This is a genomic window from Acinetobacter sp. ACNIH3, assembly GCF_002918965.1.
In the GTDB taxonomy this organism is placed as follows: Bacteria; Pseudomonadota; Gammaproteobacteria; order Pseudomonadales; family Moraxellaceae; genus Acinetobacter; species Acinetobacter schindleri.
Genome location: NZ_PQLP01000002.1, coordinates 1 through 115,343, shown reverse-complemented (window position 1 = coordinate 115,343; position 115,343 = coordinate 1). Strand labels below are relative to the sequence as shown.

Below are 115,343 nucleotides of genomic sequence, written 5' to 3'. Positions count from 1 at the left end.
ACGTACATACGCTTCAAGCCATCGTGAACAATCACGGCAAGCTCATAACCAAAGCAAGGATCATAAGAAATACAGTTTGGAATCGTATTCGCAAGAATATGCGAATGGCCATCCTGGTGCTGTAAGCCTTCACCATTCAATGTAGTACGACCCGCTGTTGCACCCAGCAAGAAGCCTTGTGCTTGCGCATCACCTGCCGCCCATGCAATGTCACCAATACGCTGGAAACCGAACATAGAGTAGTACATGTACATTGGAATCATTGGCAGGTTATTGGTTGAATAACTGGTTGCCAACGCAGCCCAAGCACTCATCGCACCCGCTTCATTAATCCCTTCTTGAAGCATGTGACCGTCTTTTGCTTCACGGTAATGCATCAATTGTTCCTGATCTTCAGGCGTGTATTTTTGACCATGTGCAGCATAAATGCCCAGCTGACGGAACATACCTTCCAGACCAAATGTACGCGCTTCATCTGGAACGATTGGAACCACGCGGTCTTTGATGGCTTTTTCTTTCAATAATGAAGAAATTAAACGAACCATCACCATGGTGGTTGATTGTTGCTTACCGTTAGAACCTGCAAGTACTGCGTCAAATACCGACAGTTCAGGAATCGCAAGCTGTTCGCTCTCCTTACGACGTGCAGGCAGGTAACCACCGAGCGCCTCACGACGTGCCTTCATATATTTCAATTCAGGCGAATTTTCGCTTGGACGGTAGAATGGAACTTCTTCTAACTGCTCATCAGTAAATGGCAAGTTGAAACGGTTACGTACATATTTCAACGACTCAAGCTGCATTTTCTTGATTTGGTGAGTCTTATTCACCGCTTCAATTTCTTCAGACAGGCCATAGCCTTTCACTGTTTTCGCCAAGATAACGGTTGGCTGACCTGTGGATTTCATTGCTTCTGCATAGGCTGCATATACTTTGAATGGATCGTGACCACCGCGGTTCAAGTTATCGATGTCTTCATCACTTAAACCTTTAACCAGCTCTTCAGCTTCTGGGTATTTACCAAAGAAGTGCGCACGTGTATAAGCACCACCTTTTACTTGATAACGTTGGTAATCGCCGTCTACCGCTTCTTCCATAATCGCTTTTAGAGCGCCAGTTTCATCTTTGGCAAGCAATGGATCCCAATGACGGCCCCAAACGACTTTAATGACGCGCCAGCCTGCACCACGGAATAGCGACTCAAGTTCCTGGATGATCTTGCCGTTACCACGTACCGGGCCATCAAGACGCTGCAGGTTACAGTTGACCACCCAAATCAAGTTATCTAACTTTTCACGGCCAGCCAGAGAGATTGCACCGGTACTTTCTGGTTCATCCATCTCACCATCGCCCAGGTAAGCCCAGACTTTACGATCTTCTTCCTTGATCAAGCCACGGTTCATCAAATACTTTTGAATGTGTGCCTGGTAGATCGACATAATCGGACCCAGACCCATCGATACAGTCGGGAATTGCCAGTAATCCGGCATCAAATATGGATGTGGATAAGAAGGTAAGCCAACGCCATCTACTTCACGACGAAAGTTATTTAAATGGTCTTCCGTTAAACGGCCTTCCAGAAATGAACGTGCATAGATACCCGGAGCACAGTGACCTTGATAATAGATCATGTCACCGCCGAAGTTGTCGCTATTGGCACGGAAGAAGTGGTTAAAGCCTACATCATATAATGTTGCGGATGATGCAAAACTGGCCAAGTGGCCACCTAGATCATCGCCAGTTTTGTTCGCGCGAAGAACCATCGCCAGTGCATTCCAGCGGATCAACGCACGAATACGGCGCTCCATGTCCTGGTCACCCGGCATAGGTGGTTGTTCTTCAACAGAAATCGTGTTTAAGTAAGGAGTATTTAAACGCTGAATGGGAACATGCTTAGCAATCGCGCGCTGATAAAGTTTCTCTAATAAGAAAGCTGCACGCTCAGTGCCCATGTGTTGCAAAACAGAGTCAAAAGCGTCTTGCCATTCTTGAGTTTCTTGCGCGTCTGTATCGCCATAAAACGCCATAATCTACTGTTCCTAAAGATCTACATTAATCGTTTATATGTATCATATTTAGGGCAGTGACAGGTATCGCCCACGCTGAATGCGCGAATGCCAGGGTATTTAGCAGCTAAATACCTATTGATCATTTATTACACAAAGATACAAATCTGAGTCAGTAAAGAATCAAAATTATACATTGCTCATATTTTTTAGTGATAAATTAAGACCTGAAAGCAATAAATCTCCAGTTTCTCTCATTTTAGAAAGAGACCAGAGATTTATTACTTTTAAATATGGATGTGCTTTTTCTGTAGGTGTTATGTACAGGGTAGCTTAAATGACCTGACAGGCCTTATGGCAGCATGGCAAGATAAGTTGAAGGATTCTTACGCTGACCGTCTTTTACTACTTCATAGTGTAAATGCGGGCCTGTACAGCGACCTGTACATCCTACGTTGGCAATGTGCTCACCTGCTTCTACGCGATCACCCACACGTGCAATCAGACGTGAAGCATGTGCATAACGAGTTAGGTAACCATTACCGTGATTAATTTCCACGTATTGGCCGTAACCTGTACCCCAACCTGACTTGGTCACAATACCAGGCCCCGTCGCATAGATCGGTGTACCGCTTGGTGCAGACATATCCAGACCAGAATGGTTTTCAGCGCGACCATTCATGGTACGCCCACCAAAGTCAGAGCTGACACGTTTCAGGTTTGGCAGAGGATGTGCAACTAACCAGGAATATGGAGAAGATGAAAAACTTGAAGAAGATTTAGATGTAGACTTAGAAGCGCCGTATTTTTTCTCAATCGTTGCATTGTTGAGCTCAACTGGCTTCTCACGGAGCTGAACGCTTAATTTGGTTTCAGCAGGGATATAAACATCATCTGATTGTGTATAAGCGCCCTGTGCTAAAGTCCGTGTAAGCTGCTCAAGACGATCGACGGATCCACTTTCCTGATTTAGATCCACTAAATCTGCGAATGCTACAGAAGCAGCTGAACTCGCCAGGGAAAATGCCAACAAAATACGTCGCAAATGCATAAAAAACCTCTCTAAAACTGTTTTAATCGAGTTCCTTGGGTGATCTCTTCCTTGATATCTACCGAAAAGAGCGCATAAGATTAAGGCATAATCATGTAGGAATGATGTATGTCTGAACCTGTCAACGTTTTTCAACAAACAAGAAAACACATAAAAACAGGAAACTTCTCGTTTCTCTCATCACAAGTTGCTGCATGGCAGAAACTTACAAAACTCATTCAACCTTTGTTGCCCCAACCGGAACAGTGGCAGGTTGCCTGCTATCAAAATGGTGTGTTAACGCTTACTGGTGAAAACCAGGCCATGATTTCTCAATTGGCCTACTTACAGAAGCAATACGTTTCACAACTCTCTCAAATTAGCGAATTAAAGGACTTAACCAAACTGCAAGTGTGTTTACGAAATCCATCCAAAACACCTTTGATTACAGAAAAATCCGAAAGAACCTTAAGTCCAGAAACACAGGATATGCTCCGTAGTGCTGCTGACTTTATAAGCGACCCTAAGCTTAGCCAAGCTTTACTACGTTTGGCAAGCAATAAAAAATAACATACAAATCAAATCATGTTAATTTACAATGTAAATTGCGAGAACCAGTTCTCATTCTACATTGTTATAATATAACATGCACACTAAAAGACAATAACTTATGTCACATTCACATAAGGAATTGGACAAGTTTCAATGTCATCAAATGTTACAATTTCATAGCTATCCGGATCACTGCTGACATTACGCAAAAGCTGGTTATTTAAGGCATGGCCTGACTTGTAACCGTCGAATTTAGCGATAATCTGGTGACCCATCAGATATAAGTCACCGACAGCGTCCAAAATCTTGTGACGCACAAATTCATCTGAAAAACGTAGCCCTTCTTCATTGACTACCCCAGTTTCATCCACGCCAATTGCGTTTTCCAGACTTGCACCAAGAGCCAGATTATTGGCTTTGAGATAGTCCAGATCTTTCATAAAACCAAAGGTACGCGCTTCACTGACTTCATATACAAAGGTTTCAGTAGAGAAGTCAATGGTGGCAGACTGGTATTCTTTCTTGAAAGCAGGATGGTCAAAGTCGATGGTGAAGTTAAGCTGAAAGCCTTCATGTGGGCTAAAAGCCGCACGCTTATCATCAATAAGCGCTTCTACAGGTTTGATGATTTTAATAAATTTCTTTGGTGCCTGCAGTTCCTGAAGTCCACCCTGCATCAGCAGATAGATAAATGGCCCGGCACTACCGTCCATGATGGGCACTTCAGAAGCTGATACTTCAATAATCAGGTTATCGATGCCTAGACCGGCAATAGCACTCATGACATGCTCAATGGTACCCACTTTGGCATTTTCCTGAACCAGATTCGAGCACATGAAGGCTTCCTGGATCAGCATGGCATTGGCAGGAATGTCAACTGGTGGATTCAGATCGATGCGTCGAAATACAATTCCCCCATCGGCATGGTGTGGCACGAAGTTAATCATGACTTTCTGCCCACTATGAAGACCGATGCCGCTCGCTTTCACGACACGTTTCAGGGTACGCTGTTTCAACATGCTTTTATCATCTGTTCATCAACAAAACCGCTATACGTTAGCATATTTAGCCATTGATAAAAAACAAAAAGGTGGTCTTACAGCCACCTTTTCTGTTGAATCATCGTAAACACATATTGTTACATATTACTTACGTTGTTGATTTTTAAGATAATCCTGAATACTCATTGGCGTTGGACGTGGGCTTGAAACAGAGGCAGCTGGCGTCGCTGCCGCACCTGTACCAGTTTGTTGACGCTGAATCGCTGGCACATCATCTTCATCTACTGCAGCCGGGGCTGTTACAGGACGTGACTGCTGTACATTGGTACGTTTCGCAGGCTCAGCAGCATCTGCCGAGTTACGGGTCAGACCTGTTGCGATTACAGTTACGCTAATTTCATCACGCGCATCTGGATCGAATACGGTACCGTAGAAGACTTGACCTTCATCCAGGTCCACGATCTGGTTCACAACATCGGTAATTTCTTCAATTTCACCAAAGGTTACATCATCACCACCAGTCACGTTAATCAGGATACCTTTGGCATTCATGATAGTGACATTATCCAGCAATGGGCTGCGAATTGCCTGTTCAGCTGCCTGACGTGCACGGTTTTCACCACGACCAAGACCAACACCCATCATGGCATAACCACGTGTGCTCATCGCTGTTTTCAGATCGGCGAAGTCAAGGTTGATATGACCTGGACGTACCACAAGATCAAAGATACTGCGTACTGCATTTAACAGAACGTCATCTGCCTTCTTGTAAGCATCTTTCATCGAGATGTCACGGAATACTTTCAGCAGGCGCTGGTTTGGAATGATGATCAGGGAATCCACGTGCTGCTCCAGGGCTTGAATACCTTTCTCAGCGGACTGTAAACGGCGTTTACCTTCAAAGTTGAATGGCGTAGTCACGACACCAACTGTCAGGATGCCCATTTCTTTAGCAATTTCTGCAACTACTGGTGCTGCACCGGTACCTGTACCGCCGCCCATACCGGCAGTCACGAACACCATATCTGTGCCTTCAAGATGCTGGCGGATCAGTTCACGGCTTTCTTCTGCTGCCGCTTGACCGACTTGTGGATTTGCACCTGCACCTAGACCACGGGTACTTTGTTCGCCTAACTGAATTTTAAATTCAGCTTCCATGCGATCCAGTGCCTGTTTGTCAGTATTGGCACAGACAAATTTTACACCCTGGATGTCTGATTGCAGCATATGCTGTACAGCATTACCACCTGCACCCCCTACACCAAACACAGTGAAACGGGCTTGACCAATGCTATCGTCTTGATCGTCTTCAAAAAATTCAAATGAGGCCATGACCTATAAAATTCCTAATTTAGTACTGGCAGTCACTAAGCCCGTATACTGCCCTGATCTTAATAAAAAATTGTTTTTAAGAATGCTGCTCCACAACTCAGTTGTCAAGTGCAGGCATTTTTTACTACAACTTCTCAACAATATTCACAATAAATGTCGACTAAAAAATTGACTTTAATGTTTCATTAAAGCCTGACCAAGCACGTTTAACGCGCTGAGTCACCGACAGTCTTTCATTTTCTTCCGATTCTACGATAGTTTCCTGCGCGTCACTCTGGCTGAACATCAGCAGACCTGCAGCTGTAGCGTACTGCGAACGACGCAGCGCTGCCTGATGTGCTTCATCTGCATGTACTGGTGCTGGAGGATTACCCAAATGCGCCGATATACCCAAAGTGCGGCGTACATAGCTGACCATACCTTCAATATGGCTGGCATCACCCGTTAATACCACACCATGGTACAGCCCCTGCATTGCACCACTGTTTTCCAGTTCATCACGCACCAAGCCCAGAATTTCACTATAACGGGCAATAATAATCTCAGTCAGTTCAATCCGGCTAATGGTCTGCGGACCATCAATACCTTGGAACTGAATCATATGGTCCGGTTTTACCACTTTCAGATCGACACAACCATATAACAGCTTAATACGTTCAGCTTCTTCAGTGGTAGTCTGTAACACGGCTGCGATATCACGTGTTACATGTTCCCCACCACGCTGAATGGTATGGGTCAATGCCAGACGACCATCCAGATAAACTGCAAGATTTGTGGTTCCGGCACCGATGTCGACCAGACATACGCCATATTCTTTTTCATCTTTCAGCAAGCTGGCTTCAGCAGTGGCCAGACATGATACCACCATTCGTTCTACACCAATATTGGCACCTTTCAGGGCACGGTCAATATTCTGCATGGTGCTAATTGGCAACATCATTAAATGATAATGTCCGGTCATGCTGTGCGCCGACATACGGATCGGATTCAATACCCATTCCGGTGCATCATCCAGCTCGAAACCTAGTGGAACTGCGCTGACCAGATAATGATCTGAGGTCTGATGACTGGCTTTGGCCAGTTCAAGCGCGCGCACCACCTCACTGGTGGTAATTGTATGTTCTGCATTGTCAACTGAAGTGCGGCCTGAAGCATAAAAGCTTTTCAGCTCCGCACTTGGAATTGAAATCCAGGCTGAATGTACACGGCATTCCGCCATGTCTTCCGCTTCTTGAACGGCATTTTTTATTGCGGTAATGACTTTATCGAGACTTACAATTTTCCCTTTATTCATGCCTCGGTTACGAGCAGTCGCCATCCCAATGACCTGGATATTGTCTGGCGCATGTACCTTACCAATCAAAACTGAAACTTTGTGCGTCCCAATGTCAATCGCAACAACTGAGGGAACAGCTTCATTCATTATTCGTTACTACCATTACCTGTGTTTAATTTATGGCACTAAGCCTCTATTTTTCAAAGCCGAACATTATGGCTTTACTGTAACGCCGTTCTCAACGCCGGTGTCATTATTCGTTACAATAAAATGACCATTTTGTATCTTTGGTGGAACTGCATTCTTCCACTGAATCGCAAGCCCATTTCTATAGCGCAGATCAATTGAAGAAATTCTAGACCAAACTGGCTTCAAATCGCTATAGGAAAGATGGCTAAGACGTTGCAGCTTGCTCATGGTTTGATCCTGATCCACAATCACGCGTAATCCCGAATCAAACTGCATAAACCATGTCATGCGCTCTGTTAGATATAATTCTTTTAAACGAATGCCATGCGGTGCGAACAGCTGATTAATTTCGTTATAGCGGCGCATCATGGTTTTGGCCTGGCTGGCAGGACCATGCAGTAACGGCAATTCAGGATAACTGCGAGGAAGTACTTCAGTAAAAATTTTTCCGCTATCACTGAGCAGACGTCCAGTGCCCCAACGTGCAATTGCATGGTGCGGCATTACCCGTACCCGAATTGCATTCGGCCAGGCACGTGATACCACAACACGATCTACCCAAGATAATTCTAGAGTTTTATCACGGACTGATCTTAAATCCGAGGTAAAATAATTTTCGGTAATAATTGGCGATACATGTTGCAGGATCTGACGTTCTTCTGCCGCCGAACGAGAACCAATCACCTCAAGCTCTGCTACCTGGGCATCGGTCATCACACGATAGAATCCCAGTATTCCTGCAGCAAGTACTACAAACGCCACACACAGCAGTAACCAACCACCTAGATTGGCCATTTTTTCTTTTCGTGTGGGCGGCTTGTCGTGAATTGATGTAATCGCAGCACGTTTGCGGCGCATGGATGCAGGAAGTTGAGCCATATCTTAGTGAGCCACACCGTTCAGGGTTTGTTCCAGAATCGCCACACATAGCGCTTCAAAAGTATAGCCTACTGCTGCTGCCGCTTTTGGCACCAAAGAATGACTGGTCATGCCTGGCACCGTGTTCACTTCAAGTAGCCAGAACTTACCGTCCTGATCCTGCATGGCATCAATACGGCCCCAACCGCTAGCACCTACTGCCTGAAAAGCCCGTAAAGCCAAGGCTTGCAGTTCTTTTTCTTCTGTTTCGCTTAGACCGCATGGAATGCCGTACTGTACATCATTACGGTTATATTTGGCTTCATAGTCGTAGAAAGCCACATCTTCTGGTGGTTGCAAACGAATTACCGGAAGTGCCTGACCATTTAACAAAACAATAGTGAATTCACGACCGGTAATCCATTTCTCTGCCATCACAATGGCATCATGTTCAGTCGCTTTCGCAATGGCAGTGGCAAAGTCTTCGATTTTCTCAACCTTGCTCATACCAATGCTTGAGCCTTCATGCACTGGCTTGATAATCAGTGGCAAGCCGAGTGCTGCAACGATTTCTTCAGCATTCGAATCTTTGGTCACAATACGGTAAGGTGCTGTTGGCAGTTCTGAACCTTGCCAAACCTGCTTGGTTTTAACCTTGTCCATACCAATCGCTGAACCCTGTACGCCTGTACCGGTATAAGGAATATTCAGCCATTCCAGTGCACCTTGAATCTGGCCATCTTCACCACCACGACCATGCAGCACAATGAAAGCACGATCATAAGCCGTCAGCTCCGTGATGCTACGCTCCTGAGGATCGAAGCCTTCTGCGTTCACCCCAGAACGCAGCAATGCCTCAAGCACTGCCGTACCACTGTCTAGCGAAACCTCACGCTCTGCAGATTTACCACCAAGCAATACGGCAACTTTTCCGAATTTTGAAGCATTTGACACGTTTATATCCTTAAACTTTTAAATCTGGTCAATTCTATCTAAGCCACACACGGCGACTACTTTACATATAGATGATTCTGAGCAAGTTCAATTGAAATTGCACCTACATTACCGGCACCCTGAGTCAGCAGCAGGTCATTTGCTTGTAGCACATTTTTCATGACATTGCTGAGGTTTCCTTCAACCGGATCAACCAGAATCGGCTCTACCTCACCACGCAGACGAATACTGCGTGCCAGAGCACGGCTATCTGCACCAACGATTGGTTTCTCCCCTGCTGAATAAACTTCTAGTAATAACAACTGATCTACCGTGGACAATACATCGACAAAGTCTTCAAAACAGTCACGGGTACGGCTAAAACGGTGCGGCTGGAACATCATTACCAGACGACGATCTGGATGGCTGGCACGTGCCGCCTTGATGGTTGCTTCAACTTCTTTAGGATGGTGACCATAGTCATCCACCAGCTTCACATCACCGCCTTCAAGCTCGAACTGACCTTGTACCTGGAAGCGACGACCAACACCGCTAAAGCTTTCCAAGGCACGGCAAATCGCAGCGTCAGAAACACCTTCATCAGTCGCAATACCAATTGCTGCCAGTGAATTCAGAATATTATGTGCACCCGGCATATTGATCGTAACACGCAGCGGCTCACGATCTTTACGCAATACCGTAAAGTGCGACTGCATGCCATCCTGTTCAATATCAACCGCACGAATGTCATTGTCTTCATTGAAACCATAGGTAAGGAGTGGGCGACCGATCCGCGGCATAATTTCGCGTATATTGGCATCATCACCACATACCACGGCTAGTCCGTAGAACGGAAGTTTTTGCAGGAACTGAACAAAAGTATCTTTCAGCACGTCAAAGCTGCCGCCATAAGTATCCATATGATCAGCATCGATATTGGTGACAATCGTCGCCATTGGTTGCAGGTGCAGGAAAGAGGCATCTGATTCATCTGCTTCTGCCACGATATAACGACTGGCACCCAATGCAGCATTCACACCCGTACGATTCAGCAAGCCACCGATCACATAGGTGGGATCAAGATTTTCTTCGGCCAACATACAAGTCACCAGACTAGTGGTTGTCGTTTTACCGTGAGTACCTGCTACTGCAATACCGTGACGGTAGCGCATCAATTCACCCAGCATTTCAGCACGGCGAACCACTGGAATACGCTTTTCAATCGCAGTCTTAATTTCCGGATTTTCAGGATCAATGGCGGTTGAAACCACAATGACATTGGCACCCTGAATATTTTCAGCGGCATGACCGATGTACACCTTAATTCCGTTTTCTTCCAGCTGAGCCGTGGTTTTGGACGCTTTAATATCTGAACCAGAGACTTTATAACCCTGGTTTTTCAATACTTCAGCAATACCACACATGCCAGCACCGCCGATCCCCACAAAATGAATGTGTTTGATACGGCGCATTTCTGGCACTTTGATTAATTTTTTCGCTTGGTCAGCTGGAGTTGATGGAGACATAATTTACTCGGTTTACAATTCTTGAATTAAACGAACCACGTGTTGGGTTGCATCTGGTTGAGCCTGCTGGCGTGCTTTTACAGCCATCTCCATAAGAAGCTGGCGATTCAGCATCGGTTCCAGCAGCGCTTTTAAACTGTCTGGGGTCATTGTGGCCTGCGGGCAGATTTTTGCTGCGCCAAGATTTGCCAGGAATCGGGCATTGGCGGTCTGGTGATCATCTACCGCACTTGGTAATGGCACAAAGATTGCGGCCACGCCTGCTGTGGCAATTTCAGTTACGGTCAACGCACCGGCACGGCAGATAATTAAGTCCGCATCGCTATAGGCCTGTGCCATATCTTCAATAAATGGCTGTACTTCAACATTTAAAGTTGCAGGTGCATCAGCATAACGGGCACGCGTCGCATCTGCATGATTTTGACCACACTGATGATAAACATTCAATGGGACATTCAGCTGTTTTAAGGCTTCGGGCACACGTTCATTGAGTGCCTGTGCCCCCAGTGAACCCCCGACAATTAAAATACGCAGTGGCTGGCCAGCTTTTTCCCGTTCCTGATAACGCCAGGACGGATTGAAAATTTCAGTAATTTCTTTACGTACCGGATTGCCTGTAGTGACAATTTTATCCTGGGCCGGAAAAGTATTCGGAAATGCCTGACAGACTTTTTTGGCAATACGGGACAACTGGGTATTGGTAAAACCGGCTACAGCATTTTGCTCATGAATAACCACGGGAATGCCCAGCATTCGCGCTGCCAGACCACCCGGACCGGCGACATAGCCACCAAAACCGGCGACAGCATCCACCTTCAGCTGTTTCATATACTTCATGGCGCTAAGAGTGGCTTTTAGAATTTTAAACGGTGCCGCCAATTTACGCACGACACCATTGCCGCGGACACCTTGAATATCAATCTGATAAATTGGAATATTATGGTTTTTTAAGAGTCGGTTTTCCATGCCTGCCGGCGTTGCCAACCAGGACACTTCGATCCCCTGCTGTTCTAAGTCTTTTGCAACGGCTAACGCTGGAAATACATGTCCACCGGTACCTGCGGCCATCATCATGACATGTTTAGGCTGTTTTTGCTGAGCGTCGGTCACGGTCTAATTCTTCAATTCTAAAATATAAACAGGATGTGTAATTTAAGTCGTCAATTGTAATCACAATCGCTAAGCCATGAAAGTTTATTTACTTTATTTCAACGAGCGTTTCATTGTTTTTTTTCACACGATTTTAAAGTTTAAACTGTATTTATAATCAGGTCTGCATTTTTATTCAATTTTCAGAAAAAAACCGGATTTTATTAATTGATTTCAATGATTTCTTTTTTATGAATATAAAATAGATTTTATCGCAGAATGAAGCGAAAACATTACAGCACTGATCACTATTTTTCAGACCTAAACTTAGGTCTAAACAGCATGAAATTTATTCTTTTTCTATGTTATTTATATTCTGAATAAATTCCATAAATTCTTTAATGAATTGATTTAACAGATAAAGCGATGACAGATGTCAAAAATTTCAGTGCATGACAGCTGGGTGATCCTGGCAGGTTATCTGGCTGCTATTCATGTCGGCAAACTCTCTGCGGTAATTCCAATTTTGCAGCAGGACTTAGGACTCAGTTTTACCCAAGCAGGTTTTTCCTTGTCTCTGGTTCAAGGTGCAGGCATGCTGTTTGCTCTCAGTATTGGTGCATTCTCTGAAAAATTTGGTCTAAAACGTTGCCTGATTCTGGCGCTAACGATTCTAGGGTTCAGCAGTATTGCCGGACTCTGGATTCAACATGTCGCTGCATTATATTTTTTTCGTTTTACTGAGGGCATCGGCTTCCTGACCATCTCCCTGTGTGCACCAGCCATTCTGAAAAGGATCAGCCGGCCAGAACATCTGAATTTCAAGATGGGATTGTGGAGTTCCTATATGGGTGTAGGGGTGAGTCTAGCCGTTCTGTGTATTCCGATATTGCTGGAATGGCTGCAATGGCAGACTATCTGGGTTTTACTCGGTGGATTGTGTCTGTTGATTGCCTTAATGGTACATCGTTATCTGCATCTTGAACCGCAAGTACCCACCTCTGAAACCGCATCATCATCGGCTATCAGTTCTTCTTTTTGGGAAATTGTTCGGGTCACCATTACTCATCCACCAATTTTATGTCTGGCGGTAATTTTTGCCTGTTATACCAGTCAGTGGCTGACTGTAATCGGCTTTTTACCGAGTATGTATGTCGCGAATCAGATTGATTTAAAAACTGCAGGTATGTTGGCTTCACTGGTCGTGGTTTCCAATCTGGGTGGTACCTTTGGTGCCGGTATGCTGTTGCAACGTGGCTGGCAGCCGAAAACCCTGCTCTGGACTGGTTTTATCAGCATGATGCTGACCAGCTTTCTGGCCTTTGCCGCGCGTTCCTGGTTGATGCTGGAATTACAGGTACTGAGTGCTGTATTGTTTTCACTGATTGGCGGAATTATTCCTACGACTGTTTTTGCCATTACCCTGAAATATGCACCTCAGGCCAATACCGCGGCAGCCAGTGTCGGCCTTGTTCTTCAAGTTTCGGCATTTGCACAGTTTTTTGTCCCGCCACTGAGTGCATCACTGGTTTCTGCGACCGGACAATGGGCCAATATTGCACTGGTTACTGCCTGCCTTTCGATACTCGGTCTGATGATGAGCAGCTATCTGTTCCGACGGCATGGTAAATACAAAGAGCCTCAATAGAGGCTCTTTGTATTTATGACTGCAAATCTTAGGCCTGCTTGACCCCTGCTTCCAGCACATCAAACAGGTCATCCGCAATCGAAGTCCCAAACTGGGTATCAATTTCACGGATACAGGTTGGGCTGGTTACGTTAATTTCAGTGACATAGTTACCAATCACATCCAGGCCCACGAAGACCAGACCTTTTTCACGTAAAAATGGGCCAACTTTTGCAGCAATGGCTTTATCATTTTCAGTTAAAGGACGCGCTTCCCCCAGACCACCTGCTGCCAGGTTGCCACGCACTTCACCATTTTGGGGAATACGTGCCAGACAGTAAGGTACCGGTTCACCATTCACCATCAAAATACGTTTATCGCCTTCAATAATTTCTGGAATATAACGCTGTGCCATGATGGGCTGAGTCCCATTATTGGTCAGGATTTCGATAGTCGAACCGATATTTACTCCGTCCTGATACAGACGAAAAATCCCCATTCCCCCCATGCCATCTAAGGGTTTAACGATGACATCACCATGATCTTTAATGAATTCACGTATCAGGCTTTGTTGTGAAGTCACTAAAGTTGGTACTTGCAGTTCCGGGAACTGGGTAGCAAACAGCTTTTCATTACAGTCACGCAGGCTTTGCGGCTTGTTAATGATCCAGGCACCTTCACGTTCGGCCTGTTCCAGGATATAAGTTGCATAGACAAAATTCATGTCAAAAGGTGGGTCTTTACGCATTAATACCACATCATATGCCGCGATGGATTCTTTACGCTTTTCACCTAATTCATAGTAATGATTATAGTCTTCAAACACCTGTAGTGGTGAGATCAAACCAAATGCTTTACCCTGATCAATATACAAATCTTGCTGTAATGCATAACCCAGTTCATGACCACGGCGTGCGGCTGCCCAAAGCATCGCCATAGTTGAATCTTTTTTCAGGTTTACATTTTCGATGGGATCCATCACAACAAGTACGCGCATATTTCTGTGCTCTATTTTCAAAATGAATTTGGCAATCAGTATAGCCGAGATTATTCTTTTGTTTATTCAGATTTTGCATGAGTATGTATGCATTCTTGTGTTAAGGATGAATCTAAAGATGTTACAAGCTATCGTCGGTTTTCATTTAGATGAGGAAAATCATTGGATCGCTGAACTGGCCTGTGGACATGGTCAACATGTACGGCATGATCCGCCCTGGCAAAACCGTCCCTGGGTTATGACTGAATCAGGTCGAAGGGAAAAACTGGGCATAGAACTGGACTGCAAAAAATGTGAGGAAACACAGCAGTCCGATAAAGATGAGTGATTAGAATAACCCTGACTACTCATCACAAGCTTTCTAATTTTTTAAATAAATCTTTCAGCTTCTTTGGAATATTTAAGCTATCTGCATTGTTAAGTGCTCCTGTATTATTGCCAAATCCCTGCAGAACTTTTATGCTTAAAAATAATACGCATTCTGCGATTCAAGGTGCTTCGTGCTGCAACGCTTTTTTCAACAGGCCTGGTTTATCCTGCTGATGGTTTTTGCCATCGGCTGGGGCACTATGTCTGTAGCATCCGCGAACTCCATGCATCTGATTCAAATGCAACAACAGCCTTGTGCCAAACAAATGGTACATGGTGATCAGCACGCCTCACAGATGGCTACCATAGAACATGCAACGTATGCTCCCGCTTCTCAACACTGTGATAATCAAGCTTCGACTCAACAACATGAATGTCTCGATTGCAGCTTTAGTGCCTGCCAAAGCATGATGAGCTGGTTAAATACCGAACCGCAGCCGTTGACTATATTGCACCCCTACGAAGCCAATACCGAACTTTCTTTCCCTTATACTGCCCGTCACCTTAGCGGTTACTGGCAAGATATTCTCCGTTCTCCCAAAGCTTGATCCTGAATTTTTAAATTTTTTTATTCATTAAGGATTAAGTTATGTTGCTTAAAATCAGTCAAAGCCTGTGTCTGGGCTTCGGTCTCATCTCGTCGTCTGCCTTGTTTGCAGCCGTAAAAGAATATCATCTGGTCATTGATGAAAGCCCGATCAATCTCACCGGAAAGACGGTCAAGCGTATCACTGTAAACGGAAAATTCCCTGCACCCTTGCTGGAATTTGAAGAAGGTGATGATGCAGTCATTCATGTACAAAACAACCTGAACAATCAGGATACCTCGCTGCACTGGCATGGCCTCCTCCTGCCCGGGCTGATGGATGGTGTCCCCGGATTTAACGGTTTTCAGGGGATCAAACCGAAACAGTCTTTTACTTATCGCTTCAAGGTTCGTCAAAACGGCACCTACTGGTATCACGCACATTCCAAAGGTCAGGAACAGGACGGCCTCTATGGCGCATTGGTGATTCGCCCCAAAGCACAGACATTACTACCTCCACATGAACAAACCGAACGGGATTATGTGGTGATGCTGTCGGATTTTCACGAACAGGGCAGCCAGCAGATTCAGAACAATTTAAAAAAATCGGCCGAATATTATCAGAACCAGCGCGAAACCGTTGGCGATGTATTTAAGCAGGTAAAACGTGACGGTCTCAAGGCCACCTGGTCAGACCGCAAGATGTGGAACCAGATGCGTATGCTGAAAACCGACCTATCTGATGTTACCGGTTATACCTTTCTGGTCAATGGAAAAACGCCGCAACAAAACTGGAGTGGCCAGTTCCAGCCCAATGAAAAAGTCCGCCTGCGTTTCATCAATGCTTCTGCCATGTCGTTTTTCGATGTGCGTATTCCCCAGCTGAAAATGACCGTGGTCAGTGCCGATGGACAACCGGTGCAGCCGGTCAATGTAGATGAATTCCGTATCGGAACCGCTGAAACCTATGATGTGATTGTGGAACCCACTGCAGCGCATTACCAGATTGAAGCGGAATCGATCGACCGCTCAGGCTTTGCCATTGGCAGTCTGCATCAGGCAACTGATTCAAGCAAAGCCCCGGCTCCGGTTCAATTACCAACACCGCGCCCTCGTGCCTTATTGACCATGGAAGATATGGGACATGGCGAACAACATGACATGTCACATGACACACACAGCAGTCAGACCATGCAGACTGCCACAAGTGAACATGATCAACATGCCCAGCACGACATGCATGCAAGTCATAATGCCATGTCCGGAACCAATCAGCCTCATCAGCCGGTTGAGGGCTGGGCCAATATGTCTACGCCTGCAGGGCACAAAGCCTTGCAATATCAAGACCTCAAAGCCCTGACACCACAACCTGATACCCGCGCAGCAGAACGTGAACTGGTGATTCGTCTAGGTGGAACCATGGAGCGCTACATCTGGACCATGAATGGTAAAAAATTCAGTGATGCCGAGCCACTTCAAGTGAAATATGGCGAGCGGATCCGGCTGAAATTTATCAATGACAGCATGATGGCCCATCCGATGCATTTGCATGGCATGTTTATGCAGCTGGAAAATGGTCAGTCTGCTGCAAATATGCCAAATAAACACACCGTGATTGTGCCGCCCGGGAAAACGGTCACGACCTTGCTCACAGCAGACGAACTGGGAGAATGGGCGATTCACTGCCATCTGCTCTATCACATGAGTGCCGGCATGATGAACAAGCTGATTGTGGCACATGTAGATGAAGATCAAACATCTCACCCTTCTTCACAAAAAATGCCTTCAAAACCAGCAGCTGCTCAAGGAGAAAGCCATGCACATCACTAATCTTTTTGTAAAGTCAGTGCTCAGCAGTGCGCTTACCCTAAGCAGTCTGAGTATTTTTGCGGCAGCTTCTAGCGATCATACAAGCCATGCTGAACATCAGCATCATAGCGGACATCATGCCATGCAAAACATGGCTTATAACCACTCACAGCATACTGGAACAGCAGATGCCTCATCCTATCAACCGCCACCAAAGTTATTGCATCAACAGCAGGTGCTGAGCACGCCACAAAATTCAGTCAGTTCTGCCAGCGAACATGATCATCGTAAAGAACATGGTGCACAGATTTATAGCCAGATTATTCTGGACCAGAAATGGCAGCATAGTTCAGAGAGAAATGGAGCATTCAAGTCCAAGAACCAGGCGAGAGTCGGCACGGATGAAAATAAAATCTTCCTCAAGTTAGAAGCCGACAAACATGAATCCCATCAGGCCGAATATGATGCCAAAGTGTTGTATAGCCGCAATATTTCCGATTTTTGGGATGTGCAGACCGGGGTGCGCTATCGACAGGAAAATTTAGCCGAGCCTGCTACACAACGGCAGAACGAGCGCTTCGATGCAGTATTTGGCCTGCATGGCCTGGCCCCCTACTTTTTCGAAACGGATGCTCATGTCTATGTCGGTGAAGATGACTTTGTCGGATTAAAACTGGAAACAGAGCGTGACCTGTTACTGACTCAGAAACTGATTATGCAACCCTTTGTCGAACTGGATGTCATCCTGAATGATCAGGCAGCTAATGCGAAAAAAACCGGTCTTAGTCATGCGACCTTGGGCCTGGAAACACGCTATGAACTGAGCAAAAAGCTCATGCCTTATCTGGAAGTCGGTTATGAATATAGTAAAGGCAACCAACAGACAGCCTGGCAGCAAAGTTCAGATTCAGAAAAAGGCTGGATCTATGGTGCAGGTCTAAGAATAATGTTCTAAATTTTTGATACAGAAAATTATGCAGCTACGGGATATGAAGCTCCATTCATGTCCCGTAGCGCTATGACACTATATATTTGGCTGAGGAAGATTTTTTAATCCTATGAACTGTACATGCAATGCTTTTCTGCACTTTCCCGCTCATTAAGACACTTGTTATTTTGCGAAAAACTAGTCTTCATCGCCTTGATTTCTACTGTTACTTTTAGCCACCAAAGTGCCTAACATAATGATGAAGGTACTCACGCCGCCAATTAACAGGCTCATCAGCCCCATTTCCAACATAAAATTACTATCGCCAGTCTCAGAGGCACCCCATAGAAATTGAAGACGATCGCCAAAAATAAAATTGATCACACATACAATCAGAAATCCAATCAAGGTGGCAATCAGTAAAGTGACCACCAAGTTCTTCCACATTTTACATCCGACGAACAGGATGATCATGGCCAGTCCAACCATGGTGATGATGGATATAAGTAACACACTGTTCCAGTAATCCATGAGACTCACTCGTATTTGGTTTTAAATTAAAATTAAGAAATTCTTATAGTTAATTTTTCCAATTGAATTTTAATATAGGTGGATTTTTATACATGAGCAATGACGATAACTATCTTAAAGCTACAAATGTTAATTTACCCAAAGTTATAAAATACACTGACTTAGTAAAATCTTGCTGAGTACTGAACGATTCTGATTAACATAAAGTAACGTAAACACAACGTGTATTTATTGTTTAGCTTCGTTAAAGCTCAAATACAACTGATAAAGTTCAAGCAAACCAGCTTGAAATTCTTTAAAAAAGAAGAATTGAGCCACTTTTATAAGAAAAATAAATAATAAATATAAAAAAATTGAATATTTTCTGATTTAGGCTATGCTGTCTTTAACTAGAAAAAAAGCGTTGTTTAGTTAAGCTTCTTTAAGTGCCGCAGTATTATTTATAATCCTCAGTTTTTTCAGATCTTTATTTCAATTCTTGTTGTTTTTCCAAGTTATCCATAGTCATTTCTATGACTAAAATTATTAAAATTTAACAGGTTATATTATATCTACTACAGTTACCGGTACAGTAAAATGGTTTAACGAAACTAAAGGTTTTGGTTTTATTCAACAAGAATCAGGTCCTGACGTTTTTGCACACTTTAAAGAAATCAGCAGTTCTGGTTTCAAAACTTTGTTTGAAGGTCAACGCGTTTCTTTTAGCGTGGTTGATGGTCAAAAAGGTCCAAATGCGATCAATATCGTTGCGCTATAATTTAGCCCAGCAATAAAAAAAAGTACCTTTAGGTGCTTTTTTTAGCACTGAAGATTTATAATTTTGGTGAAAGATTTTCTGCTTCTCTGTTTAGCTCATCAACAGTGAATTTTTAAGAATCATGTTTCTAAATCATTGCTGTTCTAAGCGTTGCTCTATAAAGAAATAGAAATGAAAAACCCCTGGTATCCTGCTAGGGGTTTTCCGTATGGATTCGCTTGGTATAACTCCTGTCGTACCTTACTTTCCTTGTATTTATCTATTGTTATTCTTGTGCGGAACGTCCTGTTCCTGTTAAAGCTATCATAGGAAATTTCCACCATTCAAAACAGCTGCAAAATGCTGGAATTAATGTAAGCCAATGCTTACAAAAATAGACAGAGATAATAAATTTCAAATACTTAGAAAATCGAGTATCTATAAAAAAAGGAAGCACAAGCTTCCTCTTCTATGCCAATCTAGGCTTAGATTCCGTATTTAACACGGTAATCTTCCATTTTTGCTAACGCTTCTTTGTCACCTTTAGTATCCAAGTAATCCATTAAGTCTTTCATGGTAATCAGTGCATGCACCGGAATTTCCAGTTCTTTTTGTACTTCCTGAATCGCAGAAAGCTCACCCTGACCTTTTTCCTGACGGTCTAATGCGACCAGCACACCCGCGATTTGCGCACCGGCATTTTTCAGAATAGTGACCACTTCACGAATTGCAGTACCTGCTGTAATCACATCATCAATGATCCAGACTTTTTTACCTTCTACAGCAGCACCAACAAGTACACCACCTTCGCCATGATCTTTGGCTTCTTTGCGGTTAAAGCCCCAAGGCACACTCACGCCATGATTTTGCGACAATGCAACTGCGGTTGCCGCCACAAAAGGAATGCCTTTATAGGCAGGACCAAAGATCAATTCAACATTGTCACATTCAGTCAGTTTTGCTGCATAGCCAGATGCCAGGCCAGTCAACGCTTCGCCATCATTCAGCAAACCTGCGTTGAAAAAATAAGGACTCACACGACCTGATTTTAAAGTAAACTCACCAAATTTAAGCACACCGCGTGATAATGCGAGTTCGATAAAAGCTTGCGAGTTAAACTGAGCTGGCGTTGACATGAGGTGCTCCTAAATCCATTAATTAAGGTAAGACTTGCGCATGATACCAAAGAGTAGCTATCCAGGTGATCAAAAAATTCTTCGTGTCGTTTCAATTAATGTCAACGGCTTACGTTCATCTGTCACCAAAGGTCTATTGGAATGGATAGAACAGTCTGATGCCGACGTGATTTGCATGCAGGAAAGCCGGATCACGCATGCGCAGTGGACGGACAAATTCAAGCCTGAAGGCTGGTACACGCACCTGTTTCCTGCCGAGCGTCCGGGTTATGCCGGTACGGCCATTTATAGCCGTCTGCCTTTTGTATCTTTAACTGATGGCCTGGGTTTTGAACTGGCCGATTCACAAGGCCGTTTTATTGCTGCCGAATTTGACTTAGGTTTAGATAAAACTGCACATATCTGTTCGCTGTATCTGCCATCCGGTTCATCGGGTGATGAAGCACAGGCACGTAAAGATCATTTCTTGGATGAATATAAAAAGATCCTGAAACAATGGCGCGATGAAAATAAATCGGTGATTGTCTGCGGTGACTACAATATCGTGCATAAACGCATCGACATTAAAAATTGGTCAGGTAACCAGAAAGCCTCGGGTTGCTTGCCACATGAACGCGCCTGGCTGGATCACATCTATGATGATCTGGGCTATGTCGACACTTTCCGTGAAGTACGCAAAGAAGCTGAGCTATACTCATGGTGGTCGAATCGCGGCCAGGCCCGTGCCAAAAACGTAGGCTGGCGAATTGATTATCAAGCCTGTTCACCCGACTGGAAAGAGCGTACCGTAAATGCCTGGGTGTATAAGGATGAATGGTTTAGTGACCATGCTCCAGTAATTATTGACTACAAACTTTAATCCAATAGATAAATTCAGTGAACAATTGTTCACTGAGTTGGTGTTAATCACTTACATAACAAGACGTATTAACAGCTATTTTTAGGGCTAAATACAGAGCATTATATTTACACGGCACAAGGACATGTCAGGATGACAACAAAAGGACAGGAAGCCGTAGGAAGAAATAAAACAGACTACAAGATTTAGCTTGTTTTGCATGGATGTGACATCGGACGTTGAGATGAGACCCGCATAATCAGGATGATTAGATGCGGGTTTTCTCATTTTAGCGCCTCTATAACATTATCAGCTTCTCATTTCTTTTTATTCTGCGTCCTTATCTTTATCACTATTTTGCACAAATCAGATGTCAATTTCATGACATTCCTGTATCTGCTATGTATCTATTTTTATCTCATTTTTTACTTGAGTTTTGTTTCCTACTCATGGTTGTAATCATTAAAGTTCGCTAAGCTACAGTAAAATTTAGATGGGTGATGATCATGTTGAAGATCTATGGAATTAAAAACTGTAATTCAATGAAGAAAGCATTTGATCTGCTAGGTGAACTGGGTTTGAGCTATGAGTTTCATGACTATAAAAAACAGGGAATCGATGCTGAAACTTTAAAGACCTGGCTGGATACATTGGGTCAGGAAGTTGTGCTGAATAAAAAAGGTACCACCTGGCGCAAACTCAGTGAAGAAGAGCAGCAAACCGCTTTGGCAAATGAAGAAAATCTGCTTGTTGCCTTAATGACTCATACCAGTCTGATTAAACGTCCAATTCTGGCAACTGGTTCAGGTTTGATCGCGGGTTTTGATGAAACTGCCTATCGTGCGTTGAATAATTAAAGCGAACTGATAATAAAGTTCAATATAGCAACCGATTTATAGCCATAAAAAAGCCTGACAATCGTCAGGCTTTAACAGTCTCAGACTCAGAATCAGTTCGCACGAATCCAGGTCTGGTTACGGCCCAGCGCAGCTACACCAATAAAGCCACGTAGTTGCAGCTTCTTGCCACCATCAGCCAAGTTACCTTTTAGCTTATAAGTCTTACCTGATTGTGGATCAAGAATCGAACCACTTTCATAGTTGGTACCGCCAACATTTTTCAGACCTTTAACAATGGTCAGGCCTTTCAGAGATTTGTTGTGATATGGACCTTCACATTTTGTGCAGGCATTTTCTTCACCTTTGGTCAAAACCTTCTGAATGCTGGCACTTAACGTCCCATTGCTTTGTTCAGTAAATTTTACAATCGCCTTTGGCTGATTGGTTTTGTCATCAATTGTTTTCCAGACTGTTCCGTTTAAAGGATCTGCGGCATTCGCCAATGCACTTAAACCCAGTAGTCCTAACATAAGCGCGATTTTTTTCATTTTTGTTTCTTTCCCTAAGTCTGTGAGTAGACCGTTGTAGTATTAATTAAGTCACAACAATTTTTCAATTTCTGGATGTGACTATCTAGTGTAACCTTGTAAATATTGTTGGTAAATAACATACCAGACCAATGAAAACATAAAAAGATGGAAAGAAAATGAAGATTAGTCCCCTTACGAAACAGTTAATTACAGAAACGATTTTAAAGACTTCCATCCGTAAACCCAGCCAGTTTAATCTCCCGCCTGCTGCGCTTAGAAAAGCCCTTGAACAGTTCTGCAAACTTTTTCCTGTAGACAAAAATGTTGAAATACGATCCTTAAAACTGGCAGGCCTGAATGCAGAAGAAATCAAGCCTCAACAAGAAGCTACCCAGCTGATTTTCCATATTCATGGGGGTGCTTTTTATTTGGGTTCAATGAAGACCCATCGTGCTTTTATGAGCCAGATTGCTGCCCGTACCCAAATGCAGGTGCTGCATGTAGATTATCCACTTGCTCCTGAAGCACCTTATCCAGCCGCACTGGATGCCGTTTTCAATGTGTATATGCAACTGTTAGATCAAGGCGTGCAAGCCAAAGATATCATTCTCTCTGGAGATTCTTGTGGGGCAAATCTGGCATTGGCGCTAGCCCTAAAAATTCAGAAACTGGAACTCCCTCAGCCCAGTGGTTTGATCCTGCTTTCTCCCTTTGTTGATCTGACCCTGACCAGTGAATCCTTGCGCTACAATCAGGTACATGATGCCCTGTTATCCATTGAAACATTAGAAAGTGGCATTCAATACTATGTACCTTCGTCAATCGAGCATGGCAATCCTGAAGTATCACCTTATTTTGCCGACTTAACTGGTCTGCCACCCATGCATATTCAGGTCGGTTCCAAGGAAATTTTGCTGGATGATGCGCAGCGTCTCCGCGATAAGGCCCTCGCAGCAGGGGTTGAAGTAGAGTTCAAGCTATATACAGGTATGTGGCACAATTTTCAGATGTTTAGCGCCTGGTTTGATGAAGCCCGACAATCTCTGGCTGATTTGGCCGACTTCGCACACCGTCTGGATCAGGACTAAATGCCCAGCTTTTATATTTTTCAATTTTCAGGATGGTGCGGGAAAATTTTCTATTTGGTAAATATTTAAAAAGCCAGACACATCACTGTGACCTGCCCATCCTGTAATCTTTTTGCATGTTACAACGATCTAAATTTCAAACTTTACTAAAATGACCCAGCTGTACAAAATATAACCGTTCTCTTTCGCAGTATATTCATGTTATCTTAAGCCCAAGAAATAAAACATTTTATTTATTACGATATTTATAATTTAGAATGGTCATTATAGGACACAGCCTTGTATGAAGCGTATTTCGCCTGCTCTGCAAGCTATTTTCAAGTATAAAATTACCAAGTATCTGGTTGAAGAAGAAGTGGTGATGAATTGGGGGATACTGAAAAAATGTATCCTCATGCTTGTACTTGGCTGTGGTATCCATCTCAGCTGGATGCTTTGGGATATCTTTGTTTTACTCAGTCCTGAATATTGGCAATATGTGGATATAAGCGTGGCAAAAATGCAGATTATCCTCAATAGCCTGTTTTTACTGATTCTGCTTTGCCTGATTTATCCCTGTTATAAATTTCGAAATAACACCCGCGTCGAACGTTATCTGCCCTATATCTCAGTCGGCATCTTTGTGGTTTCCCTTTGCCGTGATGCCTATATTGTTGGTGTCGTCAGTCCAGTGGCCATGATTGCCTATGTGAGCCTGATTACAGTAGGGCTGGTCCTGTTTTCTCGAACGCTGGTATATAGCATGCTGATTCCAGCTTCAATTTTTCTCAGTATTTGCGGTTATTTGAGCTATACCGGTCAGCTTACTTATTCACCACTTTTTACCATTCCAGGCAAACTGTTCTATAACGGTTTCTGGCTGGTATCCATGTTGTATTTTATTCTGCCTATTCTGACTATCTGTATGATGCTGTTTGAAATCCTGCTCAGCCAGTGGCGACACCGTGAAAAACTGATTCAGCACCTAAGCCAGATTGACCCATTAACCAATCTGTTTAACCGACGTAGTATCAATCAATGTCTGGATAAACTGAATAGCGTGAAACTGGAAAGTTATGCCTTAGTTTTGTTAGATCTGGATCATTTCAAGAGAATTAATGATTATTATGGGCATCATAAAGGTGATGAAACCCTGATCCGGGTCAGTGAGGTGCTCACCTTGCTGCTACGTGAAAGTGATGTGGTTGGCCGTTTTGGTGGTGAAGAATTTATTTTGATCCTGAAAAATTCCAATCTGGAAAAGGCGCGTCAGGTTGCAGAACGTTGCCGTGCTGCAATTCAGCAGCTGGAAATTTATAGTGATGATGGTCAGCGCATTCATGTCACTGCAAGTTTTGGTATTGCATTATCTAGTCCAGAACTTCGCCCACAACAGTTATTGAGTCAGGCAGATAAAGCCCTGTATCAAGCCAAAGCGAGTGGTCGTAATCTGGTTAAAGCTTATAACACTACACTTGATGGCGGGATGCAACTGCATCATTCGTGATTTAATTGACTTTTCCATAATTGCATACTGCATAAAATTATTTTATTGCGCTTGAACAAAACGTTCTATTTGTTCTAATAATTCAGCTTCAGTAAAAGCCCCAGTCAAACGCAAGCCACGAATTTCCTGTTGCTGATCATTCAAGAAGAGATATGTCGGTGGACCCAGAATTTCCCACTGATTTAACAGTGCTTGATGCGTTACATCATAATGACTGAGATCCAGTTTGATCAGAAAATACGGCGCCAAAGCCTGCTGTACCTGAGCTGATTTTAGCACCCGGTGTTCGATAGGCTGACAGGCCACACACCAGTCGGCATAGACATCGATAATAACTCGCTGCCCTTTTGGTACTGTAGCCAGTAACTGCTCAAAATCAGCAGCAGTCGCTGCGATATGCCAAGTCGCCTGTTGCTGAGCAGTTTCAACAAAGAAGCGCTGACTGTGCTGATACTGACTATAAATAATATACGGCACTGCCGTTGCCAGGCAGATAATATACAACCATCGCAGTCCGCTATTTTTCCAGAACAGCCGTGCCAATATGTAGGCCACAAAGCTTAAGCCCAACCCAAGAGAGAGCCACTGTAGTGCTGCTTCTGAAATCAGGGGGCGAATAAAATACAATGCCAGCGCCAGCATGATAAAGGCAAACAGAACCTTAACTTGATTCATCCAATGTCCCGCTCTAGGCAATATACGCGAACCGAGAACACTGGCTAGTAGCAAAGGAGTTCCCATACCAAAGCCTAAGGTAAATAGAAGCAAAGCACCCTGCCACTGACTTTGGGTTTGAGAAATAAACAGTAATGCCCCTGCCAGCGGTGCTGTCATACAAGGACCCACCAACAGTGCTGACACCATGCCCATAATACTGGCACTGACCAGAGTCCCGCCCTGTTGCATGGCTTGAACCTGATCCAGTCGATGTACCAAACGCTGTGGCAACTTGATTTCAAACAGACCAAACAGGTTGAGGGCAAAAGCCACAAATAATAAGCTAAAGGCAATTAAAGTAGCGGGCTGCTGTAGCCAGCGCTGGAAATTCAGTCCGGCAGAAGAAGCAATCAAGCCTAGTACTGCATAGACCAGAGCCATACTGGTGACAAAGCACAAGGCAACCATCCAGGCCTGCATTCCGCGTCGATCCCGCACAATCAGTGAGGTCAAGATCGGTAACATTGGCAAGGAACAAGGCGTGAAAGCCAGCAGCATACCTAAGCCAAAAAACAGCAACAGGCCATAGCCTAATGAACTTTCTGCCAGTTGTTCAGACCATTTCTGGTCTTTGGCAGCAAAGCTGGAGCCATCCTTATTATCTAATGTACTCACCTCGACAGATTCAGAACTATTATTCAGAATAGTATTTTTCTGGTCTGATGAATTACTCAGATCAAGTAACCGTTTAGAACCGCCTTCTGTAGGCTGATACTGTACCAAGCCGGATAGATCAGTCTTAAATTCAACCGTTTGTGGCGGATAGCAGAGCCGATCTTTGGCACAACCTTGCCAGGTCACCTGATAGGTTTGCAAGGCTTGTGTCGGAATATTGAACTGTAATTGTTGATAGTAAACCTGAGTCTGACCGTAATTATCATCATGCAGGTCTTCAGCAGGTGGCAAATCCAGTTGCAGTATTTGGCCACCCTGCTGAACTTCCACCATATGCTGATAGATATAATAGTTGTCTGGAATTTCCCAGCTGAGTTCCGCCTGCTGCGGACTGCTGGAAACCACCGTAAATGGAAAAGCCTGATCAGGCGACAATAAAGGTGCTTGCGCCTGTACTGCACAACTTAGCAGCAGGCTCCCGAACAGGATTCGGCAGCCAGATCTACTCCAGGCTTTCAGTTTTTCGGCATCCATGACGACTGGTCAAAACTCCTAGAACAGGAAGGCTACGCCCAGACCTGAGGTATAACTCTTATCAGTACCATTCAGATCCACGCCCACGCTGGCATCCAGCTGAACACGATCATTCAGGGCATACATTACGCCTGTACCCAGCCCATATTCATAATCTTGGCTTTCAGCCTTACGATAGACAAATTCCGAGAAGCCTGACCATTTGTCAGTAATTTTATATTCCAGTGTCGGTACGGCCTGGATGGCCCACTGATCATCCTGCCATTCATAGCGCATGGTAATTGAAGTATTGACCAGATCATTATATTGATAAGCCACAGCTGAACTTAAACTATAAATATCTTCTTCATTACTAAAGCCTGGATTACCTGTCGCAATCAGTGCTTCAGCCAGTAAGGCCATTGAAAGTCGCTCATCATCCAGATCAATAGCTTTCTTCAGACCAATACTGACATCACCGAGACCATCATCTTCTGATTTAATACCATCTATTTTACTTTTAGACCAAGATGGACCCTGCCAGCCCAGTTGTAATTCCAGGCTGTCACTTAAACCGGTACGCAACAACATATCAGCATTGAGTGTGGTGCTATAGTCATTGCCTGATTCAACATAGCTGGCAGAAGGCAGGCCCTGTTCCCAGGCTAACTGCCCTACTGGTATCGTCGTCGTGCTAAACCCCGTGCCTGGACGGTCGAAAGCAAAATCTGCAGCAAATACCTGCGCGCTCACACTTGCCAGTGCCACAAAACCCAATGTCTTTAATGTTGTCATAGATTGCTACTCTTTCTTTTTAAGTCTTAACCGAGTTCTTTGGACATCTTCGCGCCACGGCTACGCAGCAGTTCCAGTGTCTGCTTTTCTTCTTCCAGTGCTTCTGCCCAGTTAACTTCATCAAAGTCACAGTCAAAGAACAGATCACAGATTGAAGATAGAATCGTCAGACCGTCTTCATCCCGGGTATTTGGATCGACATTTTCATCCAGTAAACGTTGTACGGCAGGTACACAGGCAGCACTGGCAGCGTCCCAAAGTGGACCATAAATTTCTTCGGCATCCCACAGGTGCAGATTCACTTTGGCTGCAATCAGGGCATCCAGAATATCAAGATGCACTTGAAGCTTCTGTTGTTTTTCTTCGTTAGATAGAACATTGCCTGCTTCATAAGCCTCACAAACTTCTTCCCACCACTTGAACAGACCATCTGACCAGACAGAAATGACCGGGCCTTTTTCCATATCAATAAAATTTGGGTTGAGTCCATCTGCCAGGAGCTTTTTCACCTGATTCAGATCCAGTTCTTCGAGTGCTTGCACAAAAAGCTGTTGTTGCGCAGTTAACATGATGGAGCTCACTTCAATTCGTTTTCGACTATTATGCCGAATAAAGCAGGATTTGTTTTATTCTCATTCGTTTATTTTATCTAAAATTGAAAAAAGCCCCGTAGGGGCCTTTTTCATCTGCAAACTTTTTATTCTTCTATATCTGTAACCATTTCTTCGGCAAGTTTTAGCGGATTACCACGCACATTGTCTTTTTTCTCAATTACATGTTCCAGGCTGCGTTTTAAACGATCAATGGCCCCACGAATTGCGGTATCAATATTGTGACCATGATGGTTGACCACAATTGGCTTCAAGCCAGCAGGACGTGCTTCGATCATGCAGCGAATATCATCATCGCCACCTTTTGCGGCATTTTCATCACTAAGATGCACGGAGAAATGGGTAATACGCTCACTGTGGCGCTGGAATTCCTGATTTAATTCGGTACGAACGTAAGTAATTAGACGATCACTATTGCGAATATTTTTATCGGTACGGAGTTCAATGTTCATAAAATACCATCCTCAAATCATTGTAACTTTTTAGTGCAGATTTTTTATCTTGGCACGTTTGTAGCTTGCTGTTTTGTATTGCATTTCACTTCTTCAAATCGTTTTGGATTAACCCTCCACATTGAATGATGAACACATTTTTGAGTCTGCAGAACCGTGTCCTTATACCTTGAATATCGGTCCTCTCTTAAAAATATGCAAGTGATATTTTGATTTTTTTAGCAAAAGGACAACCAATAGTGACTACTGCTTACTTACGCGGAAAACAATTGATTGAAACGATACAAAAGCAAGAATATTCACGCGATTTAATCGGCTATCACGGCAAACCACCCCCTGCACAGTGGCCCAATGCTGCCCGGATCGCGGTACAGTTTGTATTGAACTATGAAGAAGGCGGTGAAAATCATGTTGAACATGGTGATAGCGGTTCCGAGCAGTTTCTGTCCGAAATCGTGGGGGCTGCCAGTTTTCCAGCAGTACATCGCTCCATGGATTCAATGTATGAATATGGCTCACGTGCTGGTTTTTGGCGTATTCATGAGGAGTTTCAAAAACGTGGCTGGCCTATGACAATTTTTGGAGTCGGTATGGCACTGGCTCGTAATCCTTATATCGTCGAGGCCATTAAGGCGGCTGATTATGATGTGGTCTCACATGGTCAGCGCTGGTTGCATTATCAGGATATGGAGATTGAAATTGAACGTCAGCATATGGATCAGGCCTTAAGTGTGCTGACTGAACTCTTTGGTGAAACGCCAATTGGCTGGTATACCGGACGCGATAGTCCCAATACACGTCAATTATTAGCTGAATTTTCTCAGATTAAATATGACTCTGATTATTATGGTGATGACCTCCCATTTTGGAGCACCTTAACTGAACCAAATGGTCAAAAACGCTCTCATTTGATCATCCCCTATACATTAGAGTGCAATGATATGAAGTTTAGCTCTCCGGGTGGTTTCAATTCAGGTGAGCAATTTTACCAATATTTAAAAGATGCCTTTGATGTGCTCTACAGTGAAGGGGAAACTGCACCAAAAATGATGTCAATTGGCATGCACTGTCGCCTGCTCGGACGTCCGGGACGCTTCAAAGCCTTGCAGCGCTTTATGGATTATGTACAGAGCCATGACAAAGTATGGATCTGTCGTCGCAACGATATTGCACAGCATTGGTATACGCATCATTTTCCTGCGCACCAAGATTAATCATTCACTCAAATCATCCAAAGAGAGCCTCATGCTCTCTTTTTTTATTTTGACCTTTTGGTTGCCCCCCTATTAGGCGATTTTCAACAATTTGGCATTGTTATTGCAATTTCCAGTGAGAAATATGGATAACAAACTTTAATTATGCAATTAACTGAATTTAACCAGGCATCTGACAGCGATATTGAACTGCTGCTCAAGCAGTGTGTGCATATTGACCGTTGGGCTAAAGAATTAAAACAGCAACGACCTTTTACTTCATGCGATGAGCTGCTCGAAGCTGCCAAAAGACAGGCACAGACCTGGACTTGGGAAGAAATTTACAAGGCGCTCGCAACCCATCCTCGGATTGGTGAAAAGCAGGCACAGACTGCTTTAACCGCCAAAGAAGAAGGTTTTTCCGAACGGGAACAGGCCTCGATTTCACAAGATGAAGAAACTCAAGCCGCTTTGCTAAAAGGCAATCTGGCCTATGAGAAAAAATTTGATTTCATCTTCCTGATTCGCGCAGCAGGTCGTAGTAGCGAAGAGATTCTGACAGCATTGAATTACCGCCTGGTGAATGACCTGGATACTGAAAAGCGTATTGTTCATCAGCAACTTTTAGAAATTGCTTTGTTACGTCTGGCACAGGAGATTGATTCATGATCAGCACCCATATTCTTGATACTCATCTGGGTAAACCTGCAGCCGATGTTGAAGTCAAATTAATGGATGCCACAGGTCAGGTATTGGCGACTGCTAGCACCAATAATGATGGCCGGGTACTGGTACCGGATTTTGGCTTAGACAGTATTCATGCCGGTGACTACTGCATCGAGTTTGCGACCAAAGCCTATTTTGATGCCCAAGGCCTGGCTACCTTTTTTCCAAAGGCTGTGATCCATTTCAGCATTTTAGATGCTGCTCAGCATTATCACATTCCATTACTCATCAGCCCTTTTGCTTATTCGACCTATCGCGGTAGTTAAGTTAGCCCGCTCATTATTCAGAATAGAGAAGGATTTTATATGTCAGAACAAGAAAAAACTGTCTCACCCGAACACGAATTTTTAGGGGTTGGAAAAAGTGCGGCTTATGGCTTGCAGCATGTATTGACCATGTATGGCGGTATTATTGCCCCACCCCTGATTGTGGGTACTGCTGCAGGCCTGAGTGGTATGGAAATCGGTCTGTTGATTGCCGCAGCACTATTTGTAGGTGGCCTGGCAACGATTTTACAAACAGCAGGCGTAAAATATGTCGGTGCTCGTTTGCCTTTGGTACAAGGGGTATCTTTTGCTGGCGTAGCCACTATGGTGGCGATCGTGACCACCGGAGGAGGATTGCAGGCAGTCTATGGCGCTGTAATTGTCTCTGGTCTGATCGGTTTCTTCCTGGCACCCTATTTCTCTAGAATTATCCGGTTTTTCCCACCGGTAGTCACTGGCTGTGTGATCACCATCATTGGTCTGTCCTTACTGCCAGTTGCAGTACGCTGGATGATGGGTGGCAACAAAAATGCTGAAAACTGGGGTAGCGCAGAAAATGTTAGCTTGGCGCTAATGACCTTAGCTATTGTGATTTTGCTAAATTTATCCCGCAATGCCACAGTACGTCGTTTGTCCATTCTGCTATCTATTGTATTAGGAAGCATAATTGCAGGTTTAATCGGTTTTGGTGACTTTTCTAAAGTGGCAGATGGTGCATGGTTACAATTCCCAAGTTTTTTTGCTTTTGGCATGCCTACTTTTGAACTGACAGCTATTCTTTCCATGTTGATTGTGACTTTGGTAATCATGACTGAAACCACGGCTGATATTATTGCAGTTGGTGAAATTGTTGGCACCAAAGTCGATGCTGACCGTATTTCTGATGGCTTGCGTGCGGACATGCTATCGAGTGCCGCAGCCCCTATCTTCGGTTCGTTTATGCAAAGTGCTTTTGCACAGAATGTTGGACTGGTAGCGATTACTGGAGTTAAGAGTCGTTTTGTTGTGACCGCAGGCGGCATTATTCTGGTGGTACTGGGCTTGCTACCAATTATGGGCCGTTTAATTGCGTCTATTCCCGTACCGGTGCTGGGGGGTGCAGGCTTGGTGTTATTTGGAACAGTTGCAGCCAGTGGTATTCGTACCTTAGCGAAGATTGACTATAACGAGCAAAAGAACCTGATCATTGTAGCAACGTCAATCGCTGCCGGCATGGTGCCTATTATTGATCATAGTTTTTATGCAGATTTTCCAAAATGGGTTCAAACTTTATTCCACTCTGGTATTAGTTCAACCTGTTTAATGGCCATTTTACTGAATATCTTATTCAACCATTTAAACTGGTTTAAGACTAAGACTTTGGCCAATGCTGAACCGGCAGTAGATAGCCACCACTAAACCTGGGTTAAAAAAGTTGGTCGGAATATTGCATATAAATTTCAGTTACCGGTCAATTTTCACTTTATTTTTACTTATTAATCTGTATGCTTTATCTGCTTTCTTGGGGGAGAGATTTTAAATGAAACTTAAACAAATCGTAGCACTTTGTGCATTGGCTTCTACTGCGGCTGTTACTCAAGCAGCACCTATCTGGCAAGACTTTAGCTTAACAGGTCTGTATGGTGAAAACTATGCTGTCCCTTTTGCAGGTGATGACAACAAACAGACCACGATTACTGCTGAATATGCAGCAGGTCTTAAGTATGGCGATTTTTTTGCTTTTGCTGACCGTAGTAATACTGACTTTGGTAATGAAACCTATTTCGAAGTTGCACCACGTTTAAGCCTGGGCGCTGTAACAGGTCAAAAACTTGAATTGGGTCCAATTAAAGACGTTCTTATCGCGACAACTTGGGAAGGCAGCGCTAGCGCTAATACTGACTTTAACAACTATTTATATGGTATTGGTTTTGCACTTGATATTCCATACACAAGTTATGCGAATATCAATTTCTACAAAGCTGACAACGATGACACACCAGATGATTATCAAATGACCATCACTTATGCAGTGCCATTTAAAATCGGTTCTGAAGAATTCCTGGCAGATGCTTTCCTGGATTGGTCAACTGCTGAGAAAAATGGTCACGCAAGTGAATTGAACTGGACATCTCAGTACAAATGGAATGTAGGCAAACACATTTCTCCTGAGACTAAACTTTACCTTGGTATTGAGCATTCTGTCTGGAATAACAAATATGCCATTAAAGGTTTAGATCAACACGATGTCAGCGCTCTTGTGAAGTATCACTTCTAAGAGATGTTATCTTAAAAGCAGAACTTCGGTTCTGCTTTTTTTTATTTCTTTAATTTAACTTAATCAGTAGGTGGTTCAATGAGTGCAGTTCAGATCCGTACAGCCAATATAGACGACCTTGAAAGTATCCTTAATATTTATAATCAGGAGATTATCAACGGTACTGCCACCTGGAACCATACTGCGATGGCATGGTCAGATATACAGGCCTGGTTCAAAACCCTTCAAGATCAGAACTATCCGGTACTCGTTGCAGAACATCAGCCTACAGCTAAAGTCATTGGCTATGCCAATTATGATGAGTTCCGTAGTATTCAGGGTTTCTCTAAAACAATTGAACATGCGGTCTTTCTCCATCCTGACTACACTGGTCAAGGGATAGGAAAACAGTTGTTATTGCGCTTAATGGAAATTGCCAGCAGGCAGGGCATACATATCATGGTGGCAGCAATTGATTCGGAAAATATAGCCTCCATTCATTTGCATCGAAAACTTGGCTTTATTCAAACGGGTTATATGCCACAGGTGGGAGAAAAATTTGGTCAGTGGCGTGATCTGGTCTTGCTTCAGCTGAACCTGGATCAAAATTCACTTTAGATTTTTCTATATTAAAAACTGACTGCAACAAGAAAATACAGAGATAAAAAAAAGGGCTTACGCCCTTCTGCTGATCAATCATTGTTATTATTTTATATGCTTATTATCATGAATTTTCATACAAGTTTCAGTCCAAAGGGTTACCGATAATATTGCTAATAATGCCTTTCATAATATGTGGGCCATTTTCACGACGTAATTCTTCATACCATTCCATTGTTACCTCTTTATCTTTCATATGAGTGACATCACAGCGCTTACGCGCACGCAGCACCAGTTCATTCGCACGTTCATTGCGTTTATTCTGATAGCGACGTAATGAGTCCTGTAATCCCAGTGTATTGATCTGAAGTGCACGAGCCAGATAGATTGCATCTTCCATCGCCTGGCAACCGCCTTGACCAATATCCGGCGTTGTACTGTGGGCTGCATCGCCGACAATGACGACATTGCCTTTATAAAAATCGGCAAATGGTTCGATGTCATGAATTTCGACACGATTGGTACGCTGCTCATCAATTGCCTCAATCAGCTTTTGAACCTGAGGACACCAGTCTTTAAAGTATTCTTTGAGTAATGTTTTATATTGGCTACGCTCATTCTCTAGCCCTACTGGCAAGGGCACATCAAAAAAGAAGTAGAAACGGTTATTTGCAACCGGCATCAGTGAAGCACGTTTACCCTCACCGACAAAAGTGGTCCATTGATCAGCAGGGGCTAAATCTTCCGATACCTCAACCAGACCATTCCAGTTCACATAACCGGCATATCGACGCGATACAGTTTCACCGAGCACATAAGCGCGGGTCATGGAATGGGTTCCATCGGCACCAACCAGCAAGTCTGTTTGAATTTCTGAACCATCTGCAAAGCTAACGGTGACCTGTTGTCCATCATCATTGAGCGCCACCATTTTTTTACCGAGATGAATATCAGCATGACCAAATTCATCCATCAGCATATTCTGTAATTCGGCACGAGAGACCGGATATGGACGCTGTCCTACTTCTTCAATCAGCGGATAAAGGCTGAACTGGGTCATCACATCGCCAGTCAGACCATCAACATAAGCCAGATTATCCATCTGCCCGCCCAGTTGGGCGACCTGATCAGTTAAACCTAAATAATTCAGGCATTTCACCCCATTGGACCAGAGAGAAATCGCAGCACCCACAGGCAAAATCTGTTCGGCCTGCTCATAAATGCTGACCTGATGTCCGAACTTCTTTAATGCAATGCCTGTGGTTAAGCCCGCCATCCCGGCGCCAATAATGGTGATATTCATTGTTCCCCCTAAGTTCATAAATGTTGATCCATCTCAGGGAGACAAAGCGAAAAGTGTGCCATTTTCCGAATAGTTTCAAATACCCAGATTTAAGTTGGCACATGCTGTGCATTATTTTTTAAAGAACTGCCTTGTTTTGGGGAGAAAAAACAGGGCATTGGCTATGTTTAGCCTGTAAGAAATGACAGTTGAATAAATTTAGAATGGAAGATTGATATGGCGACCCTGTTTGCACCTGCTTTTGAAATACCTGCACAGTTACAGCAACTTACTAATCTGGCAGATGAGCGTATTGGTGCAAAAGTATTGCAATGTTCAGATGATTTTTTTGCTGAAGCACAACGCATGCTCCAATTTACAGCACCTATTTTTGTCGAAGATAAGTTCGATGATCATGGTAAATGGATGGACGGTTGGGAAACCCGCCGCAAGCGTCATGCCGGCTATGACTGGGCAATTGTAAAGCTCGGTGTTGCGGGAAAAATTAGTGCACTGGATATTGATACCACTTTTTTTAGTGGCAACTATCCTGCCTCTGCTGCAGTTGAAGCCTGCTATGCACCAGATCAGAACCTGGAGCAGGTTGAATGGCACCAAATTTTACCAAACAGTATATTAGGCCCAAGCCAGCATCATATTTTTCAAATTGCTTCAGAAAACACTTATACCCATTTGCGTTTAAATATTTACCCGGATGGTGGTGTAGCCCGTCTGCGCGTTTATGGGGAGGTCCAGATTCAGTTAAAAGACAGTAATGAAACTCTGGATCTGCTGGCACTGGAAAATGGCGGCCGTGTGATCGCCTACAGTGATGCGCACTTTGGTCATCCACGTAACCTGATTAACCCAGGCCGTGGCATCAATATGGGCGATGGCTGGGAAACCAAACGTCGCCGTGCTCCAGGTTTTGACTGGTGTATTCTGGCTTTAGGCCAAGCTGGAAAAATTGAAAAAATTGATATTGATACTGCACACTTCAAAGGCAACTATCCAGCAGAAGTCTCCATTCAAGCTGTCTATATAGAAGATGCGACTGATCCGCAACTGATTCCACAAAGTATGTTCTGGCCTTTCCTGCTTGAAGCCCAGCCCATGCAGATGGATCATGTGCATAGCTTTATCAATGAAATTCTGGCACATGAAAAGATTTCACATATCCGTGTGAATATGATTCCTGATGGCGGTATTAGCCGTATCCGTTTATGGGGAAAGGTAGCTGATTAATGCGATTGACCCTCCCTCTCCACAGGATGGTCAATCGAACAGCTGTTTTAACAGATGGCAGTGGACCTGATCTCAGAATCGGGTTCACTGCCAAACTTATCCCTACCTTCTGACAGATCAAATCCGCTCATTTACTTTCTACTCACATTTTCCTCAAAGTATCCTTCTTGCTTACTTAATATACAGGGATAAAATAGTGAGATTAATCAAGAAAGTCTTGTCATAAAAATACGAGCAAAAGGAATATAAAAGAATGAAAAATACCATCCAAATTCAGCTATTAACCAGTGAAAACTTTGCTCGTTTTGGTGAAGTCATCAGCTGTCAGGGTAATGACTATTTCCATATCAACGATGCACATACCGAGCGTTATCATGCACTGGTGATGACTGAAATTATGGGAGATGCCAAAGCGGGGATCAGTATTTTTAGAAATATTAAAAGTACTCAAATTCCTTTTGAAATCTCCATGCTGGAACGCCATCCGAATGGTTCTCAAGCCTTTATCCCCATGCAGGGACAAAAGTTCCTGATTGTCGTTGCGCCAAGTTTGGATACAGATACTCCGGATCTGTCTCAGCTTTGTGCATTTATTACAGATGGGACACAGGGGGTCAATTACCGGGCAGGTACCTGGCATCATCCCCTGCTGACACTAGAGGAACCCAGTGATTTTGCCGTGGTCGACCGGATTGGTACCGGACATAATTGCGATGTATATCAGTTTCCTGAAACTTTCAAAATCGAAGGAAATCTCTTCTAATCACAAGACCAATATTTACTTGAAGTATGCTGTGTGTTTTATTCAGAATAAGAATTAAAACTGAGCAAACCATGTATAAATCTTTAGCTGCTATCGCCCTGACTGCTTTGAGTCCTCTTTGTTTTTCAGATACCCCCTTTCAACAGGAATTACGGGCTGGCTGTGCCAAAGTCAAAAGCTATGCAGCCACTGGCAAGCAATTCTATGATCAGAAACAGTATGCTCAGGCCGTTGAACAGTTTGAACAACAGGCAGCATGGTCAAGCTTTTGCAGTATGAATGTAGAAGATGGGGGCATTGCTTTTACCGAGCACGCAATTAGTACTGCGTTTAATAATGTTGGTCTGAGTTATGCCAAACTAGGCAAACCGCAATGGGCACGTGCCTGGTTTTCTGTCTATCCTGACGCTAAAAACAGCCAGTTCAACTTGAAACAGCTTCCTGCCCCAAGGCAAAGTTCTCACCTGTCTGGAAAATATGTACGTTACGCGGGTTTTGGGCAATGGAATACTATTGAAGTGAAACGTACTGCAAAGTCCTATGCAATAGAATTTAATGGCTTATATATGGGAATTCGCAGTCTGATTTATGGACCGAATATCGGTGAATTCCAGACCACCATGCCATTTAAGAAAACTCAAACCAGCTATCGTGCAGATGACTGTAAAATTGATTTGGATTTTAAATTTGATTCAAAAGTTGGGCAGCAGCTTCATGTAAAAGAAACTAACATCATGAGTTGTGGTTTTGGTCATAATGTGTCGGCGAGTGGAGTTTATTTGAAAGTTGAATAAATCTTCAATTTTATAAAAATTATCATTTAATATACCGCAGACAATAAAAATAGATTAGAGGGAAACGATGGCAAAATTTTTAAATACCAGCGCAACGAATTTCTTCCTGGAAGAGCTGATTAAGAGTGCAAAAGAACGTTTAATCCTGATTAGTCCATACTTGCGTTTGAATGATCGAATTAAAGAATTATTAGAAGATAAAGATCGGCTAAAAATTGATATTCGCATCGTATATGGGAAGAGCGATCTACATCCAGAAGAGATTAAATGGCTGCAAAAACTTGATTATGTCCGTCTTAGTTTCTGTAAGAACCTACATGCTAAATGCTATCTCAATGAGTCTGAATGTATTATCTCAAGCTTAAATCTCTATGAGTTTAGTCAGGTCAATAATAATGAGATGGGCATTCTGGTTCGCAAATACGAAGATGATATTGTCTTTAAAGAAGCCTACGAGGAAGCTCAGCGGATTATACGTATCAGTGAAGAAGTCCGAATTAGTCTAGATGAAGTGAAAAATGAATCTGGTTCTAAAGAAACTGAGGTAGATGAAGAAAGTAATACTTTTTCTAGACTTACCACGTCTAAACTCGCTGCAAAGCACAAAATTAAAACAGCTGATTTACTCGATAAGATGACAGAGAAAGGTTTTCTAAAACTCAATGAAAATGGTAAACACCTTCTAACTGAGCAAGGAAAAGAAATTGGTGGTGAGTTTAGACCAAGTCAGTATGGCGGCTATTTCCTCTGGAATGAAAATACCGAGATCTAAATAAAAATTTTAAGTCTCCTCTCCTTCTAGGAGAGGGTTAGGGTGAGGTCGTAAATCCTCCAAAGATTCCTATACTAAGGGAAAACTAAGCCACTGCCTGATTCTGACAAGCTGACATGACATGCAATACCGCAGCCGTCCGTGTTTCTACATAAAGCTTTTCAAAGACATGCTCAAGATGCTTGTTTACCGTCCGTGGGCTGAGTTGCAGGATCTCGGCAATATCCCGGTTGGTCTTCCCCATCGTGACCCAATGCATCACTTCTGCTTCACGCGGCGTCAGGTTGGGACAAGCCTGCGCGATTTCCTCTGCGCTCGGCATTTGGGTCTGCTCTTTCAACTGTACCAAGACATGTTTAGAGATATGCCCTGCATACAGTTTGGTGAGCAGGTTAAGCTGTAACTGCTGATGGCCATAACCATACTGACCATGCAGTAAATGTGCTTGATCTGGCTGCTTGAACAAGTCCTGTAGCCACTGATTCAAACTGGACTGAAAATGCTGTACATCCACCTGATGATTTTTCAGTAATTCACTGACGATTGGGGTCTGCCAGATAATTTCACCTTCCAGATTCAGCGATAGAATCGCACTGCCGGTTGCATCCAGCATTTGTCGCTGCTGATGCATTAAACGAGCCTGTAACAAATGGGTTTTTACTCGTGCCCGAACTTCATCAATATTTAAAGGCTTGGTGACATAGTCTACCCCACCGACCTGAAAGCCTTTAAGAATGTGCTCGGTTTCAGTCAGCCCGGTCATAAAGATCACTGGAATATGTTCAGTCACTGGACTGGCTTTAAGCTGAGTGCAGGTTTCGAAGCCATCCATTTCCGGCATACTGCCATCGAGCAGGATCATGTCGGGTTGAATGCGATGCGCAATTTCAATTGCATCAAATCCATTGGTCGCCACAAGTACCTGATAGCCAGCCTGATCCAGGCTCTCATGCAATAGACTTAGATTTTCAGGTATATCATCCACAATCAAAATACTTTCCAACATGTCCACCTTACCCCTACTTCAGCACATCTGCATGCTCATGAAGTCGCTGAATTGCTCTTTTAAAATCAAATTGTTTTAAATCCTGCTCAATCTGATGCCATATATCGTTATATTGTTCAAAGTGCTGGCCACATTCATGCAGGACATCTTTTGCCCCCCGGATAAAACCAATACTTAAATACTGTTCCAACTGAATGACCACCTCTGCCACATTCAACAATGAAATGGATGGGTTCAATTCATTTTCGCTTTCAACCACCAGCGTGGAGATCTGTGCTTTCTGATCAGAAGGCTGTTCTTGTTCTGTCTGCTGCTCATGCTGATGAAGCCAGCTTAAGCCCAGCTTATCGCCAATCTTGTTTAATAATAAATTGAGATCGACCGGCTTTACTAAAAAGTCTTCATTCAATACATCCGTTTCCGGATTAATCATCCGCTCATTAGCATCTGCGGAAATAATAATAATCGGTACATTGGTGATTTTATTCTGGCGCAGCAATTTCGCCGTTTCCCAACCGCCCAGTAAAGGCATACTTAAATCCATCAAAATCAGATCAGGATTAAATTCTGGAACCTGACGCAAACAGGCTAAACCTGATTCTGCCTCTTCTAAAATAAAACCCAGTGGTTTCAGGAAATTCAGAACCAGGCCACGGTCGGTTGCTTCATTATCAACAACCAGTATTTTACGGCGTTCTCCGGTATAACCGGTCACGGTATTAGAGGCAACATCCGCGATCGGATGGATCAGGGATTTAGAAGGTAAATACAGTTTTATTTTAAACACTGAACCCTGTTTTAACTGGCTACTCAGGGTCAGCTCGCCACCAAGAATATCGACCAGAAGCTTCACGATTGGCAGCCCTAAACCCGTGCCGGCAAAGCTGCCCTGTACTACATTACGGCCACGTTCAAAAGGCTGGAAGATCCGCTCAACATCCGACTCAGCAATCCCACAACCGGTATCCTGAATTTCAAAATAAGCAGTCTGAAAACGGTAATCGACCTTAAATTTGACTCCCCCCTCCAGGGTAAATTTCAAAGCATTACCCAACAGATTAATCAGTATCTGTTCCAGACGTTTTTTATCAATACGGACATACTGTGGAATCTTGCTACTGATCTCCACATCAAACTTCAGCTGCTTTTGGGCAAACTGTGGCTCGAATATATGCACGATCTGTTTAAGAAATTTTGGCAGGTCGATATTGGAATTTTCCAAAGAAATCTTACCAGTTTCAATCCGTGCCAAATCCAGCAGACCATCAATTAGAGAAGTCAGATGCTGACCGCTCCGGCTAATCACACCCAGGGCAGATTCGCCCTGTTCAGACAGTTTTTCCTGTTTCTGCAGTAGCTGGCTATAACCGAGAATACTGTTCAACGGTGTTCGTAATTCATGACTGATGCCAATCACATAGCGGCTTTTGGCTTCATTGGCCTTTTCAGCCTGAATGCGGGCATCCTGCAACTGGCGATCGGTAACTTTATGCGCTTCAATCTCATCTATCAGCAGTTGAGTCTGGGTATTACTTTCCAGCTGTGCCTGACGTCGACTTTCATCATTCAGTACTAACCACCAGGCGGCCACACACAGTAGCAGGAACAGTACGGCATAGATTTTGACGAACAGCATTGTCAGCGCATCCTGCTGCTGTGACAAAGCACCCAGGCTGGCAGACTCCTGTAAATAAATCAGGCTCAGACTGACTGCCAGCACCACGCCTAAGACGAAAATCAGCAGGATATACAGACTCAATCGGGTATTAATATGTTGTACCCAGTATTTCGGCAGGAACCAGGCTGCAAAAACTCTGAGCTGTGAAGACCAGCGTGCATGCGGCTTACACAGGTCATGACAACGTGCTTCAAGCGTGCAGCACAGAGAACAGATCTGACTGCTATAGGCTGGACAACTGGCCATGTCTGCAGTTTCATAATCATGCTCACAGACTACACAGGTTTGGGTTTCGACCAGTTCCAGCTCAGGCTTTTCTTGACGTGCCAAGTAATATTTACCTTTGGTAAACCAGGCAATTAGCGGTACACATAACATCGACGTACCGAGTGCAATAAAGCCGGCCAAGGACCGGGCAATCTCTCCAAAAACTCCCCAGTAACACAGCATGGATAAGACCGATGCAATGATCAGGCTACCGACTCCAACCGGATTAATGTCATATAAATAGGCCCGTCGAAATTCAATTCCTTTTGGACTCAGTCCCAGTGGTTTACAGATCACCAGATCCGCAACAATGGCACCAATCCAAGCAAGGGCCACATTACTATATAAGCCAAGTACACGCTCCACCGCATGGATTACCCCTAGCTCCATCAACAGCAAAGCGATAAAGATATTGAATACCAGCCAGACTACGCGCCCTGGATGGCTATGTGTCAGACGCGCAAAAAAGTTCGACCAAGCCAATGACCCTGCATAGGCATTGGTAACATTAATCTTGATCTGAGCGACGCAGACAAATAGAACAGTCAGAAATAAAGCGATGCCGGGATGATTGACCACCTGTTGATAGGCAATCCAGTACAGATAATTGGGGTTACTCAGTTCGGAATCGGCAACCAGATACTGCATTGCCAGCGCCATAAGTAGCATACCCATGAATATCTTGATAAATCCGCCTAGAATCCAAGCTGGTCCACCTAAAAAGACTGCCCAATTCCATTTACGCTGAATATGTTTTTTATCGGGTAAAAACCGCAGATAATCCGCCTGTTCTCCGATCTGGGTGATCAAGGCAAAGAGCACCGTGCAGGATGCACCAAAAAAAGACAGATTAAAGGCAGCGCTCTGGCTTTTTGCGCCCTCAATCAATGCAAGATTGCTGATCAAATCAGGTTGCTTCACCAAGACAAAGCACCATGGTAATAAAAGCAGAAATAACCAGAGTGGTTGGGTGATAGCCTGCACCTTATTGATGAAGCCAATGCCTTTGACCACCAATGGCAAAATCACCAGTGCTGAAATCAGGTAGCCAATACTCAGGGGTATCCCTAAGCCTAGCTCCAATGCCAGCGCCATGATAGCGGCTTCAAAGGCGAGAAAGATAAAGGTGAAACTGGCATAAATGACCGAGGTAATGGAGGAGCCAATATAGCCAAATCCGGCACCACGGGTCAGTAAATCAATATCGACATTATAACGGGCAGCATAATAACCAATCGGCCAGCTGGTCAGGAAAATGATAATCGCCACAACCACCAGTGCCCAGAAAGCATTACTGAAACCGTACTGCCAGAGCATGGTTGCTCCAAGTGCCTCCATTGCCAGGAAACTGACGGCCGCAAGCGCCGTGTTGGTCACTGTCCATAGTGACCATTTCCGGACGGATTTAGGGGCATAGCGCAGGGCGTAATCCTCAATACTTTCATCGACCACCCAGGTATTGTATTTACGCCGGGTATGAATGACGCGCTGCGGTGCCTGACTGGTATTCGCTGTTGGGTCCATACAGATCAAATAAAGCTAAATATCTGCTCTTAAAAGCAATAACTATGCCCAGCCTATTAGTATCTAAAAATAATTCAGCTAAACGGTATATACGTAAAGTGACGTATATGCTCATTTTTTAACTCCCCTTAGGCTTAGTTCCATACCAAGCGCAAACCAATGATTAAGCGCACCAGCACATCAAATTCTATAGGGGAGCCCGACATGAGCTTGAAATCAAAAGTAAAGACATCTGGATTACTGGCAGGTTTACTTGCTGTTCCATTCCTGCTGGCACCAGTACTAACCAATGCCAGCGCTCCTGCAACAGCAAAGGTCAATACCACCAAACTTAAAGTCGATGACAAGTTTGTGTATGTGGGTCAGCTACATTCAGCAACCGGCACCATGGCGATTTCTGAAACTGGTTCAATCCAGGCAGAACGTCTGGCAATTGAACAGATTAATAAACAGGGCGGTGTTCTCGGCCGACAGATCAAAATTATTCAGGAAGATGGTGCATCTGACTGGCCAACTTTTGCCGAAAAAGCACGTAAATTGTCTGAAAAAGACCGTGTTGCTGCAATTTTCGGTTGCTGGACTTCAGCCTCTCGTAAAGCCGTATTGCCGATTATTGAACGCAACAACTCTCTACTTTACTACCCAACCTTCTATGAAGGCTTAGAACAATCTAAAAACGTGATCTACACCGGTCAGGAAGCAACTCAACAGGTACTTGAAGCACTGAACTGGCTAGCAAAAGAGAAAAAAGCCAAAACCTTCTATCTGATTGGTTCTGATTACATCTGGCCGCGCACCACCATGAAAATTGCCCGTACCCACATCGAGAAAGTACTGAAAGGCAAAGTGGTCGGCGAAGAATACTATCCATTGGGCCATACACAATTCGGCTCCCTCATCAACAAAACCAAACTGCGTAAACCAGATGCCATCTTTGCAGCAGTTGTGGGCGGTTCGAACGTATCCTTCTACAAACAAATGAAAGCTGCGGGTGTAACAGGCGACAAACAGACACTGCTTACCCTTTCAGTGACTGAAGATGAATTGCTGGGGATTGGCGGCGAAAATATGAAGGGCTTCTACTCTTCAATGAAATATTTCCAAAGCCTGAATAACCCCAATAATGCTGCATTCGTAAAAGCCTTTAAAGCGAAATATGGTCCTAAAGCGGTGGTAGGTGACGTAACACAAGCAGCCTACCTAGGTCCATGGTTATGGAAAGCAGCAGTTGAAAAAGCCGGTAGCTTCGATGTCGCGAAAGTGACTGCAGCATCTAAAGGCCTAGAAATGAAAAACGCGCCTGAAGGCTATGTGAAAATTGACCCGAACCACCATTTATGGAGCAAATCACGTATTGGTCAAGTGCAACCAAATGGTCAGTTCAAGGTTGTTTACGAGTCTAAAGGTCTAATCAAACCAAACCCATTCCCTAAAGGTTACTGAGTTAACAGCCACATGATCAGGGGAAGCCATTCTCCTGATCTTTTTATTCCACACAATTTTTTAAAGCTTGGAGGATGATGCGATGGATCTATCATTTGCAGAATTCGGTGCAATATTTGCCATGCAAGGCTTTAATGGTCTCTCTGTGTTCTGTGTGCTGTTATTGATGGCGCTCGGCCTTGCAATTATCTTTGGGCAAATGGGCGTAATTAACATGGCACATGGGGAGTTTCTGACCATTGGTGCATATACGACATTTTTCATTTCCACACTGACTGAAAGTTTTTTCCCTCAACTCCTACCTTACTATTTCCTGATTGCAATCATTGCAGCCTTCCTCACAGCAGGCATTATCGGTTACATGGTGGAACGGCTCATGATCAGCCGGCTCTATCAACGGCCACTCGATACACTTCTTGCAACATGGGGCTTGAGCCTCATCATGCAGCAGTTGTTCCGTTCTATTTTCGGCCCTAAGGAAGTCAGCCCGACTTTACCTGACTGGTTAATGGGTTCTTACCAACCGACGGAAGCCATCGATATTCCTATCAATGGTTTGTTCTTGGTGGGCGTTACCCTCTGTGTCACTGCATTTGTCTACTTTCTGATTTACCGTTCACGCTGGGGTTTACAGCTTCGTGCAACCAACCAGAACCGCTTTATGAGTGGTGCTGTCGGGATCAATACCAAACGTGTTGATAGCTTAACCTTTGCCTTGGGTTGTGGGCTTGCAGGTATTGCCGGTGCAGCTTTCACAACCATCGGTTCTACTGGTCCAACAGCCGGTTCGCTGTATATCGTTGATACATTCTTAGTCGTGGTCTTCGGCGGTGCTGCAAGCTTGCTTGGCACTGTTGCCTCTGCATTCAGTATCGCGCAGGCACAATCTATCCTGGAATTCTTCCTTTCTGGTTCTGTCGCTAAAGTCCTGACACTAGCTACAGTCATCATCATCCTGATGCTGCGTCCTCAGGGTCTCTTCTCAATCAAAGTACGTAAATAGGGATTCAGGAGAGATATTATGAAGAATCTAATGAATGCCTTTTTAGGCGGTAAAGAAGGTGCGATTGGTCTGGTGATTCTTGCCGTACTGATCCTGCTAGTCATGCCAATGTTCCTGGATATTTTCCGTCTGAATCTGATGGGTAAATATTTGACTTTTGCTTTTGTCGCAATCGGCCTGGTTCTGTGCTGGGGACACGGTGGTATCTTAAGTTTAGGTCAAGGGATTTTCTTTGGCATTGGCGGCTACTGCATGGCCATGTTCCTGAAACTTGAAGCTTCAGACATGCAATCTACAGCAGCGCAAACCACGCCAGGAATTCCAGACTTTATGGACTGGAACCAGATCACCAGCTTGCCAGGCTTTTGGGAACCTTTCCATAGCTTCGGGTTTACTTTGTTTGCCATCATCATCATTCCAATCTTGCTTGCCTTCATTATCGGTTTCGCGATGTTTACCCGTCGTGTCGGTGATGTGTACTTCTCGATCATCATGCAAGCCATTGTAGCGATCCTGACCATTCTGATTATTGGTCAACAAGGTTTCACTGGCGGCATTAACGGGATTACAGACCTGAAAACCCTGCATGGCTGGGATATCCGTACCGATGAAGCCAAATATGTCCTGTACTACATCAATGCCCTGCTGCTCATTGCAGTGATCATGATCAGCCGTTTTGTCCTCAGTTCTAAACTCGGACGTCTACTTTCTGCGATGCGTGACAAAGAAGAACGTGTACGTTTCTCTGGCTATGACGTGGCCATGTACAAAGTATTCATTTTCTGTTTCGCAGCTGTGGTGTCATCTATTGGTGGTGCGATGTTTACCCTGCAAGTCGGCTTCATGTCACCAACGATTATCGGCATCGTACCTTCGATTGAAATGGTCATTCTGGCTGCAGTCGGTGGTCGTCTGTCACTGATTGGGGCAGTGTATGGTGCTGTTCTGGTGAACCTGGGTAAAACTTACTTCTCTGAAGCCTTCCCTGAAATATGGCTGTACTTCCTCGGTGCATTGTTCATCGGTGTGGTCATGTTCTTACCAAATGGCTTAGCGGGTCTGTATGAAAAATATGTCCGTCCATTGTTCCTGAAAAAGAAACCGATCGACAGCACTTCGCCACCGCCAAGTAGTGATCCGGATAAAACGATCGATCCAATTGTGGAAGGAGGTGTGAAATGAATAAAGTCGGCGTAGAAATGAATAAACCAGTTCTGGTCATTGAAGATCTCACCGTGTCCTTCGACGGTTTCAAGGCAGTCAGTGATCTCAACTTCTATCTGGATAAAAACGAAGTCCATGTGGTGATCGGTCCCAATGGAGCCGGCAAAACCACAGTGCTGGATCTGATCTGCGGCAAGACCAAAGCAACGTCAGGCACGATCAAGTTTAATGATATTGAACTGACCAAACTGAAAGAGTTCGACATTGTCCGTAAAGGGGTTGGGCGTAAATTCCAGAACCCGAATATTTATGAAAATCTGTCGGTCTATGACAACCTGGAAATGTCCTTCCCGCGTGGCCGTAATGTCTTTGGTGCACTGTTCTTCAGACGTACCAAAGATGTCGATGAGCGTATTCGTGAAGTTGCTGGCAAGATTTTCCTGACTGACCTGCTGGATACCTCGGCAGGCCTGCTCTCTCACGGTCAAAAACAATGGCTAGAAATCGGTATGTTGCTGATGCAAGATCCTGAACTACTCATGTTAGATGAACCTGTTGCGGGGATGAGTGTGTCAGAGCGTGAGCAGACAGCCCAATTATTACGGGAAATCAGTAAAGGACGTTCTGTACTTGTGATTGAACATGATATGGAATTCGTCAAAACCATTGCGGACAAAGTCACGGTATTGCACCAGGGTAAAATTTTGGCAGCAGGAAAAATGGACGATGTACAAAATGATCCAAAAGTGATTGAAGTTTATCTGGGACACTAAGGAGGCCACTATGAGCGGATTATTAGAAATTAATGCTTTGTGTTCAGGATATAAACAAAGTCAGGTGATTCACGACCTGGAACTGAAGATCCAGCCGAAGGAAATTGTAGCGATCATGGGCCGTAACGGCATGGGTAAAACCACCCTGTTTAAAACCCTGATTGGTGATATTAAAAATACCAAAGGTGAAATCAAGCTGGATGGCAAGAATCTGGAAAAACTGGATCCTTACCAGCGTGTAGAAAACGGTGTGGCTTATGTGCCACAAGGCCGGATGATTTTCTCCACCATGTCGGTGCTGGAAAATATCCAGACCGGTTTACCGGCTTCTGCCCATGGCAAAGTACCGGATGACCTGTATGAGCTGTTTCCTGTGCTTTGGGATATGCGCAAACGTAAAGGCGGAAACTTATCGGGTGGGCAACAACAGCAATTAGCAATTGCTCGTGCCTTAGCGACTAATCCTAAAGTACTGCTGCTAGATGAACCAACGGAAGGGATTCAGCCCTCTATCATCAAGGACATTGCCAGAACTCTGAAAGAAATTCGGGATCAGCGTGATCTGACCATTGTGGTTTCTGAGCAGGTACTGAGTTTCACCATGGCGATGGCAGATCGCTTCCTGGTGATCGACAAAGGTCGCTTTGCTTATGAAAATGTCCGTGAAAATGTTGATGAGACCACCATCAGTAAATATCTGTCTGTTTAATCTGGCTGTAATTTTTCTCCACCTCCCCCGATTCGTCGGGGGATTTTTAATTTCTATTTCACTTAATTAATCGGCAGCTAATTTTAATATTTTATTTGATTATTCACATTTAAAAATTCCTTTCAGTCTACGCCTCCATATACGCAATTCAACGTATTTTGCTGTAACGCATTTCACGCGACACTCGAATCATAAAGTTGAATCGATAAAAGAGTTGGAGAAATTTGAATGCGTCACGGTGATATCTCAAGCAGCCCAGATACAGTAGGTGTGGCAGTTGTAAACTACAAAATTCCTCGTTTGCACACTAAAGCGGAAGTGCTTAAGAACGCAAAAAAAATTGCTGAAATGTTGAAAGGAATCAAACAGGGTATACCGGGTATGGACCTGATTGTTTTTCCCGAATACAGCACCATGGGCATTATGTACGACCATGACGAGATGATGGCAACCGCTGCCACCATTCCAGGCGATGAAACCGCGATTTTCTCACAAGCCTGTATTGAAGCCAACGTCTGGGGCGTGTTCTCGATTACCGGTGAACAACATGAGGAACATCCAAACAAGGTGCCTTATAACACTTTGATCCTGATTAATAACAAGGGCGAAATCGTTCAGAAATACCGCAAGATTATTCCATGGTGCCCGATTGAAGGCTGGTGCCCAGGTGATACCACTTATGTGACTGAAGGACCGAAGGGCATCAAGATGTCACTGATCATCTGTGATGACGGTAACTATCCAGAAATCTGGCGTGACTGTGCCATGAAAGGCGCTGAACTGGTCGTGCGTTGCCAAGGCTATATGTACCCGGCTGCAGATCAGCAGATCAATATGGCGAAATGCATGGCATGGGCAAATAACGTTTATGTTGCTGTTGCCAACTGTACCGGTTTTGATGGGGTCTACACCTACTTCGGTCACTCAGCAGTAGTCGGCTTCGACGGCCGTACCTTGGGTGAATGTGGTACAGAAGAAAACGGCATCCAATACGCGCAATTGTCACTGCATGAAATTCGTGATGCACGTAAATACGACCAGTCACAAAACCATTTATTTAAATTACTGCACCGCGGCTATACCGGTGTCTATAACAATGGTGACGGCGATAAAGGCGTTGCGGACTGTCCATTCGACTTCTACAAAACCTGGGTTCTGGATGCTCAAAAAGCGCAAGAGAACGTGGAAAAAATTACCCGCTCTACCATCGGTGTTGCAGAATGCCCAATCGGCAATCTGCCACATGAAGGCTTAGAAAAAGAAGCATCTTAAGTTTGGTCTGAGAGGAGGTATTCGATATGACATTTGCCAGCGACCGCATCAGTGCCAATCAGGAAACCCTGGCCAAACAGCGTTATGAGATGCAGAGCAAAGAACGTATTGCACGTACCTCTCGCTTTAGCTTTGATCCTGAAAAAGTCATGCAGCATGTCCGTGGTCATATCATTGGGCAGCGTGCCGCACTGGATGAAATTGAAAACATGCTCTTAACCGTCAAGGCAGATTTTAATGCTCCCACCCGGCCACTGGCAGTCACATTGATGCTAGGACCGACGGGTGTGGGGAAAACTGAAACGGTTCGGCTGATTGCTGAGGCAATCCATGGCAAGCCCGATGCATTCTGCCGGATCGACATGAACACACTGGCACAGGAACATTATGCTGCGGCACTGACAGGTGCCCCTCCAGGCTATGTCGGCTCTAAAGAAGGCAATACCCTGTTTGATGAAGCCCATATTCAGGGCAGTTTTTCCAAGCCAGGTATTGTGCTGTTTGATGAAATTGAAAAAGCCAGTACCGAAGTCATTCGCGGTCTGCTCAACGTTCTGGAAACCGGAACCTTAAGGCTGACCGCGGGTACCAAAGTATTGGATTTCAAAAACTGTATGATCTTTATGACCAGTAACGTCGGCGCCAAAGATGCTCAGGCACGCTTAAGACAGCTGGCCAAGCTTCCAAAGCCTATTCAAAAACTGGCCCGACTGGCCAAACTGGATGACAGCCAGATTACCGAACGCGCCCTGTACAAGAAATTTGATCCAGAGTTTCTGAATCGTATTGAACGCATTCTGAATTATGAAGCGGTAGAAGCTAATTTTGTGCCAACACTGGTCAGCCTGGAAATCGAGAAACTGAATCAGCGACTCTGTAAGCAGAGCCGCACGGTTGAACTTACACCCGCTGCAACTCAGTTTCTATCTACCGGACACGATGTTCGCTTCGGTGCACGAGGCTTGAGTCGCCGCTTTCGGGTTCTGGTTGAGCCACAACTCGCCAGGTTTTTTATTCAGCATCCAGAAGCCGGTCAAATCATCATTGATTATGACGGCAAAACGATCCAGGTTCAGTCAGTTCCTGTTGAAAGCGTGATCGAAGATCCGCTGTTCATCATGGATGACACGGGCAATAACATCAAAAACTAGCTTTATTCGACCTCAACACAGGGGATAAAACATGCAACATATTAAAATTAAACCGGGGGTTCCGCTGGCAGAACAGGCGGAAATTGGACATAACCGCTGGCATCCGGATTTGCCATTTCTGACTTCGGTAAAACCGGGTGAAGAAATCCTGATTGAAAGTCTGGATTTCCTGGATGCGCAGATTAAGGATACCGATGACATTTCTGATGTCAAAAATGTCGACCTGACCCGTGCCCATCCATTGACCGGACCTTTCTATGTAGAAGGTGCTGAACCAGGTGACTTGCTGGTAATTGACCTGCTCGACATTCAGCCAATTTCAGATGTCGGTTTCTCTGGCGTATTTGCCAAGGAAAATGGTGGTGGCTTCCTGGCTGACTATTTCCCTGAAGCTGATAAAGCCATCTGGGATTTAAAAGGCTTATTTGCGACTTCACGTCATATTCCGGGCGTGCGTATTGCCGGCCTCAAACACCCAGGCCTGATGGGAACCTTACCCTCACATGACCTGCTAAAAGAGTGGAACCGTCGTGAGGCACTATTGGTGCCTAAAGGCCAAGCCAACCCACCTGATCCGCGTACTGCCGTTTTGCGTGGCGTAACAGGTGCCGAATTCGACCGTATGGCAGCAGAAGCTGCGCGCACTGTTCCACCACGTGAACATGGCGGAAATACGGACATTAAAGACCTGGCAGCCGGTAGCCGTATTTACTTCCCTGTTTATCAGAAAGGTGCTGGCTTCTCGATGGGCGATCTGCACTTCTCGCAAGGAGATGGTGAAATCGGTTTCTGTGGCGCGATCGAAATGGATGGTGTTACCCGTGTGGGCTTCGATCTGATCAAGGGCGGTATGGAAAAATACAATATCGATTCTCCAATCTTTGTGCCGAGTAATGTCCGTCCGGCTTATGACCAGTGGCTGACCTTTGAAGGCATCAGTGTTGAAGATGGCGTAAACCATTATCTGGATGCCACTGTGGCCTATCGTCAGGCATGTTTAAAAGCGATTAAATACCTTGAGAATTTTGGTTTTACCGGCTCACAGGCGTATATGTTACTGACTGCGGCACCAGTTGAAGGCCGTATCGGCGGTATCGTGGATATTCCAAACTGTGCATGTACTGTATCTCTGCCAACTTCAATCTTCGAGCAGAACATCCTTCCTCAGGGTGCACTGAACGATGACAAATTCTGGGGGCATAAACGCTAGTTTTACAATTTATTGTTGTTTTAGCTTCGCAACGGGTAGTCATCCAACTTAAAACTTTCGGCTACTCGTCTTTTTAATTTAAGGCCTTCATGCTACAGGAGTACAGAAATGCCGTTATATGATTTCCGCTGTGAGCATTGCGAGGGAATTTTTGAACAACGGGTTCCAATTGCCCGTATCTCGACCGATACGATTGAATGTAATTATTGCCAACAGCAGACTTTAGCTAAACCGATGATTACTGGTCATCAGCAAATTAATATGAAAAGCAAATGGCGTCCGGGTTCAGGTGCTGAACAACTTGCAGGGCCTCTGGTAGAAGGACCCGGTACCAACAAAAATAGCGCACGCAGCTCGGTTTTACATAATTGCCGCGGCGTTAACTGTTCTTTATGCGATGTCTAATCTTGATTCATAAAAAATCCCGCTCTGGCGGGATTTTTTGATTGCTTAAAATCGGTAGTTTAAACCACCAGATCTGCCAGATTACCTTTTTGCTCTAACCAGTCTTTGCGGTCACTGGCACGTTTTTTCGCCAGCAATTTATCCAGTAAACCTGCGGTATGATGGGCATCATCCAGGTCCAGTTGCACCAGACGACGTGTGTTTGGATCAAGTGTGGTTTCACGTAACTGGCTGGCATTCATCTCACCCAAACCTTTGAATCGAGTAATTTGCGGATTCTTGGTTTTGCATTTTTTCAGAATGCTATTTAGCTCGTCTTCATCCAAAGCATAGTGCACGTCTTTGTTGTCATCGATCCGGAATAAAGGCGGCATTGCGACATATAGATGGCCTTCTTCGACTAGCGTCGGGAAATGTTTCACAAACAGTGCGCACAGCAAGGTCGCAATATGCAGACCATCCGAGTCGGCATCGGCCAGAATACAGATCTTGCCATAACGCAGTTCAGACAGGTCATCCGAACCCGGATCAACACCAATGGCAATCGCGATGTTGTGTACTTCCTGAGACGCCAGCACCTCATCAGAAGAGACCTCCCAGGTATTCAGAATCTTACCTCGAATCGGCATGATGGCCTGGAAGTTCTTATCACGCGCCTGCTTGGCTGAACCGCCGGCAGAATCACCTTCCACAATAAATAATTCAGATTGATCGAGATCATGGCCTACACAATCCGACAGTTTCCCCGGCAAAGTTGGACCCGCAACAATTTTCTTACGTTTAACTTTTTTGGCCGCTTTCAGACGGCGTCCTGCTTTGGAAATGGCCATTTCAGCCAGTTGCATGGCGATATCTGAATTCTGGTTCAACCATAATGCAAAGGCATCTTTAGCAATATTCTGCACCACCCCGACCGCTTCACGACTCGACAGGCGTTCTTTGGTTTGACCTGAGAATTGCGGTTCCTGGAATTTCAGTGACAGGATATAGTTCACGCCGTCCCAGACATCTTCGGCAGACAGCTTCATGTTACGCGGCAACAGATTCCGCAATTCACAGAATTCACGCATCGCATCGGTCACACCCGAACGCAGACCATTCACATGGGTGCCGCCCTGCGCAGTTGGAATCAGGTTGACGTAGGATTCCTGAACACTTTCACCGCCTTCAACGTTCCAGCAAATGGCAAATTCTGCGCTGGCGCGCTCTGCGTCACCTGTGGCGACAAAAGCTGGTGCTGGAATAATTTCACGGTCTTCCAGCTCATCCATCAGATAGTCGACCAGACCATTTTCAAACTGCCAGGTGATCTTCTCGTCATTGATCTGATCGATATAATTGATCTCTAAACCCGCGGCCAGAACGGCTTTGGCTTTAAGATTATGTTTTAAGGCTTTCAGGGCAAATTTTGGTGAATCGAAGTATTTGGCCTCTGGCCAGAACTGCACCGTAGTCCCAGACGCGCGTTTAGGTGCCTTACCTGCCAGCACTTCCAGCGGACCTGCCGGTTCACCATTTTCAAAGGTCATTTTGTACAGATTACCCTGACGTTGTACGGCTACTTCGACACGGGTCGACAGCGCATTGACCACTGAAATCCCGACACCATGCAGACCACCAGAGAACTGGTAATTATCGGTACTAAACTTGCCACCGGCATGCAGTTTAGTCAGGATGATTTCAATCCCGCTCTGACCATATTCCGGGTGAATATCCACCGGCATACCACGGCCATTGTCTTCGACTGATAACGAGCCATCTTTATAGACTGTCACGGTAATTTTGTTGGCATGTCCAGCCAGTGCCTCATCCACAGCATTGTCAATCACTTCCTGCGCCAGATGGTTTGGACGAGTGGTATCGGTATACATGCCCGGACGACGACGGACCGGGTCCAGACCAGACAGAACTTCAAGAGATTGAGCCGTATATTGAGACACGTTATTCGGTTTCCTTTTTTATGCAGTCCAATAAAAACTGTAACACCAGCGGAATCTTCTCCGCAAAATCATCCATCCCGTGATTGCCATTGGCCTCAGTCATCAGCATCGCCGGAGGATGAGCAGCACTATAATAGCGATGTGCTTCACGATAATCCAAAACTTCATCGCCTTGTTGTAACAGTACCAGTATTTTGTCTGCATCTTGTGCAGTTGGCAGTGCCAGTCCTTCCAGCTGATCAAGATGTGAATCGTCCAGACGCCAGTTCGGATGCACCTGTAACGGCAGCTCATCATCGAACAGTTCGCGGAACAGCTGCCATGGTCGCATGGCCGGATTGATCAGTACAGCCGGCACACTGTGCTTGGCGACCAGATGTGTCGCATAAAATCCCCCCAAGCTACTGCCCACCAAGCTTACATGGTCCAGTGACTCAATCAGCGCTGACATGTGCTGAATCGTATCCACAGGTGACATGTTCAGATCTGGCAAATGCACCTGAATATGTGGATTTTTTTCGCAATACTGCTGAAGCAGCTGGCCCTTGATCGAGGCAGCGCTGCTTCGAAAGCCGTGTAAGTAAATGACATTCATCAATTATTAATAAAAAACGCCTATATTTTAATCAAAATCTATTTTATATATGAGAGATGGATCATCGTTATCTAATCTGTTTTTGGTGAATTGTCCGACAAAAAACACCGCAGTTTTTCACGTTCCTCGGTATTTTAAGAATATTCCCAGAAAAATTAGAAACATCAAAGTTCAGAAGAATTTATACCGCGAACATCTTTAAAAAGAAAGGTCTCAGATATTCGCATTGATGAAAGGAACGGATCCGATGACAAGCTTAACGCCATTGCATGAAACCTATTGCAAGTGGGATCGTACTCCTCCTACCCAGGCAGATGTACTGGAAGGACTTGCTCAGCTTGTTACCATGCGGTTTAATGATGTTGCCCAAGAACTGATCAAGACTATCCAGCGTGAAATCTTATATAGTTTCTTTGGTTTAAGTGAACGTCATTCAGAAAAAATCCAGAACCTGCCTGCCATTGTCCGGCTCTATCAACGTTCCTATGACCTGTTGTTTCACTATGGCAATACCATGGTTGCCCCTGGACTACGCCGTATTATTACCAGATTCCCACGTCTGCATGACAAGCCGCTGACGCCGAGCCTGCATTTTCTGGTTGGTGTGCTAAATGGCATCATTGGCGACTATCTGCTCAAGCATCAAAATCCGATGGCATTGCCGATGGTGGTTTATGATCATTATACCTCACTACAGCAGGGCGAACTGACTGGCCGGATTACTATATTCGTGCATGGTTTATGCATGAATCATCTGACCTGGTCCAATCATAAGCATGAAGGCATTGGTGAAAAGCTGCTGTCGCAGCGTGATAACAATACCATGTTGTACCTCAACTATAATTCCGGACGCCGTATCTCCGCCAATGGCCGTAGTCTGGCCAATACCCTGCATGACTTGATCACCCGGAATCCCGGCATTAGCAGTATTGATCTGATCGGACACAGTATGGGCGGATTAGTCGCTCGTAGTGCCCTGTTCTATGGCAAACAGCATGTCTATGAATGGGTCAATATGGTCGACAATCTGGTCTGCCTCGGCTCACCACATCATGGTGCAGCATTAGAGCGCTTTGGTTTTAGCCTGCAGGATAAATTGGGACGCTTCCCGTTTGGAAAGATCATTGGTCATGTGGTGAATATCCGCAGTAATGGCATTCTGGATCTGCGCCACGGCAGTGTTCGGGATGATGACTGGGAACATAATGAAGTCAGGATTGGCCTGATGGATGATAACCGTAAGCCGGCACCGATTCCATCACATATCCAGACCTATCTGGTGGCCGGTACAATTGAATATGAAAACCGGCATAACCGCACCCGCAATGTGATTGGGGATTATCTGGTCAGTGTCAAAAGTGCACTGGGTGAGCATCCGAACCCGCGTTTTCAGTTGAAAGTTCCAGACTCCCATAAAGCAATTTTCTATGGATTGAACCATTTTGAAATCCGGTTTCACCCACAAGTGGCTGAACAGATCGTGCGCTGGTTCTATCCGAGTGTGGAGGACAAAGTCTTTGACCAGATCCATGAATATATGATGGATCTGGAAAGTGTTGAAGGCATTGCTCTGACCTGATTCAGTTATAAAAAAAACCCTCAAATGAGGGCTTTTATTTGCATCAGTATTTATCTCTTAGGCATTTGACTGGCGCCGTCTGATATTTACGGAATAACTGCCATAAACTGACCAGCAACAAGATACAGAAAAATACCAGTGACCAGACCGGTAAAGACTGCCCCAGAAAAGTCCAGTCCACTTTGGCACATTCACCTGAACCGCTAAGTACCTGCTGGAACACCGACTTCATTGGCAAGGTTTCCAGCCAGTAATCCAGACCCGGACCACAACTTGGGACTTTATCCGGCGGCAGGTTTTGCAGCCAGACATGACGTGCGGCGACACCTGCGGACCACAAAATACTCAGTGATCCTAAAAAGGCATACAGGCGTTTCATGCCATTTGCTTTCGGATTATGCAAGAAAGCAATGAAAGAAATAATCCCCAGACCAATCAGGCCAATACGCTGAAAAATACACAACGGGCAAGGCTCAAGGCCCTGCACATGTTCTAGATATAATGCAAATGCCATCCCCATCACGGATGCGGCAAATAACGCACCACTCACGAAGCGGTAACCCCATTTCATGGTCGATCCTCTTGTTTTTTATCGAAATTGAGCGAGATATTCAGCAAACCTGATGCTGCTATCTTGCTCGAGTTCCTGCTGTTGCTGCAAGGACTTTTGTGATAATTCATCAAAATATGCAGTGGTTTTTTTACTGAGCTGATGCGCTTGATAAACCGCAGCATGCTGCTGTGCCAGCACCTGGCCGAAATGCCACATGCCACCCTGCTTACGAATATCACCCACCACAAGCGCAGAAAGTGTCGCATCGACTTCATCAACACGGATTTGCATGGTCTTCATGGCCGTCGTGTAAAGATTATTGCCATATGCTGCATCCAATAATTCTGCCAGCGGCTGCATGCGCGCCAGATGAACTCCACACCAGTCTTCGATTAGATATTTTTGACCATTTTCCAGAATAGCCGCATTCGGAGCACGACCGCGATTGACCACTTCAGCCTGATTCTTTTCGATGATGTCCTGCTCATCGCTGAGCAGTGCCGGGCTGTCCTGCAATAAACAGTACAGTGCAACTACTTCCAGGAAGCCTGCGGTATGTTCATCAATCCCGATCGGGCTGTATGGATTGACATCCACTGCACGCAGTTCCACATAGCCAATACCACGATTTGCCAGTGCCTGTGATGGAGTTTCACCGGCTTCTGGCACCTGTTTTGGACGTACCAGACTGTAGTATTCATTTTCGATCTGTAACACATGATCATTGATCTGAATTGGTTGTCCTGCTGCATCTTCAAGGCCCAGACGGGTAAATTGTTTATATGGTGTTTTAACTGCTTTTTGCAGACCTTCCAGATAGTCCTGCAAGTTGTTGTAATGAATACCGAGCTGCTTTTGGGCTGAGTTCTGATAACCAAAACGGCCCATGCGCAATGCAGTTGAATATGGGGTATATAAGGTGCCACGAGTAAGTGGCAACAGTTGATGATCACGTCCGGTCATAAAGCATTGGCACACTGCCGGGCTAGCACCAACCAGGAACATCACCAATGGTGTCAGTCGGATAAAGTTACGGATCAGCCCCATATAACGGTGGCTACGGTAATCCTGCAGGCTTAAGTTACGCAGTGACGCGTCACTTTCGTTGGCCTGTAACGCTTCGAAGAAATGATCCGGGAAAGACAGATTATAATGTACGCCCGAAATGGTCTGCATACGGCGACCATAGCGCACACCTAGACCACGACGATAAAGTGTCTTGAATAAACCAATATTGGAAGAACCGTACTGCGCCAGTGGAATGCTGTCATCGCTGCTATCGAGCATGCATGGCATCGACATCGGCCACAGCTTTTCTTCATCTTCCAGTTTGCGATGTACGATGGCATGGATATCCATCAGGTAATCCAAAGCGCCACGAATACTGTCTTTTGGCGGAGTAATAAACTCCATCAAAGCTTCAGAATAGTCAGTGGTGATATGCGGATGAGTCAGGGCTGAACCTAGTGCTACAGGATGCGGCCTTTGCGACAGAAAGCCATTACCTTGCATACGCAGGCTTTCTCGCTCAATTCCGCGCAGCATCCCCTTGATGAGCGACGAATCCACCCAAGTTGGTAATACAGCTTGGCTGGTCGATTCAGGTTGACTCATTACAATCTCGCTTAATGGGCTAAACTATTAATATAAAATCATCATTTTATAAGAGTATAACGTGATTTTAGATCCGCACATTACACCCTGCCTGCTTTTCAGGCAAATCATTGATTTTAATTCCGCAAATTTTTAACACAAACTTTCTCTATAAGACATGTGAAATTTGTGATTTTATTAACGAATAAATGCTAACGAATTGTAAACCTTATGAATTATCAAGATATTTTGGACTTCTGGTTTAGTGCCGAAACCCAGCCGAACTGGTTTGCCAAAAGCGACCATTTCGACCAAAGTTTGACTGAGCAATTTTCAGAAATTCTGGAACAGGCAAGTCAGGCTGAATTATGGTCCTGGCGTAAAACTGCTGAAGGCCGTCTGGCAGAAATCATTGTTCTGGACCAGTTTTCTCGCAATATTTTTCGGGGTACTGCACGTGCTTTTGCCCAGGATAGCCTGGCTCTAGCTCTGGCACAGGAAGCCATTAGTCTGGATCTGGACAAGCAGCTCAGTCCGGAACAGCGGGCTTTTTTATATATGCCGTTCATGCACAGTGAATCCAGACTGATTCATGAATATGCCTTCAAACTATTTCAACGCCTCGGTAATCCGTCTAATCTCGAATATGAAATCAAGCATAAAATCATTATCGAACGCTTTGGACGCTACCCACATCGCAACCAGATTCTGGGCCGTGAATCTACCGAGGAAGAATTAAGTTTCCTGACCCAGCCGGATAGCAGTTTTTAGGTATTTTCAGGTACTGCTGTCGCTGGATCACCCCATCAGGAGAACGAAGATGAAGAAGACCATCATCGCCTTAGCATTTGCAAGCACTGCCCTGCTTTCAGGCTGTGCAACGACCCCTTCCAAACCACTGACCTTTGATCAGCTCGGCCAGTACAGTACTACACCTCTCAATGCCCAGACTTACCGGATCAGTTTCAAGGCGCGTCCAAACATGAGCTTTGGGACAGCTGAAGAAATTACCTTAGTTAAGGCGGCCCAGACGACTATACAGAATGGTTTCCAGTTCTTTCGGGTGCTGGATGATCCAAGCAACCGTACCCAACGACCTCCGCGTGAAGCAATCGTCTATCCCACACCCATGCCATATCCCTATGGCTATTATCGTCGGCATCCATTTTATTGGCCTGATCCTTTCTATGACATGCCATATCGTGTCACTTTAGAGCCAGCACAGATTGCCTATACGATTGAATGCTTTAAACAGGGACAGGCACCCAAAGATGCCTTCGATGCTCGCTTGATTCTACAATCGCTCGGCGCTAAATATGGTCTGAGCCCAACAGGTGAGATACTGCAGCCACAGCCCGTGACTATGACTAAATAGGAGTCTTTATGCAGACAGAGACCAGTTCACCGAGCCTGCAACGCAGTAAACGTTTTGCCACCATTGCCTTAATTGTGGCTGTCGTCACCTGGCTGGCACTGATGGTCACTGCCAAATTAATGCCAGAATATGTATGGTTGATCCATATCCTGATGCTGTCTGCAGAAGCGGGTGTGGTAGGTGGAATGGCAGACTGGTACGCAATTACCGTTCTGTTCCGCAATCCTTTTGGCAAGTTGCCCATTCCTAGGTTTCTGCGTGACCACACCGAGATCATTCCACGCAATAAGGCCCGTATTGCCGAGTCGATGGGTCGCTTTGTGCAGGAAAACTTCCTGTCTCCCCAGATTGTGGAGCGTAGTCTGGCCAGTACCGACCTGAGCCTGGCAGCAGGCCGCTGGCTGGCAAATCCGGAGAATAACCGTCAGGTGACTCAGGTCATCCAGCAGACTGCTCCACGGATCTTTGAATTTGTCGGTCAGGAACAGATTTCCGGCTTTATTCAGAGCAATAGTGTGCAATGGGTGAAAAGCACCCAGATCAATCATCTGGCCAGTGAGATGCTACGTGCCGTGCTGGAAAATGACTTCCATCAGGACGTATTGCAACGTGGTCTCGATCTGGTACATGCCTGGATGACGTCACATCCGGAGCAGACCCGTGAACTGACCCGTACCCTGTTTAAGGAAATGGGGGTGTGGAAATTGGCAAAGGGTGCCAGCTGGATCGGGATTGACGTGCAACAGCGCAGTATCGACTCGGTAATTCAGCGCGTCGAAGCCATGCTGGCAGATCCGGATCATCCTTGGCGCTTAAAGATTGAAGAGTCTGCCCATCAGCTGATGCTGCAACTGGCTGACAATGATAGCGATGCCAGTCAACGTCTAAATTCTGCCAAAGATGCCCTGCTGGACAGCCCACAGGTACTGAACTTCATTAGTGGTGCCGTGGTGATTCTCTGTGATGCGATCAAGGCAGATCTGGAAAAAGCAGATTCCGGTATTGCAGAGAATCTACGTATTGCCATTCAGCAAGTGGGTGAAAATATCATTTCCAACAGTTCAGTCCGTGAATTACTGAATAACCGTATGAGTAATATGGCAGTTGACTTAAGTGATCAATACAGCGAGAAAGTCATCCGTTTTATCAGTGAACGGATTCATGAATGGGATTCACGTGAAATGATTGACAAGATTGAAAATGAGGTCGGTGGCGATCTGCATATGATCCGGGTCAACGGTGTGGTGGTCGGGGCCTTTATCGGCCTGGTATTGGGGATTATCCGGGCCATTGTCGAATATGTGCTTTGATTCTTAGCTTATGCTCAAATCTCAGGGATTGAGCTATCGTCCAAGTTTCTATTTGCCAGATAAGAACCGTAGGAAACCTTAAGCGTGTTTTAAGCAGTACAAGGTCATGTGTAGTTCCTGCTAGAACAATCTTGGTAATCCTTTTGTCCTGCTTAATCTCAAAAAGCTGGAGATCTTCCGGCTTGCTCTAGTGCAAGCCAGAGTCCTGAAAATTGATCATTCGGGCCAGCTGTATACTTTTCAAAATCGGCAGGTAAATCAACTCAATCAACGCGTGAGTTGTATGCAATCAATAAATCTACTTCGGTAGTTGTGAGCCACTCATATCCACCAATAAGCCAGTGAGCTTACGCACGAATGGCAACAATAGCAGCACGATCGGAAAAGCGAACGCCCAGGAAATCATCCAGTTGTGCAGCCATAATGAAATAAAACCTTCAATCCAGCCCAAAGTACGCAGCATATTAATGAAAGAAATAATACCGCTCATCAGGCAGGACAGGATGAAAGGGATAATTATCAGTGCCCATTTAGCGGGAAGTCTAGGAATATTGCCAAAGATAACCGGGCGTTGTTGCGAATCCACTGCAAGCTCTTTTTGTTATTTCAGTCTGGTTAATATAGGCTATTTTTAGTGATTAAGAATTCATTTTTATAGCAAATTTTGCAACTTACTTATTACGATATTCTTTATGTGATATACGAACGAATAAATGACAATTCTGTATAAATCTTCCAGCTACCGATCGTATATTTTTTATTCCCCATAAATGGTTTTACCTAAAGAGTCGGAAATTTGCTATATTTGCTGTTTTTCTGCGATATCTATTTTCGACTGATTATGAATACGGCAATCCAAGCAGCTCTCGATCATGCAGTGCAAACCTTACAGGCACAAAACGTACTCCCATCTGACTGGAACAATACAAGTAATTTGACGCGTACCAAAGACCGTAGCCACGGTGACTTTGCATCAAATATTGCCATGATCGCGTCTAAAGCTGCGGGTATGAAGCCGCGTGATTTAGCAGAAAAAATCCTTGCTGCCTTGCCAGAAGTTGCAGATATCAGCAAAGCCGAGATTGCAGGCCCGGGTTTCATTAACTTCTTCCTGAATGCTGATCAGCGTTTCGCAGTTCTGGACCAGATCCAGGCGCAACAAGCGACTTATGGTCGTACCCAGGCCAATGCGGAAAAACGCATCCAGGTAGAATTCGTTTCTGCGAATCCAACCTCTAGCCTGCATGTGGGTCATGGCCGTGGTGCTGCATATGGTATGACCGTAGCGAACCTGTTAGAGGCAACAGGTGCGAAAGTTGACCGGGAATATTATGTGAATGATGCTGGTCGTCAAATGGATATTCTGGCGACTTCAACTTATTTACGTTATCTGGAATTAACTGGCCAAGAACTGGTATTCCCGAAAAATGCCTATCAAGGCGACTATGTTAAAGAGATCGCACAAAGTATTATCGACCAGGATGGCGATGCCTATGTACGCCCGGTGGCAGATGTCTACAAAGATGTACCTGAAGATGTGCAATATGCGGCAGAACCGGATGCTGAAGGCAATAAAGTCATACTTTCAGGCGATAAAGAAAAACATATCGATGGCTTGATCTTCAATTCTCAAAGCTTAATTGGCGAAGGTTACCGCGTGTTCCATCAAGCAGCGCTTAAAGCGATTCTTGATGACATTAAAGATGACCTTGGTGAATTTGGCGTAACTTTCAACCAGTGGTTCAGCGAAGCATCTTTGACAGAAAAAATTGAAGAAGCATTACAAACGCTGGATCAACGTGGTTTCTTATACGAAAAAGATGGCAATATCTGGTTCAAATCAACTGAATTTGGTGATGAAAAAGACCGTGTGGTCAAACGCCGTAATGGTCAAACGACTTATTTCGCATCAGACATTGCGTACCACTTAAATAAACTCCAACGTGGCTATACCGATATCATTGATATCTGGGGTTCAGACCACCACGGTTATATCGCACGTGTAAAAGCTGCAATTGATGCACTGGGTTATGATTCGAAGAAACTGACTGTGCTGTTAGTGCAGTTCGTCAGCTTATGGCGTGGTGGTGAGATGGTGCAAATGTCATCTCGTTCAGGTCAGTTCGTGACTTTACGCGACCTGCGTAAAGAAGTAGGTAATGATGCAGCACGTTTCTACTATGTGATGCGTAAGTCTGAGCAGCACATTGACTTTGACCTTGACCTTGCAGTGTCACAAAGCAAGGACAACGCTGTGTACTATATCCAGTATGCCCATGCACGTATCTGCCGTATGTTAGAAAAGGCGGTTGCGACTGGCGTAAACTTTGATGCTGTGACTGCACGTGGTCTGGCCGCTAAGCTCGAGCTGGATGCTGAAACTGAAATCTTGGCAAAACTGGCAGCCTACCCTGAGATTGTGTTTCGTGCTGCAAACAGCTATGAACCGCACCAGGTGGGTAATTATCTGAAAGAATTGGCTGCATTGTTCCATGGTTGGTACAATGAGAACAAAGTACTCGGTGATGATGCTGAACTGACTCAAGCTCGTCTGCTGTTGTCTGTAAATGTACGTCAAGTGCTACGCAATGGTCTGGAACTTCTTGGCGTATCAGCTCCTGAATCAATGTAAAGCACTGCTTTTACATTGATGCAAGAAGGTAAATAGTCAAAGCACTGCTTTGCATACTCGCAAGACGAGAGCTAGACTCGAAGTGGAAATGTAAAGCATTACTTTTCTATTTGACGAGAGACGAAGAACTTTGTTCAGAGTAAGCATGCAAGCAGACAGCCAAAACTATGAACTAGATGTCCAATTTGACATCTAGTTCATAAAAATATCCTGTGGAGTGGGTGATTTGTATAATGACATTTGTATTACGATCACATACGATGCAGAGAGTAAGGCATAACACCGGTTATGCCTTTTTCTGTCTGGTAAAATAAATACAAGAGGAAATCCCCAGTGTTTGGAAAAACGCAACGCGGTGTATCTGAACGTCCGAACAAGCCAAAGAAGCCATTGATTCCTGCATGGCTAGGCACACTCGTGATCATTTTAATCGTGTTAAGTTTTCTGGTGGCGCTCATGCTGTGGAAGCCATGGGAACCTGTAAAACCAAACAATGATCAGATCACTTCTCAGCATTATGAAGAGGAAGACACCAACAAGGATTATCGCTTCTATGACCTGTTGCCGAAACAGCAGGTTACTCCAATTCCTGAGCAGGCTGTGCCTGAAACCAATAAACAGGATGCTGTGGTCATTGTAGAAGCTCCTCGAACTGAGGAAGCTGCACCTGAAACTGTGAATGAGCCGGGACTGGTAACTGAAGAACCTGCTGCACCAGTAGCGACCTATATTCTACAAGTACGCAGTTTTGATGATCCGGATCAGGCAGATGCACGCCGTGCCGAGATTATCCTGAATGGCCTATCTGCGGATGTGGTCAGAAGTGTTGAAAATGGCAAGGTCTGGTATCGTGTGGTTTCCGGTCCCTATGATTCTGTAGAAGCGGCAGTGATTGCGCAACAGACTTTGCAGCATAGTGGTATCGATTCGATTGTTGTGAAGCAATAAATAAATTCCAGATCTAAAAAAAGCGCCTGATGGCGCTTTTTTTTGTACCTTTTAATTCCTCCCTTTTCAAAGGAAGGTCAGGAGGAATTTTCTTAAACGGTATGCCCTAAAGCTTCACCCATCAACACTGTTGAATTGGCTTTAAACTTCTCATCCCATTGCATCTTGTTTTCTTCAAACAGAATGACAGCCGTTGAGCCCAGGTAGAAACGGCCAAGTTCTGCACCTTTTTCCAGGAACAGATTATGCTGGTTCAATTCAATCCGGCCTGAAGGTTTTACTTTACCCGTCGCCACGGTTTCAATACCGGCTACAATCATGGCCCCAACAAGCACCACTGCCATACGACCAAGCTCAGTATCAAACAGGCACACCATGCGCTCATTACGTGCAAACAGACCTGGAATATTTTCTGCTGTCGTCTGATTGACCGAGAACAGTTCACCCGGTACATACAGGGTTTCTGTCAGTGTGCCAGCAAATGGCATATGCACACGGTGATAGTCACGTGGTGACAGATATACTGTGGCAAATTCACCGTTTTTGAATGGCTGCGCCAGTTGTGGATCGGCAATCAGATTTTCAACTGTAAACTTTTGGCCTTTGGCCTGGAACACATCACCATTTTCAATCTTGCCGAGCTGGGAAATGGCACCATCGGCAGGAGAAACAATACTGCCCTGGTCAGCGTCAACCGCACGCACTCCGGTTCTTAGACCGCGGGTAAAGAAATCATTAAATGACTTGAACTTCAAGGCATTGGTCTGCTCCGCAATCGACATATCGATGCCGTATTTGGCTTTAAAAGCAGAAATCACCGCAGTTTTTACAACCGGATTTTCACTGGCTGCAATTTTACCTACCACACGAGACAGACGATGCTGTGGCACCACTTTCTGAGCCTGGATAAATAATTGTTGTTTTAAACGCGATGTGATGCTCAAGATGGCAACTCCCCTGTAGCGATTGGACTATCGAGGCGGTTGCCCCATTCACTCCACGCACCGTCATAAGCCTGGATTTTCCAGCCGAGCAAACGTCCTAAGATATAGGCCAGCCCGGAGCGGTGATGTGACTGACAGTACACCACCACAGGCTGCTTAAGATTAAAACCCAGTTGTTCCAGGCGCTGTTGTGTGCGCTGCAAAGGGTGTAATTTTAAATGATTTTCACGGTTAAGGGCAGTACTCCACTCAAAATGACGTGCTCCCGGAATGTGACCGCCGCGTCGCGCTGTCAGACGCAGGCCGGTATATTCATCTTCAGTACGGCAATCCCAGAGCTGGATCTGCCCTTGATCGACCTGCTGACGTAGGGCTTCATAGTCAATCCGTACTACATTTTCCTGATTCAGGTTGATTTGCACCAGTTGTTCGACTGGCTCCAGCTTCACCGGATCAGAGGAAGTCGGCAGCCCAGCCGCTAACCAGGCATGAATACCGCCATTGAGTAAGCTGGTGTTCTCAAATCCTAAACAATGTAAGTTCCATAACAGACGCCCTGCCCAAGCCCCACCTTCATCATCATAAGCCACGACATGATGCTCAGGAGAAATATTCAGATAACGAACCAGTGCCTCCAGGCCTTCTTGATCCGGTAATAAACCCAAAGCTTGCTCTTCCTGACGAACCAGCATTTTTGGCTGTAAATGGAGTGCATGCGGAATATGCAACTGTTCATAAACAGAGGCACGGCTCAGGTCAACAATACGGAGTTTTTCATTGCCCAGATGCGGCACCAAGTCTTCTGTTTCTATCAGCAGACCCAAATTAAAAGCTGAAGCTGTCATCGTTATCATAGGTATTCTGGTTCAAATCAGTCTGATCTTAGCACAGCTCATTTTTACAATTATGCAGTTTTTATTGGGTTATTTATCACAATTTATGCTAAAGACCCTGACACACAGGACATTGCATAAAAAACCGCCTCAGGTTGAAGACGGCTGATTGAGATTACTTTTCAGCGACTTCGCTGATGTCAAATACCTGACGCAGATACGCAAGGAAGGTATCATTGTCGGTCATGGTTTTTCCTGGACTGTCGGAAATTTTTGCGACTGACTGACGGTTACATTCCACCAGTTTCAGCACGATATTCAGCGGTGTCTGCCCCATGTCATTGGTCAAATTCGTTCCGATCCCGAAGCTGACCTGGAAGCGATCTTTGAAGTACTGATGCAGTTTCCAGGCTTTTTCCAGATTCAGTCCATCACTGAAAGTCAGCATCTTGGTCTTGCTGTCTATTTTCAGCTTTTTATAATGTGCGTAAGCCTTATCCCCCCATTCATAAGGGTCGCCACTGTCATGACGTAAGCCATCAAACAGTTTGGCAAAGTACAGGTCGAAATCACGTAAGAAGGCATCCATCCCGACCACATCAGTCAGGGCAATTCCCAGATCACCACGATATTCCTGCACCCAGGTTTCAAGTGCTGCTTTCTGGAAATCACGCAGGCGTACATCCAGTGCCTGGAAAGCTTGCAGGAATTCATGTGCCATCGTACCAATTGGCGTAATACCCAATTCTTTGGCTAATAGTACATTACTGGTTCCACGGAAGACTTGTGGCGCTGCCTTATTAAATTCTTCCACCACATGCTTTTGCCACTCGAAGCTGTAACGGCGGCGGGTACCAAAATCAGATACCAGAAATGGCGGATCATTTGAATCCTGCGAAGCATCGTACTGTTTTAGCAGTTCCATTTTGGCCTGCAGCCGACGTTCACCTTCTATCAGCACTTCTGGAGTACGGATCCGGCTGAAATACAGTTCGTTGACAATCGCTAGGACAAAGATTTCAAACATCATGGCCTGAACCATTGGGCCTTCAACGGTAATGTCTAAACGACCTTCACTGTCGATGGTCGCCTTGATAAAGCGGCGTTTGAGCTGAAACAGCTCCAGATAATCCACAAAATCACTTTTGATAAAACGCAAGCTGCGTAAATACTGCAGTTCATCTTCTTTAAATTTCAGCTGGCACAGCAGATCAAGCTGATGGTTCAGATCATCCAGGATATCCGTGAGTGGATAAACCGTATCTTCAAGATTACGGCAACGGAAATGATAAAGACTGTGCGTTTGCGGAAACTTGTGTAATACCACTTGTAACATGGTGAATTTGTACAAGTCAGTATCAAGCAGGGATTGGATGATTGGCGCCATAACTTAGGAAATATCGCTGTGCTTATCTTTGCATTAAAGCATAAAAAGCCCTGCAATATTGCAGCAATTACATACAGCCAGGAGAAATATAGACCAAAGTACTGCTATAAATAACAGCCTATTTGTCTGCTTTTACTTTAGATTTTTCTGCTTCCTGGATGATTTTTTGTAGCTGTTTTTCCTGGCCAATCACTTTAGCAAATTCAGCCGTGGTTTTTTGTCCGGCCTTTTTGGCTTGGGCATCACAATCCACCTGACGCAGCTGTTTGGCAATGGCAAATTCCATTTTGAACAAGGCCCCCATTAAAGCGGTATTGCCGCGGTTGTCTCGGGCACAGCGGTCTGCACCATGTTTCAACAAGGTTGTAACAATAGTCTGGTGACCATAATAGGTCGCCATCATCAGCGGGGTATAACCGTCTTTATTGCGCACATCGACCGGAAAGCCATGTTTTAAAAATTCGTTGATGACTTCGCTATTGCCAATTTTGGCAGCAGCGAAGAAGAGGTCGACCAATTCCTGTTGTGAAGTCATCTGAACGCTTGCCACAGTTTTTGCAGGGGAGACATTCTTCACTTCAGCAGCAGTTGCAAATGCGCAACTGAAGGCAAGAATACTGGCTAAAAATGCTTTTGGCATAACTTTCATGATGAACTCCAACAGAAATCGAAAAGAAAATTTCAGTCACTCAGGATTCAATTCACCTGAGATGAGATAGAAACGGAGTGCCTGTAAAACTCCCCCTAGGGTGCAGGAAAGGTTTGGAGTTTTACAGGACTTTTCGGAGGTGATGCGCTATACCCTAGTCACCAGTTCCTCAAGACCAATCGAGATTAGTCTTTTAATTTTGCAGCTTTGGCTTTAACCGTCGCCAGGTTACCGTTGACTGCTTTGGTCATACGGGTACCGTAGTCTGCATCTGCCTTGTAGAAATAAGACAACATGATGTGCTTGGTTTCTGAATCTTTCACTGCACCTAAGTCAGCAGCCAGGTTCATGATCAGGTCATCTTTCTCTTTAGCTGTGTATGAGCGGTAAAGTTCACCAGCCTGCTTGAAGTTCTGTTCTTTGGCACCGATCTGTTGAACTGTGCCAGTAAGTGGAGTTTGAACCGCACGTGCTTTTTCAGTTGCAGCTTTTGGCTCTTTACGGCTTGGCTCATAGTTCACATCTGAGTCACGCTCAGATACATTCATATAGCCATCCTGGTTATTGTTGTTCACATTCACCACGGGACGGTTGACTGGAATTTGCTGGTGGTTGGCGCCTAAACGGTACATTTGGGTATCTGAGTAAGAGAAGATACGGCCTTGCAGCAGACGGTCTTCTGATGGCTCGATCCCTGGTACCAGGTTACCTGGCGCAAATGCCGACTGTTCAGTCTCGTTGAAGAAGTTCTTCGGCATACGGTTCAGGGTCAAAGTACCGACTTTGGTTTCTGGAACCAGCTCAGTTGGCCAGATTTTAGTTGGATCTAGCGGATCGAAATCAAACTTGCCCAGATCTTTAGGATCAAGCACCTGAATATACAGATCCCATTTCGGGAAGTTACCTGCATAGATGTTGTTATAAAGATCATTGGTCAAATGGTTGAAATCTTTACCTTGCTGCTCAGCCGCTTCTTTCACGTTCAAACCCTTCACGCCTTGTTTAGAGCGGAAGTTGAATTTCACGTACTTGTATTCGCCTTTGTCGTTATACAGTTTGTAGGCATGTACACCGAAACCGTCCTGTTCGCGGTAGCTGGTTGGGACACCTTGCTTGCCATAAACATAAGTCAGCATGTTGGTTGCCCAAGGCTGGCTAGACAGGAAGTCAAATACACGGTTGGCATCTTGTACGTTGGTGACCGGGCTTGGTTTCATCGCATGGATGAAATCCGGGAATTTGATCGCATCACGGATAAAGAAGACTGGCGTCTGGTTACCGACTAAGTCCCAGTTACCTTCCTGGGTATAGAATTTGATGGCGAAACCATGAGGGTCACGTAGGGTTTCTGGTGAACTTTTACCATGAATGACGGTAGAGAAGCGTAAGAAAACTGGAGTTTTAGTACCGGCTTTGAACAATGAAGCAAGGGTCAGATCAGATAGGTCTTTGGTTGCAACGAATTCACCATAGGCACCCGTACCACGCGCATGTACCACACGCTCAGGAATACGCTCACGACCAAAACGTTGTAATTTTTGAACTAATTGTACATCTTGAAGTAAAACGGAACCATTTGGACCAGCAGTGATCGAGTTCTGGTTATCCCCCACTGGCGCGCCGTTATCTTTAGTTAATGGGGCAGCTTGTGCGGCTGTGACAGTTGCAAGCATTGCAACCAGTAATGAACGCTTAAACATTTCTAAATCTCTCAATTTATTACCTTTCCTGCATGGGCTAAGATACTCGAGAGTAAAAAATAGATAAAACAGATAATTTTTATAAATTCAATCGTGTTTTTAGATTATTTAAAATATTATCAAATATAGTCAATAGATTAGAATACATTTTAAGCAGAGCTAATCTACAGACTTGCTGCGGTTCTTGTACAATGCACATAATTTTCAGTTTTTGAGTCAAATATGCGCGCATTATTACAGCGAGTGCTAGAAGCCAAAGTCGTTGTTGAGGGTGAAACAACCGGAGAAATTCAGCACGGTATCTTGGTCTTTTTAGGGATTGGTAAGGAAGATACCCTAGAAAAAGGCCAGAAGCTGATTGATAAAATCCTGAAATACCGTTTCTTTGATGATGAACAGGGAAAAATGGGCTGGAATGTCAGTCAGGCCGGCGGCGGTATTTTACTGGTGTCGCAGTTTACCCTGATGGCCCAGACCCAGAAAGGTTTACGCCCTGACTTCGGTCCGGCCATGCCACCGGCTGAAGCAAAAGATTTGTATGAACAGCTGGTTGAATATGCACAAAGCCAGTTTGATCATGTACAAACTGGTATTTTTGCCGCCGACATGAAAGTGCATCTGGTCAATGATGGACCGGTGACGTTTAATTTAGAAATTGAATAATAAGTTCTCTGATCTTTATTTCTCGAAAGTTTTTCTTTATAAACTATTTTAGATCAATCCTTATTATTTTAGTTTTGCCCAAATGAGAAGTGAAGCTTCGCAAGGGAGGCATCTTGCGGAGCAATGCTCCTCACCGCAGAACTCGTCAGATCTTATCAATGAATATATATCTCGCAGAAACAATCTTTCTTAAATCTAGTCTTGCCTGAAACAGTTGCTGATGACGTTTCACGTGTCCAATAGTTTCTAAGTTCGAAAAAAATGCTAACCAATTATTTAATTGACTAGCATTCCAGATCTTTTAAAAAATTTAAATCTTATTTACCCGTTTTCTCTTTGATGAACTGACGTACCAGCTTCACCTTTTCTTTGACTGGTTTTGGCAATTTTGGTGGAAGCATCTTCGCCACCTGGTTAAACCAGACCAACAAACCGAAGTCACCTTCCATTTTGATAGTGCCATTTTGCATGCCGGTCATAAATGCGGTTGGGTCACCTTTCATCAAAGTTTTAACACCCTGCTCGCTGTCTGCAAACTGCAATACAAAATCTGCCGGCTCAGCATTACCTGATACAGTATCAATATCACCGTTATTGACAATAATCTGGCGCGCCAAACCTTCATCTGTACCGATCTGAATACGGAACTGACGCTCATGGACCAATTCAATAAATTTTGGACTGGTACGTGCCAACTGCTTCATACGCAAAGCCAAGCCTGCAACCAGTAAATCAAGCGGGTCGGTACTGAGATCGACCAAAGGAAGTTTCAGGACAGGAATTGACGACAGTTTCATGAATTATGCCTATTGTAATTGTACGAAAATTGATAGCTATCCTAGCATAAATTACAAGGAGGTTAAGCATGCAGTTTGTAGATGATCGTTAACAAAAAATGCACCCGAAGGTGCATTTGTTTTTATTGTTTTTAATAGCGCAATTATCGGCTGGATAACTGCTGCTGGTCATCTTCATAAACAGGTGTATGTTCGATGCAGCGGCGCTTGGCCAGTGCGCGCTCGGCACGACGATCTTCACGTAGCAACAATAGAGTTACTATGACCATCACACTCGATAATGCCGCTAAATAACCATAGGTCATTGGCAGTTCAAATAGTGTCTGTGTTCCCAGGCGAATGACTTCAATCAGTCCCCAAGTAAACATTCCAGCCACCATAAAACTTAACCAGCGACGATACGGCGAGAAGAACACAACAAGTACAGCAGTGGCTACCAGACTAAAGCCCACAATTGTTGCTAAATTCGCTGTTACCATAAAATCCCCTCCGTCCAACCCCAGATCATGCAAGCAATGCAGCGGTTCTCATGGTTGAATGTCGTAAAATCCACTTCGTGGAATATATTGATTTGTCTATCTATGCCAGCATTATGATGAGTTTTTTGACTAAAAAAAGTCCTTTATTTCTGTTCAACGACATATTCTGTCGCGATATTATTTTGTCATTACGTTTTTTATTTTTAGAGTTTTTCCGAAACATTTGCCCCATCGATGCTGGCGTGTCATTACAAAATAAACGCCGTTTTTCTGGACTGAAAAAATTATTTTTCCGTTTAAGATGATCGGTATATTTCCATACAGCTCCCTCTACTATTCTTCAGCGCGTGATCAATCAGCATAAAAAAACGCGGCCATTTGACCGCGTTTCCATCTTAAAAATCGCTAATCTCAGGCACGGCTGAGGTCTTTGTCATGCACACCAAGCAGGTACAGCACGCCATCCAGACCGACACTGGAAATCGCCTGATTGGCATTCTGACGGACCAGAGGCTTGGCACGGAATGCAACACCTAAACCGGCAATCGATAGCATTGGTAGGTCATTGGCACCATCACCCACGGCAATTGCCTGTTCCAGGGAAATACCCATCTCTTCAGCAATCGTCATTAACAGATGCGCCTTACGCGCACCATCAACAATATGACCTTTGACTTCACCTGTCACCATCCCATCCTCAACATCGAGGACATTGGCATGGACCTCATCAATGCCTAGCTTGGCTTGCAGATGCTCAGCAAAATACTGGAAGCCGCCAGAAAGAATTGCGGTGCGATAACCCAGTGCTTTCAAGGTAGAGATCAGACGTTCTGCACCTTCAGTAATGGTCAGACGTTCTGCGATCTTCGGCAGCACAGATGCATCCATGCCTTTTAGTAGTGCTACACGTGCACGGAAGCTTTGCTGGAAGTCTAACTCGCCCTGCATGGCACGTTCGGTGATTTCAGCCACCTGTGCACCGACACCTGCTTCAATTGCCAGCTCGTCAATCACTTCCTGCTCGATCAGGGTTGAATCCATATCAAAGCAGACCAGACGACGGTTACGGCGATAAACATTGTCTTCCTGAACTGCAACATCGACATTCAGTGCCGTAGACAGGCTGAGGCAGGCTGTACGCATCGCAGCTGCATCCAGCATCTGGCCTTTCAGGCTGAACTGTACACAGGCACGTTTTGGTCCAGCCTCCGTATCATCACCGTCCAGTACCGGACGACCGGAGAGTCGGGTTACAGTTTCAATATTAAAGCCTTGACTGGACACGATCTGGGTCACGGCTTGCAGGTGGGAAGCCTTTAATTCCGGGGCCAATGCGGTCACGATATAACGGGTCTGACCCCCTTCTTTGACCCATTGATTGTATTCTGTGACAGAGATCGGTTTAAAGCGCACTGTTAACCCGATATCATGTGCTAGAATCAGGATTTCCTTCATGGCTAATGCGGTAGCGGTCTGATCGTCCGAAGATACAACAATACCTAAGGTCAACTGGTTATGAATAACCGCTTGTCCAACATCCAGGATCTGTAAGGAATGAGCGGACAAAACCTGCATTAATCGTGTAAATTGATTAGGCTGGTCGGGTCCTAAGAATGATATAAGAATGATTTCTCGCATGAATTGACTCGGGTCTGAGCTACAACTATTGTTAGAATCATAATCGAATTTGAATAGAATTGCCTTGGAAGTTTACGTTGAATGCGCCTAGACAAGGGCTATTTGCTAGCCTACTGATTATAAGTTTTGCCCTTCATACCTTCTTACTGGTATTGGCAACCACTCACCAGCTGAATGAAAACCGTGCCAGCCAAGGTCAGCTCATGACCAGTCAACTGGTGACAGACAGCCTGGCTGAGCTGGATCCAGCCAATCGTGTTTCACTGGCTTTACTGGCAAATCGTTATTCCACTAACCCAAGTGTTGCCTCAATTCGCATCCTAGATGCAAATGCTCAGGTTTTAGCCACTGGTGGTCTGACGAAAACCCGAGATGGCGAGGTTTTTGTCCGCGAAGCATTACTTAACGAGAAAAAAGTCGGTTCAGTTGAGATTACTTTGATTGAGCCAAGTATCGGTGAAATTCTGCGTACCCAGTGGACAGCGATTTTATTCTCTTTCATTCTGCATAGTTTATTATGGTTAGCTTATCGCGCCATTGCCCGTCCAAGCCGCAGTGAATACCTGGCGCGCATCAATAATGAATCACGTCTGAAATTTGAAATTCAGACGCTGACTCAGGCACTGGAACAGGAAAAACACAATGCAGCTTTGGCAATTGCTCAGGCACAGCAAGCTGTGCAAAACAAGCCAAAGGAAAAAGACAACACGTCAGTCGTGGTCGAAAAAGATACCCTGTCGCTGAATATCCAGTTCTATGATCCCAAACAGCTGCTGGATTCGGTCAACAAAACTGTGTCTGTGCCTTATTTCAACCTGTGTCAGATCTTCCTAAATAAGGCCACTGAACTGTGCGTACAACATTATAAACTGAACAGTTCGGATGTCTGGACGGTACACAAGTTTGATGAAAAAGGTGCAACACTGAGTATTGCCGCAGACAAGCCCAATGCCCTCGCCTGCCTCACCCTGATCAGCTATGTCTTCCAGTTACTTTCTGAAGTGCTGTACAAACGCTACCGTGAAGATAAACGTTTTGTCTTGCAGACACGTAGCGCGATTGCTTCGAAAGTGGATGAAATGCAGCTGAATTCAGCTCAAGCGGCTGAACGTCTGGCACAGCAACTGATAGCGCGTGAAGGTGCGGTACATGTCCCGAACTTCTTACTTAAATCCATTTCTGATCACTATGAACTGGTCAGCATGCCAAATCCAACCAATGTCCTGACCCGTCATGCTTTCGTGATGAATGGGATGGATGCCGAGATGGCAGAACTGGCGCAAAGCTTCCGAACCGATATCCTGAAATCGAAACAATCTAAAGCCTCCTAATAAATTTTGAAGGTAAAAAGCCCGATCTTAGCATCGGGCTTTTTTTATTCCTTGTTTCTGCTGGCATCAGTTCTGCTGATCAGTCTCAGCGGGTTTTCTGGCTGCCCAATAAGTGGCCAAGGCTGGTCCAGAAATATTGTGCCATAAGCTAAAAATGGCACTCGGTACGGCTGTGATGGGAGATGCAGCAAAATGGGTTGCAGCCAAAGCCACACCTAGCCCTGAGTTCTGCATGCCCACTTCAATCGACACCGCACGGCAGTCAATTTCAGCCAGTTTGAAGATTCTGCTAGCCCAATAACCAAGCAAATAACCCAGGCCATTGTGTAAGGCAACAATGCCTAAAATCATTAGTCCGGATTCCAGAATCTGGGTTTTACTGCCAGCAATAATTGCGGCGACAATTGCGACAATCGCAATCACCGAGATCAGTGGCATTACCTGGATATAAGCATCAACTTTAGCCTTTAAAATGGCACGGATAATCAGGCCTAAAATAATCGGAAATAATACCACTTGCAGAATTGATACCAGCATTGACCAGGCATTGATCTCAATCCACTGACTGGCCAGCAGATAGAAAATAGTCGGCGTTAAAACAGGTGCTAGCAAAGTTGAAACCGAAGTACAGGCCACAGACAGGGCTGTATTGCCTTTGGCCATGTAGGTAATCACATTGGATGCCGTTCCACCCGGGCAGCAACCAACTAGGATTACCCCAATCGCAATTTCAGCCGGGAGCTGAAACAGCTGACATAGGAGAAAAGCCAGCCCTGGCATCACCATAAACTGGGCCACTACCCCAATTGCCACTGCTTTTGGACTCTGCAGCACACTTTTAAAATCGCCTACTGTCATGGTCATGCCCATACCCAACATGATCAGTCCCAACATCCAGGGAATATAGGCACGTAGCCAGACAAAAAGCTCCGGTAGCATCAGGGCAATGGCAGAAAACAGAATCACCCACAAAGCAAAGGTCTTTTGGACAAACTGGCTAAATTGAAGGAGTGCTGACATGGGGAAATCCGGGGGCATTTAAAAGGAAATCGAGGCATCGTTTGATGCCTCAAAATATATAAATATATCAACTCGTCTGAAAGCAGATCAGCTCAAAAATAAAAAGCCAGCGCTTAGGCCACATCGATTATATCTTTCAGATAAATCCTTTTTACTCCTTGAGCCAGCATGTCCTGCCAGGCATGTTGCAGTGAACCATTCAGGTCAATGCCTTTAGTAGCATCCGCAATGACATAGGACTTAAAGCCCAGTTTGCAGGCATCCATCGCCGTCCACGCCACACAGAAATCGGTGGCAATTCCAACAATAAATACCGTATCGATACCACGTTCTCGCAGATAACCTGCCAGACCGGTACTGGTTTTCCGGTCTGCTTCCATAAAAGCAGAGTAACTGTCGATATTTTGATGAAAGCCTTTGCGAATAATCAGCTGCGCTTGTGGCAGATCCAATTCTGGATGCAGTTCAGCATCCGCAGTGCCCTGCACACAGTGGCTTGGCCAGAGCACCTGAGGGCCATACTCTAGCTGGATCGTGTCATAGGTAGCTTTGTCAGGATGATGAGCTGCAAAGGAAATGTGATTTTCTGGATGCCAGTCCTGGGTCAGTACAATATTACTAAAGTATTGTCCTAGTTGATTGATATTCGGAATAATCTGATCCGCACCTGCGACTGCCAGATTACCTCCCGGGGTAAATCCCTTCTGAACATCCACAACAATCAACGCGGCATTCTGCTGCATACGCTCTCATTCCTTGAAATTTTGATGATGCCCAAGCATAGCCTAAAAACCATGCTGTTTTTTAGTCCCGGTGACAAAAATAGAATGACTGCGCATTCTGACAAAAATCATATTCGGGCAATTCTTGGGCCAAATGGCGCACAAAAACGTAAGTAGATTTTGGCTTTACCTAGCGATGCCACATGAAAGTAAAAATAAGCCCGTGTATAACGTCGTATATAGCCAATCAAAATATTTCGGCATTGCATCAAGCTTAAAGACATTGATCTATAGATTGACATCATCCATATAGGCTTGATCTTCAAAGTTGAGCCATGCCCGTCCAGAGAGAGAGCGTGTTTGAGTTTCAAGGAGATGAGGTAACTCAAGCTGAATTTTGCCCTGAATGATCCATAGCGTATAGTTTTGATGTTGTTATAGGAAATGCGCAGTTTTTGAGCCAAGCACTCTTTCCTATTTGTAATTATTTTTCAGTGCAATCATGACAAATATGGCTGAATTCGAATAGCGACATAGGTTTTAAGACATTAATTCATGTCGTTTGAATCATTCTTTGAGACATAAAAAAACCCGCATCCTGCGGGTTTTTTTATTCAGTTTCGCTTATGCCGTACTGTTCATTTTACGAACCAAGAACAACATGAATACTGCTGAGATAATAATACATGGGATCGCTGCTGAGATTACACCTGCCGCACCGAAGCCTGCAGTTAACAGACTACCTGCAATTGCTGGTCCAAGCATTGCCCCAATACGGCCTACTGCTGATGCAACACCAACACCAACACCCGTACCACGAACTTCTGTTGGGTAAACGATACCACCGAAGGCATACAATACACCTTGACAGCCAATAACGAATGCACCCACTAGCGCTGATGCCATGTACATTTGTGTTAATGAACCTGCAGCGTTTAGCGCCAATAGACCGGCCAAGATACCGCCGTACATTAATAGAATCACGTAAGCTTTCTTCCAGCGGTCAGTTAACACAACTAGAATCACTGTACCTACAGTCGCACTTAGCATGAAGTAGAACTGAGCAGTAGCACCTTCTTTACGTGTGAAGCCAAGTTCTTGAAATAGAGATGGCAACCAGCTCAGCATGATGTATACCACCATCAATGTGAAGAAGTAGCTTACCCAGATGAACATGGTACGTAGCAGGTTTTGTGAGTTAAACAGGTCTTTAAACGCACCTTTAGGCGCAGCATCAGCAGGTGCATTTTCTGCTAGATCTTTCGCTTTTAAGTACTCTTTAGACTCAGGCAATAAGAACATCATCACTGGAATCACGATGATTGGTAATAATCCCCCGAGGTAAAAAATGTTTTTCCAGTTTGCACCAAATTCAGTCGCTGCAATCAGTGACAGAATTGCTGCACCGACTGGCATACCACAGTACATCAAGCCGACTGCACGACCACGATTTGCAGGTGTTACAGCTTTAGATGCAAGCGTAATCAAGATTGGCATTGCCGCCCCGAGACCCGCACCTGCCAAGAAACGTACAGCCAATAATGAGTTAAAGCTATTGACCCATACTGTACAAAGTGTGAATACAGCGAACACCGCTGTAGACCAGATCAAAACAGTCTTACGGCCAATACGGTCCGCAATACGACCACCGACCAGTGCACCAGGCAATAGGCCCAGAATCCCTGCACTGAAAAATACACCCAATTGTGAGCTATCGAGACCAAAATGCTCACGAATACCCGCTGCTGCAATACCTGCAGCCTGAATATCTAAGCCTTCAATCACTGCAATCAGAAAACAGATCGCGACCGTGACGATAGCATGCTTATTATCTGATTTTTCCATTGGATTATCCTTGTTCAATCAGCGTTCAAATAGAGCCGTCATCATCTATGAGACCGAAGTCGGATTTAACTACCAATAAGTTGAATGTTTTAGTGGGATATACAGATACAGGAGTCGGTGCTGTTGTTTGAGATACAATCCTTAGAAAGTCGCAAAAACAATTATTGTCATTGCCAGAAAATTCCTGTTTAAGGATTTAAGGCTTACAGATCAGCTAAAAAAATCCAACATTCAATAAATATCTAAGGATTCACTAATATCTAAAAAGAATCATTACAGGGATTTTAAGGCATTTTTAACTATGTCTATCCTTGTATTATTGATATGTTTTAGCTATTGGATAATCATTTATAAATCTTAAAAAATCGCTTAACTATTTGAATTTTCAATGTAATAACTTACTTAAACAGTCATTTATATGACAATTCTATTTAAGTGTCCAATTATCCAGACCATGTGAAAATACTCTTCTCTTTTTATCGTTTTACAAGAAGCTTCATTCTTTTTATTGCTTGCTTGTTGTTACAGAGCTTTGTATAAAGAATTGAGTGGCTTTCAGCAAAGCATATTGTTCTTATGCTGCTGATCAGTCATAATTTGCATACGCAATATTCAATTCGGCGCAAATGCATTGAATTTGCTACAAATCAAAATACAAACCCATCCCAAATATGTTTTCTCATTCTCTTCGGATGGACAAATAGGATAGTTTTTTAAAATGACTCAGCAAGCACAGACCATTCAGGGTTCCATTGTCGCAATCGTCACCCCTATGTTTGAAGATGGCAGCGTAGATTGGAAGGGTCTCGAGAAGCTGGTTGAGTGGCACATTGCAGAGGGCACCAACAGTATTGTCGCGGTTGGTACAACAGGTGAAGCGTCTACACTCAGCATGAGTGAACACACGCAAGTGATCAAAGAAATCATTCGTGTCGCGAACAAACGCATTCCAATCATTGCCGGCACAGGCGCAAACTCAACACGTGAAGCTATTGAGCTGACCCAGGAAGCTAAAGACCTGGGCGCAGATGCTGCACTGCTAGTCACTCCGTATTACAACAAGCCAACTCAAGAAGGCCTGTATCAGCACTATAAAGCGATTGCTGAAGCAGTAGACCTGCCGCAGATCCTGTACAACGTACCAGGCCGTACCGGTGTGGACATGTCAAATGAAACAGTGATTCGTCTGGCAGATATCCCGCAAATTGTCGGTGTTAAAGATGCGACAGGTGATGTTGAACGCGGTGCTGCACTGATTGCTGGCTTACAAGGCAAAGACATGACCGTCTATTCTGGTGATGATGCAACGGCATATCAGCTGATGGCACATGGTGCGAAAGGTAACATTTCTGTAACTGCCAATATTGCACCAAAAGCCATGAGCGAAGTGTGTGCCGCTGCTATTCGCGGTGCTGATGCTCACGCTGAAGCACTTAACGCTCAGGTTGCAAATTTACACAATATTTTATTTTGCGAATCGAATCCAATTCCTGTGAAATGGGCACTCCATGACATGGGCCTCATCGGTACAGGTATTCGCCTGCCGTTAACACCACTTGCAGAACAATATCGCGCTCCGCTTCATGAAGCACTTGCTGCAGCGGGCGTCATTAAATAAGAGCACAATACTATGCAATTACGTTTAGGACTTATCCTTGCCCTTTCAGCATTCAGTTTAGCGGGTTGTAGTTCAATGGCCTTTAAAAATGGCACTTTGGATTACAAGGACACCACTACGCTAGAGCCTCTGCAATACCCTGAAGGTGCTATGGTTCGTCCTGCAACGCCATTGTATCCTGCTCCGACAGTAGATCCGCTTGCGATTGAACATGCACCAAAACTGGAAAATGAACGTGGCAACCGTTTTGCCCTGCCACGCCCTTCTGCTGAGCCAGTTCGTTCAACTCAAGCTGATGAAACTGTTACAGATATAACAGGAAAGCCGCAACTGGTGATGGATGGAAACCAAAATCCGTTGCTCAAAATTGATGGAAATGCTGCTACAATATGGCAATACACTCTTGCCACGCTCAGCAGCCTTAACCATTCCATCGTTGGTCAAAGCAAAGATCGTTACCAGGTAACGATTAAGGTCGATCAGCAGACCTATGTTTTAAGACTCTCTCCTGCAGGTTCGAGTAACACCCTGGCTGTGTTTAATCCTGATAACAGTTTTGCCGATCGCGAAAAAGCAGCAGAACTGTTAAACCAGATTTACCAAAATTGGCCAGCCTAGACATTTTCTAGGCATTTTTTTTTGTAGAAGGTTCCCTCATGTTAAAACAAACCTTGCTCTATACTGGTAAAGCGAAATCTGTCTATACCACAGACAGTGAAGACCACCTGATTTTAGTTTTTCGTGACGATGCGTCAGCATTCAATGGCGAAAAGATCGAACAACTGGATCGTAAAGGTAAGGTGAATAACCGTTTTAACGCCTTCATCATGGAAAAGCTGGCTGCTGCTGGTATTGAAACTCATTTTGAGAAGCTATTAACGCCAAACGAAGTATTGGTAAAAAAACTCAAAATGATTCCAGTAGAGTGTGTTGTACGTAACTATGCTGCGGGTTCTTTATGCCGTCGTCTTGGTGTTGAAGAAGGTAAAGAGTTAACACCTCCTACATTCGAATTGTTCTTTAAAGATGACGCCCTTGGCGATCCAATGGTGAACGAATCTCAAGCGATTGCTCTGGGTTGGGCAACTGCTGAACAACTGGCAAAAATGAAAGAACTGACTTACCAAGTGAACGAAGTGCTTAAAGCATTATTCGAAGCCGGCAATATGCTTCTGGTTGACTTCAAACTTGAATTCGGTGTGTTCCACGACCGTATCGTACTGGGTGATGAATTCTCTCCAGACGGTTGCCGTCTATGGGACAAAGATACCAAGAAAAAACTAGACAAAGACCGTTTCCGCCAAGGCCTGGGCGGTGTGGTTGAAGCGTATGAAGAAGTTGCTGCACGTTTAGGTATTGATTTAGACAATATCTGATCTGTTATCGATAGATTCAAAAAACCGGGCTGAAAGGCTCGGTTTTTTGTTTTTATGCTTTTGCAAATCATCGGTTTAAATATCATTTCCATGTCAGCACATGAAATTTTTCTTATTTTTAGGTAGCATTAACCCATCTGTCCATTTCGCCATCGGCCTAGGATGAGATCCCTCGACTTATCAGGAACATTACATGATGTATAAAATTGATGAACTTACCCGTCTGGGCCAAGGATGCTCAAAAATTGTTTTTCAGCACCCCGAGCAAGACGATAAGATTATCAAGATCATGAATCCGGATCGTGTAGATATTGATGGGGGCTGGAAAGGTCATGGCAAGATCAAGCGCCAGTTGTCTCAAGGGGCGTATAAACAGTTCCGCCGTGAGTTATTGCAATACCTGCAATTATGCAAGAACAACTATCAATATAACCAGTTTGAGTTTCCTGTTGAAACTCCGTATGGCTTTGTTCAGACCGATAAAGGTTTGGGGCTAGTCGTTGAAAAAATTATCAGCCCAAATGGCAGAGGAATTACCCTGCATGAGCTTTGTCGTGAAAAACAATTTACCGAGAAGCATGCACAGGCTTTGGATCTCTTCTTTGATCAGTGTTGTGACCTGCATATTGTCTATGGTGAAGTGAATATTGCCGGCATCATGTATACCGAACAGCGGCATAATAAACCTGAATTTGTTCTGGTCGATGGTATGGGTGAAAAACTGCTTATTCCATTACGTGCCATGAGCAAGCGTATTAATGCTAAAAATGTGCGTAAAGTTGAGGCTAAAATTAAAGCGCAGATGCAGAAGCTGCTCGAAGCTTAATTTACAATTTTTTTGAGCTGAACCACTCAGTTATTTGATTTATTTCTCAAGCGGTTACCATCGTGTACTCCTTTCACCAAGGGTATTGGGTGGGCTTTTTCGTGTATTTTATGTTACATTACGGTTAAAAATTCTCCCATTTATTTTATTCAGGTCTTCATGATGTATCAACTTAATGATTTTACCCTTCTAGGTAAAGGCGGTTATAAACTGGTTTATCAGCATCCGACTGATGAAAGTAAAGCCATTAAAGTGATGAATCCAAACCGCATCAATGATAACGGTGAATGGGCACATCTCGGCCGTTTTAAACGTGGGCATGCTCAAGGTGTATATAAGCAATTTCGCCGTGAAGTATTGCAATACCTACAGCTGTGTAAAAATCATTATAAGCACAACATTTTTAGTTTCCCGATTGAAACACCCTATGGCTTTGTGGAAACAGATCAGGGCTTAGGGCTGGTTGTCGAGAAAATTATCAGTCCAAATGGCAACGGCATTACCCTGCACGAACTCTGCCGTACTGGCGAGTTTAATGACACACATGCCAAAGCACTGAATGAATTTTTTGATGCCTGCTGCGATCTGCATATTGTTTATGGGGAAGTGAATATTGCCGGCATCATGTACAGTGAAAAGCGCAGTGGTAAACCGGAGTTTGTCCTGGTTGATGGTATGGGAGATAAACTGTTTATCCCGCTACGTGCCATGAGTAAATCTCTGAATGCCAAGAATGTACGCAAAATTGAAGGTCGAATTCGCCATAAAATGGATGAATTGCTGCAATCTGCTCAGCAGAATCAAATCGAAAACCGGGCTGCCTAGCTCGGTTTTTTATTGCCTTCTACAATCATCGAAAAAATGAATTCTATTAATAAAAATAATCAGTTTTACATCTCTGATCAAAGCTCTTAAAATCATTTCTATAGCAGGCGAGGTCATGGCATTAGAAGTTATTTTCGCCAGACTTGCCGATCAGAATTTTTTCTACCCTCTAGGATGTATCTCCCCCAAGGACATCCTATTTTCAGCCCGGTTCTCCCTGAACTGGGCTTTTTTTTGCACACCTTTTTAAGTTTCTAAAAAAGTAATGGACTTGCGACTGAGTTCAGCCTGAGTTGATCGTACAGCTTTTGGCAGGAAAACCGATAAAAATAGACACCTAAAAGGATAAACCGTAGATATCCGTAGAAATTTTTATTGCTGCTGTTGCTGTTGTTGCCAGCGGCGTTGCTGTAAGCGTTCTCCTTCAACCTCACGTTTATTTCGTGCTGACTCATATAGCCTGGTTCCTTTCAGTTCCGGTGGCATATAATCCTGTAGTACAAAATGTTCTGGATAATTATGTGGATACAGATAATCTACACCATAGCCCTGCTCTTTCATCAGCTTGGTCGGTGCATTACGTAAATGTAATGGTACTGGCAGATGAGAAGTTTTATCTGCCAATTCCATGGCTTTATTGATGGCCAGATAGGTGCTATTGCTCTTGGCACTGGTGGCCAGATAAACTGCACATTGTCCTAAAATAATCCGGCATTCCGGCATTCCAACGGCCTGAACAGAACGGAAGCATTCTCCCGCCAGTAACAATGCATTTGGATTGGAGTTACCAATATCTTCAGAGGCGGCAATCAGCATACGGCGTGCAATAAAGACTGGATCTTCACCACCCTTTAACATCCGTGCCATCCAGTATAGTGCTGCGTCCGGATCACTGCCACGAATCGATTTGATAAAGGCTGAGACCAGATCATAGTGCTGCTCACCAGACTTATCATAGCGGGCAATATTTTGCTGCGCTACCTTTACCACCACCGTGTTGGTGATGATATTTTCCATATCCGGTTCAAAGGTGCTGGCAACCAGATCTAGCAAATTAAGTGCTTTACGTGCATCTCCTGCTGCAAACTGGATCAGGGCATCGAATTCTTCAATCTGGATATGACGTTCTTGTAAGAAACGATCAGACTGAATCGCCTGAGTCAATAAAGTCTCAATTGCCTCGGCACTTAAAGCGTTTAGACTATAAACCTGACAGCGTGACAACAAGGCACTGTTGACTTCAAAAGATGGGTTTTCGGTGGTGGCACCAATCAGGGTAATCTTGCCTTTTTCGACCGCATTTAACAAAGCATCCTGCTGAGACTTATTAAAGCGGTGAATCTCGTCAATAAACACCACGGGTGTCAGCAGATCACCACCGTCCGCAATGACTTCACGAAGTTCTTTCACCCCGGTATTTAGTGCAGACAGACTGACAAAGGGCCGGTCCACTGCCTGTGCCAGTAAAAGTGCAATTGTAGTTTTGCCCACACCGGGTGGACCCCAGAAAATGATAGACGGTAAATGCCCCTGATCAATCATCTGACGTAAAGGTGCATTTTCACCTAGCAGGTGATCCTGTCCAATAATTTCCCTGAGGTCACGTGGCCTCAAACGTTCAGGAAGAGGGATATGGCTGTCTGACATTTTATAATGGGCTCACTTTTAATCTGTTTGCATTCTAGCATTAGCTGTTTTTAATTCCGAATATGAAGTTTGTCTAGCTTCTGTCTCTGTACCAACGTATGACAATATTTTTTATCATTTCAAGTGAATTAGACCTTGCATCTTCATACAAATTTGATCATATTCTTTTTAGATCAGCTAGCGCTGAATGAATGTTCTTTTATTCTAATAATAGATAAGTGGGTCCGGGGTTAGATCAAATAAAACCTCTGTATCGGTGAATACATGGAATTTGATAAGCAGAATTTGGACACTTTTGCCCGGTTTGAATCACCGGATTGTTTACCGTCAGACACATTCAGGTCGACCACTGGCCCAGAGCTGACATATATCCAGGATTTTGCTGATGCCCTCCCTCAACCAATGTGGTTGCAGACTCGGGATGAGATTGAATATTTTAATACGGCCATGCAGGACTATCTCGGGATTGACCTGAATGAGTACGGTCGGGAATACTGGCAACAGTTTATTCATCCTGATGATTTATCTAATTTTATTAGCGAATGGCATACTGCACTGAATAAACGTCAGAATGCAGAACTGCAATGCCGGATCCAGAAATTGGATCACGGTTATCGTATGTGTTTGCTGAACATGAAGTTTCATTATGAAACGGGTAGCCTGCTGCACTGGGCTATCACCCTGACCGATGTGCATGATTATTTTGAAATCCAGCAGCAACTCTCTCAGATCATTGCTACTCAGCAAAATATGCTAGATGCAAGCTTAGACTGCATTAAAATCATGACGCCTGATGGTAAATTGAGTCATGTAAACCGTTCTGGCCGACAGGCTTTGGGACTGTCTGAAACCGAACAGCATTTTGGTATGTCCTGGCTGAATCTGCTGCCTGCCGAGGTCCGTCCATCTGGCAGGCGTGCGCTAAAGCGTGCTGCCCAAGGCATGAATGCCCGTTTTTCTGGCACTAGCCAGCTACAGGGTCAAGCACCAGAGTATTGGGATAATTTACTCACTCCAATCGTGGATGAACACAATGTGACTCGACAGATTCTGTGTGTTTCACGTAATGTCAGCCAGCAAAAACAGGTAGAAACCCGGCTGAAAGCAGTCACAGAAATTGATGAGCTGACTGGACTATATAATCGCGGCACTTTCTATAAACAGTTTAAACGCGTCCTGTTCAGAGCACGGCAACAACAGAGCCAAGCCGGGCTGCTCCTGATTGACCTAGACTATTTCAAGCATATCAATGACACCTTGGGGCATATTGCCGGTGACCATCTTTTACATGTCCTGGGGGAACGTTTCAAGAACAATCTTGGACCTGAAGCCATCGTCTCCCGTTTAGGGGGTGATGAATTTGCTGTCTTGGTCCAAAATCTTGAGCATGAATCACAGCTGTTAGAGGTGGCTAAAAAGGTCTGTCAGCAGATGGAAATACCGATCAGTTATGCCGGTAGAAGTATTAATAGTGGCATCAGTGTTGGTGGTGCCATTTATCCCCGTGATGCCATCAACAGTTCTAACTTATTAAAGTGTGCCGATATCGCACTCAATGATCTGAAAAACAGTGGTCGCGGTGGCATCCGCATGTTCAGTCAGGAAATGTTTGAATCGCTGGACAAGATGACCCGTCAACTAATTTTGGCACGTAAAATTATCAATTCAAACCAGATTATTCCTTACTATCAACCCAAGGTACGCCTGTCCGATGGTGCGGTGATTGGTTTTGAAGCACTGCTGCGCTGGAAAGATCAGTACCACCAGGTTCAGCTGCCATCCCGTATTTTCTGTGCCTTTCAGGACTATGAACTGGCCTCAAGAATCAGCGAAACCATGCAGCTGAAAGTCTTTGAAGATATGACCCAATGGCAGGAACAAGGCTTAGAAGTTCTGCCAATCTCGATCAACGCAGCGCCTGTCGAATTCCTGCGTGACGATTATGCTGAAAAGTTATTAGAACGGCTGTCTCGCTTCGATATTTCGGCAGACAAGGTTGAACTGGAAATTACCGAACAAAGTCTGTCAGAACGGGGAGCTAATTATGTTATTCGCGCACTGAACTTGTTAAAACAGGCGGGCATTCATATTTCTTTAGATGATTTCGGTACTGGCCATTCTTCGCTGACCCGTTTACAGGAATATCCGGTGGACTGTATCAAGATTGACCGTAACTTTGTGGAACGCCTGAATACTGATCCCTCGGCACTGGCAATTGTCAAAGCTATTACCCAGATTGGGTCCAGTATTGAGCTTGATGTGCTGGTAGAAGGTATTGAAAATACCGAGCAACTTTCTACCCTGATTAATTGTGACTGCCAGATCGGACAAGGTTTTTATTTCTATCGGCCAATGGCGGGTAGTGCAGCACAGCAATTACTGCATAGCACTGTGTGTTAGAACGAAACTTCTAGCGCACCCAGCGCACAATATGATCTTCCATTTCGTCTTCATCGACTTCGAGCTCACTCAGACAGCGGCCCGCGGCTGACTTGCGCGCTTTAATGACACTTTCACGTGAACCGCTGATCAGGTAATGCCAAGACGGCAAGTGTTTTCCTTCAGCCACCCGGCGATAGGCACAACTGGCTGGTAACCAGTGAATAGCCGCCAATTTTTCAGGCGTGAGCTGAATACAGTCAGGCACGAATTGTAAACGGTTGGGATAATCTGAACAGCGCGCGGTCTGACAGTCAAGCAGTTTACAGGCAACGCGTGTATAGGTGACTTCCTGAGTATCTTCATCTTCAAATTTAATGAGACAGCAGAGCCCGCAGCCATCACACAATGCTTCCCACTCCTGAGGCTTCAGCTCGTTCAGGGTATAGTGTTTCCAGAATTCAGGACGCAAAGTATCAGTCATAACAGCAGGCAGAGATGAGACAGGAGCAATATATTATAGCACCCCTGCACAAAATAAACGTACTGTAAGCATCTGATAACTATACTCACACGATTACTAACTATTAGACAGATTATCAACAAAAGGTTAACAGTTTGAAGAGCTTATTGTCCCTATACTAATTTTGAGAATAAAAACACATGGAGATTCAAAGATGTTTCGTTGGGCTATTATATTCGCTGTTATTGCATTGATTGCCAGTTTACTGGGTTTTGGTGGAGTAGCCGGTCTGTCTAAGGATTTCGCGATTATTCTGTTGGTAATTGCGGTTATTCTTGCAATTGTTGGTTTCTTGTCCCGCGGTAAGGTCTAGAGTAACGGATTTTGTCCTGACTCAAGACCATCTACCGATGGAATAAGAAGTAAAAAATAAGAGCCTCATGGCTCTTATTTTTTTGCATGAATTTTATGGTTTCAGATGTCGTGGTCGGAAACCGGTCAATACCAATGCAAGCAGATAAACTGTGACTCCGACAATACACAGCCCGATGACTTCAGTCACACGGATCCATTGCGATACCTCACCATTATACCAAGTCAATGCATATGCCAGCGCAGCGATCATGGCACAGTTGGCAAAACCAAACTGCAACATGAGCTTTTTCCAGTGACCACCAAAACGGAAAATATCACGCTTGTGCAGATAGAAATATAGCATTCCGGCATTGACCAAAGCTGAACCTGAAGAAGCTAAAGCTAATGCCATGTGTTCTGCATGCCAGTCAATCAGCTTGAAGAAGCCAATAAAAATGACGTTCAGAATCGCGTTAGCCGCTACTGCAATTAAACCGACACGTACCGGTGTTCTGGTATCTTGCTGGGCATAGAAACCTGGTGCAAAAACTTTAATCAACATGAATGAAATCACGCCAGCACTCATACACTGGAGCGCCATTGCTGTCATCTGGGTATCTTCTAGATCAAACTGGCCACGCTGGAACAGTGCCTGAATGATCGGCGTAGAAAGCATGAACAGTGCAATACTGGCCGGTAGGCCGACCATTACAATCACTTTCGCCGCCCAGTCGATCATACTGCGGAATTTCACCTGATCCTGTTCGGCATGACGTGCCGATAAAGATGGCAGAATCACGGTACCAATTGCCACGCCAATCAAGCCCAATGGCAACTCCGTCATACGTTCAGCACTGTAAAGCCAGGATACCGAACCATCCTGCATAAAGGATGCCCAGATCGTATTCAGCAACAGGTTGATCTGCGTCACTGAAACACCAAACAGGGCTGGCAGCATCAGTTTCATGATGCGGTCTACGCCTTCATGCTTGAAGTCGATTTTGGGTGGAATCAGCAGTTTCTTGCGCCACAGTTCCGGAATCTGAATCGCCAGTTGCAAAGCACCCGCAATCAATACTGCCCAACCCAATGCCATGATCGGTTCGGCCATATACGGGGTAAGCCACAAGGCGCCGGCAATCATTGCCACATTCAAAAGCACAGGTGCAAAAGCGGGTGTAGTGAATGAACCGTAGCTGTTCAGGATACTGCTGGCAAAAGCCGTCAGTGACATGAACAGCAGATAAGGAATGGTCAGGCGGAACATGTCCGATGCCAGTGCGAACTTCTCTGGATCTGCATGGAAGCCAGGTGCATAGACATAAATAATGGCGGGTGCAGCCACCATGGCCACGAAGGTCAGCAGGCTCATGACGGTAGACAGACAGCCAAATACCCTACTAATCAGGATCTGTACCTCGGCATGCGTCCGTGTGGTTTTATATTCGGTCAGTACCGGAATAAAAGCCTGTGAAAAAGCCCCTTCCGCAAACAGACGCCGGAAGAAATTGGGAATACGGAATGCGACCACGAAGGTATCGAAGTCCTTGCCTGCACCAAAGACATTGAGCAGTACAATATCCCGGACCAGACCCAGTACCCGTGACAACATGGTCATCGCACTGACAATGACGGTCGAACGCCACAGCGCCATACTGTTCACCTAATGTTTAAATTTTGCCTATTGTAATGAAACTTCTGGCAGAAGTTCATTGCTTTATCACATTCCTATTCAGGTATTGATGTATTTTTATAATGATGCAATTGTTCACGGAATGCGACCCAGTTGAAATGTAGGCCTGGATCAGTTTTACGTCCCGGGGCAATATCAGAATGTCCGGCAATATGTTGCTGGATTTTTGGATAATGGGCTTGCAGACAGGCCGTCACCTGTACCAGTGCATCGTACTGTGCCTGCTCGAAGGGAAGGTCATCGCTGCCTTCAAGCTCAATCCCGATAGAATAATCATTGCATTCTTTCTTAGCGAGATAGGTCGAACGACCCGCATGCCAGGCCCGCTCATTAAAATTGACAAACTGCAGTACTTCCCCGCTACGCAGAATTAACAGATGGGTAGAGACTTGCATGCCCTGAATGGTCTGAAAATAAGGATGTACTGACCAATCCAGCTGATTTTGGAAAAACTGCTCAATATAACCACCGCCAAATTGCGAGGGCGGCAGGCTGATGTTATGCACCACGATCAGTTGAATCTCGGTATTTTCCGGACGCTGGTTAAAATTGGGTGAGGGAATCTGGCGTGCACCGATGAGTTGTCCATCCTTCACATGAAACGCAGGTGCTTGTTGCATAAAAACTTTCCTATCCCCAATCAAAATGACTGCTGCGCAATGCAGCTGGCTTAATGCTAAAACTTTCGTATCCAAATCTCAATTCAGCTGTGATGACTGTACGAAAAATCGCTCATTTTTATGTAACAGTGCTAATATAACGCGCAATTTTCACGGCTTACAAAAGATACGGAAATACTCATGAGCATATCTCAAGCTTTGCTAGAACAGTCGATTCAGATGAATATTCAACAGGCGCTGGCTGAAGACATTGGTGATGGTGACATCACTGCCATGCTAACACCTGAAGATGAACAGGCGACTGCCACCATTATCAGTCGTGAGAATATGGTGCTGGCTGGGCAACCTTGGGTGAATGCTTTGATTCAAGCCTACGATCCAAAAATTGAAGTGATCTGGCTGAAGAATGACGGTGATCGTGTCGGGGCCAATGAAACCTTCCTGAAACTGGCAGGTTCTGCGCGTAGCCTGCTCACGGTAGAACGTCCGGCATTGAATTTTGTCCAAACCCTGTCTGCAGTCGCGACCAAAACAGCAAGCTATGTCAAACAATTAGAAGGTTTAAATACCAAACTATTAGACACCCGTAAAACCATTCCCGGCCTGCGTATTGCACAGAAATATGCCGTAGCGATTGGGGGTGGTCAGAATCATCGTCTAGGGCTGTTCGATGCCTTTTTAATTAAAGAAAATCACATTATGGCGGCTGGTGGAATTGAACAGGCCATTGCCAAGGCACATCAGATTGCACCAGGTAAACCGGTAGAAGTCGAAGTAGAGACCTGGGATGAGTTAAATCAGGCACTTGAAGCCAAGGCAGATATTGTAATGCTGGATAATTTTAGCCAGCAGCAAATGATTGATGCGGTGAAGCATGTAGCAGGTCGTTGCAAACTGGAAGCTTCGGGCAATATTAAGATTGAGAATTTACGTGAAGTGGCTAGTACAGGTGTAGATTATATTTCGATGGGCGTTCTGACCAAGGATGTGAAAGCAATTGATTTATCCATGCGCTTTAATGCCTAAATCTTGCTGAATACGCGTTAGAAGAAGGGTGCGAAGCACCCTTTTTTTATTTTTAGATTTTTTTGCGCAGTTTTTGCACAAAAAATAATAAAGATGAATGAAGTGACACTGGGGGTATGATGACTAATTGGTATTTTGTCCTGCTGGTGCAGAAGCACCATCCCGATCTGCATCACGGGAATTATTATCACAGGCAGTCAGACCAAGAACGGTACAGACTGAAAGTGCCATGAATAATATTTTCATACGTTGACCCTCTATAGTTAAGTAGATTGAAAATCATCTCTCGAAACACAGCGATACAGTAGATAGGTCCTGTTCAATTTTTGTGAGGCAATGTTGAAGCCTAAGAATACCCATAAAAAAACGCATCCGAAGATGCGTTTTTCACTAGAAGCTAAATTACCAGCCTAAAGCTTCTTGCTGTTTCTTGATCAGCTCTTGGATGCCCTTCTCAGCCATTTCCAGCATGTCATTGCATTGACTACGGGTAAATGGCTTGTCTTCTGCAGTACCCTGAATTTCAATGAATTCACCAGCTTGGGTCATCACGACATTCAGGTCAGTCTGGCAGTTAGAATCTTCTTCATAGCAAAGATCCAGTAATACTTCATCTTTGAAGATACCCACAGAAATTGCAGCAACCAGACCTTTAAGTGGATCTTGCTTGATTTTTTTCTTCTCAAGCAACACATTCATCGCATCAATCAATGCTACCGCAGCACCGGTAATAGAGGCTGTACGTGTCCCGCCATCTGCCTGGATCACATCACAGTCGATAGTAATCGTATTTTCACCGAGTTTTTTCAGGTCCACCATAGCGCGCAGGCTACGGCCGATCAGACGCTGGATTTCCTGAGTACGGCCACTCTGTTTGCCACGTGCCGCTTCACGGTCGCTACGGGTATGTGTTGAACGTGGCAGCATGCCATATTCTGCGGTTACCCAGCCTTGGCCCTGACCTTTCAGGAAACGGGGAACCGAGTTGTCAATGCTGGCAGTACAAAGCACTTTAGTATGACCAAATTCAACCAATACTGAACCTTCCGCATAACGTGTGTAATTGCGGGTAATTTTGATGTCACGTAATTGATCTAATGCTCGCTGGTCGATACGCATAAATAAGTCCTGCTTTGACTGAAAAATAATTGCGGCTCAGTATAACAGAAGCCTCTGCCAAGATTGCCCGGCCCTTGGCATGATTTACAAAATCAATTCAGTCTTGTTCGATCAAAATACAAAATCAGGCCATCTGAATGGCGCTGTGTGATTGCCGATTTTTTGTTAAACTTAAAGGGAAATATCGAGAAGATTTTTATGTCTTTACGTGCAGAACGCAAACAGCAAAGTCATCAGGCAATACTAGATGCCGCACTGGTACTGAGTAGCCGTGGTCGTGCATTTAGCAATATCAGCCTGCGTGAACTGTCCCGTGAAGTTGGACTGGTGCCGACAGCGTTCTACCGGCATTTTAAGGACATGCAGCAATTGGGTCTGGAACTGCTCGACCAAGTCGCCATTAATTTAAAAAGTGTCTTAAATCGGCTGGTAGAAGCTTACTTGTATCAAGTACATTCAGACACTGAAACCTCAATTGGGCTTTTCCTTCAGGCTGTTGAAGAACATCCTGAGCCATGGCTATTTTTTAGTTCAGAACGTTGGGGCGGATCGGACTTTTTGCGAACCAGTATTGAGCGAGAACTGCAATTTTTAGTTGCTGATCTGGTCGATGAGCTGGGAAATCTTTATTCCGCTCAGGGAATCGAATCGCCTCAACACTTGAAGCTGCTGGTCCAGATGCTCGTGGATTTATCCTTGAATTGGGCGATGGGTTGGCTGAGTATTCAAGGTCTGTCAGATGTCAATCTTCAAAAAAGTCGCGCAGCAGAATTTAAAGCTCAGACGGTTATTCAGATGCAACTGCTATTTCAGGACATTCATGCATGAACAGCCTTCAGGCAGCTAGAATAGATATTTTCAACAATAAAAAACCTGCAGCAAGGTGCAGGTTTTTTTAAGATCAGCAGAAATTATTTTGCCTTACGCTCTTTTTCTACCAGGAAATTTACCACCTGAATTACTTTGGCATCATCACCCTGAACGACATACTTACCATTCACGGTCACGGCTGGTACACCCGTTAACTGATAAGATGCGGCCAGATTTTTCGCCTGGGCGATTTTTGAAGAAATCGGGAATGATTTATACGTACTGTTAAATTTCGCTTCTGAAATACCATAACGGGTATAGAACTTGGCGAGTTGTGCTTGTTCTAAAATTGGTTTTTGCTTCGCATGGATATCATGGAACAACTGCAAGTGCGCTTTTTGACGAACACCTAGGGCTTCAGACACATAATAGGCACGTGCTGCCTGTTCCCATAGTGGGTTCATCGCAGCTGGAGTACGGACAAAACGAATATCTTTAGGCAGTTGTTTCAACCAGGCCTGCATATGCGGTTCAAGTGTATAGCAGTGACCACAGCCATACCAGAAGAATTCACGTACTTCGATTTTCCCTGGCTTTTCAACTTTGACTGGCTTAGCCAGCACTTGATAGTCTTGGCCTGCTACAAAGTTAGCCATCGCACTGCCAGAAAATGCTAAAACAGATGCAGCAACAGTGCCTAAAATAAATTTTTTCATTGGAATTATGATCCTCAAAATCTTTATGATTAGCTTATGCAGATACTATAAATCAAATATGCGGCTTTCGTTTTTATTCTGTGAACTTTTTTAAGGCTTTTATCGCTTTTTTTGCAGGAAGCGCTACACTAATCAACATTGAACTTTTTTAAAATATAACGACTTGATTGAGGTGACACCGATGTCGCAATTGAATGTTGATCCACAAGAAATTGCCAAATTTGAAGCTTTCGCAGCCATATGGTGGGATCAGCATTCCGAGTTCCGCCCTTTACACATGATTAATCCACTACGTCTGAACTGGATTGACGAACATGCTGGCGGCTTGAGCGGCAAAAAAGTTCTGGATGTAGGCTGTGGCGGTGGCATTCTGGCCGAAAGCATGGCACGCCGTGGTGCTGATGTGCTTGGTATCGATATGGGTGAAGCACCACTGAATGTGGCACGTCTACATGCGGAACAGGAAGGTGTCAGTAATATTCAATACCGTCAGGTTCCTGTTGAGCAACTCGCCGAGGAACAAGCAGGACAATACGATGTGGTGACCTGCATGGAAATGCTGGAGCATGTTCCAGATCCGGCATCGATCATTCAGGCTTGCCATAAGCTGGTAAAACCAGGCGGTCATGTGTTCTTCTCGACCATTAACCGTAATCCGAAGTCATATCTGTTTGCCATTATTGGTGCAGAATATGTGCTGCGTATGCTGGCACGTGGTACGCATGATTACAGCAAATTTATCAAACCATCTGAACTGGCGCATGACATCCGCAACGCTGGTCTGAAACTAAAAGATATGACGGGTCTGCACTATAACCCGCTGACCAAACGTTACTGGTTAGCGCCAAATGTAGATGTTAACTATATGGTCTATACGGCAAAAGAACAGGCGAATGGAGCTGCTGAATGAAAGCAGTTCTCTTTGACCTCGATGGTACCTTAATTGACACTGCTGCCGACTTTGTCCGCATTATTCAGGATATGTGCCGTGAAGAAGGCCGTGAAGTAGTAGCACCAGAGTTGATCCGCACTCAGGTTTCAGAAGGTGCTCGTGCCATGGTCAAGCTGGTCTATCCGGAACTCGAGCTGGAAGATCCTCTCCTGCTGGCGCATCGTCAGCGTTTCTTAGACCTGTATGGTGCCGATATTGCAGTAGATACTGACCTGTTTGACGGCATGTATCCACTGCTGGAAGCTTTGGAAGCACGCAGTATTCCTTGGGGTATTGTCACCAATAAACCACGCTGGTTAAGTGAATCGCTGCTTGCGGCATTGAATCTCTCAGAGCGCTGTTCGGTACTGGTCTGCCCGGAAGATGTGGGCCGTACCAAACCGGATCCGGAGCCAATGTATCTGGCAGCAAAACAGATTGACCTGGCGGCTAAAGACTGTATCTATGTCGGCGATCATCCACGTGATATCGATGCCGGACGTGCAGCCAATATGTATACTATTCTGGCAGCCTATGGTTATCTGCCTTTAGAACATAAAGATAATTTAAACGCCTGGCAGGCGGATTGTATCGTGCATAGTGTAGAAGAATTACATCAACGAATTCAGGATCTGGTTTTAAAGCCAGTACTCGGCTAAAACTCAGGTTCCGGTCAGAACATTAAACTTCACAACAATAAGCAAGAAATAAGGAGGTCGTTCATGAAGTATTCAGAATATCAACCTCGCTCAGACCTGTTAAAGGATCGTATTATCCTGATCACAGGTGCCGGCGATGGCATTGGACGTGCAGCAGCGATCAGCTATGCCCTGCATGGCGCGACGGTAGTGCTGCATGGTCGCACCCTGAACAAGCTTGAAGTTATCTACGATGAAATTGAAGGTTTGGGTGCACCACGCCCGGCAATTCTGCCTTTACAGCTTTCCAGTGCTTCTGAGCGTGATTACGAGCTCCTGTTCGAAACACTGAGTAAACAGTTTGGTCGTCTGGACGGAATTCTGCATAATGCAGGCATGCTCGGTGAACGGATTGAACTGGCAAACTATAGCCCCGGTGTCTGGGACGATGTAATGGCTGTCAACCTGCGTGCACCCTTTGTGCTGACTCAGGCCCTGCTTCCTCTGCTCGAAAAATCTGAGCATGCTTCTGTGGTCTTTACCAGTTCAGGTGTAGGCCGTCAGGTGCGTGAACGCTGGGGAGCTTATTCAGTTTCCAAGGTTGCTATTGAAGCGGTAAGCCAGCTGTTTGCCAAAGAAAATGTACATCCACATGTGCGTTTTAACTGCATTAATCCGGGTGCAACCCGGACTGCGATGCGTTCTAAAGCCTATCCGGATGAAGATCCACTAACCTTGCCAACCCCGGAATCGATTATGCCGGCTTATCTGTACCTGATGGGTGATGACAGTCTGCATATGAATGGTCAAAGTATTGATGCGCAGGATTAACTGCTGATTGAAGTGAACATGATTGAAATGAGGGAGCCTTGGCTCCCTTTTTCATTGCTATTTTAGACAGAAATAATGCATAAATCTTCTCTGACTCCACCCTGGTCGCATTGAGTTTCGTTAAAATTCACCCATACTATCGCTAACAGATTTTGATTCGAGTGCAACATGACTGACCTAAACAACATCACCGTGACCACTTTGGAAGATGGCATGGTGTCACTTCTGATTGATCAGCAGCCGGTTTCTGAAAAATACGGCGTGAAGTTTGAAGCCAGCATTGTGGACGACATCAAGGCACTCGAAAATGGCAGCAAGCTGAAACTATTCGAGCAGTTTATCTTTTCCCATACCGATCTGAACTTTGAACATGCCTATTACTATGTGACAGGTATTGAAAAACTGGATGATGGCTACCGTCTGGCTAAACATTTTGTGTATCGCATTAAAATTGAAAATCAGCCGGATATCGAACATGTAATTAGCAATCAAGGCAAGCCCATGACCACGGATGATGTACGTGCCTTTATTAATGCACATATCCAGAAGTCCCTGACTGACTATACCGATCTGAACTACGCTTACTAAGCCAGGTTTAAACCGATATAAGAGCACGCCAAGCGTGTTCTTTTTTTATTCGGGAAACCTATTAAAAACAGCTATAAATCGGTTTTTTACATACTAATAATAATTTTATTCGGTTTTTCAAATTAAAGCCTGAGCGCTATGATACCTGTATTCAAGATGATGACCAGATAAAGGAGAATCCAGCATGGCTGACCAAAAACGTAAAATCGAGACTATTCGCCATATTGAAAGCCTGCAATTATCAGCTACCTTGATTCAAGCTTTAGATGATGCCACTGAAGCGGAATGTGTGGCTGAAGCGATCCAGTCGTTACAGGGTTTGACTGAACAATGGAACTAGTTCAGACCTGCAAATATTGAGGTACTATTCGACTGGAATACAGGAGATAAATTGCCCTAATCAACCGGGTTTCTCTTGACCTCACCATACATTAGTCTCAGGATAGTATTTCACAGCTTCTCAAGCGCTTAGCCTGTATGAAGTGTTCAAAAACTACTGAAATCATGGCATAGTCATAATCTCTCTGCATTCTTTAAAGAATACATGCCTGATCTTCACAGTTTCTCTGCAATTTTTGCGTAAATTAGACTGTAGAAAATGAACAATTGATTGAGGGTTCACCATGAAAAAGCTTTTGGTTGCTTTGACAATGTCTATCAGTACATTAATGCTGACGAATGTTGCCAATGCTGCGCCGCATTTTGATGATGAACGTCATATGGATCAACGTCAAGGTCAGTCTAAAAAATTCCGTGATCGCGCAGATGATGACCATGAAGACCGTCGCCGTATGCGTGAAGAGCGTGGTGTAAAGCGTTTACAGCAAATGAAATGGCAACCCGGTTATGTCATGCCACAGCATTATCGCGGTAATGGTTATAAAGTTGAATATAAAGACCACAAGTTGCCAAAACCTGACCGCAGACAGCAATGGTATAAAGTCAATAATGAATACATTCTGGTCGATTCGGACAACAACAGTATTATTCGAATTCTTGGACATTAAATCCTCACATTTTCATAGACCCAACTTGTTTGGGTCTTTTTTATTTTAGCTAGGTGGTATTGGATGCTGTTCTTGACTAAAAAAACCTGTAATTCCCTCTTATTCTTCTTTTTTTCTTCATAAATTTAACAATTCGCCTAAATTGCCCTCACGGTTTCTCTCTACTGATTCGCTAATTTAGTCTCATCGAAACGATAATGATGAATTCAGGTGAATGCCATGAAAAAAGTGTTAACAACAATCGCTTTATCCTTGAGTGCTTTAGTTGCAACTTCTGCAATGGCTGCACCGCAACATGATCCGCGTTATGCGCCACATAAACCGGCACCGCATTGGGATCATAAAGATGCGAAAAAATGGGACGATCGCCGTGATGACCGTCGCTGGAATGATAAACGCTATAACAACCGTGTGGTGAATCCAAGCCGTGACTGGCGTGTCGGTCAAAAGCTGCCTAACCAGTATGACAACCGCCGTTTTGAAGTAAGTGGTTATGAAGCACGCCGTCTGCCAAATGCAGGCAGAAACCAGCAGTGGTACAAAATCAATGGTGATTATGTGCTAGTCAATGAGCGTAATGACAAGATTATCCGTATCCTCAACTAAATCTCAATTCTGTATCTTTTCTCCATTGCACCTGAAGCCCACGCTTCAGGTGTTTTTTTATTGCTGTACTTCGTTCCCGGGTTTTTTTAGAATCAAATTCAATTAAGTATTATTTTCTAATATAGGCCAGTGCATGAACCCAGCAGAACCGTCTCAAAGCACAACTTTGCAATATGTGCATTGGTTTCGCCATTCTGCGCCCTATATTAATGCGCACCGTAACAAGACCTTCGTGATCATGTTTGATGGCGAGGCGGTGCTGCATGACAATTTCCAGCATATTATTCACGATATTGCCCTGCTGCATTCTCTCGGAATTCATCTGATTCTGGTGCATGGTGCGCGTCCACAGATCAACCTGAATCTGGCAGCAAGTCAGATCATCACGCCTTTTCATCGTCAGCGCCGAATCACAACCCGTGAATCGTTGAGCTGTGTCATGAATGCTGTGGGTTCAATCCGCCTGCAGATTGAAGCCTTGCTCTCAATGGGACTGGCCAACTCACCCATGTATGGCGCCCGTATAGATGTCGTATCCGGTAATTTTGTTACTGCCAAGCCTTACGGGATTCGTGACGGTATTGATTTCCAGTTAACTGGTGAAGTCCGTACCGTAGATACCAATGCGATTCAGCGTCATCTTGACAGTCATAACATTGTGGTGCTTGGACCAACCGGTTATTCCACCACTGGCGAAGTGTTCAACCTGCTGGCGGAGGAAGTTGCGACCAAAACTGCGATTCGTATCAAGGCAGACAAGCTGATTTTCCTGGGTAAACAGCATGGCCTGCTGAATACGGATGGACAATTGCAACGTGAAGTGCAGCCAAGTCAGCTGGATGCTTATATAATGCAGGATGCTCAAGACCTGCCATCCGAACTAAGCTTGCAACTTCGCGCTGCACAGGAAGCCTCGATGAATGGCGTCAACCGTGTGCATCTGATTTCCTATGCTCATGATGGTGCGCTGCTGGAAGAACTCTTCACCCGAGATGGTTCAGGTACTCTGATTACCGATGCTCATTATGAGGATGTACGTATGGCTACCATTCAGGATGTTGGCGGTCTGATTAACCTGCTACGGCCTTTGGAAGAAGAAGGCATTCTGGTGTATCGCTCACGCGAACGTCTGGAAAATGAAATTGAACAGTTCGCAGTCATTGAACGTGACGGCATGATTCTGGCCTGTGCCGCGTTATATCCGATACCAACCACAGGCAATGAGCTGCGTTCTGCTGAAATTGCCTGTGTCGCTGTCGATCCAAGTTATCGCAAGTCCAACCGCGGCAGCCAGATTCTGAATTATCTGGAAGATAAAGCCCGGAGCATGGGTATTCAGCAACTGTTTATTCTAACCACCCGCACTGCACATTGGTTCCTGGAACAGGGTTTTGAACAGTCCTCTGTCGATGATCTGCCCGATGCCCGTCAGGCGCTATATAACTATCAGCGTAATTCCCTGGTTTGTAAAAAGTCACTTTAATGTGACTTTTTATTTGTTTATATATCTTATTTTTTGCTAAAGATATGTAGATTTCTCAAATATTTAACTTAAAAAGCTTTGCATGGATTTTCATATCCATATCTTTATATTTTATTAAAAAATTAAATATATATTTCAATAGCTTAAATTGTATAAAAATAAAATTCCATAAAGATTCCAAATCACTTTTCTACATAAGTTTTGCGCTTTTTTATTTATCTTTTTTTCTCATTAGAAATTCCCGAATTGTTATTTTTTTGGAAAATAAAAAACGATTAGCGTATGCCTAACTTGTCTATTCAATCTAATTGGCTTTTTGTCAGGAGTTTATATTCATGCGCCAATCTACGGTTAAATTCATTGCAAAAACAGCAGCCCTGAGTACTGCTATTGCTGGCGTGATGTTGCTCTCTGGCTGCTCTAAAAAAGAAGAAAGTGTAACGCTGAATATCGGTTTCCAAAAATATGGCGTCCTTCCAATCTTGAAAGAACGCGGCACGTTGGAAACTGTATTAAAACAACAAGGCGTAAATGTGAAATGGGTGGAATTCCCGGCAGGTCCACAACTACTTGAAGGTCTGAATGTAGGCAGTGTGTCTTTTGGTGAAGCCGGTGAAGCACCGCCAATCTTTGCTCAGGCAGCCAACTCAAATCTGGTGTATGTCGCAAACCAGCCTGAAGCACCTAAGGCTGAAGCTCTGATTGTACAAAAAGACTCAAATATTCAGTCCGTCCAGGACCTGAAAGGCAAACGTATTGTACTCAACAAAGGCTCAAATGTTCATTATTTACTATTAAAAGTCCTTGAAGCCAATAATCTGAAACTCAGCGATATTGAAGTGGTGTACCTGCCACCTTCTGATGCACGTGCCGCTTTTGAGCGTGGAGCGGTTGATGCCTGGGTGATCTGGGATCCGTTCTTTGCGGCAGCAGAACATCAGATTGGTGCACGTGTGATTGCAACTGGTGAGAATATCGTGAGCAATCATCAGTTCTATCTGGCTGATCGTAAGTTCGCTGAAGCAAATCCACAGATCATTGATGCGGTAGTGAATGAGCTGAACCTGACTACTGAATGGGTATCTAGCCATCAAGATGAGGCAGCGAAACTTCTAGAAAAACCAACAGGCCTGGCATTCGACGTATTGAAAACTTCAATTTCACGTATGGGCTTTGGGGTAAAACCGCTCACACCAGAAGTGGCGCAAAAACAGCAGCAGGTCGCTGATGCCTTCTATGGCCAGCAACTGATTCCAGCAAAACTGAATATTCAATCAGCAATTTTAACCAAATAAATCATAGGAAAATATCAGGGGATCTAATAATGACTCAACATCAGCGACACAACAAAGCAATCACATGGTTCAAGACCTCCAGTCATGCTATGAATGCCGCATTAGTTGCTTGTGCGATGTTGGGTTCAAGTGCCGCTTGGGCAGTTGATCCGTCAGTGAAACAGCTTCGTGTAGGCTACCAAAAAGCTTCGGTAAACTTGGTCATTGCACAACAGCAAAAGCTGCTTGAACAGGAATTTCCAAATGCAAAAATCAGCTGGAACGAATTTCCAGGCGGACCACAAATTTTAGAAGCATTAGCTGTAGGCTCTATTGATATCGGTGCGACTGGAGACACTCCTCCCGTCTATGCTCAAGCTGGTAATAAACCATTGCATTATTTTGCTTATGAAACTGCAAAACCGCTCTCTTCTGCCATTCTGGTACAACACAATTCCAAAATTACTAAACTGAGCCAGCTCAAAGGTAAGCGTGTCGGCGTTCATCGCGGTTCCAGCTCGCATTATTTACTGGTCCAGGCAGTACGTAAGGCAGGTTTGCAATGGACCGATATCCAGCCAATCTGGTTAAGCCCTGCGGATGCACGCGCAGCTTTCCAGAAAGGTGCGATTGATGCCTGGGCAATTTGGGACCCGTACTATGCTGCAGCGCAAGTAGAAGATAAAGCCAGAGTCTTAGCTTCAGGGAAAGGCTTAAGCCCCAATTATACCTTCTATCTGGCTTCAGAAAATTTAATTAAAAAACACCCGCAAGCATTAAAAGGAATTATCAAACAGGTCAATGTTGCAGATAAATGGGTACAGCGTCATAAAGCTGAAACTGCAAAAATCTTTGCGCAAAGTACTGGCTTAACACCAATTGTCAGCCAGACCTTTATCCAGCGTCGTCCTAATCCATCTGGTGCTGCACCGCTCACCAAGAAAGTGATTGCCGACCAGCAAGAACTCGCGAACCGTTTTAGTGAACTCAAGATCATTCCAAAATCTATCAATATTCAGCAAGCCGTTTGGGCAGGCAAATAATTCAAGGATCAAAGACATGAAAATTTTCTGGTTTATTCCGACACATGGTGACAGCCGCTACCTAGGTACCAGCAAAGGTGCACGCCAGGTCGATCATGCTTACATGAAACAGATTGCAGTTGCGGTCGATAACCTGGGCTATGAAGGTGTACTGATTCCAACAGGCCGTTCATGTGAAGATCCATGGTTAACCGCAGCCAGCCTGATTGACGCGACCAAGAAATTGAAATTCCTGGTTGCGCTACGTCCGGGTGTAACGACTCCTGCACTGGCTGCACGTATGGCATCAACCTTTGACCGTTTATCTGGTGGCCGTGTCTTGCTAAATCTGGTCACTGGTGGTGATGAGCAGGAACTAAAAGGCGATGGCGTGTATGAAGATCACGAAACCCGCTACAAGACTGCAACTGAATACACGACGATCTGGCGTGAAATCCTGAAACGCTCTCACACGGGTGAGAGCTTCACTTTCCACGGTGAACACTTAAGTGTAGACGATGCAAAATTGCTCTATCCACCCGTTCAAGAGCCCCATCCTCCACTGTGGTTCGGCGGTTCTTCAGATGCTGCGATTGAACTTGCAACAGATCAGGTTGACACTTACCTGACTTGGGGTGAACCACCTGCAGCAGTCAAAGAAAAGATTGAAAATGTCCGTGCCAAAGCTGAAGCGAAAGGCCGTAAGCTTAGCTACGGTATCCGTTTACATGTGATTGTTCGTGAAACCAATGAAGAAGCATGGAAGGCCGCAGAAGAGCTGATCCAGTATGTGGATGATGCAACTATTGCGGCAGCTCAGGCAAAATTCAAGCAAATGGATTCAGTCGGTCAGCGTCGTATGGCTGAACTGCATAATGGCGACCGTAGCAAACTTGAAGTCTCTCCAAACCTTTGGGCAGGTGTCGGTCTGGTACGTGGTGGCGCAGGTACAGCACTGGTAGGTGACCCTAAAACTATCGCAGCACGTATTCAGGAATATGCTGCCTTGGGTATCGATACCTTTATCTTCTCAGGCTACCCACATCTGGAGGAGTCGATCCGTTTTGCTGAACTGGTATTTCCACTCTTACCACTTGAAACCCAGAAAAAATTGACTCAGCCAAACCTGACAGGTCCATTCGGTGAAATTGTGGCAAATAACTACACGCCAGATGAGAACAAGAAGGCTGCGAGTGTTCAGGAGCCAGCTTAATGTCGAAAGTCGTTTCTGTTGAAACCATTGCAGAAAAGAAGGTTTCACGTGGAACACAACTCAGGCAGCGTTTGCTGCCCTGGTTAGTTCCCATTGGATTAATTTTGATCTGGCAGATCGCGTCAAGTACCGGCCTGCTGGAAAGCCGAATTTTGCCTGCACCGAGTGCAGTCATCGCCGCATTCTGGGCTCTGCTGATGAGTGGTGAACTCTGGACCCATGTAAAAGTCAGTGCTGGCCGTGCCCTGAGTGGTTTACTGGTGGGTGGGGGTTTGGGGCTGCTTCTAGGTTTACTCAATGGTTCATCCAAAGCTGCCTCTACCCTGCTCGATACCACTTTACAGATGATCCGGAATATCCCTGCCCTGGCCTTAATTCCACTGGTGATTTTATGGTTCGGCATCGATGAATCAGCCAAGCTGTTTCTGGTCGCCATCGGCGTGTTCTTCCCGATCTATATCAATACCTATCATGGTATTCGCTCAGTCGATCCGCAGCTGATCGAAATGGGTAAAAGCTATGGCCTCACCCGTTGGCAACTGTATAAAGAAATTATTTTACCGGGCGCAATGCCTTCGATTCTGGTGGGTTTACGTTTCTCGTTAGGTTTAGTGTGGGTACTGCTGATTGTGGCTGAAACCATTTCTGCACAGTCCGGGATTGGTTATATGACCATGAATGCGCGTGAATTCCTGCAAACCGATGTGGTACTGGTCGGTATTTTACTGTATGCCTTACTTGGCAAACTGGCGGATGTTCTGGCGGTTGCCTTGGAACGTTTCCTGCTGCGCTGGCATGCTGGCTATCAAAAATAAATGAATAATATGGAGGAGCATGTGATGACTGATCTCAGCTTAGGGCGTCTCGCCAATGACCAAACTGCACCACAAGACTATGCTGCGGCAGATATTGATCCCCATGCAGTCATCGGTGCCGAAATTATTATTGAACAGCTGCACAAGTTCTATGGCTCGGTCAAGGTTCTGGAAGATCTGGACCTGCATATTCAGCCGGGCGAATTCCTGGCAATTGTCGGTCGTAGTGGTTGTGGTAAAAGTACCCTGCTGCGTCTGATTGCCGATCTGGAAAAACAGAGCTACGGCGAAATCAAGTTCAAGTCAGCACGTCATATTCGTGAAGGTATTACTGCGGACGATATTCGGGTGATGTTCCAAGATCCGCGTTTGTTGCCATGGCGGAGCATTGAACAAAATGTGCAATTGGGCTTGCCGAAAGATCAGCATGCCAATGCATCAAGCATGCTGGAGAAAGTCGGCTTAAAGGAAAAAGCAGGGCTATGGCCATCGCAACTGTCGGGTGGTCAGCGTCAACGTACAGCCTTGGCACGTGCTTTATCCCATAAACCACGTATCCTGCTCCTAGATGAACCCTTAGGTGCCCTGGATGCCCTGACCCGTCTTGACATGCAGAACCTGATCGAAAAGTTATGGACTGAACAGGGCTTTACTGCAATCCTGGTGACTCATGATGTCAGTGAAGCCGTACAGTTAGCAGATCGCATCATCCTGCTGGACAAAGGTCATATTGCCAAAGAGTTCCGTGTCAACTTGCCACGTCCACGTCAGAAAGGAATCCAGTTTGCTGAACTGGAACAGCAAGTTCTGAATGCCGTACTGGCAACCTAAAAAGAAACAAAACCCGGATTTAGAATCCGGGTTTTCACTTTGAAGGATAGATAATTCTTAGAATTTCATCAAAATTAAAATTACAGTCCATCTTAAAAATAAAATGTCATGAATCTGACATTAATTAAACTGATTTCTCAATAACAAAAGACTTCAAAATAATTTAAACATTTTCAAAAGCTTGATTTTTATACTGGGATTCGCTAGTTTTGTAAGGATTACATAGTTGATCTACAGAATAAATCATCATTATTCAAAAAATTAGACTTCTACTTTGTGCACAAATCTGATGATTTGCCGTACAATTCAATATTCCCTTTTTTAATTGTTTTTATATTGCTGATGGAACAAAAAAAGAGTACTCAAAAGCGCAACCAGCTGCTCAGTGCCGCTCTAGACGTTTTTTCCCTATATGGCTTTAGTGGGGCAAGTCTGGACGAAATCGCACAAATTGCAGAAATGCATAAATCTAATATTTTCTATTACTATGAAAATAAAGAAGCTCTCTATGTAGAGGTGTTAACCACCGTACTGCAAAAGTGGCTGGCACCACTGCAAATGCTTGAAGCCGAGCTAGAACCGGAAGAAGCGATCACCAATTATCTGATGCAGAAAATTGAAGTATCACGCACGCAACCGAAAGCATCTCGCCTGTTCGCCTTGGAAGTGATCCAGGGGGCACCACATATTCTGGAAATCCTGAAAGGTCCACTGAAAAAACTGGTGAAACGTAAAGCCAAGGTGATCAGTAACTGGCAGGAACAGGGCAAGATTTCTAAAGATATTGACCCTGAACTGCTGATCCTGAATATCTGGGCAGTGACACAGAACTATGCCGACTTTGCCATACAGATGGAAATGGTGACCGGCAAAACGCTGCGTAACCGTAGCATGCAGCAGCGTGTGATTCAGCACACTGTACATATGATGCTTTATGGCGTACTACCACGTCCTGAACAAAACGCATAAGTTTTGCTTGGCATACGACCATAGTCATTATGGTCGCCGATCCGGTCTTTGACCTTATTCTTATTTTAACATCTGATATAAAAATAACAGTTTTTGCGCGCCTAACAATAAGTTTTCCTCCCAGTCGAGATGTGCTGTGTCATTGGCACCATCGGTAATGTATTTTACAGAAATCAGGCGTACGCCAAGTTTCTTGCATACCTTGGCCAGTGCATAGCCTTCCATGTCGACCAGTTGGCAGGGCACTTTCGGTTGTCCTGTTTCGAAGCTATCTCCGGTTCCGCAAATACCCTTGGGCAAATGATCAAAGAAAGGCTCAAGCTCGATTGCTCCCGGGAAATGCTGATCCATCGGGGTTAAGCCGACGTTAAAACCGAGTGGTGATACGTCCATATCGCGTTGCACAAACTGGCTGACTTCGACCAGGGCATGCGCATCAAAATGCGAACTGCCTGCCGTACCCAGGTTCAATAAAGTCTTGCAGCCTGTGTTCTGAATCACTTCAAAGGCTTTAAAGGCTGCGTTGACTTAGCCAATACCGCTATAATGCACATCAATACCTTGTGCTTCAAATAAGCCTTTGGATTCATTAGGCAAAGCCATAATCAGTGCATGTTCGGACATTGGGTTTCCATATCAATTTTAAAATACTGGACTATTAAAAGATAAACAGGTAAACACTGCAAATAAAAATCGATTTCTGCTCAGCAGAAAATGGCCTCTCCCCTGTCTGCTATAAACCTGTTTAAACTGCTAGAAAAATAGAAATAGCTCTGATTATTAGAGAACTAAGGAAGCAGGAAATATTGATTAATTTTTATTTTATTCAGCCGATTAAGTTCTGGGCTGAAGATTTTTAAATAAAAGATATTGCATAAAAACACAACAACAAGACGAAACGTAAAGATTATGGCAATATATAGCCTCTTCGAATTTCTAAGCACCTGATTCGCCCATGAAGCTGCTCCGTCTAAATGCCTTATCGTCTCGCACAGAGTTACCTAAAACGGTGGTTACCATTGGTAATTTTGACGGTGTGCATTTAGGTCATCAGGTCATGATCAAACAGCTGAAAGCCGTGGCGGAACAGCAACAGCTGAAAAGCGTGGTAATGATCTTTGAACCGCAGCCGCTGGAATATTTCAAAGGCTATGAGGCCCCACCCCGTATATCATCTTTACGTGAAAAGGTGGAATACCTGACTGAACTGGGTGTGGACTATATTGCGGTGGCGAAATTTGATGAAAGTTTCCGTAGCCTGAATGCAGAACAGTTTGCCGATATTCTAAAAGATAAACTGAATGCCGAGCATCTGGTGCTGGGTGATGATTTCCACTTCGGCAAACACCGTCAGGGCAATAGCGAATTCCTGCGTAATTATGGTTTTCAGGTCACCAATCTGGATACCGTACAACTCGACGGCGAACGTGTCAGTTCGACCCGTATCCGTCAGACACTACAAGCAGGCGATCTTGCCCTGGCTGCCAAACTCCTGGGGCGCCCTTATAGCATTACCGGGCGGGTACAGTATGGTGACCAGATTGGCCGCACCATTGATTTCCCGACTATTAATGTGCGCTTAAACCGTCATAGACCGTGTTTGCAGGGTATTTATGGCGTGGAAGTGGTATGTGAAACCGAATCTTTAAAAGATAAAGCTAGAGCTGGTGATGCAAGCAAAACAGGCATTGCTGGCTATGATCCCACCGGTCTGTTTGGCGCCGGACATGTCGGGACCCGCCCGGTCATTCAGCAGGAACAACCAGAATGGCGATTAGAAGTACATTTCCCTGATGTTTCTGCTAATCTGTATGGCCTGTTGATGCGGGTGACATTCTTAAACTATTTGCATGGCGAAAAGAATTATCCTTCGCTTGAAGCCCTAAAAGCCGGAATTGATGACGATGTCGAGAAACTACTTGAGTTTCGTCGAAATCACCCCACATTTCCCTTTTAATCCCCCATATTTTTATTGTAAAACGTGTCTGTCAAATGACAGATTGAATTGGAAGACAACTTGCATGAGCGATAAGCAAACTCCTGAAAATGCAGTGGATTACAAAGCCACGCTAAACCTCCCAGGTACTGACTTTGCAATGAAGGCAAATCTGGCAGTACGTGAAGCGAAATGGTTAGAAGAGTGGTATGCCGACAACATTTATCAGCAGATTCGTGCGTCGCGTATTGGCAAGAAAAAATATGTACTTCATGACGGCCCTCCGTACGCAAACGGCCAAATCCATTTGGGTCATGCAGTCAATAAAGTCTTAAAAGACATCATTATTAAAAGCCGTGTCATGGATGGCTTTGATGCCCCATATGTACCGGGCTGGGACTGTCACGGTCTTCCAATCGAACTGAAAGTCGAAGAAAAAGTCGGTAAAGTGGGCGTAAAAGTTGATGCTTCGACTTTCCGTAAAGCTTGCCGCGAATATGCATATACACAAGTTGAATTACAGAAGAAAGACTTCGTGCGTATGGGCGTGTTCGGTGATTGGGACAATCCTTACCTGACAATGAACTTCAAACAGGAAGCGGATATTGTTCGCTCATTAGGTGCAATCGCAAAAGCTGGTCATATCGAACCAGGTCTGAAACCGGTCAACTGGTGTCTGGACTGTGGTTCATCTCTGGCTGAAGCAGAAGTTGAATATGAAGATAAAAAATCCGATGCGATTGACGTCGGTTTCACTGTAGTCGATTTGGCTGACCTGTCTGCACGTTTAGGTGTAGAAGTCGCTGACCGTACTGATATCGTGATCTGGACCACAACGCCTTGGACGCTTCCTGCGAACCAGGCCGTTGCCCTGCATGCTGAAATTGAATATCAACTGGTGAAAGCACGCGGCGAAGAAAAAGAACCACAAAACTTTATCCTGGCGAAAGATCTGGTGGAGTCGGCAACTGAACGCTACGGTTTTACCACTGTTGAAGTCATTGCTGATTTTGCCGGTAGCAAACTTGAGCACCTGGTTCTGCAACATCCACTGATTAACGATCGTCAAGTGCCTGTAATCTTGGGCGAACACGTGATTGCCACCAGTGGTACCGGTGCAGTACATACGGCGCCTGGCCATGGTGTGGACGACTATAAAGTTGGCTTGCTGTACAACCTGAAAGTAGAAAATCCAGTGGGTGGTAACGGTGTTTACTTACCAACGTCTCCACTGTTTGCTGGCGAGCATATCTACAAAGCCAATCCACAAATTATTGCTGCGTTGGCAGAGGCCAACAAGCTTTGGGCACATCACCCAATCAAACACAGCTACCCGCACTGCTGGCGTCATAAAACCCCAATTATCTTCCGTGCGACACCACAATGGTTCATCAGCATGGATACCAAAGGCTTACGTCAAGGCGCATTGAATGCGATCGAAAACGAGATCAGCTTTGTGCCGGACTGGGGTAAAAACCGTATCCAGGCGATGATTGAAGGCCGTCCAGACTGGTGTATCTCTCGTCAACGGACTTGGGGTGTGCCAATTCCGTTCTTCGTACATAAAGATACCAATGAGCTACATCCTCGTACGCCTGAACTGATCGAAGAAGTCGCTAAACTGATTGAACAGGAAGGTATTGATGGCTGGTACAACCGTGATGCACGCGAGTTCATCGGTGATGATGCTGAACAGTACAATGCGGTACGTGACACGCTAGACGTATGGTTCGACTCGGGTACAACGCACTACGCTGTATTACGTGAACGTGAAGAACTGCAAGATCCTGCGGATCTTTACCTTGAAGGTTCAGACCAACACCGTGGCTGGTTCCAGTCGTCGTTATTAACCTCGATTGCCATCAACGAACGTGCGCCATATAAAGGCTTGCTGACGCATGGTTTCGTGGTGGACGAAAAAGGCCGCAAGATGTCGAAATCGTTGGGTAACATCATTACCCCACAAGACATCATTAAAGATATGGGTGCAGACGGTTTACGCTTCTGGATCGCATCGGCGGACTACCGCTATGAAATGACTGCGGGTAAAGAAATATTTAGCCGTGCATCAGATGGTTACCGTCGTATCCGTAACACACTGCGTTTCTTACTTGCCAACTTAAATGGTTTCAAACCATCAACTGATGCGCTTCCTGTAGATCAATTGATCGCGCTTGATCAATACATCCTGCAACGTGCAGCTGAAGTACAGAAAACCGTTCAGCAAGCTTATGAAGATATGAACTTCCATATCGTAACCAATGCCTTAACCAATTTCTGTATCAATGACCTGGGTGGTTTCTACCTCGACATCATCAAAGACCGCCAATACACTACCAAAGCCGATTCTCAGGCACGTCACTCTGCACAAACTGCACTGTATCATCTGGTACAGGCATTCGTACGCTGGATGGCACCGATCTTGAGCTTTACTGCACAAGAAGCTTGGCCACTGATTCCTGAGCAGTCAGAGAAATATGTGTTCACTGCTGAATGGTATGATATTCCAGCTGCATCTACTGCAAACTTGGTGACTGAAGCTGAATGGCAAACGCTGATTTCGGTAAAATCTGCAGTGAACAAGTTTATTGAAGCGGCGCGTACTGAAAAAACAGTGGGTTCGAACCTGTCTGCCAAAGTTGAACTTTGGGCGTCGAACGAGCTGAAAGCAGTATTGGACAAACTGGGTGATGAACTGCGTTTTGTACTGATTACCTCTCAAGTGATCGTGAATGACTTTAAGGCTGCCCAAGGTGAAGCATCTGATCTGGAAGGTCTGAATGTGAAAGTTTCTGCCGCAGACGGTGAGAAATGTGTACGTTGCTGGCATGTACTTCCTGATGTAAACACACATGCATCACACCCAGGCTTGTGTGGCCGCTGTATCATCAACCTGCCGACAGGCCAAGGCGAAGAGAGAAAATATGCCTAATCCACAAGAAAAAAAGGGCTTATTCCAGTTCTATCCTCACAACTTGTGGTGGTTAGGTCTGACTATTATTTCAATTATTCTGGATCAATGGACCAAATGGATTGCGACCACTAGTCTGAATTACGCAGATCCAGTACCCGTCCTGCCCTTTTTAAATTGGACATTACTGCATAACTATGGCGCAGCCTTTAGTTTTCTGTCCGATGCCGGTGGATGGCAACGTTATTTCTTTACTTCGCTGGCAGGAGTAGTGTCTGTGATTTTCGTGTTCTGGCTGATGCGTATGCCAAAGAACATGAAAGTTTTACCTTTGGCCGTTGCCCTGATTCTGGGCGGTGCCATCGGCAACCTGATTGACCGTGTTTCTCTCGGCTATGTAGTCGATTTTATTCATGTTTATTATCAGAATAGCCACTTCCCTGCCTTTAACCTTGCAGACAGTGCCATTACGTTAGGTACTATTTTAATGCTGATTGACACCTTCTTCTTAGAAGGAAAACGCAACCAACAGCAGGCGAAATAACATGACTGATTTTATTAATCCTAACGAGGAAACTCGTATTGAAGCTGGCTCTAAGGTTGAGCTTCATTTCTCAGTAGCCATTGAAAATGGTGTTGAAATTGACAATACCCGCAGTCGTACTGAGCCGGTAAGTCTGGTGATGGGCGATGGCAGCTTGCTACCAGGCTTTGAAAAAGCACTGTTCGGTTTACGCGCCGGTGACCGTCGTACCGTAAGTCTTCCTCCTGAAGATGCTTTCGGTCCATGGAATCCTGAAAACGTACAAAAATTTGATACTGTGAAATTTGGCGAACGTCCAATTGAAGGTCATATGATCGAGTTTGAAGACAAAGCGAAACAAAGCCTGTATGGCGTGGTGAAAACCGTCGGTGATGACATCACTGAAGTGGATTTCAACCACCCGCTAGCTGGCAAGAATATTACTTTTGAAGTAGAAATCTTTAGAGTAACCCCAGCCGGTCAACAAGGTGTGAAATTGATGTAAGCATCATTTCACGACAAAGCGCCTTTGGGCGCTTTTTTTATAATGCAAATACCAAGATACAAATCATGCCTATTCATCCTTGCTTATTTTGATTAATTTAAATTGAGTGAAGCAATGACAGGATAATAAGATGAAGATTTACATCATTGTAGGCAGTATTCGCGAAGGACGTGTAGCGATCAAAGTAGCTGACTGGATCTTTAAACAAATTAAAACCTATCACTTCAGTACAGTGGAAGCTGAAATTGTCGATCTGAAAGAATGGGACCTGCCGATGTTTGCTGGCGCACATCCTCCACTCACCGGTATTTATGACCAGCCTAAACAGCAGGAATGGGCTGATTTTATTGCACTTGCAGATGCCATTATTTTTATCAGCCCGGAATATAACCATGGCTACAGTCCAGCCCTGAAAAATGCCCTGGATTATCTAGGTAAGGAATGGCAAGGCAAACCGGCGGCTTATGTCGGCTACGGTGCGACCAACGGCTCGCGCTCTATCGATCAGATCCGTCAGGTCGGTACACAGCTTGGTTTAGTGGATACCAATGCGGTAATCGAAATTCGTGATATCTTTAGTCGTGCTAAAGACTATACCTTTGAAGGGAATGAATTCGATAATAAAACCCTGCGAGGCGTGGTAGACAAGCTGATTCAGTATGTCAGTGCGTAAGTTGCCGCGGACAGCCACGTCCGTTTTAGCTTACAAGCCAAGCAGAAATTACTGCTATTTGCCTACAAATATACACGCTATATTTAAGTCATCACCGGACAGGATGTCCAATAGCGATACAAGAATAAGAAAAAGCGCATTACAACAGGAAGTTGCCAGATGTGACATGAGTCAGATCTTCATAACAAATCCAAAAGGCCTCGACAGGATGTCGAGGCCTTTTACTTTATGGGTTGTCTATAAGCTTAAGTACTTCTCGCTATCCTGCTGCAAATTTCAGCATCACTGTACGCTATGGCGCACAAGTATTGGGGAGGGTTGACGCTATACCAAATCCATAATTCCTCTTATAGTTAAGACATACAGGACAGGATGTCTTGAAGAATAAAAAACAATAAATGCAGCAGGAAGCTGATCGGTATGACAGGAGTTATACCTTGATAAATGAATCTGGAAAAGCCCTGACAGGATGTCAGGGCTTTTTCTTTTATACCTTCATAAGAAGCATATTTTTATCCTTAAACGAAAAGAGGATTCCTAAGCATCCTCCTATCTATATAAAAATTATGACTTAAAGCGCTGTGAGCTTTAACAAACGTGCCTGAGGACCATCTTCAATCACCCAGATGCCCCCATCCTGAGCCTGTACTGCGCCACGAATCCGTGCTTTCATATCCAGCCGTTGAACTTCTTTGGCAGGTTGCTGCATTGTATCTATAATAATAATTGCCTTGGAAGAAAGACCTGTGGCTATCGCTTTATTTTGCCATTGCGGGAACATTTTTCCGGTATAGAAGTTCAGGTCAGATGGAGAGATTACCGGCGTCCAGTCCAGTACAGGTGCTTCAAATTCAGGTCGGGTACTGTGGTCAGGAATTGGCTTTCCATCATAATGATCACCATTTGATACTAAAGGATAGCCATAATTTTTAGCCTTGATAATCTTGTTCAGTTCATCGCCGCCCTTCGGTCCCATTTCAATGATCCAGAGCTGCCCTTTGGGATCAAACGCCATTCCCAGAGGATTACGGTGTCCAAGACTCCAAACCTGCTGGGCAATTTCACCCTGATTCATAAAGGGATTATCGGCAGGGATCGAGCCATCATCGTTCAGGCGAATAATTTTACCGGCATTAGACTTCATATCTTGTGCAGGATCAAACTGTTGACGTTCACCCGAGCTGATCCAGAGCTTGCCATCTGAGCCAAACACTATCCGGTGTCCATAATGACCCTGCCCTGAAGAAAACTTAGGTACTTGTGTCCAGATTTTTTCGATCTGGGTGAGTTGTGGTGCACCTTGTTTCAAATCCAGCTTGCCACGAATCACTACTGCGCCGTAACCGCCTTGACCCTGTTCAGCATAGCTCAGATAGATCCATGGGTTATTGGCGAAATCAGGATGTAATGCGACATCTCCCAAGCCGCCCTGACCGCCATAAGCCACTTTCGGGGTGCCTTTAATTTCAGTCTTTTTCTTGGTTTCTGGATCGAATAAGTACAGTCTGCCTTTACGCTCGGTAAGCAGTAGCCGACCATCCTTTAAAGGTGCTATCGCCCATGGTTCATTAAACTCGGCAATATTATTGACCTTATAGGCTTGCTGTACTTGAGTGGAAGAAGGTGCAGTTACAGTTTCGGAAGTAGAGTTTGCCGCTTCCGGACTCTTATTGAGTTCCTGTGACGTCTTGTTCTGTGCATGACAGGCAGTCAGGCTATAAGGGATAAAGCCTAAACACAACATTGCTGCGAGATGAACCTGTTTCATTGTTATTCTACATACTTATTAAAACGAATAACTTACAATTTAGCATCTCAAACGCTCACTAAAAGCATAAAAAGGTTAACAATCGTAAACGAAAATAATCCTAGCTTGCGCCGATAAGTCCTAACTATATTGAAACCATCCCTTGCTACAGGCTGAATTATATTAGATTTTCACCTGATAGAGCTGTTGGTCAGCAGTTTACAGCAAGTGATCAATCGATTAAATCTCAAGCATAAAAAAAGCCCCCTGTATTAGCAGAGGGCTTTTTAGGAATAATGAGCTGGCGATGACTTACTCTCACATGGGAAACCCCACACTACCATCAGCGCTAAGAGGTTTCACTTCTGAGTTCGGGAAGGGATCAGGTGGTTCACTCTTGCTATGGTCGCCAGCACAA

The 115,343-nt window shown here is 44.7% G+C and carries 110 protein-coding genes, 1 rRNA gene and 1 pseudogene (1 of these 112 running past the window's edge); 66 read left to right on the top strand and 46 right to left on the bottom strand.

The annotated features are described in order from the left end of the window. A protein-coding gene (gene aceE, locus C3420_RS01965; RefSeq protein WP_004813745.1) for a pyruvate dehydrogenase (acetyl-transferring), homodimeric type crosses the window boundary here: on the bottom strand, positions 1–2,027 show its 5' portion. Its footprint begins 676 nt before the window's first position; the window shows 2,027 of its 2,703 coding nt (coding positions 1–2,027); its start codon is at positions 2,025–2,027; its stop codon lies off the left edge, out of view. Between the two features lie 331 nt (positions 2,028–2,358). After that, the gene (locus C3420_RS01960) at positions 2,359–3,057 is read right to left on the bottom strand and encodes a M23 family metallopeptidase (protein ID WP_004813747.1); all 699 of its coding nucleotides are present in this window, start codon (positions 3,055–3,057) and stop codon (positions 2,359–2,361) included. Positions 3,058–3,165: 108 nt separating this feature from the next. Here C3420_RS01960 and C3420_RS01955 point away from each other — a divergent pair, with 108 nt between their 5' ends. Next, on the top strand, positions 3,166–3,606 hold the full coding sequence (locus C3420_RS01955) for a DciA family protein (RefSeq protein WP_008305747.1): 441 nt from the start codon (positions 3,166–3,168) through the stop codon (positions 3,604–3,606). A 98-nt stretch (positions 3,607–3,704) separates the two neighbouring features. Here C3420_RS01955 and lpxC read toward each other — a convergent pair whose 3' ends face one another. The 7 genes from lpxC to murG all read right to left on the bottom strand — a co-directional run bounded on the left by lpxC (position 3,705) and on the right by murG (position 11,813). Next, on the bottom strand, positions 3,705–4,607 hold the full coding sequence (gene lpxC / locus C3420_RS01950; protein WP_004813751.1) for a UDP-3-O-acyl-N-acetylglucosamine deacetylase: 903 nt from the start codon (positions 4,605–4,607) through the stop codon (positions 3,705–3,707). A gap of 126 nt (positions 4,608–4,733) precedes the next feature. Next, a complete protein-coding gene (gene ftsZ / locus C3420_RS01945) occupies positions 4,734–5,921 on the bottom strand; it encodes a cell division protein FtsZ (protein WP_071320158.1) in 1,188 nt (395 codons plus the stop codon). 160 nt (positions 5,922–6,081) lie between these two features. After that, positions 6,082–7,344, bottom strand: coding sequence for a cell division protein FtsA (gene ftsA / locus C3420_RS01940; protein ID WP_076752893.1), 1,263 nt, complete (start codon positions 7,342–7,344; stop codon positions 6,082–6,084). Positions 7,345–7,410: 66 nt separating this feature from the next. Then, on the bottom strand, positions 7,411–8,265 hold the full coding sequence (locus tag C3420_RS01935; protein WP_004813757.1) for a cell division protein FtsQ/DivIB: 855 nt from the start codon (positions 8,263–8,265) through the stop codon (positions 7,411–7,413). A 3-nt stretch (positions 8,266–8,268) separates the two neighbouring features. Next, entirely contained in the window at positions 8,269–9,198 is a 930-nt protein-coding gene (locus C3420_RS01930) for a D-alanine--D-alanine ligase (protein WP_076752892.1), read from the bottom strand. A gap of 56 nt (positions 9,199–9,254) precedes the next feature. After that, positions 9,255–10,703 (bottom strand): UDP-N-acetylmuramate--L-alanine ligase, encoded by a 1,449-nt coding sequence (gene murC, locus C3420_RS01925; RefSeq protein WP_004890776.1) that lies wholly within the window; start codon positions 10,701–10,703, stop codon positions 9,255–9,257. 12 nt (positions 10,704–10,715) lie between these two features. Next, on the bottom strand, positions 10,716–11,813 hold the full coding sequence (murG, locus tag C3420_RS01920) for an undecaprenyldiphospho-muramoylpentapeptide beta-N-acetylglucosaminyltransferase (protein WP_103799764.1): 1,098 nt from the start codon (positions 11,811–11,813) through the stop codon (positions 10,716–10,718). 412 nt (positions 11,814–12,225) lie between these two features. Between murG and C3420_RS01915 the strand changes: the two genes are divergently transcribed. Then, complete coding sequence (locus C3420_RS01915; protein ID WP_103799765.1) at positions 12,226–13,440, top strand: CynX/NimT family MFS transporter; 1,215 nt, start codon at positions 12,226–12,228, stop codon at positions 13,438–13,440. A 28-nt stretch (positions 13,441–13,468) separates the two neighbouring features. Here the strand turns inward: C3420_RS01915 and gshB are convergent, their stop codons facing one another. After that, positions 13,469–14,416 (bottom strand): glutathione synthase, encoded by a 948-nt coding sequence (gene gshB, locus C3420_RS01910; RefSeq protein ID WP_103799766.1) that lies wholly within the window; start codon positions 14,414–14,416, stop codon positions 13,469–13,471. Positions 14,417–14,534: 118 nt separating this feature from the next. Here gshB and C3420_RS01905 point away from each other — a divergent pair, with 118 nt between their 5' ends. From C3420_RS01905 to C3420_RS01890, 4 genes are all read left to right on the top strand, one after another. Then, a complete protein-coding gene (locus C3420_RS01905) occupies positions 14,535–14,744 on the top strand; it encodes a DUF3565 domain-containing protein (protein ID WP_103799767.1) in 210 nt (69 codons plus the stop codon). A gap of 172 nt (positions 14,745–14,916) precedes the next feature. After that, entirely contained in the window at positions 14,917–15,333 is a 417-nt protein-coding gene (locus C3420_RS01900) for a hypothetical protein (protein WP_103799768.1), read from the top strand. A 41-nt stretch (positions 15,334–15,374) separates the two neighbouring features. Continuing rightward, positions 15,375–17,141: a copper resistance system multicopper oxidase gene (locus C3420_RS01895; RefSeq protein ID WP_103799769.1), complete on the top strand. Its 1,767-nt coding sequence runs from the start codon at positions 15,375–15,377 to the stop codon at positions 17,139–17,141. Beyond that, the gene (locus C3420_RS01890; protein WP_103799770.1) at positions 17,128–18,075 is read left to right on the top strand and encodes a copper resistance protein B; all 948 of its coding nucleotides are present in this window, start codon (positions 17,128–17,130) and stop codon (positions 18,073–18,075) included. Before C3420_RS01895 ends, C3420_RS01890 begins: the two co-directional genes overlap by 14 nt. A gap of 171 nt (positions 18,076–18,246) precedes the next feature. Here the strand turns inward: C3420_RS01890 and C3420_RS01885 are convergent, their stop codons facing one another. Further along, on the bottom strand, positions 18,247–18,579 hold the full coding sequence (locus tag C3420_RS01885) for a hypothetical protein (protein WP_008305775.1): 333 nt from the start codon (positions 18,577–18,579) through the stop codon (positions 18,247–18,249). A gap of 547 nt (positions 18,580–19,126) precedes the next feature. Between C3420_RS01885 and C3420_RS01880 the strand changes: the two genes are divergently transcribed. Further along, positions 19,127–19,336: a cold-shock protein gene (locus tag C3420_RS01880; protein WP_004281299.1), complete on the top strand. Its 210-nt coding sequence runs from the start codon at positions 19,127–19,129 to the stop codon at positions 19,334–19,336. A 464-nt stretch (positions 19,337–19,800) separates the two neighbouring features. On the opposite strand, the gene pyrE is transcribed toward C3420_RS01880, so the two are convergent. Continuing rightward, positions 19,801–20,451, bottom strand: coding sequence for an orotate phosphoribosyltransferase (pyrE, locus tag C3420_RS01875; protein ID WP_048882172.1), 651 nt, complete (start codon positions 20,449–20,451; stop codon positions 19,801–19,803). 40 nt (positions 20,452–20,491) lie between these two features. Between pyrE and C3420_RS01870 the strand changes: the two genes are divergently transcribed. Both C3420_RS01870 and C3420_RS01865 read left to right on the top strand, forming a co-directional pair. Further along, positions 20,492–21,310 (top strand): exodeoxyribonuclease III, encoded by an 819-nt coding sequence (locus C3420_RS01870; RefSeq protein ID WP_008305777.1) that lies wholly within the window; start codon positions 20,492–20,494, stop codon positions 21,308–21,310. Positions 21,311–21,795: 485 nt separating this feature from the next. After that, positions 21,796–22,146, top strand: coding sequence for a Spx/MgsR family RNA polymerase-binding regulatory protein (locus C3420_RS01865; RefSeq protein ID WP_008305779.1), 351 nt, complete (start codon positions 21,796–21,798; stop codon positions 22,144–22,146). A 92-nt stretch (positions 22,147–22,238) separates the two neighbouring features. On the opposite strand, the gene C3420_RS01860 is transcribed toward C3420_RS01865, so the two are convergent. Beyond that, a complete protein-coding gene (locus tag C3420_RS01860; RefSeq protein ID WP_004813793.1) occupies positions 22,239–22,676 on the bottom strand; it encodes a DUF2147 domain-containing protein in 438 nt (145 codons plus the stop codon). A 158-nt stretch (positions 22,677–22,834) separates the two neighbouring features. On the opposite strand from C3420_RS01860, the gene C3420_RS01855 reads away from it, so the two are divergent. Next, a complete protein-coding gene (locus tag C3420_RS01855; RefSeq protein WP_005220538.1) occupies positions 22,835–23,746 on the top strand; it encodes an alpha/beta hydrolase in 912 nt (303 codons plus the stop codon). Positions 23,747–24,029: 283 nt separating this feature from the next. Then, entirely contained in the window at positions 24,030–25,232 is a 1,203-nt protein-coding gene (locus tag C3420_RS01850; RefSeq protein ID WP_103799771.1) for a GGDEF domain-containing protein, read from the top strand. 42 nt (positions 25,233–25,274) lie between these two features. Here C3420_RS01850 and dsbD read toward each other — a convergent pair whose 3' ends face one another. From dsbD to C3420_RS01830, 4 genes are all read right to left on the bottom strand, one after another. Then, entirely contained in the window at positions 25,275–27,098 is a 1,824-nt protein-coding gene (dsbD, locus tag C3420_RS01845) for a protein-disulfide reductase DsbD (protein ID WP_103799772.1), read from the bottom strand. A gap of 18 nt (positions 27,099–27,116) precedes the next feature. After that, positions 27,117–27,872 (bottom strand): transporter, encoded by a 756-nt coding sequence (locus tag C3420_RS01840; protein ID WP_048882170.1) that lies wholly within the window; start codon positions 27,870–27,872, stop codon positions 27,117–27,119. Between the two features lie 26 nt (positions 27,873–27,898). Continuing rightward, positions 27,899–28,441 carry an ankyrin repeat domain-containing protein gene (locus tag C3420_RS01835; protein ID WP_004890821.1) on the bottom strand — a complete coding sequence of 181 codons (543 nt, stop codon included), beginning with the start codon at positions 28,439–28,441 and terminating at the stop codon, positions 27,899–27,901. A 128-nt stretch (positions 28,442–28,569) separates the two neighbouring features. Beyond that, on the bottom strand, positions 28,570–28,935 hold the full coding sequence (locus C3420_RS01830) for an HPF/RaiA family ribosome-associated protein (RefSeq protein ID WP_048882169.1): 366 nt from the start codon (positions 28,933–28,935) through the stop codon (positions 28,570–28,572). Positions 28,936–29,174: 239 nt separating this feature from the next. Between C3420_RS01830 and puuE the strand changes: the two genes are divergently transcribed. From puuE to C3420_RS01800, 6 genes are all read left to right on the top strand, one after another. Continuing rightward, positions 29,175–30,149 (top strand): allantoinase PuuE, encoded by a 975-nt coding sequence (gene puuE, locus C3420_RS01825; RefSeq protein ID WP_048882168.1) that lies wholly within the window; start codon positions 29,175–29,177, stop codon positions 30,147–30,149. A gap of 144 nt (positions 30,150–30,293) precedes the next feature. Then, positions 30,294–30,797, top strand: coding sequence for a 2-oxo-4-hydroxy-4-carboxy-5-ureidoimidazoline decarboxylase (gene uraD / locus C3420_RS01820; protein ID WP_048882167.1), 504 nt, complete (start codon positions 30,294–30,296; stop codon positions 30,795–30,797). Next, positions 30,794–31,120, top strand: a complete 327-nt coding sequence (uraH, locus tag C3420_RS01815) for a hydroxyisourate hydrolase (protein ID WP_048882166.1) — start codon at positions 30,794–30,796, stop codon at positions 31,118–31,120. The genes uraD and uraH overlap by 4 nt, the downstream gene beginning before the upstream one ends. 39 nt (positions 31,121–31,159) lie before the next feature. Beyond that, positions 31,160–32,518 carry a nucleobase:cation symporter-2 family protein gene (locus tag C3420_RS01810; protein WP_048882165.1) on the top strand — a complete coding sequence of 453 codons (1,359 nt, stop codon included), beginning with the start codon at positions 31,160–31,162 and terminating at the stop codon, positions 32,516–32,518. A 121-nt stretch (positions 32,519–32,639) separates the two neighbouring features. Further along, positions 32,640–33,377 carry an outer membrane protein OmpK gene (locus C3420_RS01805; RefSeq protein ID WP_005220527.1) on the top strand — a complete coding sequence of 246 codons (738 nt, stop codon included), beginning with the start codon at positions 32,640–32,642 and terminating at the stop codon, positions 33,375–33,377. Between the two features lie 78 nt (positions 33,378–33,455). Then, the gene (locus C3420_RS01800; RefSeq protein WP_048882164.1) at positions 33,456–33,974 is read left to right on the top strand and encodes a GNAT family N-acetyltransferase; all 519 of its coding nucleotides are present in this window, start codon (positions 33,456–33,458) and stop codon (positions 33,972–33,974) included. Positions 33,975–34,101: 127 nt separating this feature from the next. Here the strand turns inward: C3420_RS01800 and hpxO are convergent, their stop codons facing one another. Next, positions 34,102–35,259, bottom strand: coding sequence for an FAD-dependent urate hydroxylase HpxO (gene hpxO / locus C3420_RS01795; protein ID WP_048882163.1), 1,158 nt, complete (start codon positions 35,257–35,259; stop codon positions 34,102–34,104). A gap of 216 nt (positions 35,260–35,475) precedes the next feature. Here hpxO and alc point away from each other — a divergent pair, with 216 nt between their 5' ends. The 4 genes from alc to C3420_RS01775 all read left to right on the top strand — a co-directional run bounded on the left by alc (position 35,476) and on the right by C3420_RS01775 (position 38,812). Then, positions 35,476–36,483: an allantoicase gene (gene alc, locus C3420_RS01790; protein WP_048882162.1), complete on the top strand. Its 1,008-nt coding sequence runs from the start codon at positions 35,476–35,478 to the stop codon at positions 36,481–36,483. A gap of 253 nt (positions 36,484–36,736) precedes the next feature. Continuing rightward, the gene (locus tag C3420_RS01785; RefSeq protein WP_048882161.1) at positions 36,737–37,246 is read left to right on the top strand and encodes an ureidoglycolate lyase; all 510 of its coding nucleotides are present in this window, start codon (positions 36,737–36,739) and stop codon (positions 37,244–37,246) included. Between the two features lie 71 nt (positions 37,247–37,317). Further along, the gene (locus C3420_RS01780) at positions 37,318–38,040 is read left to right on the top strand and encodes a hypothetical protein (protein ID WP_008305805.1); all 723 of its coding nucleotides are present in this window, start codon (positions 37,318–37,320) and stop codon (positions 38,038–38,040) included. Between the two features lie 67 nt (positions 38,041–38,107). Next, positions 38,108–38,812 (top strand): phospholipase D family protein, encoded by a 705-nt coding sequence (locus C3420_RS01775; protein WP_048882160.1) that lies wholly within the window; start codon positions 38,108–38,110, stop codon positions 38,810–38,812. An 85-nt stretch (positions 38,813–38,897) separates the two neighbouring features. Here C3420_RS01775 and C3420_RS01770 read toward each other — a convergent pair whose 3' ends face one another. Further along, positions 38,898–39,818 carry a response regulator gene (locus C3420_RS01770; protein WP_048882159.1) on the bottom strand — a complete coding sequence of 307 codons (921 nt, stop codon included), beginning with the start codon at positions 39,816–39,818 and terminating at the stop codon, positions 38,898–38,900. A 13-nt stretch (positions 39,819–39,831) separates the two neighbouring features. Continuing rightward, positions 39,832–43,287 (bottom strand): ATP-binding protein, encoded by a 3,456-nt coding sequence (locus tag C3420_RS01765; protein ID WP_048882158.1) that lies wholly within the window; start codon positions 43,285–43,287, stop codon positions 39,832–39,834. 204 nt (positions 43,288–43,491) lie between these two features. Between C3420_RS01765 and urtA the strand changes: the two genes are divergently transcribed. The 9 genes from urtA (at position 43,492) to C3420_RS01720 (ending at position 52,417) form a co-directional block, all read left to right on the top strand. After that, a complete protein-coding gene (gene urtA, locus C3420_RS01760; RefSeq protein WP_048882157.1) occupies positions 43,492–44,730 on the top strand; it encodes an urea ABC transporter substrate-binding protein in 1,239 nt (412 codons plus the stop codon). Between the two features lie 82 nt (positions 44,731–44,812). Continuing rightward, positions 44,813–45,733: an urea ABC transporter permease subunit UrtB gene (gene urtB, locus C3420_RS01755; RefSeq protein ID WP_000365952.1), complete on the top strand. Its 921-nt coding sequence runs from the start codon at positions 44,813–44,815 to the stop codon at positions 45,731–45,733. An 18-nt stretch (positions 45,734–45,751) separates the two neighbouring features. Beyond that, positions 45,752–46,915 (top strand): urea ABC transporter permease subunit UrtC, encoded by a 1,164-nt coding sequence (gene urtC, locus C3420_RS01750; RefSeq protein WP_048882156.1) that lies wholly within the window; start codon positions 45,752–45,754, stop codon positions 46,913–46,915. Next, complete coding sequence (gene urtD, locus C3420_RS01745; protein ID WP_048882155.1) at positions 46,912–47,670, top strand: urea ABC transporter ATP-binding protein UrtD; 759 nt, start codon at positions 46,912–46,914, stop codon at positions 47,668–47,670. The genes urtC and urtD overlap by 4 nt, the downstream gene beginning before the upstream one ends. A gap of 10 nt (positions 47,671–47,680) precedes the next feature. Next, positions 47,681–48,379 (top strand): urea ABC transporter ATP-binding subunit UrtE, encoded by a 699-nt coding sequence (gene urtE / locus C3420_RS01740; protein WP_004756673.1) that lies wholly within the window; start codon positions 47,681–47,683, stop codon positions 48,377–48,379. A 228-nt stretch (positions 48,380–48,607) separates the two neighbouring features. Continuing rightward, positions 48,608–49,651 (top strand): aliphatic amidase, encoded by a 1,044-nt coding sequence (locus tag C3420_RS01735; RefSeq protein ID WP_004777704.1) that lies wholly within the window; start codon positions 48,608–48,610, stop codon positions 49,649–49,651. Positions 49,652–49,677: 26 nt separating this feature from the next. Further along, complete coding sequence (locus C3420_RS01730; protein ID WP_048882154.1) at positions 49,678–50,802, top strand: AAA family ATPase; 1,125 nt, start codon at positions 49,678–49,680, stop codon at positions 50,800–50,802. Between the two features lie 31 nt (positions 50,803–50,833). Then, on the top strand, positions 50,834–52,012 hold the full coding sequence (fmdA, locus tag C3420_RS01725) for a formamidase (protein ID WP_001163819.1): 1,179 nt from the start codon (positions 50,834–50,836) through the stop codon (positions 52,010–52,012). A gap of 108 nt (positions 52,013–52,120) precedes the next feature. Beyond that, positions 52,121–52,417 (top strand): FmdB family zinc ribbon protein, encoded by a 297-nt coding sequence (locus C3420_RS01720; RefSeq protein ID WP_004813845.1) that lies wholly within the window; start codon positions 52,121–52,123, stop codon positions 52,415–52,417. A 59-nt stretch (positions 52,418–52,476) separates the two neighbouring features. Here the strand turns inward: C3420_RS01720 and parE are convergent, their stop codons facing one another. Together parE and C3420_RS01710 are read right to left on the bottom strand one after the other, a co-directional pair. Continuing rightward, entirely contained in the window at positions 52,477–54,357 is a 1,881-nt protein-coding gene (gene parE, locus C3420_RS01715; RefSeq protein WP_103799773.1) for a DNA topoisomerase IV subunit B, read from the bottom strand. A gap of 1 nt (position 54,358) precedes the next feature. Next, the gene (locus tag C3420_RS01710) at positions 54,359–54,952 is read right to left on the bottom strand and encodes a YqiA/YcfP family alpha/beta fold hydrolase (protein ID WP_103799774.1); all 594 of its coding nucleotides are present in this window, start codon (positions 54,950–54,952) and stop codon (positions 54,359–54,361) included. A gap of 247 nt (positions 54,953–55,199) precedes the next feature. Between C3420_RS01710 and C3420_RS01705 the strand changes: the two genes are divergently transcribed. After that, entirely contained in the window at positions 55,200–56,531 is a 1,332-nt protein-coding gene (locus C3420_RS01705) for a hypothetical protein (RefSeq protein ID WP_103799775.1), read from the top strand. A gap of 43 nt (positions 56,532–56,574) precedes the next feature. Here C3420_RS01705 and C3420_RS01700 read toward each other — a convergent pair whose 3' ends face one another. Beyond that, the gene (locus C3420_RS01700; protein ID WP_103799776.1) at positions 56,575–57,102 is read right to left on the bottom strand and encodes a disulfide bond formation protein B; all 528 of its coding nucleotides are present in this window, start codon (positions 57,100–57,102) and stop codon (positions 56,575–56,577) included. 18 nt (positions 57,103–57,120) lie between these two features. Beyond that, positions 57,121–58,698: a glutamate--cysteine ligase gene (gene gshA, locus C3420_RS01695; RefSeq protein WP_103799777.1), complete on the bottom strand. Its 1,578-nt coding sequence runs from the start codon at positions 58,696–58,698 to the stop codon at positions 57,121–57,123. A 210-nt stretch (positions 58,699–58,908) separates the two neighbouring features. On the opposite strand from gshA, the gene C3420_RS01690 reads away from it, so the two are divergent. Genes C3420_RS01690 through C3420_RS01680 form a run of 3 tightly spaced genes read left to right on the top strand, consistent with a single transcriptional unit; the run spans position 58,909 to position 61,362 of the window. Further along, entirely contained in the window at positions 58,909–59,448 is a 540-nt protein-coding gene (locus C3420_RS01690; protein WP_004813851.1) for a DUF924 family protein, read from the top strand. Between the two features lie 49 nt (positions 59,449–59,497). Beyond that, the gene (locus C3420_RS01685; protein ID WP_048882150.1) at positions 59,498–60,052 is read left to right on the top strand and encodes a CC0125/CC1285 family lipoprotein; all 555 of its coding nucleotides are present in this window, start codon (positions 59,498–59,500) and stop codon (positions 60,050–60,052) included. A gap of 8 nt (positions 60,053–60,060) precedes the next feature. Then, positions 60,061–61,362 (top strand): DUF445 domain-containing protein, encoded by a 1,302-nt coding sequence (locus C3420_RS01680; RefSeq protein WP_048882149.1) that lies wholly within the window; start codon positions 60,061–60,063, stop codon positions 61,360–61,362. A gap of 298 nt (positions 61,363–61,660) precedes the next feature. Here the strand turns inward: C3420_RS01680 and C3420_RS01675 are convergent, their stop codons facing one another. Then, a complete protein-coding gene (locus tag C3420_RS01675) occupies positions 61,661–61,948 on the bottom strand; it encodes a DUF2798 domain-containing protein (protein ID WP_048882148.1) in 288 nt (95 codons plus the stop codon). A gap of 255 nt (positions 61,949–62,203) precedes the next feature. On the opposite strand from C3420_RS01675, the gene argS reads away from it, so the two are divergent. Next, positions 62,204–63,994: an arginine--tRNA ligase gene (gene argS, locus C3420_RS01670; protein ID WP_048882247.1), complete on the top strand. Its 1,791-nt coding sequence runs from the start codon at positions 62,204–62,206 to the stop codon at positions 63,992–63,994. Between the two features lie 333 nt (positions 63,995–64,327). After that, positions 64,328–64,942, top strand: a complete 615-nt coding sequence (locus C3420_RS01665) for an SPOR domain-containing protein (RefSeq protein ID WP_076752853.1) — start codon at positions 64,328–64,330, stop codon at positions 64,940–64,942. Between the two features lie 92 nt (positions 64,943–65,034). On the opposite strand, the gene asd is transcribed toward C3420_RS01665, so the two are convergent. From asd to C3420_RS01640, 5 genes are all read right to left on the bottom strand, one after another. Then, positions 65,035–65,886: an archaetidylserine decarboxylase gene (asd, locus tag C3420_RS01660; protein ID WP_004813864.1), complete on the bottom strand. Its 852-nt coding sequence runs from the start codon at positions 65,884–65,886 to the stop codon at positions 65,035–65,037. Further along, positions 65,883–66,731 (bottom strand): sulfurtransferase, encoded by an 849-nt coding sequence (locus C3420_RS01655; RefSeq protein WP_103799778.1) that lies wholly within the window; start codon positions 66,729–66,731, stop codon positions 65,883–65,885. Before C3420_RS01655 ends, asd begins: the two co-directional genes overlap by 4 nt. A 163-nt stretch (positions 66,732–66,894) precedes the next feature. After that, positions 66,895–68,106 carry a nicotinate phosphoribosyltransferase gene (gene pncB, locus C3420_RS01650; RefSeq protein ID WP_103799779.1) on the bottom strand — a complete coding sequence of 404 codons (1,212 nt, stop codon included), beginning with the start codon at positions 68,104–68,106 and terminating at the stop codon, positions 66,895–66,897. A gap of 118 nt (positions 68,107–68,224) precedes the next feature. Continuing rightward, positions 68,225–68,755 carry an ankyrin repeat domain-containing protein gene (locus C3420_RS01645; RefSeq protein ID WP_103799780.1) on the bottom strand — a complete coding sequence of 177 codons (531 nt, stop codon included), beginning with the start codon at positions 68,753–68,755 and terminating at the stop codon, positions 68,225–68,227. Between the two features lie 185 nt (positions 68,756–68,940). Further along, the gene (locus C3420_RS01640) at positions 68,941–70,455 is read right to left on the bottom strand and encodes a catalase (RefSeq protein ID WP_103799781.1); all 1,515 of its coding nucleotides are present in this window, start codon (positions 70,453–70,455) and stop codon (positions 68,941–68,943) included. Between the two features lie 222 nt (positions 70,456–70,677). Here C3420_RS01640 and dtd point away from each other — a divergent pair, with 222 nt between their 5' ends. After that, positions 70,678–71,118 (top strand): D-aminoacyl-tRNA deacylase, encoded by a 441-nt coding sequence (gene dtd / locus C3420_RS01635; RefSeq protein ID WP_103799782.1) that lies wholly within the window; start codon positions 70,678–70,680, stop codon positions 71,116–71,118. A 317-nt stretch (positions 71,119–71,435) separates the two neighbouring features. Here dtd and C3420_RS01630 read toward each other — a convergent pair whose 3' ends face one another. The 3 genes from C3420_RS01630 to serB all read right to left on the bottom strand — a co-directional run bounded on the left by C3420_RS01630 (position 71,436) and on the right by serB (position 74,032). Then, complete coding sequence (locus C3420_RS01630) at positions 71,436–71,915, bottom strand: hypothetical protein (protein WP_004813874.1); 480 nt, start codon at positions 71,913–71,915, stop codon at positions 71,436–71,438. Between the two features lie 143 nt (positions 71,916–72,058). Further along, positions 72,059–72,394, bottom strand: a complete 336-nt coding sequence (gene aciT, locus C3420_RS01625) for a ciprofloxacin tolerance protein AciT (RefSeq protein WP_103799783.1) — start codon at positions 72,392–72,394, stop codon at positions 72,059–72,061. A 411-nt stretch (positions 72,395–72,805) separates the two neighbouring features. Further along, positions 72,806–74,032, bottom strand: a complete 1,227-nt coding sequence (gene serB / locus C3420_RS01615; RefSeq protein WP_076752847.1) for a phosphoserine phosphatase SerB — start codon at positions 74,030–74,032, stop codon at positions 72,806–72,808. A gap of 77 nt (positions 74,033–74,109) precedes the next feature. On the opposite strand from serB, the gene C3420_RS01610 reads away from it, so the two are divergent. Continuing rightward, positions 74,110–75,363 carry a hypothetical protein gene (locus tag C3420_RS01610; RefSeq protein ID WP_103799785.1) on the top strand — a complete coding sequence of 418 codons (1,254 nt, stop codon included), beginning with the start codon at positions 74,110–74,112 and terminating at the stop codon, positions 75,361–75,363. 66 nt (positions 75,364–75,429) lie between these two features. On the opposite strand, the gene C3420_RS01605 is transcribed toward C3420_RS01610, so the two are convergent. The 3 genes from C3420_RS01605 to mhpT all read right to left on the bottom strand — a co-directional run bounded on the left by C3420_RS01605 (position 75,430) and on the right by mhpT (position 78,950). Continuing rightward, positions 75,430–76,383, bottom strand: coding sequence for a bile acid:sodium symporter family protein (locus C3420_RS01605; protein ID WP_103799786.1), 954 nt, complete (start codon positions 76,381–76,383; stop codon positions 75,430–75,432). 113 nt (positions 76,384–76,496) lie between these two features. Then, positions 76,497–77,126, bottom strand: coding sequence for a bifunctional nicotinamidase/pyrazinamidase (gene pncA / locus C3420_RS01600; RefSeq protein ID WP_004813881.1), 630 nt, complete (start codon positions 77,124–77,126; stop codon positions 76,497–76,499). A 603-nt stretch (positions 77,127–77,729) separates the two neighbouring features. After that, a complete protein-coding gene (mhpT, locus tag C3420_RS01595) occupies positions 77,730–78,950 on the bottom strand; it encodes a 3-(3-hydroxy-phenyl)propionate transporter MhpT (RefSeq protein ID WP_103799787.1) in 1,221 nt (406 codons plus the stop codon). A 718-nt stretch (positions 78,951–79,668) separates the two neighbouring features. Here mhpT and dapA point away from each other — a divergent pair. The 5 genes from dapA (at position 79,669) to C3420_RS01570 (ending at position 83,595) form a co-directional block, all read left to right on the top strand. Continuing rightward, on the top strand, positions 79,669–80,568 hold the full coding sequence (gene dapA / locus C3420_RS01590; protein ID WP_076752845.1) for a 4-hydroxy-tetrahydrodipicolinate synthase: 900 nt from the start codon (positions 79,669–79,671) through the stop codon (positions 80,566–80,568). A 12-nt stretch (positions 80,569–80,580) separates the two neighbouring features. Next, on the top strand, positions 80,581–81,186 hold the full coding sequence (locus tag C3420_RS01585; protein ID WP_004890926.1) for a hypothetical protein: 606 nt from the start codon (positions 80,581–80,583) through the stop codon (positions 81,184–81,186). Positions 81,187–81,224: 38 nt separating this feature from the next. Beyond that, positions 81,225–81,944, top strand: a complete 720-nt coding sequence (gene purC, locus C3420_RS01580) for a phosphoribosylaminoimidazolesuccinocarboxamide synthase (protein WP_005220503.1) — start codon at positions 81,225–81,227, stop codon at positions 81,942–81,944. Positions 81,945–82,137: 193 nt separating this feature from the next. Then, positions 82,138–82,770: a YrbL family protein gene (locus tag C3420_RS01575; RefSeq protein ID WP_048882133.1), complete on the top strand. Its 633-nt coding sequence runs from the start codon at positions 82,138–82,140 to the stop codon at positions 82,768–82,770. 159 nt (positions 82,771–82,929) lie between these two features. Then, positions 82,930–83,595 carry a YrbL family protein gene (locus tag C3420_RS01570; RefSeq protein ID WP_103799788.1) on the top strand — a complete coding sequence of 222 codons (666 nt, stop codon included), beginning with the start codon at positions 82,930–82,932 and terminating at the stop codon, positions 83,593–83,595. A gap of 372 nt (positions 83,596–83,967) precedes the next feature. Here C3420_RS01570 and C3420_RS01565 read toward each other — a convergent pair whose 3' ends face one another. After that, positions 83,968–85,242: a replication-associated recombination protein A gene (locus C3420_RS01565; protein ID WP_103799789.1), complete on the bottom strand. Its 1,275-nt coding sequence runs from the start codon at positions 85,240–85,242 to the stop codon at positions 83,968–83,970. Positions 85,243–85,506: 264 nt separating this feature from the next. On the opposite strand from C3420_RS01565, the gene C3420_RS01560 reads away from it, so the two are divergent. Then, the gene (locus C3420_RS01560) at positions 85,507–87,642 is read left to right on the top strand and encodes a putative bifunctional diguanylate cyclase/phosphodiesterase (RefSeq protein ID WP_103799790.1); all 2,136 of its coding nucleotides are present in this window, start codon (positions 85,507–85,509) and stop codon (positions 87,640–87,642) included. Between the two features lie 10 nt (positions 87,643–87,652). On the opposite strand, the gene C3420_RS01555 is transcribed toward C3420_RS01560, so the two are convergent. Then, positions 87,653–88,105: a YcgN family cysteine cluster protein gene (locus tag C3420_RS01555; protein ID WP_005220481.1), complete on the bottom strand. Its 453-nt coding sequence runs from the start codon at positions 88,103–88,105 to the stop codon at positions 87,653–87,655. A 193-nt stretch (positions 88,106–88,298) separates the two neighbouring features. On the opposite strand from C3420_RS01555, the gene C3420_RS01550 reads away from it, so the two are divergent. Further along, positions 88,299–88,457 (top strand): DUF1328 domain-containing protein, encoded by a 159-nt coding sequence (locus C3420_RS01550; RefSeq protein ID WP_004647174.1) that lies wholly within the window; start codon positions 88,299–88,301, stop codon positions 88,455–88,457. Between the two features lie 93 nt (positions 88,458–88,550). On the opposite strand, the gene murJ is transcribed toward C3420_RS01550, so the two are convergent. Then, positions 88,551–90,101 carry a murein biosynthesis integral membrane protein MurJ gene (gene murJ, locus C3420_RS01545; protein WP_171294431.1) on the bottom strand — a complete coding sequence of 517 codons (1,551 nt, stop codon included), beginning with the start codon at positions 90,099–90,101 and terminating at the stop codon, positions 88,551–88,553. Between the two features lie 65 nt (positions 90,102–90,166). After that, positions 90,167–90,751 (bottom strand): 1,6-anhydro-N-acetylmuramyl-L-alanine amidase AmpD, encoded by a 585-nt coding sequence (gene ampD, locus C3420_RS01540; RefSeq protein WP_103799792.1) that lies wholly within the window; start codon positions 90,749–90,751, stop codon positions 90,167–90,169. A gap of 180 nt (positions 90,752–90,931) precedes the next feature. Here ampD and nadC point away from each other — a divergent pair, with 180 nt between their 5' ends. Then, positions 90,932–91,777, top strand: a complete 846-nt coding sequence (gene nadC, locus C3420_RS01535) for a carboxylating nicotinate-nucleotide diphosphorylase (RefSeq protein WP_103799793.1) — start codon at positions 90,932–90,934, stop codon at positions 91,775–91,777. Between the two features lie 123 nt (positions 91,778–91,900). Here nadC and C3420_RS17765 read toward each other — a convergent pair whose 3' ends face one another. Beyond that, the gene (locus C3420_RS17765; RefSeq protein ID WP_004813902.1) at positions 91,901–92,023 is read right to left on the bottom strand and encodes a hypothetical protein; all 123 of its coding nucleotides are present in this window, start codon (positions 92,021–92,023) and stop codon (positions 91,901–91,903) included. Positions 92,024–92,179: 156 nt separating this feature from the next. Next, positions 92,180–92,896, bottom strand: coding sequence for a ribonuclease PH (gene rph, locus C3420_RS01530; protein ID WP_004813903.1), 717 nt, complete (start codon positions 92,894–92,896; stop codon positions 92,180–92,182). A 198-nt stretch (positions 92,897–93,094) separates the two neighbouring features. Here rph and C3420_RS01525 point away from each other — a divergent pair, with 198 nt between their 5' ends. Then, complete coding sequence (locus tag C3420_RS01525; protein ID WP_103799794.1) at positions 93,095–93,724, top strand: TetR family transcriptional regulator; 630 nt, start codon at positions 93,095–93,097, stop codon at positions 93,722–93,724. Between the two features lie 83 nt (positions 93,725–93,807). Here the strand turns inward: C3420_RS01525 and C3420_RS01520 are convergent, their stop codons facing one another. After that, positions 93,808–94,422, bottom strand: coding sequence for a thiol:disulfide interchange protein DsbA/DsbL (locus C3420_RS01520; RefSeq protein WP_103799795.1), 615 nt, complete (start codon positions 94,420–94,422; stop codon positions 93,808–93,810). A gap of 181 nt (positions 94,423–94,603) precedes the next feature. On the opposite strand from C3420_RS01520, the gene ubiG reads away from it, so the two are divergent. From ubiG to C3420_RS01455, 14 genes are all read left to right on the top strand, one after another. Continuing rightward, positions 94,604–95,332 (top strand): bifunctional 2-polyprenyl-6-hydroxyphenol methylase/3-demethylubiquinol 3-O-methyltransferase UbiG, encoded by a 729-nt coding sequence (ubiG, locus tag C3420_RS01515; protein WP_048882125.1) that lies wholly within the window; start codon positions 94,604–94,606, stop codon positions 95,330–95,332. Further along, positions 95,329–96,012 carry an HAD family hydrolase gene (locus C3420_RS01510; RefSeq protein WP_004813910.1) on the top strand — a complete coding sequence of 228 codons (684 nt, stop codon included), beginning with the start codon at positions 95,329–95,331 and terminating at the stop codon, positions 96,010–96,012. Before ubiG ends, C3420_RS01510 begins: the two co-directional genes overlap by 4 nt. 63 nt (positions 96,013–96,075) lie before the next feature. Further along, a complete protein-coding gene (locus tag C3420_RS01505; RefSeq protein ID WP_004813911.1) occupies positions 96,076–96,822 on the top strand; it encodes a YciK family oxidoreductase in 747 nt (248 codons plus the stop codon). Positions 96,823–96,990: 168 nt separating this feature from the next. Continuing rightward, the gene (locus C3420_RS01500) at positions 96,991–97,410 is read left to right on the top strand and encodes a hypothetical protein (RefSeq protein ID WP_004813913.1); all 420 of its coding nucleotides are present in this window, start codon (positions 96,991–96,993) and stop codon (positions 97,408–97,410) included. Positions 97,411–97,594: 184 nt separating this feature from the next. Then, positions 97,595–97,750: a hypothetical protein gene (locus C3420_RS17345; protein ID WP_167367438.1), complete on the top strand. Its 156-nt coding sequence runs from the start codon at positions 97,595–97,597 to the stop codon at positions 97,748–97,750. Between the two features lie 283 nt (positions 97,751–98,033). After that, on the top strand, positions 98,034–98,417 hold the full coding sequence (locus C3420_RS01495; RefSeq protein WP_004813917.1) for an RcnB family protein: 384 nt from the start codon (positions 98,034–98,036) through the stop codon (positions 98,415–98,417). A 219-nt stretch (positions 98,418–98,636) separates the two neighbouring features. Next, a complete protein-coding gene (locus tag C3420_RS01490) occupies positions 98,637–99,023 on the top strand; it encodes an RcnB family protein (protein WP_048882123.1) in 387 nt (128 codons plus the stop codon). A 133-nt stretch (positions 99,024–99,156) separates the two neighbouring features. Further along, a complete protein-coding gene (gene argA, locus C3420_RS01485; protein WP_103799796.1) occupies positions 99,157–100,506 on the top strand; it encodes an amino-acid N-acetyltransferase in 1,350 nt (449 codons plus the stop codon). Between the two features lie 335 nt (positions 100,507–100,841). Next, the gene (locus C3420_RS01480) at positions 100,842–101,801 is read left to right on the top strand and encodes a sulfonate ABC transporter substrate-binding protein (RefSeq protein WP_103799797.1); all 960 of its coding nucleotides are present in this window, start codon (positions 100,842–100,844) and stop codon (positions 101,799–101,801) included. Positions 101,802–101,830: 29 nt separating this feature from the next. Further along, entirely contained in the window at positions 101,831–102,823 is a 993-nt protein-coding gene (locus tag C3420_RS01475; RefSeq protein ID WP_004890941.1) for a sulfonate ABC transporter substrate-binding protein, read from the top strand. A 16-nt stretch (positions 102,824–102,839) separates the two neighbouring features. Further along, positions 102,840–104,015 (top strand): FMNH2-dependent alkanesulfonate monooxygenase, encoded by a 1,176-nt coding sequence (gene ssuD / locus C3420_RS01470; RefSeq protein WP_103799798.1) that lies wholly within the window; start codon positions 102,840–102,842, stop codon positions 104,013–104,015. Then, positions 104,015–104,830, top strand: a complete 816-nt coding sequence (ssuC, locus tag C3420_RS01465) for an aliphatic sulfonate ABC transporter permease SsuC (RefSeq protein WP_103799799.1) — start codon at positions 104,015–104,017, stop codon at positions 104,828–104,830. The genes ssuD and ssuC overlap by 1 nt, the downstream gene beginning before the upstream one ends. Positions 104,831–104,854: 24 nt before the next feature. Continuing rightward, positions 104,855–105,661 (top strand): ABC transporter ATP-binding protein, encoded by an 807-nt coding sequence (locus C3420_RS01460; protein ID WP_008305908.1) that lies wholly within the window; start codon positions 104,855–104,857, stop codon positions 105,659–105,661. Positions 105,662–105,994: 333 nt separating this feature from the next. Then, a complete protein-coding gene (locus C3420_RS01455; protein ID WP_171058634.1) occupies positions 105,995–106,630 on the top strand; it encodes a TetR family transcriptional regulator C-terminal domain-containing protein in 636 nt (211 codons plus the stop codon). Between the two features lie 60 nt (positions 106,631–106,690). Here C3420_RS01455 and C3420_RS01450 read toward each other — a convergent pair. Next, positions 106,691–107,254, bottom strand: a pseudogene (locus C3420_RS01450) (5'-nucleosidase). A 331-nt stretch (positions 107,255–107,585) separates the two neighbouring features. Between C3420_RS01450 and ribF the strand changes: the two are divergent. The 5 genes from ribF to C3420_RS01425 all read left to right on the top strand — a co-directional run bounded on the left by ribF (position 107,586) and on the right by C3420_RS01425 (position 113,178). Beyond that, entirely contained in the window at positions 107,586–108,587 is a 1,002-nt protein-coding gene (ribF, locus tag C3420_RS01445) for a bifunctional riboflavin kinase/FAD synthetase (RefSeq protein ID WP_103799800.1), read from the top strand. Between the two features lie 64 nt (positions 108,588–108,651). Then, entirely contained in the window at positions 108,652–111,498 is a 2,847-nt protein-coding gene (gene ileS, locus C3420_RS01440) for an isoleucine--tRNA ligase (RefSeq protein ID WP_103799801.1), read from the top strand. Continuing rightward, on the top strand, positions 111,491–112,021 hold the full coding sequence (gene lspA / locus C3420_RS01435; protein ID WP_008305917.1) for a signal peptidase II: 531 nt from the start codon (positions 111,491–111,493) through the stop codon (positions 112,019–112,021). Before ileS ends, lspA begins: the two co-directional genes overlap by 8 nt. A 1-nt stretch (position 112,022) precedes the next feature. Then, positions 112,023–112,505: an FKBP-type peptidyl-prolyl cis-trans isomerase gene (locus C3420_RS01430; protein WP_103799802.1), complete on the top strand. Its 483-nt coding sequence runs from the start codon at positions 112,023–112,025 to the stop codon at positions 112,503–112,505. Between the two features lie 130 nt (positions 112,506–112,635). Further along, on the top strand, positions 112,636–113,178 hold the full coding sequence (locus C3420_RS01425; protein WP_048882116.1) for an NADPH-dependent FMN reductase: 543 nt from the start codon (positions 112,636–112,638) through the stop codon (positions 113,176–113,178). Between the two features lie 571 nt (positions 113,179–113,749). On the opposite strand, the gene C3420_RS01420 is transcribed toward C3420_RS01425, so the two are convergent. Together C3420_RS01420 and rrf are read right to left on the bottom strand one after the other, a co-directional pair. Beyond that, positions 113,750–114,946, bottom strand: a complete 1,197-nt coding sequence (locus tag C3420_RS01420) for a PQQ-dependent sugar dehydrogenase (RefSeq protein WP_103799803.1) — start codon at positions 114,944–114,946, stop codon at positions 113,750–113,752. A 278-nt stretch (positions 114,947–115,224) separates the two neighbouring features. Then, positions 115,225–115,339: ribosomal RNA gene (rrf, locus tag C3420_RS01415) — 5S ribosomal RNA — on the bottom strand. Positions 115,340–115,343 lie beyond the last annotated feature (4 nt).

Coding starts and splice junctions, on each gene's coding strand:
- C3420_RS01960 (WP_004813747.1), bottom strand. CDS start 3,057: ATGCATTTGCGACGTATTTTGTTGGCATTTTCCCTGGCGAGTTCAGCT.
- C3420_RS01955 (WP_008305747.1), top strand. CDS start 3,166: ATGTCTGAACCTGTCAACGTTTTTCAACAAACAAGAAAACACATAAAA.
- lpxC (WP_004813751.1), bottom strand. CDS start 4,607: ATGTTGAAACAGCGTACCCTGAAACGTGTCGTGAAAGCGAGCGGCATC.
- ftsZ (WP_071320158.1), bottom strand. CDS start 5,921: ATGGCCTCATTTGAATTTTTTGAAGACGATCAAGACGATAGCATTGGT.
- ftsA (WP_076752893.1), bottom strand. CDS start 7,344: ATGAATGAAGCTGTTCCCTCAGTTGTTGCGATTGACATTGGGACGCAC.
- C3420_RS01935 (WP_004813757.1), bottom strand. CDS start 8,265: ATGGCTCAACTTCCTGCATCCATGCGCCGCAAACGTGCTGCGATTACA.
- murC (WP_004890776.1), bottom strand. CDS start 10,703: ATGTCTCCATCAACTCCAGCTGACCAAGCGAAAAAATTAATCAAAGTG.
- C3420_RS01915 (WP_103799765.1), top strand. CDS start 12,226: ATGTCAAAAATTTCAGTGCATGACAGCTGGGTGATCCTGGCAGGTTAT.
- gshB (WP_103799766.1), bottom strand. CDS start 14,416: ATGCGCGTACTTGTTGTGATGGATCCCATCGAAAATGTAAACCTGAAA.
- C3420_RS01905 (WP_103799767.1), top strand. CDS start 14,535: ATGTTACAAGCTATCGTCGGTTTTCATTTAGATGAGGAAAATCATTGG.
- C3420_RS01895 (WP_103799769.1), top strand. CDS start 15,375: ATGTTGCTTAAAATCAGTCAAAGCCTGTGTCTGGGCTTCGGTCTCATC.
- C3420_RS01890 (WP_103799770.1), top strand. CDS start 17,128: ATGCACATCACTAATCTTTTTGTAAAGTCAGTGCTCAGCAGTGCGCTT.
- C3420_RS01885 (WP_008305775.1), bottom strand. CDS start 18,579: ATGGATTACTGGAACAGTGTGTTACTTATATCCATCATCACCATGGTT.
- pyrE (WP_048882172.1), bottom strand. CDS start 20,451: ATGTCAACGCCAGCTCAGTTTAACTCGCAAGCTTTTATCGAACTCGCA.
- C3420_RS01870 (WP_008305777.1), top strand. CDS start 20,492: ATGATACCAAAGAGTAGCTATCCAGGTGATCAAAAAATTCTTCGTGTC.
- C3420_RS01865 (WP_008305779.1), top strand. CDS start 21,796: ATGTTGAAGATCTATGGAATTAAAAACTGTAATTCAATGAAGAAAGCA.
- C3420_RS01860 (WP_004813793.1), bottom strand. CDS start 22,676: ATGAAAAAAATCGCGCTTATGTTAGGACTACTGGGTTTAAGTGCATTG.
- C3420_RS01855 (WP_005220538.1), top strand. CDS start 22,835: ATGAAGATTAGTCCCCTTACGAAACAGTTAATTACAGAAACGATTTTA.
- C3420_RS01850 (WP_103799771.1), top strand. CDS start 24,030: ATGAAGCGTATTTCGCCTGCTCTGCAAGCTATTTTCAAGTATAAAATT.
- dsbD (WP_103799772.1), bottom strand. CDS start 27,098: ATGGATGCCGAAAAACTGAAAGCCTGGAGTAGATCTGGCTGCCGAATC.
- C3420_RS01840 (WP_048882170.1), bottom strand. CDS start 27,872: ATGACAACATTAAAGACATTGGGTTTTGTGGCACTGGCAAGTGTGAGC.
- C3420_RS01835 (WP_004890821.1), bottom strand. CDS start 28,441: ATGTTAACTGCGCAACAACAGCTTTTTGTGCAAGCACTCGAAGAACTG.
- C3420_RS01830 (WP_048882169.1), bottom strand. CDS start 28,935: ATGAACATTGAACTCCGTACCGATAAAAATATTCGCAATAGTGATCGT.
- uraD (WP_048882167.1), top strand. CDS start 30,294: ATGCAATTAACTGAATTTAACCAGGCATCTGACAGCGATATTGAACTG.
- uraH (WP_048882166.1), top strand. CDS start 30,794: ATGATCAGCACCCATATTCTTGATACTCATCTGGGTAAACCTGCAGCC.
- C3420_RS01810 (WP_048882165.1), top strand. CDS start 31,160: ATGTCAGAACAAGAAAAAACTGTCTCACCCGAACACGAATTTTTAGGG.
- C3420_RS01805 (WP_005220527.1), top strand. CDS start 32,640: ATGAAACTTAAACAAATCGTAGCACTTTGTGCATTGGCTTCTACTGCG.
- C3420_RS01800 (WP_048882164.1), top strand. CDS start 33,456: ATGAGTGCAGTTCAGATCCGTACAGCCAATATAGACGACCTTGAAAGT.
- hpxO (WP_048882163.1), bottom strand. CDS start 35,259: ATGAATATCACCATTATTGGCGCCGGGATGGCGGGCTTAACCACAGGC.
- alc (WP_048882162.1), top strand. CDS start 35,476: ATGGCGACCCTGTTTGCACCTGCTTTTGAAATACCTGCACAGTTACAG.
- C3420_RS01785 (WP_048882161.1), top strand. CDS start 36,737: ATGAAAAATACCATCCAAATTCAGCTATTAACCAGTGAAAACTTTGCT.
- C3420_RS01780 (WP_008305805.1), top strand. CDS start 37,318: ATGTATAAATCTTTAGCTGCTATCGCCCTGACTGCTTTGAGTCCTCTT.
- C3420_RS01775 (WP_048882160.1), top strand. CDS start 38,108: ATGGCAAAATTTTTAAATACCAGCGCAACGAATTTCTTCCTGGAAGAG.
- C3420_RS01770 (WP_048882159.1), bottom strand. CDS start 39,818: ATGTTGGAAAGTATTTTGATTGTGGATGATATACCTGAAAATCTAAGT.
- C3420_RS01765 (WP_048882158.1), bottom strand. CDS start 43,287: ATGGACCCAACAGCGAATACCAGTCAGGCACCGCAGCGCGTCATTCAT.
- urtA (WP_048882157.1), top strand. CDS start 43,492: ATGAGCTTGAAATCAAAAGTAAAGACATCTGGATTACTGGCAGGTTTA.
- urtB (WP_000365952.1), top strand. CDS start 44,813: ATGGATCTATCATTTGCAGAATTCGGTGCAATATTTGCCATGCAAGGC.
- urtC (WP_048882156.1), top strand. CDS start 45,752: ATGAAGAATCTAATGAATGCCTTTTTAGGCGGTAAAGAAGGTGCGATT.
- urtD (WP_048882155.1), top strand. CDS start 46,912: ATGAATAAAGTCGGCGTAGAAATGAATAAACCAGTTCTGGTCATTGAA.
- urtE (WP_004756673.1), top strand. CDS start 47,681: ATGAGCGGATTATTAGAAATTAATGCTTTGTGTTCAGGATATAAACAA.
- C3420_RS01735 (WP_004777704.1), top strand. CDS start 48,608: ATGCGTCACGGTGATATCTCAAGCAGCCCAGATACAGTAGGTGTGGCA.
- C3420_RS01730 (WP_048882154.1), top strand. CDS start 49,678: ATGACATTTGCCAGCGACCGCATCAGTGCCAATCAGGAAACCCTGGCC.
- fmdA (WP_001163819.1), top strand. CDS start 50,834: ATGCAACATATTAAAATTAAACCGGGGGTTCCGCTGGCAGAACAGGCG.
- C3420_RS01720 (WP_004813845.1), top strand. CDS start 52,121: ATGCCGTTATATGATTTCCGCTGTGAGCATTGCGAGGGAATTTTTGAA.
- C3420_RS01710 (WP_103799774.1), bottom strand. CDS start 54,952: ATGAATGTCATTTACTTACACGGCTTTCGAAGCAGCGCTGCCTCGATC.
- C3420_RS01705 (WP_103799775.1), top strand. CDS start 55,200: ATGACAAGCTTAACGCCATTGCATGAAACCTATTGCAAGTGGGATCGT.
- C3420_RS01700 (WP_103799776.1), bottom strand. CDS start 57,102: ATGAAATGGGGTTACCGCTTCGTGAGTGGTGCGTTATTTGCCGCATCC.
- gshA (WP_103799777.1), bottom strand. CDS start 58,698: ATGAGTCAACCTGAATCGACCAGCCAAGCTGTATTACCAACTTGGGTG.
- C3420_RS01690 (WP_004813851.1), top strand. CDS start 58,909: ATGAATTATCAAGATATTTTGGACTTCTGGTTTAGTGCCGAAACCCAG.
- C3420_RS01685 (WP_048882150.1), top strand. CDS start 59,498: ATGAAGAAGACCATCATCGCCTTAGCATTTGCAAGCACTGCCCTGCTT.
- C3420_RS01680 (WP_048882149.1), top strand. CDS start 60,061: ATGCAGACAGAGACCAGTTCACCGAGCCTGCAACGCAGTAAACGTTTT.
- argS (WP_048882247.1), top strand. CDS start 62,204: ATGAATACGGCAATCCAAGCAGCTCTCGATCATGCAGTGCAAACCTTA.
- C3420_RS01655 (WP_103799778.1), bottom strand. CDS start 66,731: ATGACAGCTTCAGCTTTTAATTTGGGTCTGCTGATAGAAACAGAAGAC.
- pncB (WP_103799779.1), bottom strand. CDS start 68,106: ATGGCGCCAATCATCCAATCCCTGCTTGATACTGACTTGTACAAATTC.
- C3420_RS01645 (WP_103799780.1), bottom strand. CDS start 68,755: ATGAAAGTTATGCCAAAAGCATTTTTAGCCAGTATTCTTGCCTTCAGT.
- C3420_RS01640 (WP_103799781.1), bottom strand. CDS start 70,455: ATGTTTAAGCGTTCATTACTGGTTGCAATGCTTGCAACTGTCACAGCC.
- dtd (WP_103799782.1), top strand. CDS start 70,678: ATGCGCGCATTATTACAGCGAGTGCTAGAAGCCAAAGTCGTTGTTGAG.
- C3420_RS01630 (WP_004813874.1), bottom strand. CDS start 71,915: ATGAAACTGTCGTCAATTCCTGTCCTGAAACTTCCTTTGGTCGATCTC.
- aciT (WP_103799783.1), bottom strand. CDS start 72,394: ATGGTAACAGCGAATTTAGCAACAATTGTGGGCTTTAGTCTGGTAGCC.
- serB (WP_076752847.1), bottom strand. CDS start 74,032: ATGCGAGAAATCATTCTTATATCATTCTTAGGACCCGACCAGCCTAAT.
- C3420_RS01605 (WP_103799786.1), bottom strand. CDS start 76,383: ATGTCAGCACTCCTTCAATTTAGCCAGTTTGTCCAAAAGACCTTTGCT.
- pncA (WP_004813881.1), bottom strand. CDS start 77,126: ATGCAGCAGAATGCCGCGTTGATTGTTGTGGATGTTCAGAAGGGATTT.
- mhpT (WP_103799787.1), bottom strand. CDS start 78,950: ATGGAAAAATCAGATAATAAGCATGCTATCGTCACGGTCGCGATCTGT.
- dapA (WP_076752845.1), top strand. CDS start 79,669: ATGACTCAGCAAGCACAGACCATTCAGGGTTCCATTGTCGCAATCGTC.
- C3420_RS01585 (WP_004890926.1), top strand. CDS start 80,581: ATGCAATTACGTTTAGGACTTATCCTTGCCCTTTCAGCATTCAGTTTA.
- purC (WP_005220503.1), top strand. CDS start 81,225: ATGTTAAAACAAACCTTGCTCTATACTGGTAAAGCGAAATCTGTCTAT.
- C3420_RS01575 (WP_048882133.1), top strand. CDS start 82,138: ATGATGTATAAAATTGATGAACTTACCCGTCTGGGCCAAGGATGCTCA.
- C3420_RS01570 (WP_103799788.1), top strand. CDS start 82,930: ATGATGTATCAACTTAATGATTTTACCCTTCTAGGTAAAGGCGGTTAT.
- C3420_RS01565 (WP_103799789.1), bottom strand. CDS start 85,242: ATGTCAGACAGCCATATCCCTCTTCCTGAACGTTTGAGGCCACGTGAC.
- C3420_RS01560 (WP_103799790.1), top strand. CDS start 85,507: ATGGAATTTGATAAGCAGAATTTGGACACTTTTGCCCGGTTTGAATCA.
- C3420_RS01555 (WP_005220481.1), bottom strand. CDS start 88,105: ATGACTGATACTTTGCGTCCTGAATTCTGGAAACACTATACCCTGAAC.
- C3420_RS01550 (WP_004647174.1), top strand. CDS start 88,299: ATGTTTCGTTGGGCTATTATATTCGCTGTTATTGCATTGATTGCCAGT.
- ampD (WP_103799792.1), bottom strand. CDS start 90,751: ATGCAACAAGCACCTGCGTTTCATGTGAAGGATGGACAACTCATCGGT.
- nadC (WP_103799793.1), top strand. CDS start 90,932: ATGAGCATATCTCAAGCTTTGCTAGAACAGTCGATTCAGATGAATATT.
- C3420_RS17765 (WP_004813902.1), bottom strand. CDS start 92,023: ATGAAAATATTATTCATGGCACTTTCAGTCTGTACCGTTCTTGGTCTG.
- rph (WP_004813903.1), bottom strand. CDS start 92,896: ATGCGTATCGACCAGCGAGCATTAGATCAATTACGTGACATCAAAATT.
- C3420_RS01525 (WP_103799794.1), top strand. CDS start 93,095: ATGTCTTTACGTGCAGAACGCAAACAGCAAAGTCATCAGGCAATACTA.
- C3420_RS01520 (WP_103799795.1), bottom strand. CDS start 94,422: ATGAAAAAATTTATTTTAGGCACTGTTGCTGCATCTGTTTTAGCATTT.
- ubiG (WP_048882125.1), top strand. CDS start 94,604: ATGTCGCAATTGAATGTTGATCCACAAGAAATTGCCAAATTTGAAGCT.
- C3420_RS01510 (WP_004813910.1), top strand. CDS start 95,329: ATGAAAGCAGTTCTCTTTGACCTCGATGGTACCTTAATTGACACTGCT.
- C3420_RS01505 (WP_004813911.1), top strand. CDS start 96,076: ATGAAGTATTCAGAATATCAACCTCGCTCAGACCTGTTAAAGGATCGT.
- C3420_RS01500 (WP_004813913.1), top strand. CDS start 96,991: ATGACTGACCTAAACAACATCACCGTGACCACTTTGGAAGATGGCATG.
- C3420_RS17345 (WP_167367438.1), top strand. CDS start 97,595: ATGGCTGACCAAAAACGTAAAATCGAGACTATTCGCCATATTGAAAGC.
- C3420_RS01495 (WP_004813917.1), top strand. CDS start 98,034: ATGAAAAAGCTTTTGGTTGCTTTGACAATGTCTATCAGTACATTAATG.
- C3420_RS01490 (WP_048882123.1), top strand. CDS start 98,637: ATGAAAAAAGTGTTAACAACAATCGCTTTATCCTTGAGTGCTTTAGTT.
- argA (WP_103799796.1), top strand. CDS start 99,157: ATGAACCCAGCAGAACCGTCTCAAAGCACAACTTTGCAATATGTGCAT.
- C3420_RS01480 (WP_103799797.1), top strand. CDS start 100,842: ATGCGCCAATCTACGGTTAAATTCATTGCAAAAACAGCAGCCCTGAGT.
- C3420_RS01475 (WP_004890941.1), top strand. CDS start 101,831: ATGACTCAACATCAGCGACACAACAAAGCAATCACATGGTTCAAGACC.
- ssuD (WP_103799798.1), top strand. CDS start 102,840: ATGAAAATTTTCTGGTTTATTCCGACACATGGTGACAGCCGCTACCTA.
- ssuC (WP_103799799.1), top strand. CDS start 104,015: ATGTCGAAAGTCGTTTCTGTTGAAACCATTGCAGAAAAGAAGGTTTCA.
- C3420_RS01460 (WP_008305908.1), top strand. CDS start 104,855: ATGACTGATCTCAGCTTAGGGCGTCTCGCCAATGACCAAACTGCACCA.
- ribF (WP_103799800.1), top strand. CDS start 107,586: ATGAAGCTGCTCCGTCTAAATGCCTTATCGTCTCGCACAGAGTTACCT.
- ileS (WP_103799801.1), top strand. CDS start 108,652: ATGAGCGATAAGCAAACTCCTGAAAATGCAGTGGATTACAAAGCCACG.
- lspA (WP_008305917.1), top strand. CDS start 111,491: ATGCCTAATCCACAAGAAAAAAAGGGCTTATTCCAGTTCTATCCTCAC.
- C3420_RS01430 (WP_103799802.1), top strand. CDS start 112,023: ATGACTGATTTTATTAATCCTAACGAGGAAACTCGTATTGAAGCTGGC.
- C3420_RS01425 (WP_048882116.1), top strand. CDS start 112,636: ATGAAGATTTACATCATTGTAGGCAGTATTCGCGAAGGACGTGTAGCG.
- C3420_RS01420 (WP_103799803.1), bottom strand. CDS start 114,946: ATGAAACAGGTTCATCTCGCAGCAATGTTGTGTTTAGGCTTTATCCCT.